Genomic DNA, 106,746 nt, shown 5'->3' on the forward strand with positions numbered 1-106,746 from the left:
GCGGCCAGTACCGGGGCACATGAGCGACGACACGCGCGAGAACGTCCTCCCGGGGTCCGACGAGGAACTGGACACCGAGGACGTCCGCGGCTACGACTTCCGCGGCGACTTCGACTTCTCCGAGTTGCTGGACAGCTACGCGACGACCGGCTTCCAGGCGACCCACCTCGCGGAGGCCGTCGACATCACCCGGCGGATGCGCGAGGAGGACGCGACCATCTACCTGACGCTGACGTCGAACATCGTCTCCTCTGGCCTCCGGGAGGTCGTCGCGCACCTCGTCCGGGAGAACCACGTCGACGTCGTCATCACCACCTCGGGGTCGCTCACCGAGGACGTCATCAAGACCGCGAAGCCGTTCAAGATGGGTGAGTGGGACGCCGACGAGGCCGAACTGCGCGAGCGCGGCATCAACCGGCTCGGCAACATCTTCGTGCCCTCGGACCGGTACGTCTGGCTCGAGGAGTACCTCTACGACTTCTTCGACGACTTCTTCGCCGACGAGCAGGTTCGCACGCCCACGGAGTTCGCGCGGGAGCTCGGGGAGACCCTCGACGACGAGGAATCCATCCTGAAGAACGCCGCGGACAACGACGTGCCAGTGTTCTGTCCGGCGCTGACGGACGCCGAGATCGGGAACTTCCTCTACTACTACCGGCAGGGCGCCGGCCCGGACGTCGGCATCGAGATCGTCGAGGACTACGACCGGCTCATCGAACACGGCCTGCTCTCGGACAGCACGGGCCTCATCTCGGTGGGCGCGGGCGTGCCGAAACACCACGCCATCATGACGAACCTCTTCCGCGGCGGCGCCGACTACGCCGTCTACATCTCCACGGGCATGGAGGGCGACGGCTCGCTGTCCGGCGCGCCGCCCGAGGAAGCGGTCTCCTGGGGGAAGATCAAGGCCGAGGAGGAGACCAACTACGCGCAGGTCGAGGCGGAGGCGACGCTCGTCTTCCCGCTGCTCGTCGCGGGCGCGTTCGAGCGGTAGGCGCGCTGTGGGGCGCTGCGGACCGGAGGACGGCTGCGCCGAAACGAATCCTTTTAACGCGCGGCGGCAGAACGGATCCGTATGGCCATCAAGCCCGACTACGTCAAGAAGACCGGGAACATCCTCATGGAGCGGTACCCGGACGCGTTCAGCCGCGAGGACTTCGAGCACAACAAGGAGGCCGTCACCGAGCTGACGAACGTGGAGTCGAAGGAAGTCCGCAACCGCATCGCCGGCTACATCACGCACAAACGCGAGTAGCCGTCCCGGGTCCCGTCGGCGGGAGTACGCGCCGATTTTTCCACCACCCGAAGGGGTTTCACTGCCGGGACCCGAGAGGTGGGTATGACAACCGTAGGCGTCCTCGGAGCCACTGGCGCGGTCGGCCAGCGGTTCGTACAGCTGCTCGACGGCCACCCCGAGTTCGAACTGTCGGTCCTGACGGCGAGCGCGCAGAGCGCGGGCGAGACGTACCGCGAGGCGGCGAAGTGGGGCCTCGACACCCCGGTCCCGGAAGCCGTCGCGGACATCACGATGCGGGAGACCGACCCGGACGCGATCCCCGACGACACCGACCTCCTGTTCTCCGCGCTGCCGTCCGACGTCGGCGAGCGCGTCGAACCCGACCTCTGTGAGGCCGGGTTCGTCGTGTCCTCGAACTCCAGCAACGAGCGCGTCGCCGACGACGTGCCGCTCGTGATCCCCGAGGTGAACGCCGACCACCTCGACCTCATCGAGGTGCAACGCGACGAGCGCGGCTGGGACGGCGCGCTCGTGAAGAACCCGAACTGCTCGACCATCACGATGGTGCCGACGCTCGCGGCCCTCGACGAGTTCGGCCTCGAGCGCGTGCACGTCTCGACGCTGCAGGCGGTCTCCGGCGCGGGCTACTCGGGCGTGACCTCGATGGAGATCCTGGACAACGTCGTCCCGCACATCGGCGGCGAGGAGGCGAAAATGGAGACGGAGTCCCGGAAGCTCCTCGGCGAGTTCACGGGCGCCGAGGTGGCGTGGCACGACGCCACGGTCTCCGCGTCCTGCAACCGCGTGCCGACCCTCGACGGCCACCTGGAGAACGTGTTCGTGGAGACCGCCGAGTCGGTGACGCCCGCCGACGTCGCGGAGGCCTTCGAGCGAGCGCCGACCCTCGACCTGCCGAGCGCGCCGGACCCCCTCGTCGAGGTGTTCGAGCGGCCCGAGCGCCCCCAGCCGCGCCTCGACCGGATGCTCGGCGACGGCATGGCGGTCGCCGCCGGCGGCATCCAGGAGACGGAGACGGGCGTCCAGTACAACTGCCTCGCGCACAACACCATCCGCGGCGCCGCCGGCGCCAGCCTCCTGAACGGCGAACTGCTCGCCGACCGGGGCTGGCTCTGAGACGCCCCGTCGGGAGGGCCCGCCGACTCGACTCGTCTCGAGCGCCGCCGGCACCCGACCCGTTTTAAGCACTGTGGGCGCGAACCACGCGCCGTGACTCTCGTCGAGTGGACGTACACCGTCGAGACAAGCCGCTTCCTCCACTCCCTCACGCTGACCGCCGTCGGGGCCGTCGGCGGCCTGTTCGTCCTCGTCGGCGCGCTCGGCGCGGTCGTGCTCGGCGGTTCGCTGCTCGCCGGCGAGCTCGCCGTGCTCGCGGTCGCCGCCGGCCTCGCAGTGCTGTTCGCGCGGCGGCTCGCGCTGAACGTCGCGCTCGCGGGCCGCGAACCGGGGCTCCGCGAGTACTTCTCCGCGCGCGAACTCCTCGGCGCGAGTGCCGCGTGGGCGGCCGCGTACGGCGCGGCGCTGTGGCTCGACGCGGGGACGACCGTCGTCCGCGTCTGCGTGTTCGGGGCCGCCCTCGTCTGCCTCCCGCTCGGCGCGGCGCTCCGCAGCGAGGGACGCGTCGACACCGACGAGGGCGTCTTCGAGGCGAACGGCACGGAAGTCCCGCTGGCCGCCGTCGACGCCGTCTCTCGCTACGACGTCGGCCCCGTCACAGTCCTCCGCGTGCGCTACCACGAGGGCGCAGGGGGGACGCGCGCTCCCCGCCTACTCGGCGTGCCGCGGGCGGACGCCGGCCGCGTCCGCGCCGCGCTCGAAGCCAGCGAGGCGGCGCCGCCCGACCGCGACCGCCACCCGCTCGTCGCGAAGACGCTGTACGCGTTCGGCGCCGCCGCGTTCGCGCTCGCCGCGGGACTCGCGTACTACGGCGTCCGGGCGGGCGGCGACGCCGCCGTCGTCGGCGTGTACGCCGCCGCGTTCGCCGCGCTGTTCGGCGCCATCTTCGCCTGGCTCGGGTACGTCGAGCGCTGAGTCCGTGGGGCGTCGGCCGCTACGCGACCCGGTTCTGGAGGGGCTCGTCGCCGTCCAGCCGCGGGACGTTCGCCGCGAGGATGTCCGCCAGCCGCGGCCAGTGCTCGGGCGTGTGGCCGGCGTTGTGCGGCGTGACGAGGACGTTCTCCAGGCCCCAGAGCGGGTGGTCCTCGGGCAGCGGCTCGGGGTCGGTGACGTCGAGGGCGGCGCCGCGCAGGGACTCGCTGCGGAGCGCGTCGACGAGCGCGTCCGTGTCGACGACGCCGCCCCTGGCGACGTTCACGAGCACGCTCTCCGGCGGCAGCGTCGCCAGCGCGTCGGCGTCCACGAGGTGGCGGGTCGCGTCGGTCAGCGGCGTCGCGAGCACGAGGTAGTCGGTGCGCGCGAACGCGTCGTGGACGGCGTCCGCGTCGAACCCCACGACCTCGTCCGTCGGACCGCCCTTCTCGGGCGTGTACCGGACGCCGATGGTGTCCGCGCCGAACCCCTCGAGGCGGTCGACGACCGCGTGCCCGATGGCGCCCAGGCCGACGACGGTCACGGTCGAGCCCCGGAGCTCGTAGGCCTGGTAGTGGCGCCACTCGCGGTTGCGCTTCCGTCGCCACCCCTCGTGGAGCCGCCGCGAGAACGCCAGCACGTAGCCGAGCACCTGCTCGGCGATGCTCGGCGCGTGGATGCCCGAGGCGTTCGTCACGGCGACGCCCCGCTCGCGGAGCGCGTCCAGCGGCAGGTGGTCGTAGCCGGCGTAAGCGCACGCGAACAGCTCTAAGCCCGACGCGTGCGCCAGCAGCTCCTCGTCGATGCCGACGCCCGTGACCACGCGCGCGTCGGCGACGAGCTCCCGTTCGTCGCGGGGCGTCCGCGCGAGCGCGACGTCGTACCCGGGGAGGCGGTCCCTGATGGCCGCCGCGTACTCGCTGGTCGGGAGGCCGTGCGCGCCGCGCCGGAGGACGGCGATGTCGGTCATCGCGCGGGACGTGGACGGCACGCGGCGTAAGCGTTGCGCGACGACAGCCCTACTCGCCGGTTTACGAAGGGTTTTTGACGCGTGTGGAGTACGCTGGGGTGATGAGCGAGTCCGAGGCGCTGTCGTGCGCGGCGAAGCTCGCGCGCGTCGTGCTCGACAACTGCGGTCCGCTCTCCCCGGCCGAGGTGGCCGAGGAGGCGCGCCTCTCCGAGGCCGACGCCGCGGCCGCCCTCGACGAACTCCAGGCGGCCGGCCTCGTCGAGTGCGTCTGCGGGCTCTGCGAGAGCAAAGAACAGGTGTACGCGCTCGTCGACGCCGCGGAGGCGTAACCCTCTTTCTGGCGGGGCGCCTACCACGCGCTGCGCGCCGTCGTCCCCGACCGAGTCTGTCCACGCGGACGCGATGACCGCTCGGAGAACCCCGGCGTGCGACATCCGGCCGGCAGACGCCGGCTCGACACTCGGGGCTTCCTCCGGAAGCCCCCGCCGTGACGGCTGACGCCGTCTCGGCGATCGGAGAGGTCTCTGACCTCTCCCGGCTCGGCGGTTCCACCGCCTCGCCATCTGGCGGCTCCTCCCGGAGCCGCCCGCCCGCCACGAGGGTTTCCCGGCCGACGGGGCACGCCGCCCACGGATGAGGTCGGTCGTTAGTGTCGCGGGCGCACACCCCGAAATCCCCCGAAGCGACGGCTCTCTAGCTTCTCAGGTGTCAAGAATTCGCTGGAATCGAACCCAGATGTACTCACGCATCGCTACGCACAGGGGAACAGTCTATCGACCGTTGTGTTGGCCTTCCCGATAGCCGATTGCTCCCGCTACTGCCGTCGTTTTGAGGATTCTATAGCACCCCACAAAAGTGCGAACCAAGAGTATTCCTCCACCGACAATAATCAAGAGCCTCGAAAGTCCGATTCCTCCGAGTAGGAGGGACTCAGGAGTGATTACGCTGAGGAGGAACAGGGCCAAACCAATCCAGAACGCTTCATTGCGCTGGGAGAGGGCTGTGAGCGATTCCGTCATATTATCCAGTTATATGTACTACGGTATGACCTTTTTGCTCGGACGGATTTATCCTTTTGTGAGGGCCCCGATACCTGAACGCTCAATTTTTTCAAGTGACTCTGAAAACCACTTCACTTCCAATATCTCTTCATCACAAACCGCGATTGTTCCTCCCTCGTACCTCGCATCGAGAACCACCGTTAGCATGTAATACCGTTCCCCGAGGTTGGATTCCAGCACGATGGTTTCCCAAGGAGCGAAATTCGCATCGACAACCGTACACTCGAAGTCAGTTTCCTCATGTACCTCCCTCGTCGCGGTTTCCTCTATCGTTTCCCTGGTATCCACGTACCAACGCCACCAATCCACCCCTCCTCTAGCCCATGAGTATATCGACCGCCTCAGAAACCGTTAATCATTCTGTGCGTCTCTTTCGGGGGAGTCTTCAGTTGACTCGCGGGATGGTACTACATTCCTCCAGTACCAAAATCGTTCTACGAACGAGGTCTGGAGGCGATGGAACCCAGCGTTCAGTTCGAATGCAAAATCCTGCGGTAACAGGGACAATGCTGTTACTTTTACTCTCGCACTTGTCTCAGTACTTGTTCTGCAATTTCTCGTTCAAAAACCTCGTCAGGGAGTTTGTCAAACCAATCTGCATCCTCGATCGGCTCGCCGGGTTCACCCAGCTCGTTTCCAACCTCAGTTGATTCTGCCCGTGCTGAAAATATTACAAACAGGAACGAGCGAGAATCACCATTATGCTGAACGATATTCTCTACAATGGCGTACGGTCGGTCGGGCGTCACCGATACGCCGGTTTCTTCACGAACCTCTCTGACGACGATACGCCGGTTTCTTCACGAACCTCTCTGACGACGGCTTCGTGGAGTGATTCCCCAGGTTGAACGCTCCCACCCGGGATGAGCCACGAACCGTCGCCGCTGTGGTAGGCGAGGAGGACTCGCTCAGTATCATCTAATGCGACCGCCGAAACGACCCACCCGGCACTGAATGCTTCGGTCTCCCCGAGTGCGATAAATGTCTCCCCGTCAACCTCCTCTGTTCTTTGTTTCTCAATGAGGTTATCATACCGTTCACGGGGGTCAGCAATGCCGCCCATAATGACAGTTCTCCAAAGCAATACTTAGGGTTTTCATATTCGCAGCGGTTGTGGCGCCGGTCTGTCCTCGGTGCGGTTGGTACCCTGGGGGTGACGACCCTCTGGGGGTGCCTTGGCTTCTTCGAGAGCGGTTCACCACCAACGACAACCGTCGGTTGGATAGCCGTGGGTAACCACGATACTGATAGCAGCCACGAGATCGCTCTTCGCCTGGAGCGAGACGGCGGAGTCGTCCATACTTCGTCGCATGCGATTCCGGAGAAACAAGGCCGGTTGATCCCGGGAGCTGTCCCCGATTGCACGTGGGAAGCCGAGCCTGGAGAGTACGTCGTCTCGGTGAGAGCTGACGGAGGGAGTAGGTGCAAGAAAACGCGACTACCACTACCGACGGGACATCGCGGGACTGTGTCACCGTCGAACTCGAGTACGGGAGTTCTGCTGGCGAACAGTCGTGGATTGACACCGACGATCCACTCAACATCATCGTCACAGACTTGTGTGACGATATCGGGGAGTTCGTGGGCGGCTGTCCCGAGTATCAGGACTGGGAGTACGAGTGATTGAGAGTCCCTCTGAATAGCACACCCCCTTATCTTTCATGCTGGTACAGGTTGTCTCCAGCTCTGACGAGTTCTGATTTGCTAAGCGTGAGTAGATCACTCAATTTGTGTTCTCCGAGGAGTTCTTGCCCGATCTGAAAGGATAGTGAGTATCCGAGTCCAAGAGAATATCCCTCGTCGTCAGAATTGATGAAGAGCGGGCCTGCGTCTTCACTGTCTTGGTCTAATTCGTTCTCCTTCACTTGTTCCCAATAGGCAGCTACGGTTTGCGTACCATGTTCCGTCCACCACTGGGATTGGTACTCGGGGGCGAACTGTTTGGCTGTATGCTGAGTGAAGGCTTCTTCGAGGATGTATTCCCACTTTTTGCTGCTTTCTCGGCCGCGCTGTTCGAATCCCCAAACGTGGGCGTACTCGTGGACGGTTGTCGATTTGAGCGACTGTCTCCAATTCTCTGCGGCCGTGTTAAATTTGAGTTCGATTTCGTTTGGGTAACTTGCAAACCCGTACACCCCATCAAACATTTCAACAATATCGTCGTGCCCACCCAATCCGATCTCAATAATTACGTCTCGTTCTAACGAGAACTCTGCTTCTGCCTTGGTCAACGAGTTTTCAATGATTTCCTGTGCTTCTCGAAACTCTTCCGCTGTGGGCGATATCTTCTGCGCCATCTGGTTTACACATATCTTTCGGCGGTAGTCGTGACACGGCACAGCGAGTATTGCTAGTAGCGAGTCGTATGTAGCCGTTTTGCGAACTCAATTTCACCAGGGGCACTGCCGAGCAAGACTGGGAACAGGTGACATGCCTATCCAGGAGGATGAGGCATTCCAAATACAGTAACTACTAGTAGATTCGTAGCGGACGAGATATGCTGTATTTCCGGCTGTTTGAGGCCCCATACGGGATATTCCGAGTAATACTTCCTCCTCTTAGCGGATGTATTCTCCACCGCGGTTCTCGTGCAACAGCCGCTCAGTAGGTGTTATCCGACTAAAATAGCCGTCGGGTAGACAGTCGAACCTATCGAGAGGGTGCGGATAACTGTTGGATAGTAAGTTCGTCGGGGCGGTCTTCGCTGACGCCATGCAACAATGGTTCGAACTCACCGGCCTCGGCCGGATTAACTAAAACATCCCCCATCATCGCGTCTTCGACCTCGTGGAGTGGATGCGTCGAGGCTTCACGCGCCTCAATGAGTTGCTCCATCGAGTCAGCCTCAAGATACCAAACGAAGTAATTTGCATCCGCAGCGTGCTCGATGAACAGCGAAATCGTGTGTAGTGATTCCTCCGCCCAAATCTCTTTGACGCCTTGTTCGTCGGCCTCTGCCTCACTATACAGGTCGTCAATCCATTCCCTAAGTTCGTCAGTTTTCCCGTCCTTGATCTCCTGTTTGCGAATGAATATCTCCGACATCAGCAACGAGGTACGACCGCTCTCCGTAAAACATTCATGTGAACTGAGTTTCCCAAAATCCCTAATTACGGGATAGCCGTACCCGACATCACTGATGGACCGGCTGCCGCAACTCACAGAGCCACCTGAGAAAATACGAATCGTGTGGTCGTTGCTTCGCCGTGCATTCCTGTGGGTCGTCAATCTCAATTTCTGGGTGATTGTCGGCGGGTTCATGCTCCTCGGTGTGGTGGCGATGGAAACGGAACCCCTCGATTCGGTTGCAGTCGTGTTCTTCCTTCTCGCTGGCGTCCTGCCGGTGATCTTTCAAACGATCGAGAGTGATGAACAGACGCACGGGTATGCGTACGAGACCAGTCTTGGGGAGCGCGTTCGTTATATCGTCTCCACACTCGGCTGGAGCGTTACCCCGTGGGGAATTTTCACACAACTCCTGCAGTTTGGAGGGCAACTAGTCGCTATGGTTCGATACCGGCGGCACTACCCGAACCGAGAGCGCCACGTTCCCAGCACGTCACTGTCAGTCCCGTACGACCGCGAATGGACGGTCATCAATGGCGGCGTGACCGAGGACACCTCACACTCCTGGATGCTCGTCGCGCAACGTTACGCCTACGACTTTCTCATCACCGACAAAAACGGTGCGACTCACACCGGCAATGGAACCAAATTGGAGAACTACTACGCGTTCGGCGAACCGGTACGCGCGCCGGCTGCGGGGGTTGTCGTGAAAACGAAAGACCGGCTTCGGGATCACCCCCACCCTGGGAGTGGCTGGCTGGAGTGGCGCACCTGGGACATTCGCGGCAATCACGTCGTAATCAAGCACACCAGTGGCGAGTACAGCCTCCTGGCGCATCTCCGGGAAAACAGCGTTGTCGTTGCCACTGGCGACCACGTCGAGCAAGGCGAGATCCTCGGCGAGTGCGGCAACTCAGGACATTCCGGTGAACCACACCTCCACTACCAGCTGCAGGACCGGCCGACCTTCTGGACAGCTGCCAGTCTCGTCCCGCCGTTTCAGGACGTCGCCGTTTCTCGTGAAGACGACCGGCGGGACCACCACGAATTCTACCGGGCAGTACGCACCGACACTGCTGTGGAGTATCTCTGGGCGGGTGACCGTGTGTCGAACAGAGAGTGATGCTGCCGGCGTTCAGCGAGTCTCGCTAGTTTGGCTCTCTGTGTCCGGATCTTCGTCTGTGAGGAGCCAGTAGGCAGCCAAGCCAAGCACGGCTTCCAGCGGTCCGATAAAGATGGTTCCGAGTAACACTAGGAAATATACAATCAGCCCGTAGTCGTCTCCAGCATCGTGACGCGGCATAGCGAGTATTGCTAGTAGTGGGCCGTATGTAGCCGTTTTGCGAACTCAATTTCACCAGGGGCACTGCCGAGCAAGACTGAGAACAGGTGACGTGACTATCCAGAACAACCTTGTTGGACTCGCCATGATTGTGCTGTATGACAGATAACCGTGCAGAGCCGCCCTTGATGCGCGAGGCATTCTCACTGCTCGGTCACGACATCCGGTTGGACATTCTCGTGGCGTTGCTCGACAATTGGGAAGCGGCGTACACTGACCCGATTCCGTATGCGGAGTTGATGGACGCGGTTGGCGTCACGGATAGCGGGAAATTCAATTATCATCTCGGGAAGCTTCGCGGTGCGTACGTTCGGAAAGTTGACGGTGGCTACGTCCCGACTGCGGCAGCGACCGCGCTCTATCGTGCGGTCATCGCACACCAACCTGACCACGAGATGGAGCAGACGCGGTTCGACGTCGATTCAGAATGCCCCTGTTGTCACGCTATACTGGTTGGGAGGTACGAGCGTGGGTTTCTCTCTGTTGACTGTGACTCCTGTGATGACTGGATCGGATTCTCGTACCCGTTTCCGAGGAACGGCTTTACCAATCGGAGCAACGAGGAGGCAGCCCGTGTTGCCCATCGCCGCTGTAAACGCCATCTCGCAGCCGCTACGGCCGGCCAATGCCCGTTTTGTGCAGATACGACGATGATCGACGTCCAAGAGGATGCTATCACGAGCGGTAGCGATCCAGCAGTCGAAATCACGTGCAACTCGTGTTCGTTTCACGTCGGGTCTCGAATCCTGTTCCCGCTCTTGCTCGATACGCAGGTGATTACGCTGCTCTCGGACGCAGGGATTGATGTTGAACAGTACGAATGGGAGCTCCCGGAACCAACAACACGTATCTCCTCACGGGAGCCACTCCGAATACGAGTTGAGGTATCTGGAGAAGAAGGCACCACAGCTATCATTCTTGACGATCGCCTCAACGTCTGCTCGGGTAATTCCTCCAGTTAGAATGCGGATCGATAGACGTACTCTGTACGTTCCTCTCTACTCTCTTGATGCCATCCCGAGGAAGGACATCGGGACTGGTGTGCTCGACGGTTAGTACTCGATCTCACTTTCGCTGAGCCTACTAGTAGATTGTCGCCCGGTAGTGTCGCGGGCGTACACCTCAGAATTCCCGAGTAGCAACGGCTCTCGGCCCCCGTCAGGTTCCACAGGTCGAATTAGAACCCTCAATCGAATCGTTCCGCCTTCCTTGATCTCGCGGCAGGTCGCTGTTCCTGTAAGTGACCCCAATTCTTACTATTATCTCACGGCCGTCTACCGGGTATCGGTGGGTGCGGATGTGAGGCCGCGAGATAATTTCTTCCATAATATAGGAACAATATGAGCGGAACCATTAGGAGGAGGACGAGCTGACCGAGCCCTCCGACGGTATTTGCCCATGTCGGTGCGCTATTGGCGATCTGAAGCGGCGAGGGTGCGTTAATCATAGCGTGGAATAACATGACGAACAGGAGACCACCTTTCGTACTGTTGTATATCCACGCCATGGCAACCGAAAAGACAGGGAGACCAATCAGGAAACCCACAAATGCGCCAGCGTCATACCCTGCTCCTGCGCCGCCGTAGACGAGTGGGAAATGCCAGAGTGCCCAGATAACGCCAATGAGGATTGCCGCAGTCAGAGCCGACCATCGTTCTTGGATCCGCGGTTGAGCAAATCCACGCCATCCGAACTCCTCCAATGAGCCAGCAATGACAAGCGTGATTGTGAATTTCGATAGAAATTCGAGGAAAGTGATGTCGGCCACCGTCACCGGTGCACCGGTGAGCCAAACGAGAATCCGGGATCCGTCGGTGAGAACTAACGGTGTTATTAGTGCGATGAAATACCATCGCGGAGCGATGTTTCGGGGATGTATTTGTGCTGCCCATTCACGCAGGGAGCCGCCAGACACAGCGGTCACGACGGCGGCTCCGATGAGTGGGCCCCACGCAAACATTATCTGTGCCTGTCGGGTCTCGACCCATCCGAGTGGGCGAATAATAAGGAAGAACACCCCCCAAGACCACATGAACGTAAGCACGAAGAATACCGGCAACTGATAGTGTCCGACGAAAGCAGCCGTTCTGCTATCGTTCTTCTTTGCATACGAGTTGTTTCGCAGACCACTCATTTGTCTACGACCTCCGGGCTTTCAGTATGAACGGTACCGATTGCTGGTCGTATCGACATTGTAAAAATCGTGTCACTGCGAATACGAAGAATAGAACGGAGATATCACAATGGGGTAACACACGTGAGCGTTTACCGAATGAACCACCTATTGACATGATGGGGGATATTGGCCGGGATTACAAATAAATAGCTCTGTTGAAATTCTGGTTCTTCAACACATCCTCTTCTGAAACAGCCGGTAGTTAGAACTGCAAACTGAGTAATCTCGGGAACAAGGATGTTCGAAGAGCCAGACTGAGTATGCAGTTGTCCGAAGATCCGGGACGGTCATCATCGGTGGTTCAGAACCATTATTATCAGACGACTCACTTTTGCTGCTGATGGCCGAGTCCATTCCGTCTCTCATCGCATTCGTGTGCGTGTACGGACTCATTGTGTTCTTCCACGAGTTCGGCCACTACAGTGTCGGTCGCTGGCTTGCTAGGATACCGGCCTCGAACATCAAGATCGTCCTTCTTGACTTTCCCCAGCACGTGGCATTACGTGACGGGAACGGGTGGGTGAAACCACAAGAACAGCCTCGCTACGGTGAAATATATTCCGAGTACAACACTGAGAGAACACAGTTTCAATACCTCGATCTGTACACTGCTGGGGGATTGATAGGGCAGACCGTTGGGGTTGTCGTGATAGGTGGACTCCTTCTCGTTGCTGGAGAACGACTGTGGGTCGAACGCTTCGTCGAACTATCGATGCTACTGTCGGGCTCGTACTTTGTCTTCGATATTGGATCGTATCTCAGTTCCTCTCGAAAAGACGGATATACTGGTGACTTTTCAGCACTCTGGATATACTCCCCTGCTGGCACTCTCATGCTCATTTCTTTCGTCTTGCTTATGCACGGGAGTCTCTATTTTCTGCTGTAGTGGATGTGAACGGTGGAACCCGATGTAGCCGGCCACAGTAGCGCGTTCGGTAAGTCCAACACCTATACTTAGCGGTTTTGTCCTACTAGAAGTCGAATCTGGGATACTCGGATTCGGCCGTCTTACGGCTGCAAGGACGATTCGTTCGTGTGTCGAACGAACGCCCTTCGCGCCCGCTCACTGTTATCAAATTCGACTGATAGCGCTAGGTTTCGCTTTTCACTCCACTGACTCGTTGTCTGGGGTTCGTCACGCGAGATGACGAATGTGGCTTGTCCGCACGCCATACCCGCCGGGGGTGTCAACGACGTTCATACTCGACGAGAGCGAGGGACTCATCGACGGTGAGCGCGAGGACTTCGTCACCGACGGTGACGACCAGCTCCATCCTGAATGGGTCTCCGGAGACAGAGACGTTCGGTTTGAGTAAGAAGTCCAGTTCCCAGAGATAGTGGTCGCGGATGTTTACACCGTTCTCGTGGAGGAACGCGCGGAGTTCGGGGAAGTGGAGTGCGACGACGCCGACGTTGAGATGAGTGATGTCGCCACACGTCTCGCAAGTGAAGGTGACATCGAGTTCAGGCGGGTTTGTGACGGCCTCTCCGTCGGTTGCGACAGTCGGCGTTGCGCTCACGGGGCCGTCACAGAGCTTACAGAACCCGCGGGTCAGGCGGGCTGACTGCGTCTGGAAGTGGTCGCTGACAACCTTGGGAAGCGCGTCGGAGTCGTGGGCGGCGATGACGATTGGCGGCGCGGGTAGGCTGGCGATGAGATCCCCACAGTCTCCGCAGTCCATCACGACGTCGCCGTCCTCGTAGACGGTTTCGACGCTGCCCCCGCAGGACGGGCACGCGCCAGCGTCCACGGGGCCAACGTCGAGTTCAGTCGCGTCGGTATAGCTGCCGGCCACGGCGGCTCCAACGACTTGCCGGCCCGCGTATGTGAGTGTATATCCGTCCTTGTCCCGGCGAAGGAGTTCGGGCGTCAGCGACCCGAGGTGATAGTTGAAGTTCCCCGGGTCGCGGACGTCCACGCGCTCGCGGAGCGTCGAGAATGACAGCGTCTGCTCGTCGGCACCCCACAGCTCTGTCAGAATCCGGATGCGGATCTCATGTGAGACCTGCCCAAACAGATCCTTGAGGTCCGCCGCTGGCACCCTATCGGTCGGCATACTTCGTTTTCCCCGGAGACGGCTATTAAACCCCACCGGCCGAACTTGGCAGATACTCAATAGTAATGTTCTGCTGGAAATGCTTACGCCAGCACCGCGAGATGCTTCTTCCACGATGTCCTTTCGAACCTCACTCATCCGGTTTTTCCGGGGGGCGAACGGACGCGTCAGGGCGACCTGGCGAGGGTTGTTACCGGTTACTGTCGGGTTCGGCGTCCAGTTGGTCGCGTTTGGGCTGATCGCTGCGGCGCTCAAGGCGACCATCGATACGGACGCACTCGGCTCAGGCGCGGCCGAAAGCCTGGACGTCCTCCTCCTAGGAGTTGCATCGGCGGTTGGTCTGGGTGTCGCTGTGGTGCTTGCACGCAGCCTGGACCGGCGGTCACTCGCCGACTATGGTATCGCGCTCTCCCGGAGAGACCTCTTGGACTTTGCTGCTGGAACCGTCATCGGTGGTCTCACTTATGCGGTCCCAACGGTGGTGTTTTTGCAGGTCGGCAGCGCAGCGCTCACCGACCGGTTCGTCTCGCCAGTCGCTGGCTCTGGCGTGACCGCGCTCCTGACCGGGGTGGCGGTGGTGGTGTTCTTGGCGCAGGTGGCCTTCGAGGAGTTCGCGTTCCGCGGTGCGATGCTCAGGAATTTCGCGGAGGGGATGGCCGCCCGGGGTGTGGGGGCGCGCCGGGCTGTTATGATTGCATTGGCGACCAGCTCGGTTTGCTTCGGGGTGATGCACGTCATTCGTAGTGGTGGCGGTGGCGTCGCGGGACGCAGCGTCGAACTCGTGGTGACGAGTGTGCTCAACGGCCTACTTTGGGGCGGCGCGTACGTCCTGACCGGTCGGCTGTCGATAGCGACTGCCCTCCACTTCGGCCACAACCTCTGGGCTGCAATCATTGTCCAGCCGTCGAGTATCGAGATGGCGCTTCCTGCGGTCGCCACAATCACGTACAAAACCTCCCTGCTGTCTCTGACGGTCGGGAAAGTCCTTGTCGGCGGTGTTTGTCTGTTCGCTTGGCTGTCACTGACCCGCGACACCGTTGTCCTCAACCCACACATCGCACGAGGGCCGGACGACAGCATCGACCACAAAGGCGAGAAAGCACAGCGGGCAACTACGACTGACGATTGACCTAACAGTACCCTTCGCGCCCGTAGCCGATTTCTGATTAGAATCGGCAGAAGGCGGGCGATTTCTCAAGGCGGTGAACGCAGTATACGAACATTCGCTCAACGAACCTGCGCTGAGACGTATGTGGCTCTCGGATTGTTTCTGACTTCCGGTTGTTGGACCGATCGCTAAATGCGTGTACGTGTCTCGCACGGGAGAAAGAGTTGGATCAGACGTGCTTCCAGGGATAGAGAGCGAATCCAACGACGAGGACGCCGTACCCGATGAGTGTAACAAGAGGTCCGGCGTTCTGGATACGAATCACTTGTCGCAACGGGAAGAGCGAAGTCACTCGGTGGGAGCCAACTGCCTCGAACACAACGATCTGGCCGAGTGTAACGAGAACAACTCCAGTGAGAAGTAGCCGCTTGATGCGTGGCTTGTCTTGACCATCGCAGGAATGACGCTGGTTTACCTTGACCGACTGGTCGAAGTATCGTGATCAGATGCCTTGGACAATATGCAAGAATAGTGCCCCCATAATAGAACCCGGCCTTAGGGTCGAAATCCTACTTAGCAGTCTGGGAGAGTCACTCGGTACACAGTTCTACAGACCGGCTGATTTATACGGGTCGATGTGAAACCACAACGGCCGACTGAACCTCTATACTTGCCTATCTACTCTTCCGATGATACTGGTGGGCGACGTGTTCTGTGACACCTCTCGGGAGCTAATCGGCCCGGGCGCGTTTCGATACTGAGTACGACATACCACTTTCACCGAGTCTAATAGTAGTTTGTCGCCCGGTAGTTTCGCGGGCACACACCCCGAAATCCCCCGAAGCGACGGCAATCTGCTCTCTCAGGCGTCACGAAATCGCTGAAATAGAAGCCAAATGCGCTCACTCGTCGCTAAGTACAGTGTACCCGTTGCTCGATACGTGATTTACCAATGAGCGACGAGAGTAACAGCAGGGACGATCCGGTTAGCTCACTGTCGCGTGCCGTCCTCGCTGCCAGAGATACACCAGTGCGGACGCTGGTGGACCAACGAGGATGCCGATGAGATACAGTGGCGAGATCTGAGAGATGCCAGCGCCGAACAGGGCCCAGGCGACGATAGAGATCGGAGCGAGCAGCGCGTAAGACCATGCAAGCGGCACGCCACGACCGTGCGCGGCGAGCGCTCGGCTATCGAGTTCGTACACAGCTCCCAGTGAGATGGTTATTAGTGCCCCAATTCCGATCAGTGCTTGTGTTTTTGATAACGCGGCGGATGGGCCGGCCAAATAACTCAGGCCAGGGGCAGCACCCCAGAGTGCGCTAAGCACGAGGATGTGTCGTCTGTATCCTATGTCGTGGAGGGAAGGGCGGCTATTTGTCGTTGACATCGGTAGGTATCTTGACTGGATAGGTTCATAAATACAATGTTTGTCTGTCACTTTGATGTCCGGTAGATCCGCAGGTTGACTTACCGGCCACTTCACCGTCACTGACGGCGGATTTTACTTCCACTGTTCCTACTAGTAGATTCTCGCCCGGTAGTGTCGCGGGTGTACATTTTAAGTACGACATTAGTAACTTATAGAAATAATATAAATTACTGTGGGGACAGTCTATTATTGAGACCTGTTGCTATCAGGAGTCGCGCCATTTGTGGCCGCACTCGACGCAGGTGAACAGCCGGACCTCGTAGGAGCCGCCGGGCTTCGGCAGCATCTCATAGTCGGCGCGGTCGCTGTCGCAGTCCTCGGCCGGACAGGGCTCCTTCATCGTTTCGGTGGCGACCTGGGTCGCGTCGGCCACGGCGGGTACCCCGTCGTCTTGCTGGCCATCCTGAGTTCTCATCGCCGCTTCTGCTTGCGAGTCCCGCGGCTCCTCGTGCTCGCAGGAGCGACACACCCACGTGTCGCCCGCCGTGCGCATCATCGAACCACACTCGTCACAGAACTGCATATATGAGAAGAGTAGACGGTTGTCGAATATAGGTGTTAATCTCCAATCGGTCGTGGATTTCGGGTAACTGCTCGGGCTGCCTGTACTGAGTTATTTGAACTAGGCAACGTCTATGTTTAGTGGTCGGAGACGGTCGTTCGAACGGCCACCAAGCCACTCGATTGAAGGTCCACGTCGGGGAGCAGACGCCCGACCGGGACCAACAGAAAGGCAAGTCCACGTATGGCGTCCGTGGACAGCTACGTTCGTCGGGTTACACATGGCGATGTCCTCAGCCAACGGTGGCGTCATCGGACGCCCCAACTACCCAATCGCGTAATTGGATAGTGTGTCTCGGTTCAAACTGCGGGTTCCTCACTGTTAGCTGTTGTGATTTTGCAACTCCTCCACTCGTTTATCAATACTCGTGCAGATTCAACGAAACCTATTTAGTGCCAGTACGACATTCTTGAACTAACTCGGGTTCGTCCCGTCCTTTCTCGCCCCCAATCGGTCCGCCGCGCCGTGGGAGCCATAATGGCCGTCTCCCACTGCGTCATCCTCGTTCCGGCTCGTCCGTGGGTGCCCCCGACGGGACGCAACCCGGCCGTATTCACTAATGAACGAAACCGACCTCCCCTGTTCGGACTGTGGTAGCACTCTCACCGAACGAACGATTCCCGCAACGGAACCTCCCAGTAGAGACCGAGCAATCAATTCAGGTCGCTATCTGCCCGTCCTGTGAGGCGCGCTACTATCCAGAGCAGGCGCTCACCACCCTCACAGGAACACCGACCGACCCAGCACGCCACGGGGACCGGTAATCCGAATGGACAGCAGCTACGCACACCCTGAAGACGGATTCGGCAGTCAGTTCCCCGCTATCTTCGAGACCGGAGCGACCGTTCTCACCGCCACAGCTGGGCCACCTACTAACTACGACATCGACCTCGACGCGCTCGCTACCTTCGGAACCGGTTCGGATACGGCTATCGTCGTCACGACGGCGACGCCCGCGACGGGGACTATCGAGGCATTCGCTGCGCGGATTGGCGTCAGCGAACGCTCCGCTCTCGAACTGGTCGATACAACAGGAACCCGTCCTGCGTACGGCGCACCGTACGACGAAATTCCGGTTCTCTCCACGACTGGTCCGGGCGATCTCGAACGCCTGCTCGTCGCGCTCGCCGAACTCACAGAATCCCCGGTTCGGTCGCCAGCTCGCCGGCACCTCGTCGTTCGATCGCTCTCGCCGCTACTTGAAGCCAACCCCGTCGAGCGCATCACGACCGTCCTCGAACGAATCCGCGCATATCGGTCCGCTTCCGGGCTCTGTCTATTCGGCTTCGACTTCACGAACCACGACGAAGCGACGCTCGCTGCGCTCTCCGAACACGTTGACGGCATCCTCTGGGTTCGAGAGCGAGCCGCCAACCAGCCCGCCTTCGACTACGAACCGACGACCCAACACCAGCTATGACCCACTCCGACATCGACGTTCCAGCAGAATGGCGCGTCCAGCAGCCCACCGACCAGTTACGCTCGCCCACGAAATGCTACTATCGGACATCCACTGGCACCACGTTTATCGTCACAATCGTCTCGGACGACGACAGCTATGCTCTTCGGCTCTCGACAGAAACACCGACCAACGTCCGCCACGACTATCTCGTAGACAAGTACAACTCGTGTCGGACAGTCACGTCGGCAGCCGAGTCGTTCATCCCACACCTTACGCGGCGGATTCGGCGAGACGAACTCTCCGCGTCCGACCCGAGTATCGACGAGGTTCAACAGACCATCAAGGCGTTCAGAGAAGAGTCCGTCCTCCAGTCACTCCGACGAACCATAGACAGGTTCCTGTAATACACCACGTGAAAACGCCCGAGCACGTGGATACTGTGTTCCGTCCTTTCGGCGGTGTTACTCGACGAGTTGGATGGTGTTGCCGTTCGAGGTCACGTGGAGGTCGTGGCCGACCTCGTAGCCCTGACTCTCCGCGAGATTCACGTAGCCCGAAAACCCTTCCATGTTCTGGTGAGCGGGGATGAGGTGCTCAGGCTGGAGAGTATCCAGCATCTCGTAGTGCCCCTCTTGACGGAGGTGGCCGGAGACGTGGACGTCGTCGTAGATGCGTGCGCCCTGCATCCGGAGCAGTTGTTCGCTCTGGTAACGCTGGCCTTCGTTGGTCGGTTCGGGAATCACGCCTGCCGAGAAGATGACCTTGTCACCCTCTTCGAGGTCGTACGCAGTTTCCCCACGACCCATGCGAGTGAGCATCGCGCGGGGCTCGCCTTGGTGGCCCGTGACGATGGGCAGGAAGTTCTCCTTGCCCTCGTTCATGATGCGCTCGAAGGCGCGGTCCACACTCTTGCGGTGACCGAACATTCCGAGGTTGTTCGTGAACGAGACGGCCCCTATGCGTTCGGCCGCGCCCGAGTACTGTTCCATCGAGCGGCCGAGCAGAATCGGTTCCCGGCCAATATCTTCGGCGAATTCGACGAGGCTCTTCACGCGGGCAATGTGGCTGGCGAACGTCGTGGCGACGATACCGCCTTCGTAGTCCTCCACACTCCCCATGACGTCTTTCAGTTGGCTGCGCGCAACGCTCTCGGAGGGGGTGCGGCCCTTTCGGTTGGCGTTTGTGCAGTCCTCGACGTAGCAGAGGACGCCGTCGCCTTCGCGGCCGATTTCGCGGAAGCGGTCCATATCGATGGGGTCGCCGATGACCGGATCGTGGTCCATACGCTTGTCGAGGCCGTAGACGACTGCGCCTTCCGGCGTGTGCAGCACCGGATTGATAGCGCCGATGACGGAGTGCGTGACGTTGACGAATTCGAGTTCACACTCCTCACCGATGTCCATCGTCTCGCCGGCCTCCATCTCAACGAGGTCGTTGTTCACGTTGAACTTCTGTTCACCCTCGATTTGGCCTTTCACGAGTTCGAGCGTGTACGGCGATGCGACAATGGGTGCGTCGTAGCGGTGCGCGAGTTTGCTGATTGCGCCGATGTGGTCGAGATGGCCGTGCGTCGGTACAATTGCTCGAACGTCCCCGTCGAGCTCGTTCATGATGCGGTCGTCGGGGATAGCACCCATGTCGATGAGGTCCAGCGAGTGCATGCCCTCGGTCTGGATGTTGTCGTGAATTAGCACCTTCGTGAGGTTGAGGCCCATGTCGAAGACGACGATGTCGTCCCCGGCACGGACCGCAGTCATCTGCCGCCCAACTTCTTCGTAGCCGCCGATTGTCGCAATTTCGATTTCCATAGTAGGTCCGATCAGAGCAGTCCCAGTACTCCATAAGGAGGACGCCCGGGAGAGGAGAGTAGGGAACAAACGCGAGCAAAGACAGCGAACAGCGGCGTATGACCGCCGATGACCGTATTCAGCTAGCGTGGACACCCGACTCGGGGACGACACGTGTTTCGGTTACCTCACTGTAGATGCCCGCCGCGTAAATACCCCGTGAACGAGTGTCCTGTACAGCTCTCACCTTAGCGGCCAGTTGTTTTCCCTTAGTTCCTGTCGTCGCGCCGTACGGAATGCCCGAAGAAACGATGTTCCGCGTCTCGTCGCGTCGCAGGCAGGAGGATATCGCTGATTCGCTCCGCACGCTCGCGGAGAAACTCGAAACGGGGGAAGACGTTACGTTGTCAGCTGACGGCGAGTCAACGACGGTGACCGTGCCGGACGAACCCCGCTTCGAAATCGAAGTTGAGCGGGAAACACCGACGTCTGGCGGTCAAACGGAGACCAGCATCGAGGTGGAAGTTGAGTGGAAGGAGGGAAACAAGTCGTTCACCATCGAATAACAACGGTTACTCGCGGAAAGGCTTGACCGAGTAGACGCCGTACTCGTCGTCGAGCCGACGCGTGGTCTCGTTTTCCTCCGCTGCGAGTAACGCAATGCCACCGACAGTGCCGCCTGCACGTTCGAGTAAGTCGATAGCGCTGCCGACTTGGACTGCGGTTTCCATCCAATCATCGACGAGGAGAATCGGGTCGTCTGTGAATACCTGTCGCGTATCGACTTCGAGCATCTACTCTGTTCCAGTGTAGTCCACGAGCGGGTCAGCAACGCGGTGTTCGTTCCGAATGGGGAGTTTTTGGTCTTTCCTGATCGCGGTGAACCCGACACCGAAGCGGCGTGCGAGTGCTGTCCCGCGGATGAATCCCATCGCGTCGATGCCCGCGACGTGGTCAAAGGCACTGGAGTCAAGTTCGGCGGCGAGTTCGTTGACGAACGCATCGAACGTATCGGGGTCGGCGAAGAGGGCAGGAACGTTCGTTCGATACTCCCCCGGGGCTCTCGATTCGCTTGCGGTAGTCGGCCCATTCCATAGGCGCTCGTTCTTGAGGAGGCGTCCAAACGGTTACGGCACCAATTCTTGGTGCTGTCCGGGTCTCCCAGTGAGGACCGACGCGGTAGCCCTCAGGTTTGGTCGTCTGTTCAGTACGCGGAGAAGTCAGCCAGCTACGATTTGGAACTATCGAAATTCCGGGAGCCGAAGCACAAATCGTACACTTTTTGCTCGTTCCGGCGAACGTGGTGGTATGGGTTTTGGTAGCTACGACGAGTCCGAACAACAGGACCAGAACGTCGAGACGGACGAGGACAAGGGAGTCAACGTCCACGAGAACGACCACGAGGGCGACGTTCACTTCGAGACGGACGCTTCGACGGACGACCTCGTCAACCAGCTCAAGGACATCAAAGACGACTAGCGGGCAGAAGTCCGGGAGACACGTACTGGAATCCCGTACTCGTTCCGGGAACACAATTTCTTTTCCGAAGGACCGCGTACTGTCCGAAGTGCCTCTAGATGACGTGCTTCGTGAGCGTGTCGTCTTTTTCGGTGGGAAAGCGACCGGCGTCGAGTGCCCAGACTGCGAGTTCCGGAGCCGCGATATCGATCTCTCCCCGCACAACGTTCGGGACGTGACGTGTCCGGACTGTGGGGCGACGATTCTCACCGAATCCCAGATGTCGGACCTCCGGAAGTCCGTGAAGCTCTGAGGATTCATCGGGAGGAGCTCCTCGCCGCATCTGATCGGTATCGAACCGAGTGTTCACGCGGATACGTTGCCGCTCGTGTTTTGGCGTACATGGTGAAGCCACCGGCTAGCATTCGCTATAGAACCGCCAAATGCTCAGAGAGGCGTTTGAGAGGCGGGCTTTGCCGAACAATCTCGTGTTTGATTCCACCCCTCTTCAGATCGGATTCTCTCCAGAACCCTCACGTATACCTAGGAAATATCGCAGTGTAGACGTCCTGTCGAGCCGAATATCACTTCCGCTAAGCCTACAAGCAGATTGTCGCCCGGTCGTGTCGCGGGCGTACATTTCCGATGTGCTATAAAAATTATTTACAAATAATACGCATAGCTTCAATTGGTGCCTTTTGATGTGGTCGATTACCCCTACTGAATCCCGCTTCCACGGTACTTTCGCGGGTCTTCGATTCTGACAAGCCTTGGCTGATGTCTGCCGGAAGTGCTGTCGTGCTGTCAGACTGGTCTGTCAGTGCTGAATATAGGGCGCGAATCTCGCATGGAGTTGCCTTCCAATCACGGGTAGTTGGATCGGTCAGTATAGACGAACGCTGTATAATGATAGCCGACGAACTACCTATTGGCTGCCAAGATCGGTGTTGAATATAGAGGTTGGATGCAGCGCACCAACGATGCTATTTCGTCCACCTAATCTCGTATTCAAGCTCGTACCGTTGTTCGCCGGTCTCTGAATCCGTGAGTCGTTCGAGTTCGACTTCGAATCGAGGCCCTTCGGGCACAGCTACGCTCTGTTCTTCTGCGTCGCTCATTAACGTGACATCCCCGGATTCGATCTCATCTGCAGCGTCGCGTAATGCTTCAGCAATCTCGGTTCTCGGAAGCTCTTCCTCGGTTTTGAATAGTACTTCTTCAGGCATCAGTTCTTACTACACGCTCCACGGACATAGAGCCAACTACGAATCCCATAACAGAAGAACACACTTCGATGCTGCATTCGCCGTATCATCTTGCACGGCGCTCCGAACATTATCTAAAACTGACCGTGTCGTTGCGGGAAATTCGCACACCTACTTACCGGCCACTTCACCGTCACTGACGGCGGATTTTACTTCCACTTTCCCTACTAGTAGATTCTCGGCCGGTCGTGTCGCGGGCGTACATTCCTAGTATTCTATTAGTAATATTTAAAATAATATATTTATTCAGTTGCAACATACTGTTGAAACAGGTCCTTCTATAGTAGCCTCTCTTTCTCGCCAGCTCTCGGAAACTGCCGATGACGCAGAGCCTGGAATGAGATCTGCCGGGAGTACTGGCATCTGTCAACTTCGGACGACCGTGCTGTATACAACGCGCACATCTTGGGGCTGGATCGCACGGTACGGTTGATTATTTGTCGATACCGATTGCAGAGTCGCCGCTCATCATAGACCGGTACAGTCCCTCGAGTAATTGCATCCTTTCAAAAAATGGCCCTCAATAACTAACCGTGGTCCTATCCCATGTGATGTGTACCATGCCACTGTATATGGACGTTCATAGGGAGGTTGATGCGACCGTTGAGGACGTTGTAGAAGCTCACAAGAAGGATATCGAAGCCCAGGAAAAACACGGCGTGAAATACCTGAATTACTGGGTGGACGATGACGAAGGGGCCGTCTTTTGTCTCTTTGAGGCACCCAGCAAAGAAGCAGGTGAGAAGGTCCACAAAGAAGCCCATGGTCTCACCGCAGACGAAATCTTCGAAGTCGAACAGGGCGAGTGAATTAGGCCACCGAGAGAACTATCTCTGGCAACTTGCAAGATACAAGCTCTGTATGCAGCACGTAGTTTCTGACAGTCGCTAACGATTACCCATGGCGTGAATCGAGCAGCCATGTTGGCTTGCTCGCCAACTACTCTGTCGCTATTTCTTGTATGAACTCTCCACCCCATCCACCCCACTTCCATCGAGTCGACTAGTAGATCCTCGGCCGGTAGTGTCGCGGGCGTACACATCGAAATTCCCCGAAGCGACGACTATCTGGCCGCTCAGGCGTTACAAACTCGTTTGAACAGAGGCCAGAAGTACATCTCACTCAATGCTAAGTACAGATCACGCAGTTATCAATCCGGAAATCCACCTTACTGGTAGCTATCAAAAGGCGTGCTGGATACAGAGAATGGGTGCAGCAGGATGGCACCCATTCCCTGTCAGACTACCGGTGACCAGGATGTACTTTCCGACTAACTTTGACCGAACACCGCGCATGACTCCATTGCTTTGAGCAATTCACGAAGAGGCAGGATTTCGGCTCAACTCGGTTTCTCCGAATCGTCGATAGCGGGCTTCAGTATGGTTCTTTCCGGGTTCATCGCTTTTATGGGTATCATCACAGCCGAGGTTCTCTATCCAGAATATTCGACTCGACAGGACCTCAGTGATCTCGGGTCAACGCTGCCACCTAATCCGATCATCCACGAGCCCTCGGCAACAATATTCAACAGTACGATGCTATTAACGGGGGCACTCGTGCTGTTTTCAGCCTACTTTGTCTATCGCGGTACGAGTAACTGGGGCTTCCCGCTCGCACTCGCTATCTTTGGATTCGGCGCATTCGGCGTCGGGCTATTCCCTAGCAACGTGACGCCCTGGCACGGGCTATTCGCCCTTCTGACATTCTTCTCTGGCGGTATCACCGTGATTCTCTCTTCACGGGTTGTCGCCAGGCCATTCTCCTTGCTTTGTGGCCTCTTCGGTGGCATCTCCCTCCTCATGCTCGTGAGCGTCTTTCTCTTTGGACTCCTTATCGGCGGCCCCCATCCTCTAGAGCTCCTTGGAAGCGGTGGGATCGAGCGGTGGGTAGCCTATCCACTCATTCTTTGGATACTCGCTTTCGGGGGCTATTTGCTGGGAACCTCTAGCAACAACCTGGGTCCCTACGACCAGTGACCGATATGCGCCCTGTATTCAGCACGTCTCTGCAAACGGTACCTGAAGTTGATAGATCTTCTTTGTTAGATTCGCAGATTGACCTATCGGCCACTTCGCCGTCACTGATTCCGGATTTTCTTTCATCGATCCTACTAGTAGATTCTCGGCCGGTAGTGTCGCGGGCGCACATCTTTTGTATGCTATTAGAATTATTTATAAATAATATCAATTTCTTCTACTGAAATTTACTGTTGGGACAGATCATCCCACTACGAGCTTTTTCTCGTTGTATTTTCCGAAAATAGCCGATGATGACGAGCGTGGAATGATGTCTGCCGGGAACACTGTATATTCGATCATATGCAAAAGTGTCACGGGCCGTGTTCAGACACCTCTGAGTGACCTGCAGATAAGGCAGGTAACGAGGGCTCTGGTATATGAATTCAGTAGTACTGCTGAGCCGATACGATATATAATTGTCAGCTCCGGTCACGACAAATGCGATCCGAACGATTGAGAAGATAATTCTCAAACAGTCGGTTCGATGTTCTGGTTCACCCGAAACAGGTTCTCCGGGTCCCACTCGCTTTTGAGCTGAACCAACTCGTCGTGGTTCTCGCGGTACGCGAGTTGCTCCTCGCCCTTTTCCTCTGTGATGAAGTTAACATAGGTACCACCTGTTGCGTACTGAGTCATCTCGTCGTAGAGATTGCGAGCCCACGCGATACACTCCTCGTCGAGTTCGGGATCCTCCCACCGTGTGTGGAGATTCATCAGGAACTCGGCGTCCCGATGCGGATAGGCCGTCCCGTCTGTCGGCACCTCGTTTATAGCTCCACCCAACTGGGCGATAGCGATTTCGCTGTGATTCGTCGGCATTCGATCCATGTACTCGACGAATTTCTCGATCATGCCGTCGGTGATCGTCTCGAAATTGTGGGACTTCCAGTAGTTTCGGGCACCGGGCTCAAGCAATCCATCGAAGGCCTGCTGCCAGCCGACGTACGTGTGTGGTGAGATGACGTCCACGATGGGCTCGCCAATCGCACGGAGCGGTTGCAGAGCTTCTTCGCCTTCGTCTATGTCTCCCGCGTAGAACGCCGCGAGGATGAGTACCTTCTTCCCATGCCACTCCTCGGGAAGGAACGGGAGCGGTGGTGCGTGCCGAAGTACCGCCCAGACCGTCACGTCGTCAGAGACGTCGGACACGAACTCCCGATACGCGTGGAGAGTTTCGCTCGCGTCTTCGAACGGATAGACCAGCAAGCCGGAGAGAACCTCTGGACCGACCTCGTGGAGTCGGAATTCGAACGAGGTTACGATCCCGAAGTTTCCACCACCGCCGCGGATGCCCCAGAAGAGGTCCTCGTTTTCGTTCTCACTAGCGTGAACGAGGTCGCCGTCGGCGGTAACGACGTCGACAGAGAGGAGATTGTCGGCTGTCAGACCGTACTTGCGTGAGAGCCACCCGAATCCACCACCCAGAGTGAGCCCCGCGATGCCGGTCGTCGAGTTGTATCCGACGGGCGTGGCCAGTCCGAACGTCTGCGCCTCGTGATCGAACTCGGCCAGGGTCGCGCCGGGTCCGACGAGCGCGGTCTTTGCGTCGGGATCGACGCGGACCGAGTTCATCGGCGAACAGTCGATCACGATACCGTCGTCACAGACTGCATTGCCCGCAACGTTGTGGCCACCCCCCTTTACCGAGACGAGCAGGTCGTGTTCCCGGGCGAATTTCACTGCCGAAATCACGTCAGCGGCTCCCTCACATCGAGCGATGACTGCCGGCTCCTGGTCGATCATCGCGTTCCATATCGTCCTGGCCTCCTCGTAACCCGACTCGCCCGGACGGAGGACCGTCCCGCGGAATCCTTCTCGAAGCGCTTCGACCGCCTCATTGTCTAGGGGGTCTAAGTCACCCATGAGTACAACCAGGGGACGGAGTGGCGTCATGATTCCTTGAGAAATTTTTTCACGCCGTGAAATCGAACCTGATGGCGGGTGAGTTTACAGATAGCTTGTCGTATCGAGAAACCTCTTCGGCGTCGAGGTGTTCCTCTGACCGTCCCGACCCGTTTCACAGTTTTTGGACCACGCCGAGTTGCTGAAAGATCCCCAGCATGTCGACGTTGAGCCACGCTTCCGTGATCATCCCGTCGTCGAGGCGATACATCTCCATGGCCGTCGTTTCCATCGTTTCGCCTGTCGGCTCGACGCCCATGAATCCACCCAGGTGTGTTCCGGTCCCCGTCAAACGAGCGACTACCGTGTCGCTGTCACCGACGAGGTGAATCTCGGGATGGTTCAGGTCTGGGAACCCCGCCCGGAACGCTCGGACGAGCTGTTCGAATCCCTCCGGACCGTGCAATTCTCCTGGGACGGGTGGAACGTGGCCGACGAAGTCTTCAGCGAACAATTCGTTCACTAGGTCGACGTTCCCGTCGTCGAAGATTTCGGTCGGAATTCGACGGACGATCTCCTCGTTCGTTTCGACTGTGCTGTTTCGTTCTGTCATTCCTGCCCTCGGATCTGGATACGGGAGCGACCGTCGTCATGATCTCGGACGAAAGTATTTCGGGCCGTGAAAACGGACCGGACGCGCGGAGCCGCCGGCCGGGAACTGGCTCAGGCGGTCACGTCTTCGGGGAGCAAGTCAGTCCGGTCGGAGAGGGAGAACGGACGAGCGTCCGCCCGGTGACGATCGAAGACCGAGATTGCCCATTCGCGGGCGTTTGGATCATCAGTATCGATCACGGCTTCGAGCAACCCCGTTTCTTCGTTGTGACAGCAGATCCCGATGCGGTCGTCGAAGATACCCAGGCCACACCGTTCCTTGTCTGGGATGGCATCGTGCAGGAGTATGGTGCAGTTGTCGCACGACGCGGCTTGAGAGACCCGTTCCAGGTCCCATTCGATGGTCGCACGCAAGACTTCCGGCGGGTAGATGTACTCGTAGTCCATCCCATCCATCACGCACCGGCAGATGGTCTCGTTGTTGACTGATTTGAAGACGGTGGTTCCGAATCCGCGGAGCTTCGTGGTTCCTTCGACCAGTTGGCTGACGCGCTCGACCGGCTCGTATGGGTATCCCGGGCCTGGATACGAGACGACCGCATCGGCAAACAGATCGACCGAGAACCCCTCCATTTCTCGCGGAATATACTCCCACACGTCGCGGAGTTCCTGTTCCGTTTTCATCGCACGCTGCAGGTCCTGGAAGCGTTCTACCACGTACTCACCGAGCGGTGTCAACTCGTACGTCGAGCCGTCCCTGACGATCCATCGTCTGTCGTCGAAATCACCAAGGATTCGACCGATGGTCGGTGACGATGCGCCGGTCGACGAGCACAGCTCGTGACGTTTCTTGGGCTCCTCGGCCAACGTAGCGAGGACTCCTATTCGGTGCCCCGACCGCGCGAGATACGCGATGTCACCGATTGGTGACTCTGTCTCCTTGTGTGGTATGTCATCTCGGCCCATGACTGAATTACGTAATCCAACGTGAAAGCGATTGGCTCTCTGATGCGACGCTCAGTGACAGACCAGTCGTATCGTCCGCAATCAGTGCCTGAGCAGCGAATTCTGGGATTTGCGATGTGAATTCAGCATTTCGCCAAGAAATTGTCTCAAGCTTACCCACATTCCGTCTCTCATTTGATTCCCGTATTCCCCCTGCTAGACGGCACGAGACGCGTGATTTCACTCCCATCGTGCCTACTAGTAGATTTTCTCCCGGTAGTGTCGCGGGCGTACATCGAGCTTCTCAGCACTTGGTGTGTTCGTTTCCGGTGGAGCCAAACACTCAAGAATCACCTGCGCCTACGTTCCGCTATGGCGACGATCGAGATCGACGACGACGTCTACGAGGCGTTACAGCTCCCGGAAGCGGAGCGGTCGTCGGCGATGAAGCGGGAGCTGGCGGTCTCGCTGTACGCCCGTGACGTCCTCTCTTTCGGGAAGGCGCGGGCCCTGGCGGAGTTGTCGAAGCGAGAGTTCCAGGACCTCCTGGGCGAGCGCGAGATTCCCCGCCACTACGGCGAACAGGAACTCGACGAAGACCTCGAATATGCCGAATAGCGGGCTCGTCGTCTCAGACACCTCCCCACTCCTGAACCTCGCGCTCATCGACCGAACCGACCTGCTCCGGTCCCAGTTCTCCGACGTTACGGTTCCACAGCAGGTCTGGGACGAACTGACTGAGGGCGAGGATGGCCTGGAGGCGCTCCGTGAGTTGCGCGACGACGGATTTCTGCACCTCGTCGAGGTGGAACGCTCGGACTTGTTCGTGGAACTCTTCCACGAACTCGACCTCGGTGAGACGGCGGCACTCTGCTACGCTGTCGAGGAGGACGCTGACCTCGTTTTGCTCGACGAGCGAGACGGTCGGCGCGTGGCCCGCAGACACGACCTGAACGTCACGGGCGTAATCGGGATCCTCCTTCGCGGAGCGAACACTGGGGCGGTAGACTTGGAACACGAACTGGACGCCCTCCGCGAAGCCGGATTCTGGATTTCCGACGACCTCTACTCGCAGATTCTCTCCGAAACCGGATAGTTCCCTTCCCGCGGATAGACTGCTGCAACTGCCAAATTTCACTTTCACCGAGTCTACTAGTAGATTGTCGCCCGGTCGTTAGTGTCGCGGGCGTACACCCAGAATTCCCGAGTACCAACGGCTCTCGGGACCCGTCAGGTTCCACGGATTCGTTGGAGCAGCAGCCAACTCACAGCTCACTCGATGCTAAGTACAGACAAGATACTTACAGGTTCGGAGGGTTGTGGCCGTATGGCTACGACAGACGCTAAATCACTCATTATCCTGGGACTCATTAGTAGTCTTCTTACTGTCGTTGGTCTTCGGCCCGAGTATGGGTCGTTAAATGCTGGGCTCCCGGAATTAGCGACTGTCCTGCTCCTTCTGATTACTCTCGGATTTGTAGCAACTGGTTGGTTCTGGTTCCGAGAGCCTGCACCCAGTCAGATTCGATACGAGCAGATTCCAGCGCTCGTTGTTAGTCTGGTCGGTATCACGGGTATCGTCGGGAGTCTAGTCGTGTTTCCGCCGTGGCAGTATACCGGGATGGCCGCCGGTCTATTCTCCATTTCCACCGGTCTGTTCGTTGTCCCCGGTATCGGGCTGAGTCTGAGTGGGTATATCTGGTTTCGGCAGCGTACTATGAGATACCCACTTGCCCTGTTGGCTGGTCTACTGGCGGTCGGTCTCTCGTACATCATCCGTCAGCGATTAGATGTTATTATCGGAATTCCGCTCGTTGTGGTCGTCGTCGCGATTATCTTCCTCCTGCCAGTAGTCGTCACACTCCACGTTATCACACCCGAGTCGTTAGCGAGGTAACTACGCAGATCGGCTTACCGGCGACTTCACAGCCACTGGTGCCGGATTTTAGTTCCACCGTCGCTGCTAGTAGATTCTCGCCCGGTAGTGTCGCGGGCGGAGACGTCGACAAGCGGGAGAGCCGTCTGTGGTCGGCCCCCGGTGCGGTCGCCGGACCCGGGCGGGGCCGAGTGAGGGGTACTACTATGTGGGTGACAGGTGCAGTGTGTCGTGTATGCCAGGTAGTCACAACCTCCGGGACTACGAGGCCGCCCGAGCCGAGTTCTCGTGGGACGACGTCTACGCGGAAGCCAGCGGGGACGCGCCCGAGGAACTGAACGTCGGCCGCGAGGTCGTCGACAGGCACGCCACCGCCCGGGAGAACGTCGCCCTCTACCAGGTCGGGACCGACGGCGACCTCACGAAGCTGACGTTCTGGGAGCTCGCGGACCGGTCCAGCCAGTTCGCGAACGTCCTCGAGGACCTCGGCGTGGAGGCCGGCGACCGCGTCGTCTCGTACATGCCGCGGATCCCCCAGCACTACGTCGCGCTCGTCGGCACGCTCAAACACGGCGCGGTCTGGGGCAGCGTCAACGAGCGGTACGGCCCGGACGGCATCGCCTACCGGCTCGAGGACTGCGACGCGTCGGTGGTCGTCACGACGACGGACAATCGCGAGACGGTCGCGGACGCCCTCGCGGACGCGCCGTCCGTCGAGCACGTCGTCACCGTCGACCGGGGGACGGGCGCGCCCGCCGACGACGTCGTCTTCGGGCCCGCGCTCGACGACGCGAGCACAGACTACGAGCCCGCGGACACGGGCGGCGAGGACGACGCGATGCTGTACTACACGTCCGGGACGACCGGACCGGCGAAGGGCGTCCTGCACAAGCACCGCTGGATCGCCGGCGTCGCGGCCACCCAGAAGTACGCCGTCGACCTCCAGGACGGCGACCTCTACTGGTCGACGGGCGACCTCGGCTGGCTGACCGGCGCCATCAACACCCTCGGCGCGTGGTTCTGGGGGGCGTCGCTGTTCACCTACGAGGGCGAGTTCGACCCGGGGACGTGGGCGACGCTCCTCGACGAGTACCCGATCACGGTGCTGTTCTCCGTGCCGACCGCCTACCGGATGCTCCGGGAGAACGAGGCGGTCCTCGACGGGGTCGACCTCGACCTGCGGCACGCGCTGTCCATCGGCGAACCGCTCTCCAGCGGCGTCGTCCAGTGGGGCGAGGACGCCCTCGGCGTGACCATCCTCGACACGTACGGCCAGACCGAGACCGGGAACATGATCATCAACAACTACCCGACGATGGAGCTCCGGCCGGGCTCGATGGGGCGGCCGCTCCCCGGCGTCGAGGCCGAGGTGGTCGACCCGGAGACCGGCGAGGTCCTCGGCCCGGGCGAGACCGGGGAGATCGCCCAGCGCGGCGACTACCCGTGTTTCTTCGCGGAGTACTGGGAGGCCCCGGAGAAGACCGCGGACTGCTTCGTCGACGGGCCCGACGGCGAGTGGTACCTCTCCGGCGACCTCGCGCACAGGGACGAGGACGGCTACTTCTGGTTCGAGGGCCGCGGCGACGACGTCATCCTCTCCTCGGGGTACCGCATCGGACCCTTCGAGGTGGAGAGCGCGCTCGGCGAGCACGACGGCGTCGCGGAGGCCGCCGTCGTCCCCAAGCCCCACCCCGAGCGCGGGAACATCGTGAAGGCCTACGTCGTCCCGAGCGACGACGCCTCGCCGTCGCCGGCACTCGAAGAGGCCGTCCAGGACCACGTCAAGTCGGAGCTGGCCGCCCACGAGTACCCACGCGAGGTGGAGTTTGTCGAGGACCTCCCGAAGACGGTGACGGGCAAGATCCGCCGGACCGAGCTGCGCGAACGGACTGACGGAACCGAGGACGCCTGAGGCCGCCAGCCGCCGGCTTCGGTCGCCGGTCCGGGAGTGGGGGACTGGTCGCCGGTCTGGGAGTCGGGGGCTGGTCGCCGGCCCGGAAGTCCGAGTTGCCGTGCGCTACCGCAGCAGACCGAGCGTCCACCGCAGGAGCTCGGAGGCGACGAGGACGCCGCCTTCCGGCCGGGAGAGTTCGCGGCGCGTCCAGAGGGCGGCGACCGCGGCCACCGTGACGGCGGCCAGCCACGCCAGCGTCTCCAGGGCGGTGGCGCTGGTCGCGAGCGGCCGGAGTGCCGCCGCGAGCCCGACGACGCCGAGGACGTTGAAGACGTTGCTGCCGACGACGTTCCCGACGGAGACGCCGACGCTGCCGCGGCGGAGCGCAACCAGCGACACCGCGAACTCCGGGGTCGAGGTCCCGGCGGCGACGACGGTGCCGCCGATGACCCACTCGGAGACGCCGGCGCCGCGCGCGAGCGTCGACGCCGCCCGGACCAGGGCGTCGCCGCTGACGAGCACGACCGCCAGCCCGCCGACCACGTAGAGGGCGTCGCGGCCGCGGAACGACGCGCGCTCCGGGAGGTCGCGCGTGACGTCCGGCGACGCGTCGGTGGGCGGTGTGTCGGTGGGCGGTGTGTCGGTCGGCGCACCGTCCAGACGCACGGACCGCAGCAGGACGGCGGTGTAGGCGGCGAACAGGCCGACGAGGACGGCCCCCTCGAGGCGCGTCACCGCGAGGTCGAGGAGCGCGGCGCCACCCACCGCCGTCGACGCGAGCAGCGCGGCGCCGTCGCGGCGGACGAGCGAGTCGGCGACGGGGACCGCGCGGACGACGGCGACGACGCCGAGGATGGCCGCGAGGTTGTAGACGTTCGACCCGAGGACGTTCGCGACCGCGATGTCGCCGAGGCCGCGGTGGGCGGCGTCCAGGGACACGGCCAGCTCCGGCGCGGACGTGCCCACGGCGACGGCGGTCAGGCCGATGGTCAGCTCGCCGAGACCGAACCGTCGCGCCAGCCGGACGACCGCGTCGACGAGGAGGCGCGCGCCGCCCCACAGTCCGAGCACGGACGCGGCGACGACGGCGAACTGGACGACCGGGCCGCTCGCGACCATCGCTGTCTCCCCGGTCGGGTGGCAGGCGGATGAACGTTTGGGGCCGGCTCGCGGCCGCCCGGCCGGCGGTCACGCGAGCACGTCGAACAGCCAGTTCGCGGCGTTGAGCGCGACGAGCACGGCGCCCTCGGCGCGCGAGAGCACGCGGTCCGTCCAGAACATCGCGGCGACGAGGACGGTGGTGGCGAGCAGCCAGGCAGTGGTCGGGAGCGCGGACGGCGCCACGGCGAGCGGCCGGACGACGCCCGCGACGCCGAGCACGCCGAGGACGTTGAACACGCAGCTGCCGACGAGGTTGCCCGCCGCGAGGCCGGGGCGGCCGCGGCGGGCGGCGGCCAGCGACGCGACGAACTCCGGGGTCGAGGTGCCGGCGGCGACGACCGTCACGCCGACCACCCACTCGGAGACGCCGGCGAACCGCGCGAGGTCGGCGGCCGAGACCACGAGGACGTGCGCGCTCGCGACGACCGCGACCAGGCCCAGGAGCGCGCGAGCCGCCTCGAACCGGGTGCTGCGGCCGCGGTCGGCCTGCTGTGGCTGGGCGCTCGCGCCGTCCGTGCGGACGACGACCGCGAGGTACGCGAGGAGGAGCGCGACCAGGACGGCGCCCTCGACGCGGGTGAGTCGGAGGTCCGCGAGGAACGCCAGCGCCAGCGCGGTCGTGCCGACGAGCGCGACGCCGTCGCGGCGCAGGAAGTCCTCGACCGTGGGCAGCGAGTGGACGAGGGCGACGCCGCCGAGGATGAACCCGAGGTTGACGACGTTCGACCCGACGACGTTCCCGACGGAGATGTCGGGCTTCGCGGTGAGCGCGGCGTCGACCGTCACCGCGAACTCGGGCGCGGAGGTGCCGAACGCGACGACGGTAAGCCCGACGACCAGCCCGGAGACGCCGAGGCGGCGCGCCACGCGGCCGGCGCCCGCGACGAGCGCGGAGGCGCCGACCCAGAGCCCGGCGACGGACGCGGCGACGAGCGCGACGTCGGGGACTGCGGCACTCGGCATCGTCGGGTTGACGGCCAGCACCACCAAGAAACGACCGGGTTCTGGGCCGACCGCGGCGCCGGGAAGGGTTCCGCGCAGTCGGACGCGAGGGAGCGTTCCGGATGGCCGGACGCGAGGGGGCGTTCCGCGCGGCCGGACGCGAGGGGGCGTTCCGGATGGCCGGACGCGAGGGGGCGTTCCGCGCGGCCGGACGCGGCGCCGCCGGCCAGGTCGGGGTGCTCGGGGCGGCCGCGTCCGTTCGCCGGCCCGGCCGAGACTCCGGGGGGTTTTGCTGGTCTCCCACACACTTATCGGCGAGATTCGCTTCTACCTACGGCATGAGCTTCGACGCCAAGGCGGTCCGCCGGGACTTCCCCATCCTGGACCGGGACGTCGGGGACGGCCGGCCGCTGGTCTACCTCGACAACGCCGCCACCACGCAGACGCCGGAGTGCGTCTCCGGCGCGGAGAAGCGCTACTACGACGAGTACAACGCGAACGTCCACCGCGGCATCCACACGCTCAGCCACGAGGCCTCCGTGGCGTACGAGGAGGCCCACGACCGGCTGGCGGACTTCGTGGGCGCGGACGGCCGCGAGGAACTCGTGTTCACGAAGAACGCCACCGAGGCGGTGAACCTCGTGGCGTACGGCTACGGGCTCGAACACCTCGGCCCCGGGGACGCGGTCGTCACGACGGAGATGGAACACCACGCGGCCCTGGTCACGTGGCAGCAGATCGCCGAGAAGACGGGCGCCGACGTCCGGTACGTCGAGGTCGACGAGGCCGACGGCACGCTCGACGTCGACCACGCGAAGGAGGTGATCGACGGCGACGTCGAGATCGTCTCCGTCGCGCACGTCTCGAACGTCCTCGGCACCGTGAACCCCGTCCGCGAACTCGCCGACCTCGCCCGCGACCACGGCGCGGTCGTGCTCGTGGACGGCGCGCAGTCCGTGCCGACCCGGCCCGTCGACGTCGCCGACCTGGGCGCGGACTTCCTCGCGTTCTCCGGGCACAAGATGGCGGGCCCGACCGGCATCGGCTGCCTGTACGGCCGCCGGGACCTCCTCGAGGCGATGCAGCCGTTCCTGTTCGGCGGCGAGATGATCCGCCACGTCACCTTCGACGAGGCGACGTGGAACGAGCTCCCGTGGAAGTTCGAGGCGGGCACGCCCCCCATCGCGGAGGGCGTCGCGCTCGCCGAGGCGGCGGACTACCTCGACGACCTCGGGATGGACGCCGTCCGCGACCACGAGAACGACCTCGCGCAGTACCTCCTCCGCGAACTCAAGGCCCGGGACGACGTGGAGACGTACGGCCCGCCAGAGGGCGTCGAGCGCAGCGGCCTCGTGTCGTTCAACGTCGACGGCGTCCACGGCCACGACCTCTCGGAGCTCCTCGACGACGAGGGCATCGCGGTGCGCGCGGGCGACCACTGCACGCAGCCGCTGCACGACGTCCTCGACGTCCCGGGGTCCGTGCGGGCGTCCTTCTACGTCTACACCACGAGAGACGAGGTCGACGCGCTCCTCGACGCCATCGAGGACGCCCGCGAGAAGCGCGACGCCCTCCTCGCGTCGGACCGCTACCACGACCGCGTCGGCGAGCACTTCCGGGATTCGACTGGCGCGGGCGGCCTGGACGCGCCGACGTTCCGCAAGCACTCCTCGGAGACCAGCTGCGGCGACGACGGGGAGTTCCACGTCGACGTCGCCGACGACGGCACCATCGCGGACATCGGCTTCGTCAGCGACTCCTGTGCGGTCTCCTCGGCCGTCGCGAGCATCCTCGCCGACCACCTCGAGGGCCGGCCGGTCGAGGCGCTCGCGGACCTCGACGGCGAGGTCGAGGCCCTCCTCGAGGGCCAGTTCCCGGCCGTGCGCCGCGAGTGCGTCGTCGGCCCCGAGGACGTCATCCGGGAGGGCGCGACCGAACACCTCCGCGACCTCCGGGCGGGCGCCGGCGATTGACCCGGTCGGGGACGTAGGGACCGCGCGTCGTTCGTGACGCCGGCGGCCGTCTCGGGAACGGAAACGCCTTTTCGCTGGCCGCCGCTACGGAGCGTATGGACTACGAAGCCGTCGCGGACCTCGGGCCGGACCGCCGGCGCGCGCTCTTCGAGCGGACGGCGGGCGTCGAGTCGGTGCGGTCGACGGTCCGCGAGGTCGTCGAGCGCGTCCGCGAGGAGGGCGACGTGGCGCTCCGCGAGTACGCCCGCGAGTTCGACGACGTGGAACTCGGGAACGTCGACGTCACGGACGAGGCCGAACGGGCGTACGACGAGGTCGGCGACGACGTCCGGGACGCCATCGAGGCCGCCGCGGCGAACGTCCGCGAGTTCCACGAGGCCCAGGTGCCCGAGGACTGGCGCCGCGAGTTCTCGGAGGGCCGCGAGCTCGGCCGCCGGTTCCGGCCGCTGGAGCGCGTCGGCGTGTACGCCCCGGGCGGCACCGCAGCGTACCCGTCGTCGGTGCTGATGGGCGTGCTCCCGGCTAAGGTCGCTGGCGTCGAGGAGGTGGCGGTGGCGACGCCGCCCGCCGAGGAGATGCACCCGGTGACGCTGGCGGCGGCGCACGTCGCGGGCGCGGACCGCGTGTACGCCTCGGGCGGCGCGCAGGCCGTCGCGGCGCTGGCCTACGGCACGGAGACCGTCGACCGCGTGCAGAAGGTCGTCGGCCCCGGGAACAAGTACGTCACCGCGGCGAAGGCCGAGGTCCGCGGCGACGTCGACATCGACTTCCTCGCCGGCCCCTCCGAGCTGCTCGTGCTCGCCGACGAGACCGCCGACCCCGAGTTCGTCGCGGCCGACGTGCTCGCGCAGGCCGAACACGACCCCGAGTCGAGCGTCGTCGTCGTGACGGACGACGAGGCGACGGCCGGCGCCGTCTGCGAGGCCGTCGACGACCGCGTCGGCGACCGCGAGCGCGCCGACGTCATCCGGGAGGCGCTCGACGGCGACGCCAGCGGCGTGTTCGTCGCGCGGTCGATGAGCGAGGCGGTGCTGTTCGCCGAGGAGTACGCCGCCGAACACCTCTCGATTCAGGCCGCCGACGACGAGGCGCTGCTGGACCGCGTGGACTCCGCGGGCTCGGTGTTCCTCGGGCCGTACGCGCCCGTGGCGGCCGGCGACTACGCGACCGGCACGAACCACGTGCTGCCGACGAACGGCCGCGCGAAGGTCGCCGGCGGCCTCTCCGTCGACACCTTCCTGCGGTCGACGACCGTCCAGCGCCTCGACGAGGGCGCGCTCGCCGCCCTCCGGGAGGCGGTGACGACGCTCGCGGACGCCGAGGGCCTGGAGGCACACGCGGACAGCGTGGACGCGCGCTTCGAGGACGACTGACGCGGGCGGGCTCGACCCGCCGCCGTCACAGGAACTTGTCGAGGGCGCCCGCGACGAGCACCGCGAACCCGGCGACGAACGTGCCGGGCACTGGGAGCACGAACAGGGCCGCGCCGACCGCCATGATGCCGTGTGCTCTGTTCACGTCGACGGAGACGGCTCCCCGCCGGATACGCCTGGTGGCAGCCGCGTGGTCGACACCCGGCCGCCACCTGGCCGTGTGAACTGTTAGCGGGGGCGCCACGCTTATGCCGTCGACCCACGAACGTCTTCGACATGAGCACCACCGCCGAGACCGGCGAGGGCGACGCCGTCGTCACCGCCACCGAGGCCGCCGCCGACCAGGCGCGGGACCTCATGGCCGGCGAGGACATGGACCCCGAGGAGGCGGGCCTGCGACTGTACGTCCAGCAGGGCGGCTGCGCGGGCCTCTCCTACGGGATGCGCTTCGAACACGAGCCAGAGTCCGAGGACGCGATCTTCGAGAGCAACGGCCTCCGGCTGTTCGTCGACCAGTCCAGTCTCGACTACGTCGGCGGCAGTCGGCTCGACTTCGAGGGCGGCCTGCAGGGCGCGGGCTTCCACGTCCAGAACCCGAACGTCGAGAGCGAGTGCGGGTGCGGGGAGTCCTTCCGCACCTGAGCGGTCGGTCCCGGTCCTCGAGTGCGGTCGGCGTCAGCCCCCGAGTGCGGTCGGCGTCAGTCCTCGAGTTCGAACGCGACCTCGACCTCGACCTGGTACTGCCGGTTCTCGACGCTCGCGATCTCGACGCCCTGGTCGACGACCTCCGCCCACTTGACGTTGTTCAGGGTGTCCTCCGCGCGGTCGATGGCGTTCTCCGCGGCGGCGTCGAAGCTCTCCTCGCTCGTGCCGATGAGTCGGATCTTCTTGTAGACCATCGGGATGAACTACCCCGTCCTGCCGGATAAAGGTACCCGCCGTGACGGGTCCTGGGGGACGCCCAGGGCCGGCTGAGCGGCTCAGGGGAGCCCGGCGGTGTACGCGACGGCGTACGCGGCGCCGGCGACGGTGACCGCCGCGAGCCCGGTGACGGCGGCGGTCGCGGGCGACGGCAGTGCCAGCGACCGCTCGCCGAGCCGCGGCGTCGGGACGGTGCCGACGAACCCGACGGCGACGACGCTGAACACGAACTGGTAGGACGCGTCCAGTGTCGGCGGCGGCACGACGAGCGCGGCGAGCGCGTACGCCGCGCCGCCGGTCGCCCGCCAGTTCACGTGCGCCGCGAGCCGGTCGCCAGCCAGCCAGACCGCGGCCGCGACGCCGAGCCAGACGGCGGCGAGTTCGACGCCGAACGCGCCCAGCAGGTGCAGCGTCGGGTCCGCGGAGAGCGCGACGCGACCGTCGAAGACGGCGGCGTCGAGGGGGTACAGCAGGCGCGGCGGCTCGCCCGTGAAGAGGTCGCCGAACGGGTGGCTGGCGAGGCCGAACAGCGCGACGGCGAACAGCGCCCGGCCGCGCACGTCGGTGGCGTGGGCGAACCGCGCGACGAGCCAGCCGCCGGCGACGAACAGCGCGACGATGACCGCGGCCAGCGGGCCCGAGGTGACGCCGGCGACGGCGACGAGCGCGGCGAGCGCGCCGGCCGCGACGCGGCGGTGCGTGGGCGCGAGCGCGAACGCGGCCGCGGCGGGCACCGCGACCACCACCGAGTGCGTGACGGCGCGGTGGACGACCGTCGACGCGCCCCAGAAGGAGCTCGCGACCGCCATCGGGCTGGTGGGGTCGGCGGCCGCGAGCCCGACGAGCGCGTACGCCATGTCGACGTCGGGGACGGCCGCGAACAGGCCGGCGGCGACGGCGAGCGCGAGCGCGCGCTCGCGGGACGCCCCGGCGTGGCGGGCGGCGAGGGCGACGGCGCCGAACGCGAACGCGGCGTGCCCGACGAACATGGCGGTGATTACGCCGCCACGCCGCATAAGTCCGCGGTCGACTCGCTAGCACGGCCCACTGCGGGCCGGCCGCGGCGGCCCGCGCACTCCGGTTTCCGCGTCCACTTCTGCTCGACGTCGGCGTTCGCGCGGACCACGGTGTCGCCGCCGACGTCGAACCGCGTCTTCCGCAGCTCGACGGTGCGGACGACGCCCTCGACGCCGCCCGCGACGACGCGGTCGCCGGGGTTGAAGTCGATGTCCCGGAGGAGGTAGACGCCGGCGACGGTCGCGCCGAGCTGGACGTACACCGGCTGGGCTGGGTAGACGCGGTCGAGGGCGGCGCGGACGGCCGCGACGAGCGCGCGCACGACGAGGGCGGCGAGCGCGAGGAACACGAGTCCAGCCAGCACGCGCGGGAGCGCGGCGGCGATGCCGCCGAGGAACTCCTCGACGGTGTGTTCCACCAGGTCGGCGGGCGACGACGGCGGCGCTGGCCTGCGGCGGCGTAGCCCCCGGGGCACGTAACTCTACCCGCCGTGTGGCGGCGACTGCCGCGCTCGCGGGGGTCCGCATCCCGAAGCTTCTTGCGGGCCGCGGGCAGGGGTTAGCCTATGAGCGACGCACCAGACGTCGGAGAGCTGACACCGCCGCAGCGAACCCTGATGGGGCCGGGGCCGAGTCCGGTCCACCCGCGCGTGCTGAAGGCGATGAGCACGCCGCTGGTCGGCCACCTCGACCCGTCGTTCATCGAGATGATGGACGAGACACAGGAGCTGCTGCGGTACGCGTTCCGGACGGACAACGAGTGGACCATCCCCGTCTCGGGGACGGGGTCGGCGGCGATGGAGGCCGCCATCGGCAACCTCGTCGAGCCCGGGGACACGTTCCTCGCGCCGACGAACGGCTACTTCGGCGACCGGATGGCGAAGATGGCGCGGCGCGCGGGCGGCGACGTGGTGCGCGTCGGCGCGCCGTGGGGCGAGCCGCTGGACCCGGACGACGTCGCGGACGCCTGCGAGGAGTTCGACCCCGACGTGTTCGGGTTCGTGCACGCCGAGACCTCGACGGGCGCGAAGCAGACGGACGTCCCGGCGCTCACCGAGGCCGCCCACGACCACGGCGCGCTCGTTATCGCCGACACGGTGACCAGCCTCGGCGGCGTGGAGCTGCGCGTCGACGACTGGGGCATCGACGTGGCGTACGCCGGCCCGCAGAAGTGCCTGTCGTGTCCGCCGGGCGCGAGCCCGCTCACCCTGAACGACCGCGCGATGGAGAAGGTCCTGAACCGCGAGGAGGACGTGCGGTCGTGGTACCTCGACCTCTCCCTGCTGGAGGGGTACTGGGGCGACGAGCGCTCGTACCACCACACGGCGCCGGTGTCGAACGTGTACGCGCTCCGCGAGGCGCTGCGGCTGGTCGCCGAGGAGGGCGTCGAGGAGCGCTGGGCGCGCCACCGCGGGATGGCGGGCGCGCTCAAGGCGGGCGTGGAGGCGATGGGGCTCGGCCTGAACCCCGAGGACGACTACTGGCTGCCGAGCCTGAACGCGGTGCGCGTGCCCGACGGCGTCGACGACGGCGCGGTCATCGACTACGTGCTGGAGCACTACGACCTCGAGATCGCGGCCGGGCTCGGGGACCTCGCGGGCGACGTGTTCCGCATCGGCTGCATGGGCCACGGCGCGCGCCCGGAGAACGTGACCCTCGTGGTGGCGGCGCTCGCGGACGCGTTCGACGCGCTCGGCGCGGACGTCGACGCGGACGCCGGCCTCGCGGCGACCCGGGAGGCGCTGCGGGACGCGTAGCCGCCGCTGGTCGGTTCCGCGAGACGGAGAACGGGCGGTGGCGCGTTACTCGACTGGCGGCGCGCGCGCCACCTCGTAGTCGCCGTCTTCCTGTACCCCCATGACCGCCCACTCGTAGGGCGGGTCGAGCCGACTGAGCTCTCGCTCGAGCGCTGCGGCGTTGTCGGCCCACGTGACGAAGCAGCGATAGGCGCCGTCGTCGTCGGCGTCGACGTCGTCAGTGACGGCTGTCACGCGTATCTCCTTCCAGTCGCGCGTCGCGGAGAACTCGGTGCCGTCACCTGCGAGGCTGTACCCGAGGTCGTCGAAGATCGACCGGGCCTGCTCGTCGGGAGGGGTGCTAACAGTCCCCATGCACTTCCTGCTTCGCCACGTCGGGTTATAAACTTTCCCGCCGTATGCCAGCTGTCCGATGTCAGGTATCTAGGCGGATAGGCGGGTCGTGAAACGCCTGGAACGTGGTCACTCGTCCGCTTCGTGGAGGCGCCACCGCCGGTAGTAGCAGTCCAGGTGGTCGCCGTGGGCCTCGAACGTCACGGGCACGCGCTCGCCGGCCGCGTCGACCGCGTAGAACGCGAGGTCGCCGCCGTCCAGCGACTCCGGGAACGCCGTCAGCGACTCCGAGCCGAGCGCCGTCTCGACGGACACCTCGAGGCCGCCGGCGGCGGCCTCGACGTCCGCGGTCAGCGCCGCCCGGTAGGACTCGTAGGTGCCGGCGACGCGCTCGCACTTCGCGCGCAGCGCGTAGAACGGCACCGCGTCCTCGGGGTCCTCGCCCCGGAGGACGGCGAGAATCGCCGGCCCGACGTAAGTGGGGTGGACCGCCGGCGACGTGTTCGCCAGCACCGCGACGCCGACGCCGGCGTCCGCGAGGAAGCCGAGGTACGCCGACGAGACGCCCAGCGACCCGGAGTGGCCGACGAGGTCGTCGCCGAGGAACGACCGGCGCATCCAGCCGTAGCCGTACCGCTTCGCCGTGCCGTCCAGCAGTTCGCCGCGCTCGACGTGGCCGCGCTGGGCTCGCTCGCGCAGGTCGTCGGCGAGGACGGCCTCGTCGCCGCGCATCGCGAACCGGAGGTACGCCGCGAGGTCGCTGGCGGTGCTGAGGAGGCCGCCCGCCGCGCCGACCCCCTTCACGGGGAAGTCCGCGCGCTCGACGCCGTCGTCGGTCCGGCGGTACGGCGTCATGCCGTCCTCGTGGTCACGGGGGTCCGCGCGCACCACCGAGCGGTCCATCCCGAGCGGCGCGAGCACCTCGTCGGCGACGTACTCGGGGAACGACCGGCCGTCGACCGCTTCCACGAGCGTCCCGAGGACCGTGTAGCCCGTGTTGTAGTAGAAGAACCGGTCGCCGGTCGCGCGCTCGCCCAGCGAGTCCCGGACGTGGCGGCGGAGGTCCGCGCCCGAACTCAGCGGCGCCGTCTCCGCCCCCTCGCCGACGAGCCGCGAGATGAGCGCGACGCTGGCGCCGTCGCTGGGCAGCCCCGAGGAGTGCGAGAGGAGTTCGTGGACCGTCGGCGGGTCGTCCAGCCCCTCGTAGAAGTCGACGTACTCGGTCACTGGGTCGTCGACGGCGACCCGGCCGTCGGCGGCGAGCTGGAGGACGCTCGCGGCGACGAACGACTTCGTCACCGAGGCCACGCCGAACAGGGTGTCCGGCGTCGCGGGCGCGTTCGACTCCAGGTCCCGGGCGCCGAACCCCTCGCAGTACACCACGTCGTCGCCGTCCACCACCGCGACGCTCGCGCCCGGCACGGACTCGTCGGTCAGCCACTCGCTCACGAACGACTCGACGCGCTCCAGGGTCGCCGCGTCGAGGGCACGGATGCGGCTCATGGGCGAGCCGTCGCCGACGCGCGGCATAAAACCACGCCAGCCGGCAGTCGGGGCGGCGCTCACGTCTATCGGCAGTTGCGGCGGTGCTCACGTCCACCGACAGTCGGGGCGGCACTATCGCTCGCCGACAGCCGCGACGCCGCTCGCGCCCGCCGCCCGAGAAGTGTAGGTGGTGTTATACTTCCTCGGGCCGTACGACTGCGTATGCACACCTACGCGAAGGCGCTCGTCAGCCTCGCCGTCGGCCTGCTCGGCCTCGTCGCCGTCGGCGTCGCGGTCACCGCGCTCCTTGACCCGTACGTCTGGCCGTCCCTGCTGCTCGGCGCGCCCGCCGGCGTCGTCGCGGGCGTCGCGCTCGTCCCGCTCACGTACTTCGGCCTGACGTACTGGAGCGAGCGACGCGCCACCGGCAGCGCGTCGGTGCGGACGACGCGTCGCCTCTGGACGACGGTCGCCGGCGTCCTCGGGTTCGTCGCGGGCGGCGCGCTCGCCACCGCCGTCCTCTGGACGCAGGCCGTCGGCCTCGCGTCCGCGATGCTGCTCGCCGGCCTCCCGGTCGGCGTCCTCGCGAGCGCGCTCGCGGCCGTCCTCGCCTTCCGCCGCGACTGGAGTCGGCGCTCGCCGCCCGGACCGCACGCGGAGTAGGCCTCCCTGCGAGCGGCCCGCGGCGGCCGCGCGTCCGCGTCACTCGTGGGCCGAGTCCCACTCGTCGGGCTTCTTGAAGTTCCCGCAGACGTTGCACTGGATGCGCCCCATCGAGTCCATCGCGTTGTCGACGGACTCGCAGTTCGTGCAGTACCAGCCGTACCGGCGCTCGCGCTCGGGCGTCCGGTAGACGACGAGGAACGGGCCGTCCTGGCCGCGCTCGCCCTCGTCCTCGGCGACGTAGAGGTCGCCGTCCTCGCTCGCGACCGTGAACATGTCCCCGGGTAGTCCGCTCCCGCATTTAGCCCTGTCCGTCCGGATTCCCGGCGCCCCCGGCCGGACTCGCCGTCCAGTCGACCGAAGCCGCTTTCCGGCACGGCGGCCTCCGTTCCGGTAATGGCGGTCCGGATCTTTCACTACTCCGACCTCGAGAACGTCTACGACTCGCCCGCGCAGGCCGGCCGGCTGGCGTCCGTGCTCCGGGACCGCGGGGACGCCCTCGCGGCCGGGTCCGGCGACAACACGGCGCCGGGCGTGCTGTCGCTGGTGACCGAGGGCCACCAGGCGCTGGACTTCTACGACGCCGTCGCCCCGGACGTCGAGACGTTCGGGAACCACGACTTCGACTACGGCGCCGACGTCACCGCGGACCTCGTCGCGGCGTCCCCGCAGACGTGGGTGAGCACGAACGTCACCCGGGACGGCGACCGCGTCGACGGCGCCGTCCCCTGGACGACCGTCGAGCGGGACGGCGCGACCGTCGGGTTCCTCGGCGTGCTCGACGACGCGACGCCCTCCCTCAACCCGATGGCGGGCGACCTCACCGTCACCGACCCCGTGGCGGCCGCGAGGGCGGCGACGGACGCGCTCCGGGACGCGGGCGCCGACTACGTCGTCGCGCTCTCGCACCTCGGACAGGGGGACGAGGAACTGGCGGTGGCGACCGACGTGGACGCCGTGCTCGGCGGCCACGTCCCCACGGAGCGCGTCGAGCGCGTCGACGGCACGCTCCTCACGCGACCGGGGTCGGGCGGGGGCGTCGTCCTCGAGGTCGACCTCGAGACCGGCGACGTGACGCGCCACGAGGTCGCCGACGCGCCCGTCTTCGAACCGCTCGCCGAGCGCCTCCGCGAGCGACTCGCCCGGACCGGCCTGAACGACACCGTCGGCCGCGTCGAGGACCCCCTCGAGCGCACGGAGTCCACGCTGTTCCGCGGCGAGTCCCGCATCGGGAACTTCGTCGCGGACGCCTACCGGTGGGCGGCCGGCAGCGACGTCGCGCTCCAGAACTCCGGCGGCGTCCGCGACGGCCCGGCCATCCAGGGCGACGTCACGGTCGCGGACCTCGTCAGCGTCGTGCCGTTCGACGAACCGGTGTCCGTCGCCGAGCTCTCGGGGGAGGAACTGCTGGACGTGTTCCGCGGCGCGCGGGACGGCTCGCTCGGGTTCGCCGAACCGGACTGGTGGCACGCGCACGTCTCCGGCGCGCACCTCGCGTGGGACCACGCCGCGGGCGAACTCGCCGACGCGCGCGTGGACGGCGACCCGGTCGACCCGGACGCGACGTACACGCTCGCGACCACCGACTACCTGTTCTACTCGGACGACGAGTTCCCCGCCCTCGACGAGGCCCACCGCGTCGACCGCCTCGACGTCCAGTACGAGGTGCTCGCCGACTACGCCCGCGAGCACGGCATCGACCCCGGACTCGAGGACCGCGTGGTCTTCCGCCGCGGCGACTGACGCGAGGCCGCCGCCCCGCCTGGTCGCGGTGGCGCCGACTGATGCGAGGCCGCCGCCGTGGCTGCCGTTCGCCGCTCGGGCAAGCGCTAAGGGACTGGTCGCCGTCGGTGTCGCGTATGGCAGGCGACACATCGTCCGGCCGCACGGACGCCGCCGACCGGACCGCGTTCGAGTTCACGCACGACTCGGAGCCGAGCACCACCCTCGTCTGCGGGTTCTCGGAGTTCGGCCTCGCCGGCCTCACCGCGGTGGACTACCTCGTCGACCACCTCGAGCTCGAGCAGACCGGCTACGTCGCCGCGCCGGACCTCCCCGCCATCACGCCCTTCGAGAACGGGACTCCCCGCCACCACACGCGGTTCTTCTCCCGGCCGGACCTCGGGTTCACCGTGCTGGTCGGCGAGCTGTTCGTGCCGGTGTCAGTGGCGTCGGCGTTCAGCGAGTCGCTCGTCGACTGGATCGCGGCCAACGGCGTCGACGACGTCGCCGTGCTCTCCGGCGTGCCGGTGGCCCACGGCCCGGACGACCACCGCGCGTTCTACATCGCGACCGAGGACTACCGGGACGCCCACCTCGCCGACGGGGCGGTCCAGCCGATGGGGAACGGCTTCCTCGACGGCGTGAACGCGGAACTGCTGGAGCGCGGCATCGACTCCGACCTCCGGGCGTGCGTGTACACGACGCCGGTGCACGCCCAGATCCCGGACGTCGAGGCAGCGATCCGGCTGGTCGAGGCTGTCGCCGCGGTCCACGACTTCGACGTCGACACCGGCCCCCTCGAGGACTTCGCGGCGGAGGTCGCCCAGTACTACGAGCGGCTGAGCGAGCGGGTCGAGCGCGTCACCGAGGAGGAGCGCGGCGACGACCGAATGTACATGTAGCGGTGGCGGACCGACAGACGGCGGCGACGCCTACGCGTCGCAGTGAGGACCCGAGACGACCGTGACGGGTTCGCGTCGCGGCGGCGGACTGATACGGCGACCGCACTCACCACGAGACACTTTACGCTCGCGTTCGAGCGTCGGGACATGAAGCGACGCGCCCTCCTCTCGACGGTCGCCGCCGCGGCAGTCGCGGGCTGTCTCGGCGACGGCGGCGGCTCCGGGACCACGACCGGGACGGAGACGACCGGGCGGACCGACGAGCCGACGACGCGCGCGACCACCCGGGAGACGACCGCGTCGGCGACGCCGCCGGCGCTCAGCGACCTCGGCGTCCCGGTCGGGCAGGTAGACAGCCCCTTCGAGGCCGACGACGGGGTCGAGCGCGTCGTCTGGCACCCCGGCGAGGCGGACGAGCCGCTGGCGCTGACGCCGGCGGCGGACGAACTCTCGCTCCCGACCGACGGGACGACGTTCGCGCTCGCGAACGACACCGACGTCGACTTCTCCCTGAACTTCTACGACTGGGGGCTCCACAGGCGCGTCGACGACGAGTGGTTCTACCTCACGCCCCAGGAGGTCCCGCAGCCGCTGCACGTCCTCTCCGCCGGCGAGACCCACGAGTGGGCGTTCACCGTCGACAACACGCTCGAGCCGTCCCACGGGCGCGCGGGCGAGACCGAGGCGACCGTCGCCGGCCTGGGCGGCGGCGAGTACGCCTTCGCGGTCTCGGGCTGGTTCGAGTCCGGCGACCACGAGCACCGGGTCGGCCTCGGCGCGGCGTTCGCGCTCGACGGCGACCCCCTCGAACTCGCGGTCCCCGGGGACTTCTCGACGGAACGGGACGGCGACAGGGTCACCGCCACCGTGGACGGACAGGCCGGGTCGACGGCCGAGGTGCTGGTCGTCGAGCGCGTCGGCGACGCCGGCGTGCCCGACGACCAGTCCGTCCAGCGCTACGTCGCCGAACAGCTCGTGCGGCCGTTCGTCGGCGCGCGGCGGCCGTGGCTCGGCGAGGCGCTCGCGCTCTTCGAGGACGGCGTCGCGACGGTCCGCGTCGAGACGGCGGCCGCGTTCGAGAACCTGCGGTTCGACCGCGAGGACGTCCACTACTTCGACTACCGCGGGGACGTCTACGAGGCCCGCGTCGAGACCGAGGACTGACCCACCGGCAGCGGTGCCAGGTCGCTGTGCTGGCGGCGGTGGCAGGTCGCTGTGCTGGGGGCTGGCCCGTCGCTGTACTGGGGGCTGGTAGGCCGCTGTGCTGGCGGCGATTGCAGGTCGCCACACCCACGGCAGCGGCCGACCGCAGGCTAAAAGACCGGGGTCGCCGTGGGTGGCGGTATGAGCGACGAGAACCTCCGCGAGACGGTCGAACGCGTCGGCGCGGGGTTCGACCTCGGCGAGTACGAGATCGAAGCGTACCTCACGGTGCTCCGGCACGGCGAACTCACCGCCAGCGACGTCGCCGACCGCACCGACATCCCACAGCCGCGCGTCTACGACACCGTCCGCAGCCTCAGCGACCGCGGCCTCGTGGAACTCCGGGAGTCGCGACCGATGAAGGTGGCCGCCATCGACCCCGAGGAGGCGTTCGCGGACCTCCGGTCGGAGTTCGCGGCGATGGTCGCCGCCCTCGAGGACGAGTACACGACGCCGACTCGGGAGACCGAGGCCGTCTCCCTGGTGAAGTCGCGGTCGACCATCCTCCGGTACTTCGGGGACGTCATCGACGACGCCGAGTTCGAACTCGTGGCCTCGCTGACCCCCGGCCTCCTCGAGCGGTTCGCCGACGACCTCGCGGCCGCCCGCGACCGCGGCGTCAGCGTCGACCTCGTCGTCACGCCGGCCTCCGATGCGCCGGACGGCGAGGACTTCGACTACGGCCGCGTCGCCCACACGGTGCGGGGCCGCCGCGGCATCACCACGCCCGTCATCGCGGTGGCGGACGGCCAGTACTCCGTGTACGCGACCCAGGGCGCGGTCCGGGACGACCCCGAGAAGTACGGCGTCATCTTCAACCGCTCCGCGCTCGGCTTCCTCGTCTCCGGGTTCTTCGGCACCGTCGTCTGGTCGACCGCCAGCGAGCTCCTCCACGAGACCGACGCCGCGGCGGTCGACCTGCCGCGGTCGTACGCCTCCATCCGCCGCTGCGTGAAGGACATCCAGGCCGTCGAGGACACCGTGTACGCGACCGTCCGCGGCCGGGACGTGCTCTCCGGCGAGCCCCGCACCGACCGCGGCGAGGTCGTCGAGACGCGGTTCGTCGAGACCGAGCAGGTCGCCACCATCGTCCTCGACACCGGCGGCGGCCGCGTCGAGGTTGGCGGCCGCGTCGCCGCCTACGAGGACGTCGAGGCCCACGAGATCACCATCGGACGCGACGGCCCGCCGGAAGCGTAGCGCCGCGAGGCCGGGGCCCGAGTCAGTACTCGCGGACGCCCGCGTCCGTGACGACGGCGTCCAGCAGGCGCGTCGGCGTCGCGTCGTACGCCGGGTTCTCCACCGCGAAGCCCTCCGGCGGCTCCCGGATGACCTCGCTGGGGTCCCGGAAGTCGTTCTCGAAGCGGAACCCCTCGTCGACGAGCTTCGCGCTCGACCCCGTGACGGTCACCGGCGTCCCGACGTCCGCGGCGGTCGCCACGAGCGGGTAGGTGCCGACGCGGTTGTAGTACGTGTCCCCGACGACGCAGTCCATGCCCAGGAGGACGCGGTCGCACTCGGGGAGGTAGTAGCCGGACGCGCCGTCCACGATGAGCGTCGCGTCGACGCGGTCGATTGCGGCGAGCGTGCGCGCGGTCTTCCGGCCGAGGTGCCGCGGCCGCGCCTCCGTCACGTACACGTCGAGGTGCTTGCCCGAGCGCGCGGCGGTCTCCAGGGCCTCCAGGACCGTCGTCGAGTAGTCGTGGGTCAGCAGCGTCTGGCCGTCCTCGATGCGCTCGGCGGTCGCGTCCGCCGCCTCGTGTTTCGCGGACTCGACGGCGCCCACGACGTCGTCGACGGCCGCCGCCGTCACCTCCTTGGCCTCCGCCACCGACGCCGGGTCCGCGTCCCGCACGCGCCCGACGACCTCCCGCTGGGTCGTCACCAGCGACGCGTGGGAGGGGTTCGCCCGCCGGAGCGCGTTGCTGTTCCGCTCCAGCGCGCGCACGTACTCCTCGACGGTCGGGTAGTCGGTGTCGAGGAGCTCTCGGAGGGCCTGCGCGGCCTTCACGGCGACGACCGAGGAGGAGTGCGTCCGCATCTCGCGGATCTCCTCGGCAGTCTCGTCGATCATGGTCTACGCATCCGCGGGTCGAAGCAAATGTCTTCCGGAGTGAACCCTCCGACCGCTCTCGCGGCGCGTCGCGTCGCGCGCTCGGTCGTCGCCCTCACAGTCGACCAGGCTACCGGCCGTGGCGATCGTCCGGATCGGTGGCGGAGTCCGCGTCGACGGAACCGTCCCGACACCGCTCGCTGCCGCCTACAACACTCGCAAGTCGGTGGGGTAGTCGGTGAGGTTCTCGTAGCCGTCCTCGGTGACGACGACGAGGTCCTCGACGCGCACGCCGCCGACGCCCTGCTCGTAGACGCCCGGTTCGACGGTGACGACGTGGCCGGGTTCGAGGACCTCGCCGTGCTCGGCGAGGTGCGGGGACTCGTGGACGTCCAGGCCGACGCCGTGACCCGTGCTGTGGAAGAACCCGTTCTCGGGGCCGTCGTGGCTGCGCGTCGTCGGGTAGCCGGCGTCCTCGACCACGTCGCAGGCGGCGAAGTGGACGTCCTCCCCGGTGGCGCCGGGCTCGACGGCGTCCAGCGCCGCCTCGTAGGCCTCGTGGGCGACGTCGTACCACTCGCGGGCCTGCTCGCTGGGCTCACCCTTCACGAACGTCCGAGTCACGTCGCCGTAGTACCGGGTCGGCTCGTGCTCCGGGAAGACGTCCACGACGATGGGCGTGTCGGCGCGGAGGGGGCCCGAGCCGGTGTCGTGGGCGCGCGCGGCGGCCGGCCCGCACGCCACGATGGTCTCCGACCCCACGCAGTCGTGGTCGTCCAGGACGCCCGCGATGCGGTCGCGGACGCGCTCGCTGGTCAGCGCGTCGCCGCCGTGGCGGAGGACGCCGTCCTCGTCGACGGACGCGTCGGCGAGCAGCGCCTCCACGGCGGCGAGCGCGGCCTCGTTTGCCGCCTGGGCCGTCCGGACGCACTCGAGTTCCTCGTCGGCTTTCACCGCGCGCACCCGCTCGACGGGGTCGTGGTACTGCGGGTCGACGCCGACTCCGGCGTCCCGGAGCGCGTCCGCGGTGCCGGTGGGGAACGACGCCGGCACCGACACCGAGTCGACGCCGTAGTCGGCGACGAAGTCCGCGACCACCAGTTTCATCGCCTCCGGCGGGCCGACCTCGGCGGCCTTCTCGCGGTAGCCGTAGTCGTCGAGCTTCCGCACCTCGGCGGCGTCGCTGTCGGCCACGGCGCGCGTGTACTCCAGGCCGGAGACCAGCAGGTAGACGTCGCCGTCGGCGTACAGCGTCGCGAAGTCGTCCGGCGCGTGGTAGCCCGAGAGGTAGTACTGCGTGCTGTCCTCGCCGTCGGCGTCGACGAGGAAGCCGTCCGCGCCCGCGTCCGCGAGGTGGGCGTCCAGTTTCGGGTAGGGCGGTCGCATGCACTCCGGTTCCCGGCGCGGGCTGAATAAGCTTGCCACGCCGTGGGACGCGGTGGCGCGCGGCGGCGGGACGCCTAAGCCCGACGGGCACGAATCCCGTGTATGGTCGCCGTCTCCTACTACTGTCCGCGCTGCGGCGCCGTCGCCGAACTGGACCGCGACCCCTACCTCGCGGACAAGTCCGTCACGCCGTTCCCGCTCGGGGGCTGGACGTACGCCGGTCCCGGCGACGACTTCGAGGCCGACGACTACGACGGCGTGAAGTTCGTCTGCGGCCGCGACGACGCCGACTGGTCGCACCCGCCCGACGCCGACGCAGCGGCCGACGAACCGGGCTGCGGCGAGCCGTTCTACCTGAACTTCGTGCGCTACGAGGACGGGGAGGCGGTCAGCGGCCGGCCCGAGTCCGAGTACGTCCGCCTCGCCGAAGGCGTGGGGCCGGGGGGTCCGCGCGGCCCGAGCGGTCCCGGGCGCTGAGCGCTCGCCAGCTTTTTCCGCGCTCGCCGCGCGGTCCGTCGTATGCCCTCCGCGACGAGACGCCAGGCGATTCGCGCAGGCGTGCTCGCCGTGACCGGACTGGCCGGCTGTTCGCAGTTGACCGCGACGCCGGCCGAGCCGCCGCGACTCGAGTCGGTTCGCGTCCTGAACCACGCCCGAGAGCGGCGCACAGCGTCGGTCCAGTTGCTCTTGGACGGTGACGTCGTCTACTGGGGGGACTTCGGTATCCAGGCTGCCGACCCCGCGTCCGGCGACGACCCGCGGAACGTCCACAGCGAACCGGTCGAACGGTCGGCGTACCCGGACGAGCGCGGCCGGTGGACGGTCCGGGTTCGCGACCAGGCGGCCGACGAGCGGTCCGCTGCGACGTTCACCGCCGAGGCCTTCCCCGGGGGCTGTCTCACCCTCCGCGTGGACGTTGGGCGGGATTCCGGGCCGGCGGTCATGCACCGGGCCGACACGTCGTGCGGCGACGACGCGGAGTGACCGCCCCGACTACCCCTTGACGTTGCAGACGGGGAACGTGCGCGCGACGAGGTCGCCGATGCCGAGCGCGTCCGAGACGCCGACGACCTCGTCGACGTCCTTGTAGACGCCGGGCGCCTCCTCCGCGATTGTCTCGCCCGAGGCGGCCTTCACGTAGATCTGGTTCTGGTCGCGGAGCTGGGTCTGCACCGCGGGGCCGCCGTACTGCTTCTTGGCCTGCGTGCGGCTCATCAGGCGGCCGGCGCCGTGCGCGGTCGAGCCGAACGACCGCCGCAGGGACTCGCTGCCGCCTTTCAGCACGTAGCTGCCGGCGCCCATGCTCCCCGGGATGAGGATGGGCTGGCCGACGTCGCGGTACGCGGTCGGGACGTCCGGGTGGCCGGCGGGGAACGCTCGCGTCGCGCCCTTCCGGTGGACGTAGAGGTCGCGCTCGACGCGCCCGCCGTCGCCGTCGAGGCTGTAGCCGTCGTCGGTGACGTAGACGTCGTGGGTCTCCCGCTTCGCGATGTTGTGCGCGACGTCGTACAGGAGCTCCATCCCGAGGGCCTCCCAGGACCGCCCGAAGACGTCCGCGAACGTCTCGCGGACGGCGTGCGTGACGAGCTGGCGGTTCACCCACGCGAAGTTGATGGCGGCGCACATCGCGCCGTAGTAGTCCGCGGCGGTCTGGGAGCCGGCGGGCGCCGCGGCGAGGTCCTTCTCGGGGAGGCTCGCGACGAACTCGGGGTGGTCGTCCTCGATGCGGCGGACGTAGTCCGAGCACACCTGGTGGCCGAGGCCACGGGACCCGCAGTGGACGAGGACGACGACCTGGTCCTCGTCGAGGCCGAACGCGTCGGCGGTCCCGCCGTCGTAGACGTCGGTGACGCGCTGGACCTCGAGGAAGTGGTTGCCCGAGCCGAGCGACCCCATCTGGTTCGCGCCGCGGTCTTTGGCCTTCTGGGAGACCGCCGAGGGGTCGGCCTCGGGCCGGCGCCCCTCGTCCTCGCAGTGCAGCATGTCCTCGCGGGTCGCGTACCCCTCTTCGACGCACCAGTCGACGCCCCGCTCGAGGGCAGCCTCCAGGTCGGCGTGGTCGCCGTCGTGGACGCCGCCGCCGCCCAGCCCGCAGGGCACGGCGTCGAAGAGGGCGTCCACGAGCTCCTCCTCGCGGCCCTGCACGTCCTCGTAGGCGAGGTCCGTCTTCACCATGCGGACGCCGCAGTTCGAGACGACGAACCCGTTCGCGACGAAGGTGTGGTCGTCGTGCGTCACACCGATGTCGTAAACCGTCTTCTCCCCGAGTTCCGTGACCGATACGACCTCACTCGGAACCGTGAAGTCCTCGCGGACCTCGGTTTTCTCTCGGAACTCCTCGAACCCAGGGAAGTCTTCGGGGGGACGAGGTCGGCCATCACGCTGGCCGTAGAGACTTCGCTCGACAAATCGGTCGTTGACTTCGTCGAACGCCGCTTTCACTTCACTCGCGACAGCACCACCGTCGGCCATCGCGCGCGCTTCGCTCGCGATCCGCGCTCGCTCCTCGACGACGCGTTCCTTGCGCTTGAGGTACTCCGCAGCGAGCGCGGCTGTCCGTCGCTTCTCGCGGTTGTAGCGGTAGCCGACGGTGGTGAAGAAGCGGACGAGGTTCTTCGAATCGTTCCTGACGCCGAAACGGAACCGGACTGTCTCCCCATCCGCGTTTTCGCCGCGCTCGACGACCTCCAGCGCGTTCGTCTCCACGCCGAGGTCGTTTAGGTGCCGCATCAGGTCCCGCAAGAACTGTTCCCCTGCGCTCTCGTGTTCTGCGAGTCGGTTGTGGGAGACCGACGGGGCGTAGAGGTTCGTTCGCGAGACGGCGGCGGGCGCGCTCATCTCCGCTCCAAAAAACGCGGAGAGGTACAGGGCCGTCTGCCAGTCGGCGAGCCGGTCGAGGTACGCGGGCGCGGTGAACGCCGAATCCGTCTTTCTGCCGTCCGGCGCGCCGAGCTTCAGGAGCAACTGCTTGAACGCGTTCGAAGTCGAGCGCGTGCTGTATTCGGTCCGCTCGAACTCGTTGCCGCCGACCGAGTGTTCGCGGTCTCTCTCGTAGACTTTCGAAGGAGTGAATCCGACTGCTTCGATGTCTTCTCGAATATCGTGGAGGTCCTCGGGGTCGCCGTAGAACCACGTCTGCGAGCCGCTGAACGACCCGTCTCCGGTGTGGAAGCCGACCAGTTTCAGGAGCCGGGCGAACGCCTCGTCAGTAGACTTCAGCGGCAGGAGGTCGCGGTCCTTCAGGACGCGAATCAGTTGCGGGTCCTCGTCCTCGAAGTCCGATTCGTCGAGCACGACGAACTCCGGTGGTTCCTCGTGGGGGAGGCCTCGGAACGGCGATACGAACACGTCATCGCCGACTTCGATGTCCTCCACATCGACCATTCCGTCGCCCGTTCGGAGCGGGTGGTCGGCCGTCGCCTCGACTGTGTCGCCGGATTCGGTTTCGACTTCGTAGACGGTCTTGCTCCGCGTCTCCGTCGCGAGGCGAATATCGGACGCGTACTCGTCGTCGCCGGCCGCGACGACGGCCTGCTGGCCGTCGAAGTCATCGAGGAATTCTCGAATCGGCCGATGCCGTCCGAACGGGAGTCGCACGTCGCTATCTCCCGAAAGGCAGTTGATGTCGAAGCCCACGGCGCCGGGCGAGATGCAGCCGTCCTCGGCGTCGAAGGCGGCGACGCCGCCGACCGGGAAGCCGTAGCCCTGGTGGCCGTCCGGCATGCAGAGCGCTGGCGCGACGACCCCCGGCATGCACGCGACGTTCCGGAGCTGGTCGAGCGTGCGGTCGTCCTCGATGTGCTCGAGCAGCGCCTCGTTGGCGAACACGCGCGCCGGGACGCGCATGTCCGCGTCGCGGTCGAGCTCCCAGACGTTGGGCTCGACCTCGCGGAGCGTGTGGCCGTCGGCGTCGTACGTGTTCATGTTCGGTAGTCCGCGTGGCGGCCGGGAATACGTTTCGTCTCGCCCGGTCGCCGACACGCCGACGAGGACGGCGGGCGCCAGCCAGCGCCTACACGTCGAAGACGACGTAGGCGTGCCAGCCCGACGCCGTCTCGGAGAGGTCCATCTCGGAGTACGTCACGGCCTTCAGGTCGCGGGCGCGCACGTCGCCCAGTGGGACGCCGCGCGCGGTCGCCTCGAGGACCCACTCGCCGCCGGCCTCGCGGACGGCCGCCTCGTTGGCCACGGGGAGGACGTTCCGCACGTCGCGCTCGTAGATGAGGCGGTCGAGGTAGTCGTAGAGGAGCTTCTCCCGGGTGTCCGCGCGCTCCTCGACGGCGAACCGCTCGCCCGTGCCGGGGTCGTCGTCGGTCATCGCCGCCGCCATCCCGTCGGCGCACGCCGCGAACGCGCCGCCGAGCGTGTCGGCGGTCGCCTCCACGGCGACGTCGGCGGTGTGCTCGCGCAGTTCGAAGGTCACGACTCCTCGCCCTCCGCCTCGTCCGCCGAGAGCTTCGAGTTCGCGACGTCCTCGCCGCTCAGCCGCTCGAGGCGCTCCCGGGAGAGGCCGTCCGTCCCGCCGCCGTCGCCGGCGATGGCGACCCCCATCGTGACGACCGTGCGCATGCCCTCCTCGACGGTCATGTCCACGTCCATCACGCGGTCGGTCGGGACGTGCGTGAGGTGGCCGCCCATCACGGGGTTCGGCGCGAGCGGCAGGAACAGCGTCTGCATGTCCGGCTCGTCGGCCGCCGTCTCGATGCTGGACGGCGTCTCCGTCGTCAGGAACCCGAGCGTGTACGCGCCCTCGTGGGGGAACTCCACGAGCTTCACCGACTGGAAGTTGTCCGCCTCGCTCTGGACCATCACGTCGCCCATCTGGCGGAAGCTCTTGTACACGGCGCCCACGCCGGGGACGCGCTCGAGCGCCGCGTCGAAGTACTCGAGGACGCGCTCGCCGGACCGGAACGACGCCGCGAACCCGACGAGGACGGTGAGCACGGCGACGGCGACGACGCCGACGGCGTCCACGACTGTCTCGGAGGCGTCCGGCGTCAGGCCGGCGGTGTTCAGCAACTGTACGAGCGGCGCGAGCAGGTCGTCGACGACGCCCACGGCGACGCTGAGCACGTACACCGTCACCAGCAGCGGCACCACGACCGCGACGCCGGTCAACCCCGCCTCGCGGACGCGGTCGTAGGCCGACTGGCCGGCCTGCTGGACCGTCTCCCTGTCGGGACGCGAGTCCGGAACCATCGTCTGCGGACACTACGTTGACCCGTGAAAGGGTTTCGGCGGACCACCAGACGGCCCGCCGTCGGCACGGGCGGTTCGCCGTACTGCCTGCCGCCGGCGGGACGCGTTCGCCGAAGGACCCACGTCGGCGCGAGCGGCCTCGGCGGGCAGTCCGCCGTCGACACGAGCGGCCTCGGCGGGCAGTCCGCCGTCGGCACGAGCGCGTTCGCCGGAGAGCCCGCCGTCGACGGTGGAATTATATTCACTGGCGCGCTAGCCACGGCCAGTGAGCGTCACCGTCGACGAAGAGGTGGTCCCCCCGGGCGACGACGAACACCTCGACGACGCCTGGGAGCTGAAAGAACGCATCCGCGAGGACGAAGCCCTCCTCAAGCAGCGACGCGGGTTCTTCGCGAACGCGTACCGGCGCTCGTCGGTGTACTGCTTCCTCGACGGCGACAACCTCGTGGGGTTCGCCGCGGCGCGCTCGGACGGCTACATCCTCTTTCTCGCGGTCGCGCCGGAGTACCGCGGCGACGGGTTCGGCGAGCGCCTCGTCGCCGCCGTCGCCGAGGACGCCGGGAAGGCGTCCTGTCACGCCCGCACGAGCAACGACAACGCCGTCTCGTTCTACCAGCACCTCGGGTTCACCATCGAGCGCGAGATCGCGAACTACTACGAGGACGGCGAGGGCGCCTACTACCTCCGGCTCGGCGACCGCGCGCGCATCCGGGACCGCATCAGCGAACTGCTCCGCGGCCGGTAGCCGGGACGCGACCGCCGGTGGCCGGGACGCGACCGCAGGGCAGCCTGCGAGGCTGGTAGCCGCGCCCGCCCGGCCGACGGGTGATACGATACGCATTTACGGTGGGTCGCCGTAGCCGTTGGTCGCTATGGAGGAACGGACCCGCGCGTACCTCCGCGGTCGGTTCGGCGACTTCTACCGGCGGAACGACGTGGTGTTGCCGCCGCGCGCCGACGACCGCGAGTGGGGGTACATCCCGTGGACGTCGGGGCCGGACACGACGATGGTCCGGCACAAGTCGACGCTCGACCTCGGGAACACCGCGGCGTTCCTCGAACGCGAGCGGCCGCGCCACGTCTACTTCTCGGCGGGGTTCTACGAGAACCCGGGCGCGTCCACGATGGAGGCGAAGGGCTGGCGTGGGTCGGACCTCGTCTTCGACCTGGACGCCGACCACCTGCCGAACGTCACCCTCGGCGAGGACTCCTACGCGGAGATGCTCGCGAAGTGCAAGGACGCCCTCTACCGCCTGCTGGACTTCCTCGAGACCGACTTCGGGTTCGAGGACCTCACGGTCGCGTTCTCCGGCGGCCGCGGCTACCACGTCCACGTCCGCGACGACGGGGTCCACGACCTCGAGCGCGAGCAGCGCCGCGAGATCGTCGACTACGTGCGCGGGAACGAACTCGAGTTGGAGACGCTCGTCCGCGAGGAGACCGTCGAGGGCATCGGCCTGAAGAACCCGACGACCAAGCGCGTGCTGCCGGCGGACGGCGGCTGGGGCCGCCGCGTCACCGACCGCCTCGGCGAGTTCGCCGACGACCTCCTCGACCGCGGCGAGGACGACGCCGTCGCGTACCTCTCGGACTTCGAGGGCGTCGGCGAGAAGTCCGCGCGCGCCATCTACAACGCCGTCGACAACAACACGGCGGCGGTCGAGCGCGGCAACGTCGACGTCCACCCGGCGTTCCTGAAGGTCGCGCGCCGCTCCGTCGCGGAGACCGTCGACGCCGAGCAGGCGGCCATCGACGAGCCGGTGACGACGGACACGAACCGCCTGATCCGGCTGCCCGGGACGCTGCACGGCGGCAGCGGCCTGCGCGTGCGCCGGCTCTCGCGCGAGCAACTCGACGACTTCGAACCGCTCGTGGACGCCGTCCCGGAGACGTTCGTCGGCCACGACATCGCCGTCGACGTCCAGGACGAGCGCACGCTCGAACTGCTCGGGGAAACGCTTAGGGTGCGGCCGGGAGTCGTATCAGTCCCAGAGTACGCGGGCGTGTTCCTGATGGCACGCGGCGCGGCGGAGAAGGCCAGAGAATGAACCTCGAAGACCTGCGAGCGGCCCAGACGCGGGAGCGCGCGACCGACGGCCTCCAGGAGCTGCGGGACTCCTTCTACGCGGACGTCGCGGAGTACATCGCGGAGCTCAAAGAGCAGCGGGAGGCCGCGGCGGCGGCCGCGGACGACCCGTTCGGCGACCCCGAGGTCCAGGAGCTCACGGACAAGGTCGAGACCGCCGAGCAGGTCGCGGAGGCAATCTACGAGCGCCGCATGGGCAAGCTCGTCAAGCAGGCGAGCCTCGCGGCGGCGGGGATGCCAGACGACGCGGACGGCCTCACCGACGAGGAGCGCGCGCTCTACGGCGACCTCGTCGACCGCATCGAGGCGAACAAGAACCACGTCCTCGACGTGATCTCGGGAGAGGCGGACCCGGACGACGGTACGGCCGCGGGGACCGACGACGCCGCCGACGCGGCGAGCGGGCGGTCCGAGCGGGCGACGACCGACCGGCCGTCGGACTCCTCGGCCGCCGCGGCGATGGGCGGCGGGATGGGCGCAGACGAGAGCGAGCCGGCGTCGCCGGAGACCGACCAGTCGGCGGCGTCAGGCAGCGACCGGTCGGCGTCCGCACGCGAGCAGACAGACGATGGAGTGCCGGACGCCGTCGCCGAGGACCTCGCGCGCGTCCAGGGCGAAGACGCGGCGCCGGACGAGGACGGCGGTGCCGAAGCCGCGGACGGGGGCGACGACGTGGCCCGGACGACGGTCCGCGTCACCGACGACGTCGGCGACATCTTCGGGCTGGACGAACGCGAGTACACGCTCGAGGCCGAGGACGTCGTCACGCTCCCCGAGGAGAACGCCCAGCCGCTCGTGGAGAAGGGCGCCGCCGAACGACTGGACTGATGGCTCTCGGGCTGGTGCTCCGATTGCGACTTTCGCGCTCGGTCTCGTCTCGTCGAGTGTCGTCTGGTTCTACTTCAGGCCGCTGTCCGAGGTCAAGAGCGCGATCAGCCAGACTGACGCTGACTTGCAGTACTACGCTCGCGTCATCACGTCTCCGGGCCCTGCGAACAACAGCCAAGCCGATCTCGACGAAGCATCGGAGGCGCTCCGAACCGACGCCACACAGCTACGCGCAGCGTCGAATCAAGTGCCGCTCTACCGGTGGGCGCGTCACATCGGTGGCTTGCCGGAGCGAGCTTCGATAGATACTGCGGCCCGGAAGCCCATGGGGCTCTCGAATACAGTCTACGACGATACACACGCTCAGAACACGGCGTGGAAATCTGAAATCGAGGACCGCCTCGACGTCTCGTAGCCGAACCACGGGGTGGTCCTGAGCTAGTCCACTCACCGCGAGCGAACGCAGTGAGCGAGCGGGCCGACGAGTGACCACCGCGCGCCGGCGGCGCGCGACGGGAGCGAGGAGCGCTTTTTAGCGTAGCTTTTTGCAAGCGAGGGCGGCTTCGCCGCCCGAGCGCTGCAAAAAGGTACTATTGGAACGCCCCGGGGGTGGTGCGTTCGTCCTCGGGGGCTTCGGCCTTCTCGAATTTCTGTTCGAGGTCCTCGTACTGCTGGCGGACGTCCTCGTCGACGCTCGGAGTCACTTCGTCGAGGGCGTCCTGGAAGTGCTGGGCGGTGATGCGGACGTTGCCGACGGATTCGGCGGCTTCCTCGGGGTCGACGGAGTTGACGAACTCGCGGGTGGCGTTCATCGTGGCTTCGCGGACGAGCGCCTCGATGTCGGCGCCGACGAAGCCGTCGGTGTCTGCGGCGAGGTCGTCGAGGTCGACGTCGTCGGCGAGGGGCTTGTTGCGCGTGTGCACCTCGAAGATGGCGCGGCGCGCGTCCTCGTCCGGCACCGGCACGTGGACGTGGCGGTCCAGGCGGCCGGGGCGCAGCAGGGCGTTGTCGATGAGGTCGGGGCGGTTCGTCGTCGCGACGACGACGACGTCTTCCAGTTCCTCGATGCCGTCGAGCTCCGTGAGGAGCTGGCTGACGACGCGCTCGCCGACGCCGGAGTCGCCCATGTTGCGGCCGCGTTCGCCCGCGATGGAGTCGATCTCGTCGAAGAACACCACCGTGGGGGCGTTCTCGCGGGCCTTGCTGAACACCTCGCGGACGCCCTTCTCGGACTCCCCGACGTACTTGTTGAGGAGTTCGGGGCCCTTCACGGAGATGAAATTCGAGTTCGCCTCGTTGGCGACGGCCTTCGCCATCAGCGTCTTCCCGGTGCCTGGCGGGCCGTAGAGGAGGACGCCCTTCGCGGACTGGAGGTCCATGGACTCGAAGACCTCGGGGTAGTCCAGCGGCCACTGGATGGTCTCGCGGAGGCGTTCTTTGGTGTCCTCGAGGCCGCCGACGTCCTGCCAGGTGACGTCCGGCACCTCGACGAAGACCTCGCGGAGCGCCGAGGGCTCGATGCCCTTCAGCGCGTCCTTGAAGTCGCTCTCCGTGACGCGGATGGACTCGAGGAGTTCGGCGTCGATCTCGTCGGACTCGAGGTCGATCTCGGGCCGGATGCGACGCAGCGCGTTCATCGCGGCCTCCTTCGCGAGGTTCTCGATGTCCGCGCCGACGAACCCGTGGGTGTTCTCCGCGAACTCGTCGAGGTCGACGTCGTCGGCCAACGGCATGCCGCGCGTGTGGACCTGGAGGATCTCGGTGCGGCCGCCCTTGTCAGGGACGCCGATCTCGATCTCGCGGTCGAAGCGGCCGCCGCGGCGGAGCGCGGGGTCGATGGCGTCGACGCGGTTCGTCGCCGCGATGACGGTGACGTCGCCGCGCTCCTCGAGGCCGTCCATGAGGCTGAGCAGCTGGGCGACGACCCGGCGCTCGACGTCGCCCTGGGTCTCGCCGCGCTTCGGCGCGATGGAGTCGATCTCGTCGATGAAGACGATGGCGGGCGCGTTCTCCTCGGCCTCGTCGAAGACCTCGCGGAGCTGCTCCTCGGACTCCCCGTAGTACTTCGACATGATCTCGGGGCCCGAGATGGTCTGGAAGTTCGCGTCGATCTCGTTGGCGACGGCCTTCGCGATGAGCGTCTTCCCGGTGCCGGGCGGCCCGTGCAGGAGCACGCCCTTCGGCGGTTCGATGCCGAGCTGCTGGAAGAGCTCGGGGTGGCGCATCGGGAGCTCGATCATCTCGCGGACCTGCTCGAGTTCGCGGTCGAGGCCGCCGATGTCCTCGTAGGTGACGCTGGGCGTGGCGTCGCCGCCCTCGGCGCCGCCGGCGCCCGCCGCGATCTCCTCGGCGGGCTGCTCGGAGACCTGGATGTCGGTGTCGTTGCTGACGACGACCGTCCCGTCGGGGTCAGTCCCGGCGATCTTGACGGGGATCTGCTGGCCGGAGACGGTGCTCATCCCGCCGAACCCGAAGGAGATGGGGATGGTCTGGCCGGTGGTGACGGGGCGGCCGCTCAGGCGGTCCCGGACCATCGGCGTGATGTCGCCCCGAACGCGGAGGCTCTGGGGGAGCGCGACCGTGACGCTGGTCGCGGGCTTGATGTCGGCGGGTTCGACCTCGACGGTGTCGTCGATGCCGACGTCGGCCTGCTGGCGGAGGCGGCCGTCGATGCGGACGACGCCCTCGCCCTCGTCCTCGGGGTAGCCGGGCCAGACGCGCGCGACGGCCCGCCCCTGGTCGGAGTTGACGACGACGTAGTCGCCGTTCTCGAGGTCGAGTTCCGCCATGGCGGCGCGGTCGATGGCGGCCAACCCGCGGCCGGCGTCCTTCTGCTTCAGCGGCTTGACCGTGAGTCTCATCGTTCCACCTCGACGGTGACGACGCCGTTGTTGATAAGCGCTTTCGAGACGGTGCCCGCCGGCACCTCGAACTCGTGCTGGGCGAGTTCGCCGCCGGCGTCGACGACGAGGATGACCGTGTCGCCGACGACGTCGACGTCGACTGCGTCGTCGCTGACGCCGAGGTCGGCCACGACGACGGTCGCGTCGTCGTACTCGACCCGGCGGGCGGGCGCGTCCAGCCGTTCGCTGAGGGATTCTGGACTCATCTGACTAACCTGAAGTAATCCGTTCTAACTTATATGTCTGTCGCGAATCGGTGGGGGGACGTGTCGGTCCGTACGGCGACGAGTGGAATTGCGGTTCACAGCGCCGTAGGTGTTTTGGCGGTGGTCGCCCTCGCCGGAACCATGGAGACGGTCACCCACGATGGTCGCACGACCGCGTACCGCGTCGAGGACCGCGGCGGCGACGCCGCGCCGCTGCTGTGCGTCCACGGCAGCGGCGGCACGCACGCCGTCTGGAAGTCCCAGCTCGCGCGGCTCTCCCGCGAGCGGCCGGTCGCCGCGGTGGACCTGAGCGGCCACGGCGACAGCGACGACGTCGACGCGGAGCCCGGCCCGGAGACGCTGCGCGCGTACGTCGACGACGTGCTCGCCGTCGCCGGCGAGGTAGAGGCGGGCGTCCTCGCCGGGAACAGCCTCGGCGGAGCGGTGGTCCTCACCGCGCTGCTCGACCGCGACGCCCTCGCCGAGTCGCGCGTCGACGTCGACGCCGCGGTGTTCGCCGGCTCGGGCGCGAAACTCGCGGTGCTGGACGAGCTCCGGGACTGGCTGGCGGGCGGGGGCGGCGGCTTCGACCGCGCCGTCGAGTTCCTGCACCGCGACGACATGCTGTTCCACGACCCCAGCGACCGCGAGCGCGAGTTCTCCGAGGCGGCGATGCGCGAGGCCGGCCGCGCGGTCGTCGAACGCGACTTCCTGTCGTGTCACACGTTCGACGTCCGCGGCGACCTCGACGCCGTCGACGTCCCCGTGTTCGCGCTCACCGGCGAGTACGACCGCCTCACGCCGCCGGACTACCACGAGTACCTCGCAGAACACGTGCAGGACGGGGCGTGGACCACGGTCCCCGACGCCGCCCACCTCTCGATGCTGGAGGCCCCCGAGGCGTTCAACGACGAACTCGGGGCGTTCCTCGCCGAGCGCGGCCTCTAGTCGCGGTGTCCTCGGTCCTCAGCGACGGAGGGCGTGGACCGCGACGACCGCGAGCGCGACGCCCGCCGTCCAGACGCCGAACCCGGGCACCGACCCGCCCGACTCCCCTCCGGCGGGCGTCTGGGTAGCGGTCTCGTCGGCCGGTTCGTCCCCGTCCGCGGTAGCGTTCGCCGTCGACTCGGTGCCCGTCGACGCGTCGTCCGTCGTCGTGGACTCGGCCGCCTCGACGTCGACCTCCGAGAGGACCGTTCCGTCCACGCGCACGTCGTACGTGCCCGGTTCGTCCACGACCGCCGACGTCCAGACCGTCTCCGTCTCACCGGCGTCGACGTCCCGGCTCCCGGTGACCGTCTCGTCCCCGATGGTCACTTCGACGGCCACCTCCCCGTTCAGGTCGCCGTCGTTCGTCACGTCGACGCCGACCGGGAACTCCTCGCCGGCGCTCACGGGTGACTCGACGTCGACGGACTCCACGTCCGGCACCGGGGCCTCGGTAACCGTCACGTCGGTCCGTAACTCCCCGTCCTCGACGGCCAGCACGCCGCTGTCGTCCAGTATCTCGACCCGGAGCTCGTGGTCGCCGGACTCCTCGACGACGGGCACCTCGACCGTCTGCGTGTCCCAGCCGGGCTCGAACGGGAGTGTCCGTGTCGCCACGCGAGTGTCGCCGTAGAAGACGCCGACGTCAACCGCCACGTCCAGGCCGTCGTACTGGGTGACGTCCTCGCTCACGATGCCGTTCCGCAACACGAGCTCCGTCGAGGCGCCGGCGTCCAGCTGGTCGCTGTTCGCGAGACCGATGCCCCGGTCCTCGTCGAACGAGAGTGTCGGCGATTCGGCGACCTCGAGGCGGAGTTCCCGTTCGCTCGTCTCCGTCCGGAGGTCGTAACTGTGCGTGCCGAGTTCCGTGTCGGCCGGCAGCTCGAAGGTCAGCTCCGCCGTCGCTCGCTCGCCGGCGCCGACGTCGACGCGCTCGGACGCGAGCAGTTCGCCGTCACCGACGAGTTCGACGCTCGTCTCGTCGCCGAACTCGCCGTCGTTCGCCACCGCCACGTCCACGGTGGCGGTCTGTCCCGGGACCACGACCGCGTCAACGGTGCCGCGGTTGGTGTTCTCCCAGGCGCCGTCGCCGGGGGTCACCGACTCGACGGCGTACTCGGGCGGGTCGTCGACGAGCAGCCGCCGTTCGACCTCGTACGTCTCGCCGTCGACTGTCGCGTACATGGTCACCGGCTCCGTCGGGTCGTCGACTGTGAACGACGCCGACTCGCCGGACGACTCGACTTCGCCGTCGCCGTCCACGTCCCACTCGACCGCCTCCAGGTCGCCGTTGTACCACGCGCGGTCGAGGGCTTCGATCGCTTCGGGCGTCGACGCGTCGACCGTGACCTCGTCGCCCGCCTCGACGACGAACGGCTCGTGGGTGAACCCCGGGAGGACCGCGCCGCCGTCCGCCATCCGCCCCTCCTGGGCGGAGAGCTGGTCGGCGAACCGCTCCCGGATCTCGCTGTACTCCTCGTCGGTGACGGCCTCCAGCGCTCGGGGGTGTGACGCCGAGAAGAGGACGTCGAAGCCCTCGCGGCCGTACTCCCGGAGGACGAACTCGGCGAACAGCGCGTAGTCGTCGTACTCGTCGCCCTCGAGGTCACCGGTCTCGGCGAAGTCGACCTCAGCGGCACTGAAGGACGCTCCGCGAGCGATCTCGGCGGCCGGCGAGTCGAGGTACGTCGCGGTCCCCTCGACCATCACCTGGGGCGTTTCGATGGCGCCCGGCGGATTGATGAAGCTCCCGTCGCCCACCGACTCGGCCTGCAGCCAGTGGACGAGCTCGTGGTAGAAGACGCTCCGGGCGTCGGTACCGAGATAGATGGTCCCGTCGACGCCGGAGACGTAACACCCCTGGGCGTCCGTCGTCTCGCACTCGAGGTCGCCTTTCTCGCCCACGACGACGGACACCCTGTCGTCGGACGGCGGCACGCCGAACTGCTGTAGCAACACCTCGTAGTAGTCGTCCGCGAACGACGCGACTGTCTCGGCCTCGCTCCGGTGGCCGTCGCTGTACTCGATGCGGAAGTGCTCCGTTTCGATCGTCCCCGTGGCGGCGTCCGCGGTCGCAGCCGTCTGCTCGCCGACGGAGAGGGACCGGGAGTCCGCCGCGGCCTCGGCGGCGGTCATCGGTCCGACTGCGGATGCGCTCAGCAGCACGGCGAGCGCGACGGCGAACAGTCGCTGTCCGTCCCGCGACCCAGCGTCTCTCGCTGACATATAGCCGCCCTGGCACAGCTACCGTATAACAGTTCTCGAACCGGACAACGCGTCGCGGAAAACCCGCGCTGGAAGCACAGGCGGTGCCCTTCAAGTGTACGAACACTGATACCCGGTGCAGGCGGTAGCCTATCAGCGGGCGGCCACCGACACTCAGTACAGGTCGTGGACGTCCTCCTCGACGTGGCTGTGCTCGTCGGCGGGGAAGTCCCCGGACTCGACGGCCTCGACGTAGTCGCCGACCGCGCGCTCCATCTCCGACCGGACGTCGCCGAACTGCTCGGCGAACGGCGGACTGCGCTCCGACAGGCCGATCACGTCGTCCACGACCAGCACCTGGCCGTCCGTCTCGGGTCCGGCGCCGATGCCGATGGTCGGGATCTCGAGCGCGTCGGTGACCGCCTCGGCGAGGTTCGCCGGGACGTGTTCGAGCACGAGACCGAACGCGCCCGCGTCCTCGTGGTCGCGGGCCAGTTCGAGGATGCGCTCGGCGGCGTCCCGGTCGGTGCCCTGCCGGTGGAAGCCGCCGAGCTGGTTCACGTGCTGGGGAGTCAGCCCGAGGTGGGCCATCACTGGGATCCCGAGGTCCGTCAGGCGGTCGGTGAGGTCGACGGTGTGCGGGCCGCTCTCCAGTTTCACGGCGTCCGCGCCCTCCTCCTTGAGCATGCGGCCGCAGGCCTCGACGCCGTCGCTCTCGTCGGCGCCGTAGCTCAGGAACGGCATGTCCGCGACGACCACGGCGTCGTCGGTCGCGCGCACCACCGCGCCGGTCGCGCTCGCCACCTCGTCGACGGTCACGGGCAGGGTCGTCTCGTAGCCGAGCTTCGCGTTCCCGAGGCTGTCCCCCACGAGGATCAGGTCGACGCCGGCGTCGTCGACGACGCGAGCGGTCGGCGCGTCGTACGCGGTCAGCATCGTGATTGGCTCCTCGCCGGCCCGCCGCCTGACGCTACGCACAGAGGGCATACTCCGGAGTCGCGTCGCTCGCGGCTTAAACGTACGCGACTCGGACCGCGACAGCGCGGGAGTTAAGCCGACAGGTGTCCACGCTCCGGTCGTGCCGGAGCTACAGGAGGAGACCGACCCCGAGGGCGTCGACTACGGGTGGGTGATGCAGGCGACGTTCGTGCTCACGGTCGTTGTCGGCGCGCCCGTCGTCACCGCCCTGTCGACGTTCTACGCGCTGCCGACGTGGGAGGCGCGCGCGTCGTTCGCCGTCCGCGTCGGCGCCGTCGTCTGGATTCTCACCGCGTTCGCGGCGTACGCCTACGAGCGCCGCCGGCAGTCGTAGCTGTCCCCCCGCCGTCGCCCGCTACCGACAGTCGCTGTCGCCGCTCGCTCTCGGTCGCCGTCGCCGCTCGCTCCCGGTCGTCGTTCTCGTCACGCCCAGCGGAACGCCACGCCCGCGCGCTCGGCGGTGACGGCGTCGCTGTCCGAGTCGCCGACGAACAGCGCGCGCTCCGGCGGCACGCCGAGCTCCCCGAGCACCCACGTCAGCGCTCGCGGGTCGGGTTTCCGCGCCGGCACGGTGTCCCGGCCGGCGACCACGACCACCGACCCCAGGAGGCCGTGGCGGTCCAGCGCCGTCCGGCACGCCGCCTCGCAGTTCAGCGAGCAGACGGCCGCCGGCACGTCCAGGCCGCCGACCTCGTCCGCGCACGGCAGGCGCTCCGCGCGCGCCGCGCCGTCGCGCTCGTGGGCCGCGATGAGCTCGTGGACGGCGTCGCCGATGCCCGCCGCCTCCGCGGCGTCCAGCATCTCCCACGTGTCGTGCTCGTCGGGGTCGACGCCGACCTCGCGGAGCCGGTCGGCCACCTCGCGCTCGACGGTCGCCCAGTCGACGACGAGGCGCACGAGCGTCCCGTCGAGGTCGTAGACGACCGCGTCGTAGTCGTCGGTCACGCCCGACGCTACTGCTCCCCCGGAGTTAGGGACTTCGGTGGTCGCGACAGTCCCCGCCCCGGTCAGGACGCTTTTCCCGTCGGCCCGCGCAGACCACCCTATGTTCGCTCGCGTCCGCGACGACGTCGCCGCGATGCGGTCCCGGGACCCCGCCGCGACGTCCGACCTCGAGGTCCTGCTCTGCTACCCGGGCCTGCACGCGGTCTGGCTGCACGTCTTCCTCGCCGCGCCGCTGTACCGCGCGTGGCCGCTCGCCGGCCGCGTCGCCTCGAACCTGGCGCGGTGGCTCACCGGCGTCGAGATCCACCCCGGCGCCGACCTCGGCCGCCGCGTCACCATCGACCACGGCGCCGGCGTCGTGATCGGCGAGACGGCGAGAGTCGGCGACGACGTCCACATGTACCACGGCGTCACGCTCGGCGGCGACGACCCGCGGCCCGTGAAGCGCCACCCGACCGTCCGCGAGGGCGCGACGCTCGGCGCGAACGCGACGCTGCTCGGCGACATCGAGATCGGCGAGGGCGCGACGGTCGGCGCCGCGTCGGTCGTCACGCGGGACGTGCCGGCGGGCGCGACGGTCGCGGGCAACCCCGCGCAGCGCATCGAGGACGCCGAGTGACGACGCCGTCGGCGGTCGGCGCGGTCAGTCCAGGAGGCCGCGCGCGACGACCTCCTTCTGGATCTCGCTGGTGCCCTCGTAGATGGTCGTGATCTTCGAGTCGCGGTAGAACCGCTCGACGTCGAACTCCGTCGTGTAGCCGTAGCCGCCGTGGACCTGGACGGCCTCGCTGGTGACGTCGACGGCCGCCTCGCTCGCGAAGTACTTCGCCTTCGCGGCGGCCGCCCGGTGGTCCTCGCCGGCGTCGGCCTTCCGCGCCGCCTCGCGCGTGAGCAGGCGCGCCGCCTGCGTCTGCGTCTCCATGTCCGCGAGCTTGTGGCGGACCGTCTGGATCTCCGAGATGGGGCGGTCGAACTGCTCGCGGTCCTGCGCGTACTCGAGTGCGGCGTCGAGGCCGGCCTGCGCGAGCCCGACGGCCTGCGACGCGATGCCGATGCGACCCCCGGTGAGGATCTGCAGCGCCGCCGAGAGCCCCCTGCCCTCCTCCGTGAGGCGGTACTCGGCGGGAATGCGGCAGTCGTCGAAGAGGAGCGCTGTCGTGTCGCTGGCCCGCAGCCCGAGTTTGTCCTCTTTCTTCCCGACCTCGATGCCCGCCGCGTCCTTCGGCACGAGGAACTGCGTGATCTTGTCGTCGTCGCCGTCGACCTTCGCGAACACGATGGCGACGCCCGAGCGCTGGCCGTTCGTGATCCACTGCTTTTTCCCGTTCAGCACATACTCGTCGCCGTCCCGCACGGCCTCCGTCGTCATCTGGGCGGGGTTCGAGCCCGCGTCCGGTTCCGACAGCGCGAACGCGCCTACCGGCCGCCCGTCGGCCATCTCGGGCAGCCACTCCGACTTGAGGTCGTCGCTGCCGAACTCCGCGATGCAGGACGTCGCCAGGCAGTGCACGGACAGCGCGGTCGCGACCGACAGCGCCCCGTACGCCACCTCCTCGTTGACGAGACTGTACGTCACCGAGTCGACGTCCAGCCCGCCATACGCCTCGGGCACCGTCATCGCCGTCAGCTCCATCTCGGCGAGGCCGTCCCAGACGCCCTCGGGGAACGACTGCTCGCGGTCGGACTCGGCGGCCGTCGGCCGGATCTCCTCGACGGCGAACTCGCGGACGGCGTCCCGGATCTGGCGCTGCTCGGCGGAGAGGTCCATACCGCCTCTTGCGTCTCCCCTGAAAAAAGATGAGTGATTCCGGTCCGCCGGCCGCGCCGCTCGGTGCGGGTGCCGTCGTGGCGCTACGACTCGCGGACAGCGTGCGGCGCTACGACTCGCGGAGGTAGGCCGCCACTTCGGCGGGGTCGGCGCTGATGCCGCCGCCCTGCGCGAACGACGGCCGGCCGCCGCCGCCACCGCCGAACTCGTCGGTGACGTCGCCGACCACGTCGCCGGCGTCCGCCGCGCCGTCCGCCGCCGCGACGACGACGTACGTGCCGCCGTCGCCGCCCGCGACGGCGACCACGCCGCCTGCGTCGCCGACGGCCTCCTTGGCGGCCTCGCCGACGTCGTTCGCGTCGAAGCCGTCCAGGGTGCCGACGCGCCACGTCGCGCCGTCCTTCTCGAGGGCGTCGAGGCCCGCGACCCGGGACTCGAGGACCTCGCTCTTCAGGTCGGCGAGTTCGGCCTCCAGGTCGTCCCTGTCGGCCTGCAGCCTCCGGACCGCGTCGCCGACTTCGTCCTCGGGGACGCCGAGGGCGGCCGCCGCGTCGAGGGTCGCGCGCCGCACGTCCGCCTGCCGCTCGACGGCGGACGGCCCGACCGCGAACTCCACGCGCGTCAGGCCCTCGCCGGGGTTCGACCGCTCGAGGACGGAGACCGGCCCGATCTCGCGCGTGTTCCGGACGTGCGTCCCGCCGCAGGCCGCCACGTCCCAGTCCTCGACGGTGACGACGCGCACCTCGTCGGCGTCGCTCATCACGCCCTCCTCGGTCTTCGTGTTGAACGCCACGTCCTCGCGGCCGCGCGCCTCCTCGGCCGGGACGTGCTCCCAGGCGACCTCGTGGGAGTCCCAGACCGCGCGGTTCGTCAACCGCTCCAGCTCCGCGAGCACGCCGTCGTCGACGTCCGTGCTCGTCTCGAAGTCCACGCGAACCTTCTCCGCCGAGATGTCGAAGCCGCCGTACCCCAGGTCGTCGAGCACGCGCCGGCCCGCGCCGTACAGGACGTGACTGGCGGTGTGCGCGCGCATGCAGTACGTCCGGAACTCGGGGTCGACCTCCGCCTGGACCTCGTCGCCCTCGCCGAAGTCCGGCTCCTCGGCGAGGTAGTGCACGACGCCGTCCTCGTCTTCGGCGACGTGCTCGACGCTGACGCCGCCGACCGTGCCGCGGTCAGCGGGCTGGCCGCCGCCCTCCGGGTAGAAGTACGTCTCGTCCAGTCGCAGGCCGTCGCCGTCGACGGCCGTCACGGTCGCCGCGAACGACAGCGTGTACGGGTCCGCTGGTGCCAGCGAGTCTGCCATACGCGTCGGGAGTCGCCGCGGGTAGAAAAACGAACCGCCGCCCGCAGCCCCCGGCGCTACTCGTCGCTGAGTTCGACGTCGAGGAACTCCTCCAGCGCCGCGACGACGGAGCCGCCGACGTTCGCCTGGGTCGCGCGGCCCTGCTCGACCGCCAGCAGGTCCGCCTCGTCGACGCCGAGCTCCTCGGCGAGCTCCCCGCGCTGCAGACCGGCGGCCTGGCGGGCGCGGACGACGCGCTCGCCGTAGCCGTCGACCAGGTACGGCAGGCGGTCGCGCTCGTAGTCCGTGCCGTTCTCCTCCCAGTGCGAGGAGTCGCCGCCCGCCCGGTCGAACGCCCGCGCCTTGTTCTGCGCGGCGCGCTTCCGGCGCTGCTGGTCGGTGTCCGGCTCCGACTCCGGGTTCTCGTCGTGGCTGCTCGCGCACGAGGGACAGACCGTCAGCTCCGCCCCCGCGACGTTCGCCGACCGCAGCGAGTCCGACGTCGACCCGCAGAGCTCGCAGGTCTGGCCGCCGCCGCTGCCGCCAGCGCCGCCGGTCGAGTACTTCGGCATACCCTGTCGTATAGAGGCGGTGGCATTTCAATACCCCGCTTGCCGGCCGGATACGACTAAGTGCCCGGGGCGTCAGCGCACCCGTATGCCACCAGCGTTCGCCGACCGCGTCTACCTCGCGTCCCTGGACAGCGAGGACCTCGCGGCCGCGTTCGGGGACGGCTACGACGCCGCCGTCGAGCCGCCCGCGGTCTCGGACCTCCTGCGGAGTCTCGCGGACACGCACGCGTGGGCGACCCGCGAGACCGAGGTGGTCGCGGAGCTGTCCCGCGGCGACTACGTCTGCTTCCACCGCGACTTCGGGCTGCGGTCCGTCGGCCAGGTGTGGGCGACCACCGCCGACAGCGACGAGGTCGCGCGGTACACCGGCCTCGACGACCCGGCCGGCGAGTGGGCGGTCGTCACGCTCACGAACGTCCAGCCCGCACTCGACCACGTCTCCCTGCTGTCCCTGGGGATGGACGACGCGCGCCGCTCGGCCTCCCTCTACGGCCTCGACGACGACACCGCGCGGGCGCTCCGCGAGTCGTACACGACGCCAGCGCGCCTCGTCGAGGACGCCGTCGCCGACCCCCTCGCGTTCGACGTGCCGCCGGGCGGCACGCCGCCGGACCGCCGACCCGACCCGGTCGACGCGAGCGGCTTCGACGAAACCGCCGGGGCGCCGGTCTCGGGGACCGAGACGGTGCTCGGCGCGCACCTGGACGCCCTCGACGGCGTCCGCGCGACCGCGTGGCGCGTGCTCGCGCTCGCGGCGTTCCTGCTCGCGGCGACACTCGCGGTCGTCGCGCGCTACCGGCCGCCGACCGGGCCGCGGCTCACCCTGACCGCGCCCGTCTCGGCGGGCGTCGCGGCCGTCGCACTCGGGGGCGCGGTCGCCACCGGCGTCGCCGTCCACGCGGCCGTCGCGCCGCGTCCGGGCCTGGGGGCGTTCACGCGCGAGCAGGCCGCCGCCGTCCGGCGCGCCGGCGCCACCGAGTCGCCGGGCGAGGCCGCGACGCACGTCGCCGGCCGGCTGGAGGCGTTCTGCCGGCACCTCGACGCGCGGACGCGCCGGCTCGGCCTCGCCGTCGCCGCCGCGACCGTCGCCGTCCTCGTGGGCTGCGTGTACGTCGCGTACGGCCTCGGCGTACAGGTGTCGCCGTCCGTCGAACCGCTGTCCGCGCCCGCGCTCGTCGGCTTCCCCCTGGTGGTCGTCGCCGCCTCGCTGGCCGTCGTCCGGCGCCACCTCGCCGGAGCGCTCCCGGGGAGGCCACGGTCTGCACGCGCGGACGCGCCCTCGAGGCGGAGCGCGTCGACCGCCGGGCTCGGCGCACGCCTCGACGCCCTACGCGCGCGACTCGGGGCGCTGGCGGCGCGACTCCGGTGACTCCGTCCCACTCGCAGCCGGCGCGTGAGGCCTTCCCAGCGCCTTGGAAACAGGGGGGTTCATTTACCCCGGGAGCGCATACGAGTAGGTGATGACCGCCAGTGAGGAGTTCACCTTCGTCTGCCCGGCCTGCGGGGAGTCGATGGAGGTCAACCCCGCGATGCGGGACGCGCTCGTGGAGAACGGGTGCGTCGTCTGCGGGTCCAGGGTCACGCAGGCCGCGTTCTCCCCGTCCAGCCAGTCGCCCAGCCAGTGACGCGCCGGGAGCCGCCTCACTGGCGGGGAACCCCGCCGCTGCGCCGTCTGTCCGTCGTCCGGGCCCAGATGGGCAAGTATAAAGATATCCCCGAACAAGGGCGGCATATCGATGGCCCTGGAGAAGCAGACCGAGATGTCGCAGTCCGACACGGACGCGCTCCTCGGCCGCCACGAGACCGGCGTGCTCTCGCTCGCGCGCGACGACGACCCGTACGCGATCCCGATCTCCTACGGCTACGACGCCGACGACCGCACGTTCTACCTCCGCCTGGTCTCCACGCCCGACAGCGAGAAGCGGGCGTTCCTCGCCTCGAACCCGGACGCCCGCCTCGTCGTCTACGAGGAGGCCGAACCGACGTACCGCAGCGTCGTCGTCCAGGGGTCGCTCGTCGAGATCCCCCGCGACGAGATGACCGTCGAGCACGTCGAACAGTACGGCGACGCCAAGCGCCCGCTGTTCGAGATCTGGGGGGAGTCCAAGCGCGACCTCGACATCAAGCTGTACGAGCTCCGCGCGGACTCCATCAGCGGCCGGTACATCGAACTCGACGAGCGGCGCCACGCCTGACCGGCGAGCACACCCTCCTCCGGGGCCGACAGACCCTGCCTCGGCGACCCGTTCGCGCCGACCCGCAGGCTCAAGTGCGACGGCGGTGAACTGCCGACGATGACCGGCGGGATTCGCGTGACGGTGGCGTTCCCCGAGCCACCGGGCTGTCCGATCGCCGACCTCTCGGCGCGCGCGAGTACCACCATCAGCGACGTCGCGACGAGCGTCGCCGTCGACGGCACGGCCGTCACCGAGTTCCTCGTCGACGCCGACGCCGTCCCCGACGACTACGGCGACCCCGTGTTCGCGTACGCCGACCGCCACCTCCACCGGGTCACCCACGACGCCGACACCGACTGCCCGTGCGTCTGCCTCGGCGAGTTCGACACGCCCATCGACCGCTACTTCGCCGACGCGGGCGCGCTCGAACTCGTCTTCCACGCCGGCGACTTCGAGCGCCTGCAGGCCGTCGTCGCGGCGCTCCGCGACCGCTTCCCGGACGTCGACATCCGGCGGATGGTGCGCGCGCCGACCGGCGGCGCGCCCCGCGACAGCGTCTTCGTCGACCGCGGCCGGCTGACCGACCGCCAGCTTGAGGCCGTCCGCACCGCCTACGACATGGGGTACTTCGAGCAGCCGCGCGGCGCGAACGCCGGCGACGTCGCCGCCGAGCTCGGCGTCGCCGCGTCGACGTTCACCGAACACCTCGCCGCCGCCCAGCGGAAACTCCTCGCGGACGTCCTCGAGGAGGACGGCTGACCGCTCCGGCGGCCCGGCTCGCCGCCGATACGCGACCCCACTTGAACCCCCCTCGATACCGGGGTCGCACGCATAGCCCCCCGGGGTTCGTCCCACGAGACATGAGCCAGAGTCACCCCCGGGGCGCGCTACGCGCCGGCCGCACGGACGACGGACCCGCCACCCTCACCGACAGCGACGACGTGCAGCGCGTCCTCGACGCCGTCGACGACGCCGACTGCCGCGCCATCCTCGAAGCGACCCGCGACGACGCCCTGACCGTCAACGAGGTCGCGGACGCCTGCGACCTCGCGCAGTCGACCGCCTACCGCAAGGTCGACATCCTCGACGACGCCGGCCTCCTCGAGGAGTCCCTGCGCATCCGCCAGTCCGGCAAGCACGTCGCCGAGTACGCCTGCGGCGTCGACGACGTCACCCTCACCGTGGACGGCGACGGCGTCCGCGTCACCGTCGAGCACGCCGAACCCGACGCGAGCGCGTCGTTCGGCGGCGCCTTCGGCGCCCCCGCCAGCGCGGACGACTGACGACTCGCTTCTCTGCCCGTAACTCGTCGCCGACCCCTCGCTGCTGAGGGCGGCAGCACGGCTGTGGGTTGTTCTCCACGGACGGACGGCAGCACCGCTGTGGCGTGTCGCGTCGGAAGGATTGTGCGTGGGTGATGTCCCTTGGAGGGGAATCACCGTGCATCGCATCGGCTTCGGCGGCGAGGCCGCCTCGGCGTTCGGCGGCGCAGAGCGCCGCCCGAGCGATGCGTGGGACCGGATTTGAACCGGCGAACCTCTACAGGACAGCGCCCTCAACGCTGCGCCTTTGGCCTAGCTTGGCTACCCACGCTCGCTACGTGCGTTTGCACTCCCTCGTACCCGCCCGCCAATTAAAACCCCTACGATTTGGCCGTCCGCCAGCGGGACGACGACACGGAAACCGCTATGGGGCGCGCGTTCGAACCGTCGACCATGGCTGACGGGTTCGCGCGCCGGAACGTCGCGCCGCTGACTGCCGTGCTCTCGATCGTCTCCGTCGGGCTCGTCGTCGCCGCCGTCCGCGGGTTCGTGCCCGCGTCCGCGCTGCCGCACGCGCCCGACGCCGTCCTGGCCGCGATTCCCACCGCGAACGCGGTCATCAGTCTCGCCGCCATCGGCACCATCCTCGCTGGCGTGCGCGCCATCCGGCGCGGCGACGTCCGCAAGCACAGGGCCGCGATGGGGGCGTCGACGCTGCTGTTCGCGTCGTTCCTCGCGCTGTACCTCTACCGGCTCGTCGTCGAGGGCACGACGCACTTCGCCGGCCCGGACGCCGTCTACACGTTCGTCTACCTCCCGGTGCTCGTCGTGCACATGGGCCTGGCCGTCGTCTGCATCCCGCTCGTGTACTACGCGCTCCTCCTGGCCGGCACGCGCGACGTCAGCGAGATTCCGCGCACGAACCACGCGACCGTCGGCCGCGTCGCGGCGTCGCTGTGGGTGGTGTCGTTCGCGCTCGGCGTCGTCGTCTACCTCCTCCTGTACGTCGTCTACTGACCGCGCGGCCGGCTACTGGGCCCACTCGGGCGGCTCGGGGTCGCTCGGCGGACTCGACCAGACCGCCTCGTACGTCCGCCGCCCGGCGTCCGTGTTCGCGTCCGGGTTCCGGCGGACCGAGAGCGACAGGACGCGGCCCTCGCCGGTCACCTCGACGGAGCCCGCGAACACCGACCGGCCGTCCGCGGCAAGCGAGCGGTCGTCCGCGACGAGCGTCGTCACCGTCCGCCCGTCCCGCCGCTCGACGTCGGCGACGCGGAACGTCCCCGCGCTGAGCACGCTCCCGAGGAACCGCGACCTCGCGACGTGCAGGCCCACGAGGTCGGCGTGCTCGCCGCGTCGCTCGACGGTCGTCGTCGCGTTGCCGTCGACGACGCGACGCTCGACGACGGCCGTCTCGTTGGCGTACCCGAACACGCGCTCGCGCCGGGTCGACTCCGAGAGCACGCCCACCAGGCGGTTCGAGCGGTGGTAGACGCGCGTCCCGTTCGGCGTCGACCACGCCGCCCCGGACAGCGCCACGGTGCGCGTCTGGTTTCCGGCGCGGACGGTCGCCGTCGAGTTCGTCACGACGCGCGCGCCGCGCTCGCGGACGGACGCCGCGTGCTCGCGCACGAGCAGCCCGGGGTCGGTGAGCTCGCCGTCGGTCACGCCGGGCGGCGGTGACGGCTCGCTGGTCGTGGGCGCGTCGTCGGGACTGGGGGCCGGCGTCGGGTCGGGTGCGACGCCGCTACACCCGGCGACGAGCAGGAGGGCGACCGCGGCGACTGCGGAGAGGGCGCGCATACTCGCTGCTGGGGCGGTCTCGAACTAAAGCGTGGCTGCGCAATTCGTCCGCGAGAGGCTCGTCCGGTCAGTCGTGGACGGGCGGCTCGTCCGGTCAGTCGTGGACGGGCGGCTCGTCCGGTCAGTCGTGGGCGGGCGCGTCCACGGCCGGGTGGTCGATGTCGCGGTCGCGGGCCTCCCCGGGGACGTCGTAGGGGTACTCGCCCGTGACACAGCCCGCACAGAGGTCGGCCTCGCTCTTGCCGACAGCGGCCGTGATGGCGGACAGCGAGAGGTACGAGAGGCTGTCCGCGCCGATCTCGTCGGCGATCTCCTCGGGCGTCCGGTCCGCGGCGATGAGCTCCTCGCGGGTCGCCATGTCGATGCCCATGTAGCAGGGCGCCTCGATGGGCGGCGCGCCGATTCGGACGTGGACCGCCTCCGCGCCCGCCTCGCGCACGAGGTCCACGAGCTGGCTGCTCGTCGTGCCGCGGACGATGGAGTCGTCGATGACGGTGACGGTCTTCCCCTCGACGGTCGACCTGATGGGGTTGAGCTTCAGGCGGACGGCCTGCTCGCGGGCCTCCTGTGTCGGCATGATGAACGTCCGGCCGACGTAGCGGTTCTTCATCAGGCCCTCCGCGAACTCGACGCTGGCGCCCTCGTCCTGGGCGGCCTCGGCGTACCCGGACGCGAACGCGCGCCCGGAGTCCGGCACGGGCATCACGACGTCGGAGTCGACGCCGGCTTCGGCCCAGAGCTGGCGGCCGAGCTCGCGGCGGACCTCGTAGACGAGCTCGTCGTCGATGACGGAGTCCGGGCGCGCGAAGTAGACGTACTCGAAAAAGCAGTGGGCGGTGTTGTCGGCCGCGACGAGCTGGTGGGAGTCGAACCCGGAGCCGTCCTCGTGGAGGACGACGAGCTCGCCGGGGCGGACGTCACGGACGAGCTCGCCGCCGAGCGTGTCGATGGCCGCGGACTCGCTGGCGAGCACGTAGCCGTCCTCGAGTTCGCCGACGACGAGCGGTCGGTTGCCGAGCGGGTCGCGCAGCCCGAGCACGGTGTCGTCGTGCATGATGGTCAGCGAGTACGACCCGTGGATGCGGCTCATCGTGGTCTCGACGGCGGAGACGATGTCGTCGTCGAGGAGGTTGCGCGCGAGGTCGTGGGCGATGACCTCGGTGTCGCCGTCGCTGGTGAACGCGTGGCCGCTCGCGGCGAGGTCGTCGCGGAGGTCGTCGGCGTTCACGAGGTTGCCGTTGTGGCTGAGGCCCAGCGCGCCGCCCTTGAAGGAGACGGAGAACGGCTGCGCGCAGGACTTGTCGACGCTGCCGGCGGTCGGGTAGCGGACGTGGCCGATGGCGGCGCTGCCGACGAGGTCCTCGATGTCCGCCTCCTCGAAGGCGTCGCCGACGAGCCCCATGCCGACGTGCTGGTGCTGCTGGAAGCCGTCGTGGGTGACGATGCCGGCGGACTCCTGGCCGCGGTGCTGGAGGGCGTACAGCGCGTAGTACGTCGGGAAGGCGGCGTCGCGGTCTTCGAGGGAGACGCCGACGACGCCGCACTTCTCGGTCGGGTGGTCGAACTCGGGGCCGCTGTCGCGCCCGCGTGTCATGGCCGGCCGTACCCGCCACGCCACGGTAAAACTTCCGCAAGCGTGTCGAACTCGGCGCCGACGAGCACATATGTATACACGAACGTGTAATACGTGCTGCGCGGTAGGGTACCCGGGGCGTCACTCAGAGCGGGTCGCGGGCCGCGTCGCAGTCACACCCGGCCGCGTCGCAGTCACACCCGGAATCGTCCGACGTGCGTCTCGGTGACTGACGGTCCCGACGCGAGCGGACGCGGAGCACGCACGTGGCCGCACGGCTCTGCGGCGAGAGAGAACGGAGAGGAGGGACCGGTCAGTTGTCGCCGGCCTTGTCCTGCCAGCTGTAGTCGCGGCGCTTCGCGGACTTGCCGAAGCCGCAGCTCGAGCAGACCTTCTTCTTCGTGTGGTAGGACTTCTCGCCGCAGCGGCGGCACTTCGTGTGCGTCGTGATGTTCTTCTTCCCCTGGCTCGGGGTCCCAGCTCCCGTCATGGTTTGATGGTGACGACGTTGTCGCCACGGATAATCGTTGTGTCTTCGCCCTCAAGCACGACGTTCATGTGCTGGTCGTAGCCCGTCAGGACGCCCGTGAACTCCTCGCCGCCCTTGAGTGTGACCGTGACGGTCTCCTCCAGGGACTCCTCGAGCACGTCGAGTGGTCGGCCGCTCATACGCCAACGACCGCCCGTCGCGTGTATAAGCGTACCGGACCGCGCCGGCAGACGCCGGCGTCGCCGCCGCGCGCCGCGGACCGCTCAGACGTCCACGGCGAACGACTCCCGTCGGGCCTCCCGCACCGCGAACGCCGCCAGCAGGTCCGCAGCGGCCTCCATGTCCGCGGTGTCGACGACCTCCGCGGGCGTGTGCATGTAGCGGTTCGGGATGCCGAGCGCGACCGTCGGGATGCCCGACCGCTCCGTGAACACGGTGTCCGCGTCCGTCCCGGTCGTCACGGACATCGCCTCCACCTGGACGTCGATGCCCTCCGCGTCCCCGGCCTCGCGGACCGCACGCGCCACCTCGGCGTGGCTCGACCCGCCGCGGGTGACCGTCGGCCCCTCGCCGAGCGCGACTTCGCTGGCGTGACTGCCAGGGTACGTGGGGTTGTCCGCGGCGTGGGTCACGTCCACGACGACGGCGACGTCGGGATCGAGGTCGAACGCGACCATGCTCGCGCCCCGCGTCCCGAGCTCCTCCTGGACGGTGTTCACCGCGTACACCGTGCCGTCGGCGCCGCGCTCGGCGGCCCGGCGGAGCGCCTCCGCGGCGACCCACGACCCCGCGCGGTTGTCGAGGCCGCGGCCCGCGATCCGCGTGCCCGCGAGGTCGTGGACGCCCGCCGCGAGCGTCGCCGGGTCGCCGACCTCGACGAGTTCCCGGGCGTGCTCGCCGTCCTCGGCGCCGACGTCGACGTGCTGCTCGGTGACGTCCGCGGACTCGTCGCCGTCGCCGCGGTCGCGGAGGTGGACCGCCGTCTGGCCGACGACGCCGTTCACGGGCCCGTCCGCGGACAGCACCGTGACCTGCGTGCCCTCCGTCACCGTCGCGTCGACGCCGCCGAGCGGTCGCACGCGCAGGAAGCCGTCGTCCGCGATCGCGGACACCACGAACCCGAGTTCGTCCGCGTGGCCCGTGAACGCCATCTCGGCGCCGTCGCCGCCCTCGTAGACCGCGACCGCGTTGCCGTACGCGTCGGTGCGCACGTCGTCCGCGAACTCCGAGACGTACTCGACCCACACGCGCTGGCCCGCCGTCTCGTAGCCCGACGGGCTCGGCGTCTCCAGCAACCGCCGCAGGAACGCGTCTCGCCGTTCGTCCATGGTCGCCATCTGCGGGCACGCGACAAGAACCCACCGGGACGGCCCGGGACGCCTCGAGCCGGCCTGCACCGGCCCCTCGGCCCGGCCGGCACCGCACCCTCGAGCCGGCCCGCACCGCCCACTCGGCCCGGCCCGCACCGACCGCCGCCCAAACGGCTATCTGTCCCGCCGTCGAACTGACGGACATGGGGATCATCGAGTTCCACTTCCACGACCCCGAGTTCGACTTCTCGCCCTCCATGACGACCGGCGGCGACGCGGCCGAGGAGACCGCCGAGGCGGACGCGGCGGGCGACGAGCTACCCGGCGACTGGGAGACCGACGACCGGGCCGGCGGCAGCGCGGGCCTCGGCGCGCTCGTCGCGCTCGCGGTCCTGGTCGCGCTCGCGGTCCTCGCCGGTCTGAAGCGGCGGTCGGGCGGCGGCGAGGAATCGGACGACGAGGAGGCCATCGAGGTCGACGCCTGACAGGCAGAAGGGCTTTGGCCGTCCGCCGCCGACGACCAGTATGACGCTTTTCGACAGCGCCCGGGCGGTCGCGGGCGCCAGCGGCGACGGCGCCATCGACTGGGACGCCGTCCTCGACGCCGCGAAGGCGGCGACGAAGCCGGGCGACGTCGCCCTCACCGACGAGGAGGCGGAGGCGTACGCGGCGGACGTCAGGGACGCGCGACGGCGCCTCCGCGAGGTCTCCGGGCTCGCGTTCGACGTCCCGGACACCATCGAGATCCAGAACCGCCACCACTGGCTGGACGCCAACGTCGCGACGTTCCGCCGCGCGTTCGAGCCGCTGAACGAGCGCGCGGACGTCCTCCCGGGCGTCGCGCGGTCGCTGAACACCGCGACCACGGCGGGCGCGCTCGCGTTCGTCTCCCGGCACGTCCTCGGCCAGTACGACCCCCTGCTGCTCGCGGAGTCCCCCGAGGACGACCACGGCCTCTACTTCGTCCACCCGAACATCGTCCGCGTCGCGGCCGACCTCGACGCGCCGTTCGAGCGGTTCAGGCGCTGGATCGCCTTCCACGAGGTCACCCACGCCGCCGAGTTCGGCGCGGCGCCGTGGCTATCGGGCTACCTCGAGGACCGCCTGGCCGAGAGCGTCGACGCGCTCGGCGCGGGCGAGCTCCGCCGGGACGCCTTCCGCGAGCTGAACGTCGCGATGACCGCCGTCGAGGGGTACGCGGAGCTGCTGATGGACGAGGCCTTCGACGACGAGTACGACGACCTCCGGCGGAAGCTCGACGCGCGCCGGAAGGGCGGCAGCCCCCTGACGAAGCTGCTGAAGCGCGCGCTGGGCTTCCAGCTGAAGCGCGAGCAGTACGAGCGCGGCCGGGAGTTCTTCGACGCCGTCGCCGCGGACCGCGGCATCGAGGGCGCCGCCCGCGTCTGGGACGCCCCCGAGTACCTCCCGACCGACGAGGAGCTCGACGCGCCGGCGGTGTGGCTGGCCCGCGTCGAGGCGGTCTGACGGGGCCGCGTCGAGGCGGTCTGACGGGCGCGCGAGACTCCGGGCTGCGAAGAGGCTTCACAGGCCCGCGAGGCCCCGGGCCGCGAACAGGCTTATACTGTCCCCGCGCGTACGTCCGAATGCGATGAGTCGACTCAAGCGAGCGCTCAGTCGGGCGAAGTGGGCGGCAATCGGCGCAGCCGTCGGCGGCGCGGTCGGCGGTCTCGTCAGCCGGAACGCCGCGAGCACGGCCGCCGGGGTCGGCGCGCTCGCCGGCGCCGTGCTCGGCGAGAAACGCGTCGACGTCGGCGACGTCGTCGGCGACGTCAAACAGAAGAAACCGAGCCGGTCGAAGAACTGACGGCGCCGGTCGAAGCACTGGCGGCGCCGGTCGAAGCACTGGCGGCTCGGCTGCACCCGGCGGTCCGACGGGAGCCGTCGTTTTCCGGGCCCTGACGGCCGACAGCGGCGGAACCGTCCCGCGACTATAAGTGTCGAGCGACCGAACTCGACGGTGGGGTGTGCCGATGCCAGAAACGTGTGGCGTCTGCGGTGACGCCGTCGCGGTGCGCGACGCTGTCCACGCCACGATCAACACCAAGTCCGACGCCGGCGTCGTGGACTACTACGTCTGCCGGTCCTGCTACGAGGAGCGCCTCGCGGTCCTGTTCGACGCGTAGCGTGCTGCTCGACGCGTACCGGACTGTCGACGCGTAGCGTGCTCCTCGACGCGAATGTGGGCCGTCGACTGCACACCAGTGGGTTCCGGAGCCGCGGCGTCAGTGGAACCCGCGGCCGACGTCGTCCTCGTCGATGAGGTCGTCGAGTTCCGCGTCGAGGAGCTCCTCGGCGTCCGCGAACTCGTCGGCGAGGTCGTCCATCGCCGCCGGCCGGCCGTGGGGGTCGTAGTCCATCGGCCCGAACGCCGGGCTCTCTAAGGCGTCCATCACGTCGTCGAAGAAGTCGCCGGGCGTCGTCGGCGCGTCCGCGTGCGCCTGCACCACCTGCTCCAGCCGGCTGGCCTTCTGTTCGGCCTCGTCCTCGTCCTCGACCGGCCGCTGGACCGCGAATCGGCCCGCGTCCCCGTCCGGGAGGTAGTCCGCCAGGCCGTCGTCGACCTTCCGCGCGACGCGCGCGCCGACGCCGCGCACCTCGAAGGGGTTCTTCGCGTACGTCTTCAGGTGGTAGACGCCCTGCGAGGGGTGGCCGAGGTAGAAGTCCTCCCCGACGCCGGCCGCGCGGTCGCCGGCCACCGCCCGCCAGTCGTCCGGGTCGGCGCTCGACTCCACCACGTCGGAGACGATGTCCTCCCAGTCCCGTACTCGCATCACCGCCCCCTAACACCCTCGCGGACGTAAACCCTCGCTTCGCGGTCGGGCCCCCGGGCGCGGCGCTCGCCGTGACGTGGGCTCGCTGCGCTCGCCCACGCTGCTCGCGGCTCCCGCCGGTCGGCGCTCGCCGTGACGTGGGCTCGCTGCGCTCGCCCACGCTCATAACGTGCGTTTTATAACCGCGACGGCAGTAGCAGGACCCACGACTATGCCGAGCTCCAACGGACCCCTCAACGGCACTCGCGAGAAGCTCTCGAACGACCCACGGGACCGAGGCACCTCGCCGCCCCAGCGCGCCATCGCGGAGTTCGACGAGGGCCAGAAGGTCCACCTGAAGACCGACCCGAGCACGCAGAAGGGGCGCTTCCACCCGCGCTTCGACGGGCTCACCGGCGAGGTCGTCGGCAAGCAGGGCTCCGCGTTCCAGGTCGAGATCAACGACAACGGCAAGCAGAAGACGGTCCTCGCGGCCGCAGCCCACCTCCGCGCACAGCAGGACTAACATGACCATCTTCAAGGAGGTCCTCGACGAGGAGTTCCTCACCACCGCCGAGGCGAAGGAACTGCTCTCCGAGGTCGAAGCGGAGCGCGCGGCCGACGAGGACCGCGAACTCCGCTTCGAGCTCGCGCGGGCCATCGAGCACGTCGACCGGTTCGCGGTGCTCGGCGCAGCGGACTCCCGGGAGCTCGTCGCGGAGCTGCGCGACCTCGAGGTCGTCGAGGACGAGGCGGTCGCGTACAAGATCGCCGACCTGCTCCCCCGGACGCGCACGGAGCTGCGCGCGGTGTTCGCCCAGGAGCGGTACGCGCTCTCCGGCGACGAACTCGACGAGATCCTGAACGTCGTCGCGAAGTACGCCTGACGACTCGCGACCGCTCGGTTCTGCTGCCAGTTGCCGACCGTTTAAGTGTCGCCTGGGCGTACGGCGTCGTATGAGTGATACGTCTCCGGCGGACGACGAAGAGTACGCCGTCGTCCTGGACTTCCTCGCGCACGGCCGCTCGGACGGCCGCGGCTACGGCGACGGTCCGCTGGCGTACGCCGTCTCTACCGACCGGTTCACGCTCTACGAGCTGAGCCTCGCGCCGGACGCGGACATCTCGATTCTCGACCGCGTGCGCATCCGGCCGGACTTCGAGGCGGGCATCGACCGCGGCCGCGAGGTCGGCTACGACGACCTCTCGGACGGCGCGCGCTCGGAGCTCGACTACGTCATCGAGGACGTCGTCGACGACGAGGAACAGCGGTTCGTCGACTTCTACAACGACGCGCAGCCGATCTCCCTGCGCCTCCACCAGCTGAACCTCCTGCCGGGCATCGGCGACAAGCTCCGGGACAACATCCTCGACGAGCGCAAGCGCGGCCCCTTCGAGAGCTTCGCGGACATCGAGGACCGCGTCGACGGCCTGCACAACCCGCGGGAGGTCGTCGTCGAGCGCATCCTCGAGGAGATCCGCGAGGACGACCTGAAGTACCAGAACTTCGTGCGGTCCTGACAGCAGTGCGGCGCCGAAGTTACGCCGCGGCGAGGCGAACTGGCGGCGCCTGCGGGACAGAAGGGAGCCTTTAGGGCGCGCCGGCGGTTACCCCCGCCAATGACTGACTTCCGGGACCCGGACGCGCTCATCCGGCGCGCGGGACGGCCCGACCCGGACCGCGACCAGCACTTCCTCGTGGACGACCGCGTGCTCGACCGGATTCCGACGTACGCGGAGGGGTTCGACCGCTCGCACGTCCTGGAGGTCGGCGCGGGGACGGGCGCGCTCACCGACCGGTTGCTCGACGTCGCCGACCGCGTGACGGCGGTCGAGCGGGACGGCGACTACGCGGCGTTCATCCGCGAGGAGTTCGCGGACGAGGTCGCGGCCGGCCGCCTGACCGTCGTCGAGGGGGACGCCCTCGACGTCGAGTTCCCGGCGTACACGTGCTGCGTGTCGAACCTGCCGTACGGCGTCTCCAGCGAGGTGACGTTCCGGCTGCTCCCCGAGCGGAAGCCGGCGGTGTTGATGTACCAACTCGAGTTCGCCGAGCGGATGGCCGCCGAACCGGGGACCAGCGAGTACGGCCGGCTGTCGGTCGCCGCCCAGCACTACGCGGACGTGGAGCTCGTCGAGACGGTGCCGCGCGAGGCCTTCGAGCCCCAGCCGCGCGTGGAGAGCGCGGTGGTGCGGCTGACGCCCCGGGAGCCCGACTACGTCGTCGAGGACGAGGCGTTCTTCCTGGACTTCGTGAAGGCGCTGTTCACGCAGCGCCGGAAGACCGTGCGGAACGCCATCCGGAACACGGCGCACATCTCGGGGCTCGCGGACGCGGACGCGGTCGTCGACGCGGTCGACGAGGACGTCCTCGGGCGGCGACCGGGCGACCTCGACCCGGCGACGTTCGCGGCGCTGGCGAACGTGGCGCTCGGCGTCCAGCGGGGGGTCGGGTCGTGACGGCGCCCGAGTTCGTGGACCTCGCGGTCGACCTCTCGTACGCGGAGCGTCTCGCGGCGTCCGCGGCCGCGGTGCTCGTGCTCGCGGGCGCGCTGCTGGCGTCGCGGCGGGAGAGCGCGAAGCGGGAGTCGCGGCTGTCCAGCATCCTGGCGTCGGTCGGGTCGCTGACCGCGTTGCTCGCGACGACGGCCGTCGTCATCGTGGTGTGGGACGCGGAGGCGCTGGCGTGGGAGACGCTCGCCGGCTACCAGGTGCAGGCGGCGATGTTCGTGCGCGCGTTCCTCACCGTCGTCTTCCTGGTGGCGGTGTACGTCGGCACGGGCGTCGTGCACCGCGCGGTCGACCGGTTCGTGAAGCGCACGGAGGGCGTCTCCGAGCACCAGGCCGAGATCACGTACCGCATCGTCCAGATCTCGGTGTACGTCCTCGCCGCCCTGGTCATCCTGGGGTTCTGGAGCGTCGACCTCTCCGGGCTGCTCATCGGCGCGGGGTTCGCCGGCATCGTCCTCGGCATGGCCGCCCGGCAGACGCTCGGGGCGGTGTTCGCGGGCCTGGTGTTGATGTTCTCGCGGCCGTTCGAGATCGGCGACTGGGTGGAGGTCGGCGACAAGGACGGCATCGTCACCGACATCACCATCGTGAACACGCGCCTGCAGACGTTCGACGGCGAGTACGTGATGCTGCCGAACGACTACGTCGGGTCGAACGAGGTGGTGAACCGGTCGCGGAAGGGCCGGCTGCGCATCCACGTCGAGGTGGGCGTCGACTACACGGCCGACGTCGAGCGCGCGATGGAGGTCGCGAAGGACGCGATGGGGGACGTCGACGACATCCTGACGGTGCCGCGGCCGCAGGTCGTGGTGACCTCTTTCGACGACTCCGCGGTCACCCTGGACCTGCGGTTCTGGATCGACAAGCCGAGCGCGCGGCGCCGCTGGCGGGCCCAGACCGCGGTCATCACGGCGGTCAAGCGGGCCTTCGAGGAGGCGGGGATCAAGATCCCGTTCCCGCAGCGCGAGCTCTCGGGGCGCGCGGAGACGGACGGCTTCCGCGTGCGCGAACAGCCCCCCGAGGGAGGCGTCTCCGCGGAGGACGGCGACGAGCCGGAGTCGGCGGTGCGCCGGGTCGACGACGATGGGTGACCTCGCCGAGCGCCGCGGCGCGGAGACGACCGTCTACCAGCCGGCGGAGGACTCGCTGCTGCTGGCGGAGGCCGCGGTGGCGGAACTGGACGGCGGCGAGCGCGTGCTGGAGGTCGGCACCGGGTCGGGGTACGTGGCGGCGACCGTCGCCGACGAGACCGGCGCCGACGTGGTGGGCTCGGACGTGAACCCGTACGCGTGCCTGCAGGCGCGCGACCGCGGCGTGCCCGTGGTCAGGGCGGACCTCGTGTCGCCGTTCCGGGACGGCGCCTTCGACGTGGTGGTGTTCAACCCGCCGTACCTGCCGCGGGACGAGGACGCGGCCCGGGACGACTGGATGGAGGTCGCGCTGTCGGGCGGCGAGTCCGGCCGCGCGGTGGTGGAGCCGTTCCTCGACGCGGTGGGGCGCGTGCTCGCGCCGGACGGCTACGTCCTCCTGCTGGTGAGCACGCTGACGGGCGTCGACGAGGTGGTCGAGTACGCGGCCGAGCGCGGGTTCTCCGCGGCGGCGGTCCGGGAGGCGTCGTACTCCTTCGAGACGCTGACCGTCCTCAAACTGCTGAATAACCGGTAAGCATATTCATCAACGGAAAATATTAAACGGGGGAATGTCGTAGCGGGCGGGTATGGAGCGAATCGCCACGACACCCGGCCTCTACCCGCTTCCCGACGACGCCAAGGACGCGCTGTCGGACCTCAAGGGCCACCAGAAGCACGACCTCGTCAGCGGCGACGAGGGCCCCGAGATCGAGGGCGTCTACGACGACGTCCGCGAGCGCCTCGTCGCCGTCCAGCGGGACGCCGGCCTCGACCGCGTCGTCGAGGGCCAGGCTCGCTGGGACGACATGCTCGCCCACCCCCTGACCGTCCACGAGAACGTCGAGACGGGCGGCATCGTCCGCTACTACGACAACAACAACTTCTACCGCGACCCCGTCGTGGAGGGCGACCTCACGTTCTCCGGGGACCTCGCCGCCGACCTCGAGGCGGCCGCCGACCTCACCGACGACCTCCAGGCGGTGGTGCCGGGGCCGTACTCGCTGGCCGACCTCGCGACCGACGACCACTACGGCGACGACGCCGAGTTCCTCGCCGCCGTCGCGGAGTTCCTCGCCGACGAGGTCGCGGCGTTCCCGGACGTCGAGACCGTCTTCCTGCTCGAACCCTCCCTCGTCACGAACCCGCCCGGTGACGGCGAGGACGAACGCGCAAGCGAGGCCGTCGACGCCGTCGCGGCCGCGGTCGACGACGCCGACGTCGTCGCGCACACCTACTGGGGCGCGCTCGACGAGAAGGTCCACGCCCACCTCCTCGACGCCGACGTCGACGCGGTCGGCTACGACCTCGTCACCGACCACGAGGCCAACGTCCACAACGTCGCCGAGTACGGCACCAAGGACTCCGTCGCGCTCGGCGTCGTGGACGGCCAGAACACGCTCGTCGAGTCCCCGGACACCGTCCGCGAGCGCGTCGACTGGTTCCGGGACGCGGTGCCGGACGCCGTCGACTTCGAGACGGCGTACCTCACCGCGAACACGGGCCTGTTCTACCTGCCCGTGAACCGCTTCGAGGAGAAACTGGCGGCGCTGGGCGCCGCGACTGCCGCCGACGAGGCCGAGGAGGTGACGGCATGAGCAACCGCGACCAGTTCCGGCCGGCCGGCCACGACAACGACCACTTCCTGCTGACAACCGTGGTCGGCTCCTACCCGAAGCCGAAGTGGCTCGACCGCGCCAGGGACCTCCGCGAGGACGACGACGCGGACTTCGGCGACGACGAGTGGCAGGAGGCCACGGACGACGCGGCGCGACTCGTCACGGACGAACACGAGCGCGCCGGCCTCGACGTCGTCGTCGACGGCGAGATGCGGCGCAACGAGATGGTGGAGTTCTTCGCGCACCGCATCGGCGGCTACGAGTTCAACGGCCCCGTGAAGGTCTGGGGGCACAACTACTTCGACAAGCCCAGCGTCGTCAGCGACGTCGAGTACGCCGACTCCTGGCTCGTCGACGAGTACGAGTTCACCGCCAGCGTCGCCGACCGCCCCGTCAAGGTCCCCATCACGGGCCCGTACACGCTCGCGAACTGGAGCTTCAACGAGGCCTACGAGGACGACGAGGCGCTCGCGTACGACCTCGCGGACCTCGTCAACGAGGAGGTCGAGAAGCTCGTCGACGCCGGCGCGCGCTACGTCCAGATCGACGAGCCCGCGCTCGCGACGACCCCGGACGACCACGCAATCGTCGGCGAGTGCCTCGAGCGCATCGCCGCCGGCATCCCCGACGACGTCCGCCTCGGGCTGCACGTCTGCTACGGCGACTACTCCCGCATCTACCCGGAGATCCTGGAGTTCCCCGTCGACGAGTTCGACCTCGAGCTCGCGAACGGCGACTACGACCAGCTCGACGTGTTCAAAGACCCGGCGTTCACCGCTGACCTCGCGCTCGGCGTCGTGGACGCCCACGTCGCGGAAGTCGAGTCCGTCGAGCAGATCGAGCGGAACGTCCGGAAGGGCCTGGAGGTCGTCCCGCCCGAACAGCTCACTGTCAGCCCGGACTGCGGGCTGAAACTGCTGCCCCGGGAGGTCGCCTACGAGAAGATGGCGAACCTCGTCGAGGCCGCGCGGAACGTCGAAGCCGCCCTCGACGCGGGCGAGATCGACGTCGCCGCGCCGACGCCGAACGCCGACTGAGACGAAAGCAGCGGCCCGTAGACGGCGACCACCGGACTTTCCTCCCGTCAGGCGTCCTCGCCGCGCAGCCGCGAGACGTGGTCCGCGCAGACGACGCCCTCGCTCACCACCTCGTACTCGTCCGGGCTCGCCGACCCGGCGAGCGCGCCCGTGTCCTCCGCGAGGTCGAGGTCGCCGGCGCGACTGCAGTACACGCAGGTCCCGGAGTCGACGGCGCCGGCGAGGTACGCGGCGACGCACTGCTCGCAGACCGCGAGCGGCTCCGCGCCGACCAGCCGGTAGGCCGCCCCGGTCTGCGAGCAGACTGTACAATCCATACCGCCCTCTCGGGGCGTGGCGCCAAGAAACCCCGTGCTGGCCCGCGAGCGGTCTGGAACCCCGTGGCCGTCGGCTGCCTCCGGTGCCGCTCTGTCACCCCTCGTCCGTCCGGTCGCTGCTCGGCCGCGTGCCGTCCGGTCGCTGCTCGGCCGCGTGCCGTCCGGTCGCTGCTCGGTCGCCCGCCCTCCGCTACGCCCAGACCTCCTCGGCGACGCGCCGCACCGTCTCGTACTCGGCGTCGCCGTACGCGACGAAGCGCACGTCCGAGAGGTGCTCGCCCTCGAAGCCACGTACCGCCTCGCAGATGATGCGCGCGCCCTCGGCGAAGTCGAAGCCGGCGACGCCGCAGCCGAGCGCCGGAACCACCAGCGACTCGCAGCCGCGCTCGTCGGCCGCCGCGAGCGCGTTCCGCGTCGCCGCCCGGATGCTCTCCGCCGTGGCTTCGCCGTCGCCGTAGTGGGGCATCGCCGCGGCGTGGATCACGTACTCCGCGTCGAGGTCGTAGGCGCCCGTCACCGCGACCCCGCCGAGGTCCACAGGCCCCTTCGAGACCGCGTCCTCGTTTATCGGGCCGTTCGCCCCGCGCCGGAGCGCGCCCGCGACGCCGGACCCCATCTGGAGGCTCGTCCCCGCGGCGTTCACGAGCGCGTCCGCTGACTGTGCGGCGATGTCGCCCTGCACGACGCTGCACTCCATGCTAGGCGCGTCGCGCGGCACCGTCAAAAAACTCCGACTGCAGTGGGTCGCCGACTCAGTGGTCGCCGGCGTCCTCGTACACCCACGTCGCGGTGTCGAGCTCCCAGTCGACGAGCTCGTCCTCGTCGAAGAACAGCGCGATCTCGCGAACGTTTGCGCCCTCGTCCTCGTGGTCGCTGCCGTGGATGATGTTCTGGCCGAGGTCGTTCCCGTAGTCGCCGCGAATCGTGCCGGGCGCGGCCTCCTGGGGGTCGGTCGCGCCCATCATGCGGCGGACCTGGCGGGTGGCGTCGGCGCCCTCCCAGACCATCGCGAACACCGGGCCCGAGGTGATGAACTCCACGAGGCCGTCGAAGAACGGCTTGTCCTCGTGCTCGGCGTAGTGCTCGTGGGCGAGCTCCTCGCTGATCTGCATGAACTTCCCGCCGACCATCTTCAGGCCCTTGTCCTCGAGGCGGGAGACGACGTCCCCGATCAGGCCGCGCTGGACGCCGTCCGGCTTCACCATCACGAACGTGCGCTCGTCGTGGTGGCTCATCGGTTATTCCTCCGTCGCCCCCTCTTCCTCGGTCCACTCGACGTCGCGGGGCTCGCGACCGAGGTCGGCGTTCTTCTCGCACTTCGCCGAACAGAAGTGCACGGTGCTGCCGTCGTTGTGGACGAACATCGTCCCCGTCCCGGGTTCGATGTCGTCGCCGCAGTAGTCACAGGTGCGTGTCTGGACCATCACTGACCACCGATGGAGTCGGCCTCGCGGGCCGTCTCTTTGAGCTGGAGGACGTCGCCCACGCGGACCGGTCCGAGGACGTTGCGCGTGATGATGCGTCCCTGGTTGGAGCCCTCCTGGATGCGGCACTTCACCTGCATCGCCTCGCCGTGCATCCCGGTCTTCCCGACGACCTCGATGACCTCGGCGGGCGTGGAGCCCTCCTCTTCGGTTTCCTCAGCGCTCATTGTTGGTTACTGGAGGTCCTCGACCTTCGTCGCGATGTCCTCGACGTCGTCGTCGGCGTCGCCGGCGTCCACGATGGCGGCGGCGGCGCTGCCGACCTCGAGGCCCGCGGCGTTGCCGAGTTCGTCCTGGGTCTCGACGAACACGACCTGGATGCCCTTCTCGTCGGCGAGCTCGGGGAGGTGCATCACGATCTCCTCGGGGGAGACGTCCTCCGCGACGAACACGAGGTCGGCGTTGCCGCGCTCGACGGCCTTCGTCGTCTCGTTGGTGCCTTTCTTTACTGTCCCCGTGTCGCGAGCCACTTCGAGCGCTTCGAGGGCTCGCTCCTGGAGGTCTGCTGGAACGTCGTAGTCTACGTACACTGGCATGTGTTGTTCACCTATTTCCTGCTGGCGGGCTTGCGCTCCCCTGCCGGTGCGGAATCCCTGACGGCTAGGAGCATCATCGACCCCCTGCAGGCTGTATCCAAGTAGTGGGAGTCCCTCGGTTAAAAGCGCTTTCAAAGTGGTCCGGCGTGCGACGCCGACGCAGGGCGCCCGCTGTCGATTCCGACGGGACGAAACGCCCTTCCCGTGGGTGGCCGAAGGACGACGCGATGGTCGTCGACGCCGCGCGCGAACTGCTGGCGGAAGCCGAACGGGCGGACGAGCGCCGCCTGCTCGCGCTGACGGGCGACCGGGACGCGTGCGTCGCCGCCGCCGCCGACGTCCTCGAGGCGCTCCCGCTGCCGCTGACCGGGACGACGCTCGTCTCGACGCGCGACGCGCTGGCCTGCGAGCACGTCGACGTCCGGAACGCCGACGCCCTCCTCGGCACCACGCGGTACGCCGTCGTGTTCGACGCCCACGACGACTGCCGGCCGAACGCGCTCGGCCGCGTCGTCGGCGCCGTAGACGGCGGCGGCCTCCTCGTCCTGCTCGCGCCGCCCCTGGACGACTGGCCGGCGCGCCGCGACCGCTTCGACGACGGCCTCGCGGTGCCGCCGTTCGACGTCGACGACGTCACCGGGCGCTTCCGCCGCCGCCTCGTCGACGCGCTCCGCGCCCACCCGGGCATCGCCGTCTACGACGTCGACGCCGCCGAACTCCTGCGCGACGGCCTGACGGACCCCGCGCCGCGAATCGACGAACCGCTCCCGGACCCGCCCGCCGACGCCGCGTTCCCCGACGCCGCCTACGAGGCGTGCCTGACCGGCGACCAGGTCGACGCGCTCGCGGCGTTCGAGGCGCTGGGCGACCCGCCCGCGGCGGTCGTCGCCGAGGCGGACCGCGGCCGCGGGAAGTCCAGCGCCGCCGGGCTCGCCGCCGCCTGTCTCGCGCGCGACGGCCTGGACGTGCTCGTGACGGCGCCGAGCCGGCGGAGCGCCGGCGAACTGTTCGCGCGAGCCGGCGAACTGCTCGACGCGCTCGGCGAGCGCCGCGACGGCGGCGACGGCGTCGTCGAAGCCGCGCGCGGCGGCCGCGTCCGGTTCGCGAAGCCGCCCGAGGCCGCCGCCCTCCCCGGCGACCCTGACGCCGTGTTCGCCGACGAGGCCGCCGCGATCCCCGTCCGACTGCTCGAGGGGCTGCTGGACTGCGAGCGCCTCGCGTTCACCACGACCGTCCACGGCTACGAGGGCGCCGGACGGGGGTTCGACGTGCGGTTCCGCGACCGCCTCGCCGGCAGCGACCACGGCGTCGTCGACGTGACGCTGGCTGCCCCCATCCGGTACGCCGCCGGCGACCCCGTGGAGGCGTGGGCGTTCCGCGCGCTCATGCTTGACGCGCGGCCCGCCGTCGACCCCCTCGTCGCGGGCGCGACCTCCGAGGACGCCAGATACGAGGCCGTCGACGCCGAGACGCTCGCGGCCGACGAACACCTGCTGCGGGAGGTGTTCGGCCTGCTCGTGTACGCCCACTACCGCACCGAACCGGACGACCTCGCGCGCCTGCTGGACGCACCGAACCTCGCCGTGCGCGCGCTCACGCACGACGGCCACGTGGCGTCCGTCTGCCTGCTCGCGCGCGAGGGCGGCCTCGACGCCGACCTGCGCGCCGCGATGTACGAGGGCGAGCGCGTGAAGGGCAACATGATCCCGGACGTGCTCACCAGCCAGCTCCGGGACGAGGCTGCGGCGGTCCCGGTCGGCTACCGCGTGCTACGCATCGCCACCCACCACGCCGTCCGCTCGCGGGGCCTCGGGTCGCGGCTGCTCGCCGAGGTCCGCGAGGAGTTCGACGGCGACGCCGACTGGCTCGGCGTCGGCTACGGCGCCACGCCGGAGCTGCTGTCGTTCTGGCGCGAGAACGGCTACTCGACGGTCCACCTCTCGACGACCCGCAACGACGCCAGCGGCGAGTACTCCGCGGTGATGCTCGACCCGCTCACGCACCTCGGCGACCGCCTCCACGACCGGCACGCCGACTGGTTCGCCGACCGCGTCACCGGCGTGTTCTCGGACGCCCTCGACGACCTCGACCCGGACGTCGCGCGCGCCGCGCTCCGCGCCTGCGACGCGACGCCGGCGCTGCCCCTCTCGGCCGACGACTGGCGCGTCGTCGCGGGCGCCGCCCACGGCCCCGGCATGTACAGCGTCGACCCGGAGCCGTTCCGCCGGCTGGCGACCGCCCACCTCGTCGGCGGCGACCGCGACCTGCTGTCCGACCGCGAGGAGCGCCTGCTCGTCGCGAAACTCCTGCAGGCGCGCCCGTGGGACGCCGTCGCCGACGACCTCGGGTTCCACTCGACGAGCCAGGCGATGCGCGCGCTCGGCGACGCGCTCCGGCCGCTGGTCGAGGAGTACGGCACCGACGCGGCGCGCGACGAACTCCGGCGGTTCACCGAGTAGGCGGGTTCACCGAGTAGGCGTCGCCGCCCGCGCGCGTCGTCTCTCGCTACCCGTCCGCGTGGTCTCTCGCCAACTACTCGCGTCGTCGCCTGCTAGCCACTCGCGTCGTCGCCTGCTAGCCACTCTCGTCGTCGTTCGCTACACTCATTGCGCTCACGCGGCAACTCCGCGTGTCCGAATGAACCGCCCGCACCCAGTGGTCGCGGCCGTCGTCGTCAGCACGTTCTTCGTCGGGTTCGGCGGCGGCGTCGTGTTCCCCATCCTCCCGAACCTGGAGGCGGTGCTGGGCGTCTCGCCGTTCGTCGTCGGCGTCATCCTCAGCGCGAACCGGTTCACGCGCCTCCTCGCGAACGCGCCCGCCGGGTCGCTCGTCGACCGCGTCGGGACGCGGAAACCGCTGCTCGTGGGACTGTTCGTGGAGGCGCTGGCGACCGCGGGCTACGCGGTCGCGCTACACGCGCCGCTGCCCGAGGCGTGGTTCCTCGCGGCGCGCGTGCTCTGGGGCGTCGGGAGCGCGCTCGTGTTCGCGACCGCGTACACCATCGCCTCGGACGTCAGCACCGAGGGGTCGCTGGGCGCGAGCATGGGCGTCGTCCGCGGCGGCATCACGCTCGGGTTCCCCGCCGGCCTCGTCCTCGGCGGCGTCGTCAGCGACGCGTACAGCGTCACCGTCGCGTTCGTCGTCGCGGCCGCGTTCGCGCTGCTCGCGAGCGTCGTCGCGTACGCCACGGTCCCCGAGACCCACGTCTCCGAGCGCCGCACCGCGGTGAAGCCCTGGGAACTGCACACCGCGGTGCCGACGCTCACCGTCGGGTTCGTGAACTTCGGGCTGTACTTCGCGTACCTCGGCGCGCTGTTCTCGACGCTCGTGCTGTTCGTCGACGCCAACGACATCGCCGTCTGGGGGTACGGCCCGCAGGGGATGTCCGGCCTCCTGATGGCGGTGACGGTGGTGGCCGCGTCCGCGTTCATGTTCGCCGGCGGGAAGGCCAGCGACGCCTCGGGGTCGCGCGTGCCGACGCTGTTCGTCTTCCTCCTGGTCTCGTTCGCCGGGTTCCTCGCGCTCGCCGTCGCGGACTCGCTGGCCGCGCTCGTCGTCGCCTGCGTCTGCATCGGCGCCGGCCAGGGCGGCACGAGCGGGCCGCTGCTCGCGCTGCTCGGCGACCTGACGCCCGGCGACCAGATGGGGCGCGCGATGGGGACGAACAACGTCCTCGGCGACCTCGGCGGCGCGCTCGGCCCCGTCGTCACGCTCCCCCTGCTCGACCCCGTCGGCTTCACCGCGATCTACGCCGCGTGCGCGCTCGTGCCGCTGCTCGCCGGCGTCGTGCTCGTCGCCGGCCTGTACGCCCAGACCGGCGAACTGCGGCCGCGGACCGCGAGGCTCCCCGAGGACTGACCCGGCCGTCCGGCGCACGCCGGCCGACGGACCCAAGCGGCGCGCCGGCGTACGCGCGCCCATGGACCTCCTCGTGGCGGCCGCGTTCGCCCTCCTGGCCGGCGGCGTCGCCGGGAGCGTGCTCCCGCTGCTGCCCAGCGGCCTGCTGTCGCTGGGCGGCGTGTTGCTGTACTGGACGCAGACCGGCGACCCCGGCGTCTTCTGGGTGTTCGTGCTCGCGAGCCTCGCGACCACCGCGCTCGTCGTCGACTGGCTCGCCGGGTTCGTCGGCGCGAAGGCCGGCGGCACCGACACTCGCACCGCCGCGCTCGCCGGCGCCGTCGGCCTCCTCCTGTTGCTCCCGGGCGGCCCCGTCGGCCTGCTCGCGGGCGTCGCCGCGACGGTGTTCGTCAGCGAGTTCCGCGAGCGCCGCGACCTCGCAGAGAGCGCGCGCCGCGCCGCCTACGCCACCGTCGGCGTCCTCGCGTCGGCCGCGATGCAGGCGGTGCTCACGGTGGCCGTGCTCGCCGCCGTCGTCTTCGTCCACGCTGCGTAGCGGTGACCGTCGGCCCCCTCGCCTGGCGGTCCGGCAGCGTGGGTGGTCGTCGGCCGCTTCGCGTCGCCGTCTCGCCTCAGGGGTGCGCGTAGTACGCCACGGACTCCGCGTCGTCGTGGCGGTCGCAGCGCGCGAACCCCACGCGCACGAACTGCACGACGGTGTCAGGGTCGACGTCGGCGAACCCGGGCTCGGCGTACCCCGAGACGTCGCCGTCCACCGTCCGCAGCCGCACCGGGACGTTGTCGTCGGCGGGCACCCAGTGGACGACGTCGACGCCCTCCTCGCGCACCACGTCGATGGACGCGTCCAGGTACTCGAGGCGCTCGCCGTCGTACCGCACCGGCCCGTACCCCTTCAGCCAGGCGCGCTCGCCGACCGCCGGCAGGTCCGCCTCCTCCAGCAGGACGGCGTCGCCGACCGGCACGTCGCGCTCGCCGCGGTCCTCGTGGTCGGGGTGGACGGGCGGGTGCGCGCTGGCCGGGCCGCCGTCGACGGGCACCTCGACGGCGCCGTACGACGCCTCGTGGCCGCTGCCGCGGTCGTCGAAGCCGTCCCGCACGAGGAACTGGCGGGGCGCCCCGTCGTCGACGAGCTCGCGGTTGTTCGCGTACACCGAACTCATCGCGAGGTCGACGTTGCTCGTCGACGTCCCGAGCTCGACCATCGCGTCGACGAGCGCCTCCCCGCGGATGCCGCGGCGCTGCACGCTCGGGAGGGTGGGCGCGCGCGGGTCGTCCCAGCCGTCCAGCTCGCCCGCGTCGACGAGCTCGCGGATCGTGGACGTCGACATCTTCACGTCGTACTCGTCGACCTGCACGTGCCCCCAGTGGATGACCTCGGGGTACTCCCAGCCGAAGTAGTCGTAGACGAACTGCTGGCGCTTCGCGGAGTCCTGGAGGTCGATGCCGCGGATGATGTGCGTCACGCCCGTGAGGTGGTCGTCGACGCCGGACTGGAAGTCAAGCATCGGCCAGCACCGGTAGTCGGCGGCTTCCTCGCGCGGGTGGGGGGTGTCGATGACGCGGAACGCCACCCAGTCCCGGACCGCGGGGTTCTTGTGCTCGATGTCGGTCTTCACGCGCAGCACCATCTCGCCGCTGTCGTACTCGCCGTCGACCATCGCCTCGAACTCCGCGAGCGTCGCCTCCGGGTCCTTCTCGCGGTGCGGGCACGCCTCGGCGCTGTTCTTCAGCTCGGAGAACTCGTCGCCGGGACACGAGCACGTGTACGCGCCGCCCATCTCGATCAGGTCGCGGGCGTGCTCGTAGTACGTCTCCAGGCGGTCGCTGGCCCGGTAGACGGCCGCCGGCTCGAAGCCCAGGTAGTCGATCTCCTCGAGGATCTCGTCGTACGCCCACAGCAGCGGGCGCTTCGTCTCCGGGTCGGTGTCGTCGAACCGCACGACGAACTCGCCGTCGTACTCCTCGGCGTACGTCCCGATGACCGCCGGCATCCGCGCGTGCCCGATGTGCCACGGGCCGTTGGGGTTCGGCGCACACCGCATCCGGATCTCCTCGTACGCGTCGGCGTTCGGGAGGTCCGGCAGGGGCTGGTCGTCCTCGTCGTCCTCGGCCTCGAGTTCCGCCACGCGCTCCGGCGCGAGTTCGCCGAGGCGCTCGCGCTGCTCGCCCGCGTCCATCGCGTTCACGTCCTCGACGACCGGCGCGACCACGCCCGGGATCTCGTCGCCGTACTCGCGGAACTCGGGGTTCTCCCCCATCAGCGGCCCCATGATGGCGCCGACCTGCGCGTCGCTGCCGTGCTTGAGCGCGTTGAACAGCGCCGCCACTTCGGCTTCGCGGCGCACGCGCTCGGCGAGTTCGTCGTCCATGTCCCGTGATTCGCCCGAGGCCGGCAAATCCGTTGGGATTTGCAGCGATGGGCAATCCGTTCGTGGCGAGCATACGCGCGGCTTCGCCGCGCGTTTCGCCGCTCGCCTCCGGCGAGCGGTCTTTTTTAGCGCAAAAAAGGTGCGTTAGTGGCCGCGCTCGACGAGGTAGTCGGCGACCTGCTCGAGGCGCCTGCGGGCGTCGTTCTCGGGCAGGACGTCGAGGTGGCCTTTCGCCTCCGCGACGAGGTCGTCCGCGAGGTCGCGGGCGTACTCGATGCTGCCGACCGCCTCGAGTTCGCCGACGGCGCGCTCGATCTCGCGCTCGGTGACCTCCTCGGGGTCGTCCGTCTCGAGGAGATTCGCGACGTCGACGCCCTGGTCGCTGGCGTGCAGGGTCACGACCGTCTTCTTGTTCTCGACGAGGTCGCTGCCGCGCTGCTTCCCCAGCTGGTCGCTGGGCACGGTCAGGTCGAGGACGTCGTCGTGGATCTGGAACGCCTGGCCGGCCTTCAGGCCGTACTGCCGGAGCGCCTCGACGGTGTCGTCGTCGGCGCCCAGGAGGATGGCGGGCAGCGACGCCGCGGCCGCGTACAGTACCGCCGTCTTCAATTCCACCATCTCCATGTACTCCTCGGGCACCACGTCGGTCCGCGTCTCGAACTCCACGTCGAGGGCCTGCCCCTCGCAGATGTGCGTGCACGTCTCCGCGAGCGTCCGCATCGCGCCCATGCCGCGGCCGGCCGGCGCCTCCGTCTCCAGCATGATCTCGAACGCCTTCGAGTACAGCGTGTCGCCCGCGAGAATCGCGGTCTCCGTGTCGTACTCGCGGTGGACCGCGGGCACGCCCCGCCGGAGGTCGTCGTCGTCCATGATGTCGTCGTGGATGAGCGTGAACGACTGGATGACCTCGATGGAGACGGCGGCCGCCATCACGTCCACCGTCGACCCCGTCAGGTCGGGGAACGAACGGTAGTCGGCCTCGTCGGCGTCGACGTCGGACAGCGCCTCCGCGACCAGCAACAGCATCGCGGGCCGCAGGCGCTTCCCGCCGGCCTCGAGGAGGTACCGCGACGCCTCGTAGAGCCGCTCCGGGCGCTTCGGCGGGAGTTCCTCGTCGATGGCGTCGTTGACCTGTTCGCGGCGCTCGCGGACCGCGGCGAGCACCGCCTGTTCGCGGGCGTTCTTCGACATTTACTCGACGAGCGTGATGGTGTTGCCGTTCTGGGTGACGTGCAGGTCTCGGCCCACCGTGTACCCCTGGTTGCGCGCGAGCTTCGTGTACGGCGCGAAGCCCTCCATGTTCTGGTGGGCGGGGATGACGTGCTGGGGCTGGAGGGCGTCCAGCATCTGGTAGTGGCCCTCCTCGCGGAGGTGGCCGGAGACGTGGATGTCGTCGTAGATGCGCGCGCCCTGCATCCGCAGGAGCTGCTCGCTCTGGTAGCGCTGGCCCTCGTTGGTCGGCTCCGGGATGACCCGCGCCGAGAAGATGACCTTGTCGCCGTCCTCGATGTCGTAGGGGGTCTCGCCGCGACCCATGCGGGTGAGCATCGCGCGCGGCTCGCCCTGGTGGCCGGTGACGATGGGGAGGAAGTTCTCCTTGCCCTCGTTCATCACGCGCTTGAACGCGCGGTCGACGGACTTCCGGTGGCCGAACATCCCGAGGTCGTCCGGGAAGTTCACGCGGCCCATGCGCTCGGCCGTCCCGGAGTACTGCTCCATCGACCGGCCGAGGAGGATGGGCTCGCGGCCGATGTCCTTCGCGAACTCCACGAGCGAGGAGACCCGGGAGACGTGACTGGAGAACGTCGTCGCGACGATGCCGCCGTCGTAGTCCTCGACGCTCCGCACGACGTCCTTGAGGTGGCGTCGCGCCACGCTCTCGGAGGGCGTGCGGCCCTTCCGGCCGGCGTTCGTGCAGTCCTCGATGTAACAGAGGACGCCCTCGTCCTCGCGGCCGAGCTCGCGGAACCGCTTCATGTCGATGGGGTCCTCGAGGACGGGGTCGTTGTCGATGCGCTTGTCGAGGCCGTAGACGATGGCGCCCTCGGGCGTGTGCAGGACGGGGTTGATGGCGTCGATGATGGAGTGGGTGACGTGGACGAACTCGAGCTCGCAGCGGTCGCCGATCTGCATCGTCTCGCCGGCCTCCATCTCGACGAGGTCGTTGTCAACGCCGAACTTCTGCTCGCCCTCGATCTGGCCTTTCACGAGCTCGAGAGTGAACGGGCTCGCGACGATGGGCGCGTTGTACCGGTGGGCGAGCTTCGACAGCGCGCCGATGTGGTCGAGGTGGCCGTGCGTCGGCACGATGGCCTTCACGTCGCCCTCGAGGTCGGACATGACGCGGTCGTCCGGGATCGCGCCCATGTCGATGAGGTCGAGGCTGTGCATCTTCTCGGTCTCGACGTTGTCGTGGATCAGGACCTGCGAGAGGTTGAGGCCCATGTCGAAGATCACGATGTCGTCGCCCGCGCGGACGGCAGTCATCTGCCGTCCGACTTCCTCGTAGCCGCCGATTGTGGCAATTTCGATTTCCATGGTTGTGAGCACTGAAACCCGCTGTGGGGAGTCGTGTCTGAAACAGCCGCGGGCTGGCGGCGGCGGACAGCGGCGTCTTGCAGCCGTCAGCCGCCGCCGCGTCCTCGCCCGCGACGCTGCTCTTGGACGGGCTACGTCCCGCGGTGTTAAAAACAACGGGGATTGGCTCGCGGCGGCGTCCCGCCGCCATCACCCCCTAACTTCTTGTCCTCGGCCGTCGGAGACTGTCACATGTCGAACGCGACCTTCGATCTGTACGTCGACAACGCCGAGGACTACCGCTGGCGGCTCGTCCACGACAACGGCAACATCATCGCGGACTCCGGCGAGGGGTACGCGTCCAAGCAGAAGGCCAGGCAGGGCATCGAGAGCGTGAAGGACAACGCGCCGGGCGCCGACGTCGTCGAGGCGGAGTAGGCCGCGTCGCGCCGTCGCTCCTCACTGGGGCGCGTGTCGCGACTTCAGCCCTCGATGCGGGTGCCGGCGTGGTCGCCGGCGAGGAACGGCTCGAGGTCCGCGGGGCCGAACACGTACGCCGGCGCGCCGAGGTCGAGCAGCGACCGGACCTTCGCCGCCATGCCGCCCGTGACGTCCGTGGCGTCGCTGTCGCCGAGCGCCGCCGCGACGTCGCCGTAGTCTGTGATCTCGCCGACCACGCTCCCGGACTCGTCGAGGACGCCCGGCACCGTCGAGCAGAGGCCGACGCGGTCGGCGTCCAGTTCGGCGGCGACGTGCGTGACGACCTCGTCGCCGCTGAGGATGCTCGCGCCCTCGCCGACGTGCGTGATCGGGTCGCCGTGCAGCACGGGCACGAACCCCTCGCCGAGCATCGCGTCGACGTGCCCGGTCGGGAAGCGGAGGTCGCCCTCGGCGGTCCGGTGGCTCGCCGAGTACGGGTGGACTGGGACCGCCGGGACGCCGGCGTCCGCGAGCGCGCCGACGACCGCGCGGTTCAGTCGCTCCATCGTGTCCGCGACGGCGCGGACCGCCCCGGCGTCCCGCGACCCCGTCGTACTCGACATGCCGTGGTCGGCGGCGTGCGGGTGGCCGAAACTCCCCGCGCCGTGCACGACCACGAGGTCCTCGACCGCCGCGTCACCGAGGGCCGCGGCGAGGGCGGCGAGCGCGTCCTCGTCGACGGTCTCGAAGCTGTCCTTCTCGGTGACGACGCTCCCGCCGAGCTTGACGACGACGGTCACTCCGCGCGCACCCCCTCCGTCGCCAGCGCCGCGCGGAACGACTCCTCGCAGTCCGGCGACAGCGACAGCGCCGTCTCGACGCCGGCGTCCTCGGCCAGCGCGACGATGCAGCCGCCGCCGCCCGCGCCCGTGAGCTTCGCGCCGAGCGCGCCGCCGTCGCGGGCCGCCCACACGAGGCTGTCCAGGGACCGCGAGGACACGCCGAGCGCCGACAGCAGGCCGTGGTTGAAGTCCATCAGCCGCCCCAGGGTGTCGAGGTCGCCCGCCGCGAGCGCGTCCTCGCCCCGCCGCACGAGGTCGCCGATGGCCTCGACGGTGTCCGCGGCGAAGTCGAACTCCTCGCGGAGCGCGCGCACGCCCGCGACCAGTTCGCCGGTGTCGTGGCTCGCGCCGTCGTACCCCACGACGAACGGCAGGTCCGGCGCGTCGACGGTCGCGCAGTCGTCGCCCTCCACGCGGACCGCGCCGCCCATCGCCGAGCAGAACGTGTCCGCGCGCGACGCCTGGCCGTCCTGGACCTCGTACTCGACGCGGTACGCGCGGTCGGCGACGTCGACGGGGTCGAGGGCGGCGCCGAGCTCGCGCGTCGCCGCGTCGATGCCCGCGACCGCGACCGCCGCGCTCGACCCGAGGCCGGCGCCCAGCGGGATCGCGCTCTCGATCTCGACGTCGAAGCCGGCGTCCGGCCGGCCGGCGGCGTCCCGCGCTTGCGCGAGCGCCTCCTCGACGTACCCCATCGCCGCCTCGATGAGCGGCGTCGGCACGTCGACGTCCGGCTGGCCGTCCCCGTTCGCGGCGTACTCGACGGTGAACCCGTCCAGCGAGAGGTCCGACGCCGACACCCGGACGCGGTCGTCGCCGCGCTCCGTGACGGTGACACTGGCGCGCCGCTCGATGGCGCACGGCACCGCGGGCTCGCCGTAGACGACGGCGTGCTCGCCGAAGAGGTACACCTTCCCCGGCGCACTCGATGTGGTGGTCATACCAGCGCGTGTGCGCCACGCCGTTACAGAAGTTCCGACTTCCCGCAGCGCGGACGGCCGCTCTCGGCCGGACCCGGGGTTTATTCGCGCACCCGTGCAACTGGCCCGTGATGGAGCGGGTCCTCTGGTACCTGCTGGCGGGCGCCCGCGGCGGCCCGAACCGGTGTCGCATCCTGCGCGCGCTCCGCGAGCGGCCGCGGAACGCCAACCGGCTCGCCGAGGACCTCGACCTTGACTACACGACCGTCCGTCACCACCTCGACCTCCTCGTCGAACACGACCTCGTCGAGGACGCCGGCGACGGCTACGGCACCGTCTACCTGCTCGCCGACCGCGTCGACGAGGACTGGGCGACCGTCGAGGACGTCATCGAACGGGTGAACTGAATGCTCGGGCACAAGGTTAACGACCGGCGACTCCAAGGGGCCACCAGCCGATGACGCTCTGGTTCGACGTCCTGCGCGCCGGGACCGCGCTGAACCTCGCGCTCGCGGCGTCGCTGAGCGTCGTCTGGCTCCGGAACTACCGGCGCTACCGGAGCGCGTACCTCCTGGGGTTCCTCGCGTTCGGCGGGTTCCTCCTCGCGCAGAACGCGTACGCGCTGTACCTCTTCGCGCTCGACCCGGCGACGAGCGGCTGGTTCGCGGAGATCCCGCCGCGGTACACGTTCGCGCTCGCGGTCCTGGCGGTCTGCGAGCTCGCCGCGCTGCTCGCGCTCACCTGGGTCACGCGACAGTAGCCGCCGCCAGCCTCCCGCCGCTGGAGCGCTTCCGGAGAGAGTTCGGAGAGAGTCGGGTCGGAGTTCGGAAAACCCCTTTCCTCGAGTGGTACGAATTCACACACGGGATGCACCGGAGACGCTACCTCGCCGCGCTGTCCGCCGGCGCGGCCGCGGCCCTCGCCGGCTGCACGTCCGGAGACGGCGGCGGTGCGGCCACGACCGAGGAACCGACGACTGCCCCGCCGACCGCGACGCCAGCGGCGACCACCACGGCAGCCGAGACCACCGCGGAGGGCGGCGACGCGACCGTCCTGGCGCGCTCGGTCGGCGAGTTCGGCGACGTGCTCGTCGACGCCGACGGGTTCGCCCTCTACCTGTTCGACCCCGACGAGCGGGGCGAGTCGACGTGCTACGACGACTGCGCGTCGAACTGGCCGCCCCTCACCGTCGACGCCGACCCCACTGCCGGGTCCGGCGTCACCGCCGACCTCGGCACCGCGGAGCGCGACGACGGCAGCCTGCAGGTGACCGCCAGCGACTGGCCGCTGTACTACTTCGCCGGCGACGAAGCGCCCGGCGACGCGAACGGCCAGGGGCTCAACGACGTCTGGTGGCTGGTCGGTCCCGACGGCTCCCGCGTCACCGGAGCAGCCTCCGAGGCCACGACCACCGCCGAACCCACCACCACGAGCGACGACAGCACGTACTGACGGCCGCTCGCGCCCCTCGACCCGACGTCCGCGGAGAACTTATCAGGCGCCGTAGCCAAGCGCGGGGCATGCGACCCGTCATCGACCACGTGCCGTTCGCGGCGTCCAGCCTGGACGCCATCGTCGAACGCTTCGAGTCCGCCGGCTTCGACCCGACGTACGGCGGCGAACACCCCGACGCAGGCACCGAGATGGCGGCGCTGGTCCTGCCGGACGGCTCCTACCTCGAACTCGTCGCGCCCACCCGCGACGACCCCGCGTGGTGGGGCGAGTTCTTCGCGTTCGCCGACCCCCTCGGCGGGCCCAGCGACTGGTGTGTCGAGACCGGGAGCGCGCACGCCGAGTGCCAGCGCGTCATCGACCACGACGTCGAAGTCCACGGCCCGTCCTACGGCAGCCGCGAACGCCCCGACGGCACGCTCGTCGAGTGGGACAACGCCTTCCTCGGCCCGCCGGACGAACACCTCCTGCCGTTCGTCGTCAGCGACCGCACCCCGAGGGAGTTCCGCGTGCCCGACAGCGACCTCTACGGCTCGCCCGTCTCGGGCATCGCGTGGGTGGTGCTCGCCACCGACGACCTCGACGCCACCGTCGACCGGTTCCGCAGCCTCTACCGGTTCCCGACCCCGGAGTACGACTACGACGAGGCGTTCGGCGACCTCGCGCGGTTCCCCGGCCAGGACGTCGTCGTCTGCGAGCCCGCCCAGGGGTGGGTCGCCGACCGCGTCGACGAGTTCGGTCCCTGTCCCGCGACCGTCGTCCTCTCCGGGGACCTCGACGACGCCCGCCACCAGCACCCGCTGTCGGACGGCCGGGAGTGGTTCGGGCGGCGCGTCCGGTTCGTCGACGGCCTCGACGGCTACCTCGGCCTCGTCGACCGCTGACCCGGGACGCCGACCGCGAGTTTCTGCCCCGTCCGCCCGGCGCCGCCGCTGGTCGTCGGCGGCGTCGAAAGGAACCAGCGTCGAATCGCGAAGCGCGCCTACAGGCCGTCCTCGAAGTCCTCGAGGGCGTACGTCGGCTCGGCGCCGCGGCGGTCCAGGGTCTCGTTGGCCAGCAGCCAGTACACCACGGACAGCGCGCGCCGCCCCTTGTTGTTCGTCGGGACGACGAGGTCGACGTTGCTCGTCTGGTTGTTCGAGTCGCACATCGCGATCACGGGGATGCCGACCGTGATCGCCTCCTTGACGGCCTGCGCGTCGCCGATCGGGTCCGTGACCACGACGACGTCCGGCTCGATGTAGCCGTCGTACTGGGGGTTCGTCAGCGTCCCCGGGATGAACCGGCCCGTCCGGGCGCGCGCGCCGACCGCGTCCGCGAACTTCTCCGCGGGGAAGCGGCCGTACTGGCGGCTTGAGGTCACCAGGATCTGCTCGGGGTCGTAGTTCGCGAGGAAGTCCGCGGCCGTGCGGATGCGCTCGTCCGTCTTCGAGACGTCGAGGACGTACAGGCCGTCGGTGCGGACGCGGTGGATGAACCGGTCCATGTCCTTGGTCTTCTGCTGGGTGCCGATGTGGACGCCGGCGCCCAGGTAGTCCTCGACCGGAATCAGGAGGTCGGCCTCGTCGGCGGACATCACGTCCGCCGTCGAGGTCGCCTCCGATTCCGGCTCGGGGTCCTCTGCGGGCTGTTCGTCGGTCGGGACCTCGCTCTCGGCGGCCTCCGCGGCGGCAGCGTCGGGCTGCTCGCCCTCGGGGGCGTCCTCGAGTTCGGCCTCTGTGTCGGATTCGTTGTCGCTCATGCTTCGTCCGCGATGCGGATGAGTTCGTTCAGTTTTGCGGTTCGCTCGCCGCCGACCGTCCCCGTCTTCACGAAGGGGGCGTCGGTCGCCACGGCGAGGTGTGCGATGGTCGCGTCCTCGGTCTCGCCGCTGCGGTGGGAGACCACCGCGTCGTAGCCGTGCCGGGTCGCCAGCTCGATGGCGTCGAACGCGTCCGAGAGCGTCCCGATCTGGTTGGGCTTCACGAGGATGCTGTTCGCCGCGCCCGCCGCGATGCCGTCGCGGAGCCGCTCGACGTTCGTCACGAAGAGGTCGTCACCGCAGACCAGCGTCGCGTCGCCGACGCGGTCGGTGAGGGCGGCGAACCCCTCGTAGTCGTCCTCGTCGAGGGGGTCCTCGACGTACGCGAGGTCGTACTCGTCGACCAGGCCGGCGACGTACTCGATCTGCTCGTCGGTCGAGCGCGTCTCCCCGCCGTACACGTACTCGCCGTCCTCGAAGCACTCCGCGGCCGCCATGTCGAGTCCGAACTCGACGTCGAACCCGAACTCGTCGGCGACGTCGCCGACGGCCTCGTCGACGACCTCGAACGCCTCGGCGTCGGTGATCGCGGGCGCCCACGCGCCCTCGTCGCCCTTCGCGGCGGCCTCGCCGCGCTCCGCGAGGAGTTCGCCGACGCGCTCGTGGACGGCCGCGTTCGCGAACACGGCCTGCCGGACGCTCGGCGCGCCCACGGGCGCCGCCAGGAACTCCTGGATGGCGGTGGCGTCCGCGGCGTGCGCGCCGCCGCCGACGACGTTCCCCAGCGGCACCGGGAAGTTCCGGCCGCGGAACGACCCGCCGAGGTGCTGGTAGAGCGGCACACCGAGCACGTCCGCGGCGGCCTTCGCGGCCGCCATGCTCGTCGCGACGGCGCTGTTCGCGCCGACCTCCGAGAAGTTCTCCGTGCCGTCGGCGGCGCGGAGCGCGCGGTCGACGCCGCGCTGGTCGCCCGCGAACGCGCCCTCGAGGCGCGGCGCGACGTGCTCGCGGGCCGCCGCGATCGCCTCCTCGACGGGGAGCTCGACGGCCTCGTACTCGCCCGTGCTCGCGCCCGACGGCGCGGCGGCGCGGCCGAACCCGCCGTCCTCGGTCACGACCTCGGCCTCCACGGTCTTCTCGCCGCGCGAGTCGAGGATCGGTCGGTAGCGGACGGACTCGATGCGCGTCATCCCTCAGTCGCCCCTCCGGACGGTGAACGGGAGCGCGTCCGCGTCGTACTCCTCGGCCGCGATGAGGATGGGCTCCGTCTGGTCGGTGTCGACCAGGACGGGCGCGCCGTAGGACACCTGCAGCGCTCGCGCCCCGATGATGCGGGCCTTCTCGTACCGGTTGAAGTGCTGTGACTCGCTCATTGGTAGGGGGAGACGACGTCCACCAGGTCCTGGTGGGAGACGAGCATCCGCCGACAGCAGTGCCGGTCGACGCCGAGGTCGTCCAGCACGTCCGCGGGGTCCTCGTCGCCGTCGTGGGTCTCCGCGCGCGCCTTGAACTCCTCCCAGTACTCGCCGACGACGTTACCGCACGTGAAACACCGGACTGGTACCATCATGGCTTGGACACCTCAGCGGTAGGACTTCTGG

The 106,746-nt window shown here is 68.2% G+C and carries 123 protein-coding genes and 1 tRNA gene (1 of these 124 cut by a window edge); 64 read left to right on the forward strand and 60 right to left on the reverse strand.

Features of this window, described 5'->3' with window-relative positions:
* Nucleotides 1-19: 19 nt before the first annotated feature.
* From U5911_RS14490 to U5911_RS14505, 4 genes are all read left to right on the forward strand, one after another.
* Nucleotides 20-994, forward strand: a complete 975-nt coding sequence (locus U5911_RS14490) for a deoxyhypusine synthase (protein WP_336037770.1) — start codon at nucleotides 20-22, stop codon at nucleotides 992-994.
* 81 nt (nucleotides 995-1,075) lie between these two features.
* Nucleotides 1,076-1,255: a 30S ribosomal protein S17e gene (locus U5911_RS14495; protein WP_336037771.1), complete on the forward strand. Its 180-nt coding sequence runs from the start codon at nucleotides 1,076-1,078 to the stop codon at nucleotides 1,253-1,255.
* An 84-nt stretch (nucleotides 1,256-1,339) separates the two neighbouring features.
* On the forward strand, nucleotides 1,340-2,371 hold the full coding sequence (gene asd, locus U5911_RS14500) for an aspartate-semialdehyde dehydrogenase (RefSeq protein ID WP_336037772.1): 1,032 nt from the start codon (nucleotides 1,340-1,342) through the stop codon (nucleotides 2,369-2,371).
* A 93-nt stretch (nucleotides 2,372-2,464) separates the two neighbouring features.
* Nucleotides 2,465-3,286, forward strand: coding sequence for a hypothetical protein (locus tag U5911_RS14505; protein ID WP_336037773.1), 822 nt, complete (start codon nucleotides 2,465-2,467; stop codon nucleotides 3,284-3,286).
* Nucleotides 3,287-3,305: 19 nt separating this feature from the next.
* On the opposite strand, the gene U5911_RS14510 is transcribed toward U5911_RS14505, so the two are convergent.
* Nucleotides 3,306-4,253 carry a D-2-hydroxyacid dehydrogenase gene (locus tag U5911_RS14510; RefSeq protein WP_336037774.1) on the reverse strand — a complete coding sequence of 316 codons (948 nt, stop codon included), beginning with the start codon at nucleotides 4,251-4,253 and terminating at the stop codon, nucleotides 3,306-3,308.
* A gap of 101 nt (nucleotides 4,254-4,354) precedes the next feature.
* Here U5911_RS14510 and U5911_RS14515 point away from each other — a divergent pair, with 101 nt between their 5' ends.
* Nucleotides 4,355-4,582, forward strand: coding sequence for a hypothetical protein (locus tag U5911_RS14515; RefSeq protein WP_336037775.1), 228 nt, complete (start codon nucleotides 4,355-4,357; stop codon nucleotides 4,580-4,582).
* Nucleotides 4,583-5,023: 441 nt separating this feature from the next.
* On the opposite strand, the gene U5911_RS14520 is transcribed toward U5911_RS14515, so the two are convergent.
* From U5911_RS14520 to U5911_RS14530, 3 genes are all read right to left on the reverse strand, one after another.
* The gene (locus tag U5911_RS14520) at nucleotides 5,024-5,272 is read right to left on the reverse strand and encodes a hypothetical protein (protein ID WP_336037776.1); all 249 of its coding nucleotides are present in this window, start codon (nucleotides 5,270-5,272) and stop codon (nucleotides 5,024-5,026) included.
* 48 nt (nucleotides 5,273-5,320) lie between these two features.
* Nucleotides 5,321-5,602, reverse strand: a complete 282-nt coding sequence (locus U5911_RS14525) for an NUDIX domain-containing protein (protein ID WP_336037777.1) — start codon at nucleotides 5,600-5,602, stop codon at nucleotides 5,321-5,323.
* A 457-nt stretch (nucleotides 5,603-6,059) separates the two neighbouring features.
* Nucleotides 6,060-6,377 (reverse strand): NUDIX domain-containing protein, encoded by a 318-nt coding sequence (locus U5911_RS14530; protein ID WP_336037778.1) that lies wholly within the window; start codon nucleotides 6,375-6,377, stop codon nucleotides 6,060-6,062.
* Nucleotides 6,378-6,736: 359 nt separating this feature from the next.
* Here U5911_RS14530 and U5911_RS14535 point away from each other — a divergent pair, with 359 nt between their 5' ends.
* Nucleotides 6,737-6,937 (forward strand): hypothetical protein, encoded by a 201-nt coding sequence (locus U5911_RS14535; protein ID WP_336037779.1) that lies wholly within the window; start codon nucleotides 6,737-6,739, stop codon nucleotides 6,935-6,937.
* A gap of 29 nt (nucleotides 6,938-6,966) precedes the next feature.
* Here the strand turns inward: U5911_RS14535 and U5911_RS14540 are convergent, their stop codons facing one another.
* The gene (locus U5911_RS14540; protein ID WP_336037780.1) at nucleotides 6,967-7,611 is read right to left on the reverse strand and encodes a DUF2268 domain-containing putative Zn-dependent protease; all 645 of its coding nucleotides are present in this window, start codon (nucleotides 7,609-7,611) and stop codon (nucleotides 6,967-6,969) included.
* 352 nt (nucleotides 7,612-7,963) lie between these two features.
* Nucleotides 7,964-8,359, reverse strand: a complete 396-nt coding sequence (locus tag U5911_RS14545; RefSeq protein WP_336037781.1) for a DUF6176 family protein — start codon at nucleotides 8,357-8,359, stop codon at nucleotides 7,964-7,966.
* A gap of 94 nt (nucleotides 8,360-8,453) precedes the next feature.
* On the opposite strand from U5911_RS14545, the gene U5911_RS14550 reads away from it, so the two are divergent.
* Together U5911_RS14550 and U5911_RS14555 are read left to right on the forward strand one after the other, a co-directional pair.
* On the forward strand, nucleotides 8,454-9,503 hold the full coding sequence (locus U5911_RS14550; protein ID WP_336037782.1) for a M23 family metallopeptidase: 1,050 nt from the start codon (nucleotides 8,454-8,456) through the stop codon (nucleotides 9,501-9,503).
* 317 nt (nucleotides 9,504-9,820) lie between these two features.
* A complete protein-coding gene (locus U5911_RS14555) occupies nucleotides 9,821-10,684 on the forward strand; it encodes a winged helix-turn-helix domain-containing protein (protein WP_336037783.1) in 864 nt (287 codons plus the stop codon).
* 302 nt (nucleotides 10,685-10,986) lie between these two features.
* Here U5911_RS14555 and U5911_RS14560 read toward each other — a convergent pair whose 3' ends face one another.
* Nucleotides 10,987-11,856, reverse strand: coding sequence for a type II CAAX endopeptidase family protein (locus U5911_RS14560; protein WP_336037784.1), 870 nt, complete (start codon nucleotides 11,854-11,856; stop codon nucleotides 10,987-10,989).
* Between the two features lie 382 nt (nucleotides 11,857-12,238).
* Here U5911_RS14560 and U5911_RS14565 point away from each other — a divergent pair, with 382 nt between their 5' ends.
* On the forward strand, nucleotides 12,239-12,784 hold the full coding sequence (locus tag U5911_RS14565) for a hypothetical protein (protein WP_336037785.1): 546 nt from the start codon (nucleotides 12,239-12,241) through the stop codon (nucleotides 12,782-12,784).
* Between the two features lie 301 nt (nucleotides 12,785-13,085).
* Here U5911_RS14565 and U5911_RS14570 read toward each other — a convergent pair whose 3' ends face one another.
* Nucleotides 13,086-13,955 (reverse strand): DUF7351 domain-containing protein, encoded by an 870-nt coding sequence (locus tag U5911_RS14570; protein ID WP_336037786.1) that lies wholly within the window; start codon nucleotides 13,953-13,955, stop codon nucleotides 13,086-13,088.
* Between the two features lie 115 nt (nucleotides 13,956-14,070).
* On the opposite strand from U5911_RS14570, the gene U5911_RS14575 reads away from it, so the two are divergent.
* Nucleotides 14,071-15,084, forward strand: a complete 1,014-nt coding sequence (locus U5911_RS14575; protein WP_336037787.1) for a CPBP family intramembrane glutamic endopeptidase — start codon at nucleotides 14,071-14,073, stop codon at nucleotides 15,082-15,084.
* 1,617 nt (nucleotides 15,085-16,701) lie between these two features.
* Here U5911_RS14575 and U5911_RS14580 read toward each other — a convergent pair.
* Nucleotides 16,702-17,019 carry an RPA12/RPB9/RPC11 RNA polymerase family protein gene (locus tag U5911_RS14580; protein ID WP_336037788.1) on the reverse strand — a complete coding sequence of 106 codons (318 nt, stop codon included), beginning with the start codon at nucleotides 17,017-17,019 and terminating at the stop codon, nucleotides 16,702-16,704.
* 808 nt (nucleotides 17,020-17,827) lie between these two features.
* On the opposite strand from U5911_RS14580, the gene U5911_RS14585 reads away from it, so the two are divergent.
* Together U5911_RS14585 and U5911_RS14590 are read left to right on the forward strand one after the other, a co-directional pair.
* Nucleotides 17,828-18,478 carry a DUF7504 family protein gene (locus U5911_RS14585; RefSeq protein WP_336037789.1) on the forward strand — a complete coding sequence of 217 codons (651 nt, stop codon included), beginning with the start codon at nucleotides 17,828-17,830 and terminating at the stop codon, nucleotides 18,476-18,478.
* On the forward strand, nucleotides 18,475-18,864 hold the full coding sequence (locus U5911_RS14590) for a hypothetical protein (protein ID WP_336037790.1): 390 nt from the start codon (nucleotides 18,475-18,477) through the stop codon (nucleotides 18,862-18,864). The genes U5911_RS14585 and U5911_RS14590 overlap by 4 nt, the downstream gene beginning before the upstream one ends.
* A gap of 57 nt (nucleotides 18,865-18,921) precedes the next feature.
* Here U5911_RS14590 and U5911_RS14595 read toward each other — a convergent pair whose 3' ends face one another.
* Nucleotides 18,922-20,268 (reverse strand): RNase J family beta-CASP ribonuclease, encoded by a 1,347-nt coding sequence (locus U5911_RS14595; RefSeq protein ID WP_336037791.1) that lies wholly within the window; start codon nucleotides 20,266-20,268, stop codon nucleotides 18,922-18,924.
* A 275-nt stretch (nucleotides 20,269-20,543) separates the two neighbouring features.
* On the opposite strand from U5911_RS14595, the gene U5911_RS14600 reads away from it, so the two are divergent.
* On the forward strand, nucleotides 20,544-20,813 hold the full coding sequence (locus tag U5911_RS14600; RefSeq protein ID WP_336037792.1) for an amphi-Trp domain-containing protein: 270 nt from the start codon (nucleotides 20,544-20,546) through the stop codon (nucleotides 20,811-20,813).
* Between the two features lie 6 nt (nucleotides 20,814-20,819).
* On the opposite strand, the gene U5911_RS14605 is transcribed toward U5911_RS14600, so the two are convergent.
* On the reverse strand, nucleotides 20,820-21,041 hold the full coding sequence (locus U5911_RS14605) for a phosphoribosyltransferase (RefSeq protein ID WP_336037793.1): 222 nt from the start codon (nucleotides 21,039-21,041) through the stop codon (nucleotides 20,820-20,822).
* Complete coding sequence (locus U5911_RS14610; RefSeq protein WP_336037794.1) at nucleotides 21,042-21,179, reverse strand: hypothetical protein; 138 nt, start codon at nucleotides 21,177-21,179, stop codon at nucleotides 21,042-21,044.
* 376 nt (nucleotides 21,180-21,555) lie between these two features.
* On the opposite strand from U5911_RS14610, the gene U5911_RS14615 reads away from it, so the two are divergent.
* Together U5911_RS14615 and U5911_RS14620 are read left to right on the forward strand one after the other, a co-directional pair.
* The gene (locus U5911_RS14615) at nucleotides 21,556-21,726 is read left to right on the forward strand and encodes a DUF5786 family protein (protein WP_336037795.1); all 171 of its coding nucleotides are present in this window, start codon (nucleotides 21,556-21,558) and stop codon (nucleotides 21,724-21,726) included.
* Nucleotides 21,727-21,814: 88 nt separating this feature from the next.
* Nucleotides 21,815-22,018, forward strand: a complete 204-nt coding sequence (locus U5911_RS14620) for a hypothetical protein (RefSeq protein ID WP_336037796.1) — start codon at nucleotides 21,815-21,817, stop codon at nucleotides 22,016-22,018.
* Nucleotides 22,019-22,688: 670 nt separating this feature from the next.
* Here U5911_RS14620 and U5911_RS14625 read toward each other — a convergent pair.
* On the reverse strand, nucleotides 22,689-22,931 hold the full coding sequence (locus U5911_RS14625; protein WP_336037797.1) for an amphi-Trp domain-containing protein: 243 nt from the start codon (nucleotides 22,929-22,931) through the stop codon (nucleotides 22,689-22,691).
* A 599-nt stretch (nucleotides 22,932-23,530) separates the two neighbouring features.
* Here U5911_RS14625 and U5911_RS14630 point away from each other — a divergent pair.
* Nucleotides 23,531-23,779 carry a DUF4242 domain-containing protein gene (locus tag U5911_RS14630; RefSeq protein ID WP_336037798.1) on the forward strand — a complete coding sequence of 83 codons (249 nt, stop codon included), beginning with the start codon at nucleotides 23,531-23,533 and terminating at the stop codon, nucleotides 23,777-23,779.
* Nucleotides 23,780-24,349: 570 nt separating this feature from the next.
* Nucleotides 24,350-24,946 carry a DUF998 domain-containing protein gene (locus U5911_RS14635; protein WP_336037799.1) on the forward strand — a complete coding sequence of 199 codons (597 nt, stop codon included), beginning with the start codon at nucleotides 24,350-24,352 and terminating at the stop codon, nucleotides 24,944-24,946.
* 510 nt (nucleotides 24,947-25,456) lie between these two features.
* Here U5911_RS14635 and U5911_RS14640 read toward each other — a convergent pair.
* The 3 genes from U5911_RS14640 to U5911_RS14650 form a co-directional block, all read right to left on the reverse strand.
* Nucleotides 25,457-26,851, reverse strand: a complete 1,395-nt coding sequence (locus U5911_RS14640) for an FAD-binding oxidoreductase (protein ID WP_336037800.1) — start codon at nucleotides 26,849-26,851, stop codon at nucleotides 25,457-25,459.
* Nucleotides 26,852-27,005: 154 nt separating this feature from the next.
* A complete protein-coding gene (locus tag U5911_RS14645; RefSeq protein ID WP_336037801.1) occupies nucleotides 27,006-27,443 on the reverse strand; it encodes an ester cyclase in 438 nt (145 codons plus the stop codon).
* A 110-nt stretch (nucleotides 27,444-27,553) separates the two neighbouring features.
* Nucleotides 27,554-28,408, reverse strand: coding sequence for a helix-turn-helix transcriptional regulator (locus U5911_RS14650; protein ID WP_336037802.1), 855 nt, complete (start codon nucleotides 28,406-28,408; stop codon nucleotides 27,554-27,556).
* A 351-nt stretch (nucleotides 28,409-28,759) separates the two neighbouring features.
* Here U5911_RS14650 and U5911_RS14655 point away from each other — a divergent pair, with 351 nt between their 5' ends.
* The 4 genes from U5911_RS14655 to U5911_RS14670 all read left to right on the forward strand — a co-directional run bounded on the left by U5911_RS14655 (nucleotide 28,760) and on the right by U5911_RS14670 (nucleotide 32,175).
* Nucleotides 28,760-29,005, forward strand: coding sequence for a UPF0175 family protein (locus tag U5911_RS14655; protein WP_336037803.1), 246 nt, complete (start codon nucleotides 28,760-28,762; stop codon nucleotides 29,003-29,005).
* Nucleotides 28,995-29,483: a PIN domain-containing protein gene (locus U5911_RS14660; protein ID WP_336037804.1), complete on the forward strand. Its 489-nt coding sequence runs from the start codon at nucleotides 28,995-28,997 to the stop codon at nucleotides 29,481-29,483. Before U5911_RS14655 ends, U5911_RS14660 begins: the two co-directional genes overlap by 11 nt.
* Nucleotides 29,484-29,714: 231 nt before the next feature.
* Complete coding sequence (locus U5911_RS14665; RefSeq protein ID WP_336037805.1) at nucleotides 29,715-30,284, forward strand: hypothetical protein; 570 nt, start codon at nucleotides 29,715-29,717, stop codon at nucleotides 30,282-30,284.
* 214 nt (nucleotides 30,285-30,498) lie between these two features.
* Nucleotides 30,499-32,175 carry an acyl-CoA synthetase gene (locus U5911_RS14670; RefSeq protein WP_336037806.1) on the forward strand — a complete coding sequence of 559 codons (1,677 nt, stop codon included), beginning with the start codon at nucleotides 30,499-30,501 and terminating at the stop codon, nucleotides 32,173-32,175.
* A 105-nt stretch (nucleotides 32,176-32,280) separates the two neighbouring features.
* Here the strand turns inward: U5911_RS14670 and U5911_RS14675 are convergent, their stop codons facing one another.
* Both U5911_RS14675 and U5911_RS14680 read right to left on the reverse strand, forming a co-directional pair.
* The gene (locus tag U5911_RS14675) at nucleotides 32,281-33,276 is read right to left on the reverse strand and encodes a calcium/sodium antiporter (protein WP_336037807.1); all 996 of its coding nucleotides are present in this window, start codon (nucleotides 33,274-33,276) and stop codon (nucleotides 32,281-32,283) included.
* Between the two features lie 69 nt (nucleotides 33,277-33,345).
* Nucleotides 33,346-34,281 (reverse strand): calcium/sodium antiporter, encoded by a 936-nt coding sequence (locus U5911_RS14680; protein WP_336037808.1) that lies wholly within the window; start codon nucleotides 34,279-34,281, stop codon nucleotides 33,346-33,348.
* 317 nt (nucleotides 34,282-34,598) lie between these two features.
* On the opposite strand from U5911_RS14680, the gene U5911_RS14685 reads away from it, so the two are divergent.
* From U5911_RS14685 to U5911_RS14700, 3 genes are all read left to right on the forward strand, one after another.
* Nucleotides 34,599-36,233 carry a SufS family cysteine desulfurase gene (locus tag U5911_RS14685; protein ID WP_418771545.1) on the forward strand — a complete coding sequence of 545 codons (1,635 nt, stop codon included), beginning with the start codon at nucleotides 34,599-34,601 and terminating at the stop codon, nucleotides 36,231-36,233.
* Nucleotides 36,234-36,328: 95 nt separating this feature from the next.
* Entirely contained in the window at nucleotides 36,329-37,606 is a 1,278-nt protein-coding gene (gene hisD, locus U5911_RS14695; RefSeq protein WP_336037809.1) for a histidinol dehydrogenase, read from the forward strand.
* 276 nt (nucleotides 37,607-37,882) lie between these two features.
* Nucleotides 37,883-38,248, forward strand: a complete 366-nt coding sequence (locus U5911_RS14700) for a HesB/IscA family protein (RefSeq protein WP_336037810.1) — start codon at nucleotides 37,883-37,885, stop codon at nucleotides 38,246-38,248.
* Between the two features lie 56 nt (nucleotides 38,249-38,304).
* On the opposite strand, the gene U5911_RS14705 is transcribed toward U5911_RS14700, so the two are convergent.
* The 3 genes from U5911_RS14705 to U5911_RS14715 all read right to left on the reverse strand — a co-directional run bounded on the left by U5911_RS14705 (nucleotide 38,305) and on the right by U5911_RS14715 (nucleotide 39,962).
* A complete protein-coding gene (locus U5911_RS14705) occupies nucleotides 38,305-38,505 on the reverse strand; it encodes a dodecin (RefSeq protein WP_336037811.1) in 201 nt (66 codons plus the stop codon).
* Between the two features lie 81 nt (nucleotides 38,506-38,586).
* On the reverse strand, nucleotides 38,587-39,516 hold the full coding sequence (locus tag U5911_RS14710; protein ID WP_336037812.1) for a metal-dependent hydrolase: 930 nt from the start codon (nucleotides 39,514-39,516) through the stop codon (nucleotides 38,587-38,589).
* Nucleotides 39,517-39,524: 8 nt separating this feature from the next.
* Nucleotides 39,525-39,962: a mechanosensitive ion channel domain-containing protein gene (locus U5911_RS14715; RefSeq protein WP_336037813.1), complete on the reverse strand. Its 438-nt coding sequence runs from the start codon at nucleotides 39,960-39,962 to the stop codon at nucleotides 39,525-39,527.
* Nucleotides 39,963-40,109: 147 nt separating this feature from the next.
* Here U5911_RS14715 and U5911_RS14720 point away from each other — a divergent pair, with 147 nt between their 5' ends.
* The gene (locus tag U5911_RS14720; RefSeq protein ID WP_336037814.1) at nucleotides 40,110-41,300 is read left to right on the forward strand and encodes a pyridoxal-phosphate-dependent aminotransferase family protein; all 1,191 of its coding nucleotides are present in this window, start codon (nucleotides 40,110-40,112) and stop codon (nucleotides 41,298-41,300) included.
* Between the two features lie 45 nt (nucleotides 41,301-41,345).
* Here U5911_RS14720 and U5911_RS14725 read toward each other — a convergent pair whose 3' ends face one another.
* Both U5911_RS14725 and U5911_RS14730 read right to left on the reverse strand, forming a co-directional pair.
* Nucleotides 41,346-41,654, reverse strand: a complete 309-nt coding sequence (locus U5911_RS14725; protein WP_336037815.1) for a DUF7116 family protein — start codon at nucleotides 41,652-41,654, stop codon at nucleotides 41,346-41,348.
* A gap of 108 nt (nucleotides 41,655-41,762) precedes the next feature.
* Entirely contained in the window at nucleotides 41,763-43,136 is a 1,374-nt protein-coding gene (locus U5911_RS14730; protein ID WP_336037816.1) for a serine hydrolase, read from the reverse strand.
* A 204-nt stretch (nucleotides 43,137-43,340) separates the two neighbouring features.
* Here U5911_RS14730 and U5911_RS14735 point away from each other — a divergent pair, with 204 nt between their 5' ends.
* A complete protein-coding gene (locus U5911_RS14735; protein ID WP_336037817.1) occupies nucleotides 43,341-43,781 on the forward strand; it encodes a DUF8147 domain-containing protein in 441 nt (146 codons plus the stop codon).
* Nucleotides 43,782-43,820: 39 nt separating this feature from the next.
* Here U5911_RS14735 and U5911_RS14740 read toward each other — a convergent pair whose 3' ends face one another.
* The gene (locus U5911_RS14740) at nucleotides 43,821-44,057 is read right to left on the reverse strand and encodes a DUF5816 domain-containing protein (protein ID WP_336037818.1); all 237 of its coding nucleotides are present in this window, start codon (nucleotides 44,055-44,057) and stop codon (nucleotides 43,821-43,823) included.
* A 120-nt stretch (nucleotides 44,058-44,177) separates the two neighbouring features.
* On the opposite strand from U5911_RS14740, the gene U5911_RS14745 reads away from it, so the two are divergent.
* The 4 genes from U5911_RS14745 to trmB all read left to right on the forward strand — a co-directional run bounded on the left by U5911_RS14745 (nucleotide 44,178) and on the right by trmB (nucleotide 48,808).
* Nucleotides 44,178-45,524 carry a bifunctional metallophosphatase/5'-nucleotidase gene (locus tag U5911_RS14745; protein ID WP_336037819.1) on the forward strand — a complete coding sequence of 449 codons (1,347 nt, stop codon included), beginning with the start codon at nucleotides 44,178-44,180 and terminating at the stop codon, nucleotides 45,522-45,524.
* 116 nt (nucleotides 45,525-45,640) lie between these two features.
* Entirely contained in the window at nucleotides 45,641-46,405 is a 765-nt protein-coding gene (locus U5911_RS14750) for a proteasome assembly chaperone family protein (protein WP_336037820.1), read from the forward strand.
* A gap of 147 nt (nucleotides 46,406-46,552) precedes the next feature.
* Nucleotides 46,553-47,569, forward strand: a complete 1,017-nt coding sequence (locus U5911_RS14755) for a hypothetical protein (RefSeq protein ID WP_336037821.1) — start codon at nucleotides 46,553-46,555, stop codon at nucleotides 47,567-47,569.
* 180 nt (nucleotides 47,570-47,749) lie between these two features.
* Complete coding sequence (gene trmB / locus U5911_RS14760; RefSeq protein ID WP_336037822.1) at nucleotides 47,750-48,808, forward strand: HTH-type sugar sensing transcriptional regulator TrmB; 1,059 nt, start codon at nucleotides 47,750-47,752, stop codon at nucleotides 48,806-48,808.
* Nucleotides 48,809-48,830: 22 nt separating this feature from the next.
* Here trmB and U5911_RS14765 read toward each other — a convergent pair whose 3' ends face one another.
* The gene (locus U5911_RS14765) at nucleotides 48,831-49,682 is read right to left on the reverse strand and encodes an eIF2B alpha/beta/delta subunit family protein (RefSeq protein WP_336037823.1); all 852 of its coding nucleotides are present in this window, start codon (nucleotides 49,680-49,682) and stop codon (nucleotides 48,831-48,833) included.
* A 186-nt stretch (nucleotides 49,683-49,868) separates the two neighbouring features.
* Nucleotides 49,869-51,047 (reverse strand): M24 family metallopeptidase, encoded by a 1,179-nt coding sequence (locus tag U5911_RS14770; RefSeq protein ID WP_336037824.1) that lies wholly within the window; start codon nucleotides 51,045-51,047, stop codon nucleotides 49,869-49,871.
* A gap of 102 nt (nucleotides 51,048-51,149) precedes the next feature.
* On the opposite strand from U5911_RS14770, the gene U5911_RS14775 reads away from it, so the two are divergent.
* Nucleotides 51,150-51,524 (forward strand): DUF7969 family protein, encoded by a 375-nt coding sequence (locus tag U5911_RS14775; RefSeq protein ID WP_336037825.1) that lies wholly within the window; start codon nucleotides 51,150-51,152, stop codon nucleotides 51,522-51,524.
* A 42-nt stretch (nucleotides 51,525-51,566) separates the two neighbouring features.
* Nucleotides 51,567-52,031, forward strand: coding sequence for a hypothetical protein (locus U5911_RS14780; protein WP_336037826.1), 465 nt, complete (start codon nucleotides 51,567-51,569; stop codon nucleotides 52,029-52,031).
* 9 nt (nucleotides 52,032-52,040) lie between these two features.
* Here the strand turns inward: U5911_RS14780 and U5911_RS14785 are convergent, their stop codons facing one another.
* The 3 genes from U5911_RS14785 to U5911_RS14800 all read right to left on the reverse strand — a co-directional run bounded on the left by U5911_RS14785 (nucleotide 52,041) and on the right by U5911_RS14800 (nucleotide 56,246).
* A complete protein-coding gene (locus U5911_RS14785) occupies nucleotides 52,041-54,971 on the reverse strand; it encodes an RtcB family protein (protein WP_418771546.1) in 2,931 nt (976 codons plus the stop codon).
* A gap of 88 nt (nucleotides 54,972-55,059) precedes the next feature.
* Entirely contained in the window at nucleotides 55,060-55,470 is a 411-nt protein-coding gene (locus tag U5911_RS14795; protein WP_336037827.1) for an archease, read from the reverse strand.
* Nucleotides 55,467-56,246 (reverse strand): DUF502 domain-containing protein, encoded by a 780-nt coding sequence (locus U5911_RS14800; RefSeq protein ID WP_336037828.1) that lies wholly within the window; start codon nucleotides 56,244-56,246, stop codon nucleotides 55,467-55,469. The genes U5911_RS14795 and U5911_RS14800 overlap by 4 nt, the downstream gene beginning before the upstream one ends.
* Before the next feature lie 265 nt (nucleotides 56,247-56,511).
* Between U5911_RS14800 and U5911_RS14805 the strand changes: the two genes are divergently transcribed.
* From U5911_RS14805 to U5911_RS14815, 3 genes are all read left to right on the forward strand, one after another.
* A complete protein-coding gene (locus U5911_RS14805; protein ID WP_336037829.1) occupies nucleotides 56,512-56,991 on the forward strand; it encodes a GNAT family N-acetyltransferase in 480 nt (159 codons plus the stop codon).
* A 127-nt stretch (nucleotides 56,992-57,118) separates the two neighbouring features.
* Complete coding sequence (priS, locus tag U5911_RS14810; protein ID WP_336037830.1) at nucleotides 57,119-58,294, forward strand: DNA primase small subunit PriS; 1,176 nt, start codon at nucleotides 57,119-57,121, stop codon at nucleotides 58,292-58,294.
* Complete coding sequence (locus U5911_RS14815; RefSeq protein WP_336037831.1) at nucleotides 58,291-59,160, forward strand: DNA replication complex subunit Gins51; 870 nt, start codon at nucleotides 58,291-58,293, stop codon at nucleotides 59,158-59,160. The genes priS and U5911_RS14815 overlap by 4 nt, the downstream gene beginning before the upstream one ends.
* Nucleotides 59,161-59,750: 590 nt before the next feature.
* On the opposite strand, the gene U5911_RS14820 is transcribed toward U5911_RS14815, so the two are convergent.
* Both U5911_RS14820 and U5911_RS14825 read right to left on the reverse strand, forming a co-directional pair.
* Nucleotides 59,751-62,021, reverse strand: a complete 2,271-nt coding sequence (locus U5911_RS14820) for a CDC48 family AAA ATPase (RefSeq protein ID WP_336037832.1) — start codon at nucleotides 62,019-62,021, stop codon at nucleotides 59,751-59,753.
* Nucleotides 62,018-62,269: a DUF7127 family protein gene (locus U5911_RS14825; protein WP_336037833.1), complete on the reverse strand. Its 252-nt coding sequence runs from the start codon at nucleotides 62,267-62,269 to the stop codon at nucleotides 62,018-62,020. The genes U5911_RS14820 and U5911_RS14825 overlap by 4 nt, the downstream gene beginning before the upstream one ends.
* 141 nt (nucleotides 62,270-62,410) lie before the next feature.
* Between U5911_RS14825 and U5911_RS14830 the strand changes: the two genes are divergently transcribed.
* Nucleotides 62,411-63,217 carry an alpha/beta fold hydrolase gene (locus U5911_RS14830; protein WP_336037834.1) on the forward strand — a complete coding sequence of 269 codons (807 nt, stop codon included), beginning with the start codon at nucleotides 62,411-62,413 and terminating at the stop codon, nucleotides 63,215-63,217.
* 18 nt (nucleotides 63,218-63,235) lie between these two features.
* Here the strand turns inward: U5911_RS14830 and U5911_RS14835 are convergent, their stop codons facing one another.
* The gene (locus tag U5911_RS14835; RefSeq protein WP_336037835.1) at nucleotides 63,236-65,482 is read right to left on the reverse strand and encodes a COG1361 family protein; all 2,247 of its coding nucleotides are present in this window, start codon (nucleotides 65,480-65,482) and stop codon (nucleotides 63,236-63,238) included.
* A gap of 153 nt (nucleotides 65,483-65,635) precedes the next feature.
* A complete protein-coding gene (gene panB / locus U5911_RS14840; protein ID WP_336037836.1) occupies nucleotides 65,636-66,448 on the reverse strand; it encodes a 3-methyl-2-oxobutanoate hydroxymethyltransferase in 813 nt (270 codons plus the stop codon).
* Nucleotides 66,449-66,539: 91 nt separating this feature from the next.
* On the opposite strand from panB, the gene U5911_RS14845 reads away from it, so the two are divergent.
* Complete coding sequence (locus tag U5911_RS14845) at nucleotides 66,540-66,773, forward strand: DUF5822 domain-containing protein (RefSeq protein WP_336037837.1); 234 nt, start codon at nucleotides 66,540-66,542, stop codon at nucleotides 66,771-66,773.
* 89 nt (nucleotides 66,774-66,862) lie between these two features.
* Here U5911_RS14845 and U5911_RS14850 read toward each other — a convergent pair whose 3' ends face one another.
* Entirely contained in the window at nucleotides 66,863-67,384 is a 522-nt protein-coding gene (locus U5911_RS14850) for an HAD family hydrolase (RefSeq protein WP_336037838.1), read from the reverse strand.
* A gap of 100 nt (nucleotides 67,385-67,484) precedes the next feature.
* Here U5911_RS14850 and cysE point away from each other — a divergent pair, with 100 nt between their 5' ends.
* Nucleotides 67,485-68,003: a serine O-acetyltransferase gene (cysE, locus tag U5911_RS14855; protein WP_418771547.1), complete on the forward strand. Its 519-nt coding sequence runs from the start codon at nucleotides 67,485-67,487 to the stop codon at nucleotides 68,001-68,003.
* Nucleotides 68,004-68,027: 24 nt separating this feature from the next.
* Here cysE and U5911_RS14860 read toward each other — a convergent pair whose 3' ends face one another.
* From U5911_RS14860 to U5911_RS14870, 3 genes are all read right to left on the reverse strand, one after another.
* Nucleotides 68,028-69,152, reverse strand: coding sequence for an acyl-CoA dehydrogenase family protein (locus U5911_RS14860; RefSeq protein ID WP_336037840.1), 1,125 nt, complete (start codon nucleotides 69,150-69,152; stop codon nucleotides 68,028-68,030).
* A gap of 109 nt (nucleotides 69,153-69,261) precedes the next feature.
* Nucleotides 69,262-70,458 (reverse strand): alanyl-tRNA editing protein, encoded by a 1,197-nt coding sequence (locus U5911_RS14865; protein WP_336037841.1) that lies wholly within the window; start codon nucleotides 70,456-70,458, stop codon nucleotides 69,262-69,264.
* Between the two features lie 56 nt (nucleotides 70,459-70,514).
* The gene (locus U5911_RS14870) at nucleotides 70,515-71,009 is read right to left on the reverse strand and encodes a multiprotein-bridging factor 1 family protein (RefSeq protein ID WP_336037842.1); all 495 of its coding nucleotides are present in this window, start codon (nucleotides 71,007-71,009) and stop codon (nucleotides 70,515-70,517) included.
* Between the two features lie 85 nt (nucleotides 71,010-71,094).
* Between U5911_RS14870 and U5911_RS14875 the strand changes: the two genes are divergently transcribed.
* The 5 genes from U5911_RS14875 to U5911_RS14895 all read left to right on the forward strand — a co-directional run bounded on the left by U5911_RS14875 (nucleotide 71,095) and on the right by U5911_RS14895 (nucleotide 74,469).
* Nucleotides 71,095-72,378 carry a hypothetical protein gene (locus U5911_RS14875; protein ID WP_336037843.1) on the forward strand — a complete coding sequence of 428 codons (1,284 nt, stop codon included), beginning with the start codon at nucleotides 71,095-71,097 and terminating at the stop codon, nucleotides 72,376-72,378.
* A gap of 91 nt (nucleotides 72,379-72,469) precedes the next feature.
* Entirely contained in the window at nucleotides 72,470-72,634 is a 165-nt protein-coding gene (locus U5911_RS14880; protein ID WP_336037844.1) for a DUF7560 family zinc ribbon protein, read from the forward strand.
* A gap of 111 nt (nucleotides 72,635-72,745) precedes the next feature.
* On the forward strand, nucleotides 72,746-73,204 hold the full coding sequence (locus tag U5911_RS14885; protein ID WP_336037845.1) for a pyridoxamine 5'-phosphate oxidase family protein: 459 nt from the start codon (nucleotides 72,746-72,748) through the stop codon (nucleotides 73,202-73,204).
* A gap of 99 nt (nucleotides 73,205-73,303) precedes the next feature.
* A complete protein-coding gene (locus U5911_RS14890; protein ID WP_336037846.1) occupies nucleotides 73,304-73,945 on the forward strand; it encodes a helix-turn-helix domain-containing protein in 642 nt (213 codons plus the stop codon).
* Nucleotides 73,946-74,046: 101 nt separating this feature from the next.
* A complete protein-coding gene (locus U5911_RS14895) occupies nucleotides 74,047-74,469 on the forward strand; it encodes a helix-turn-helix domain-containing protein (protein WP_336037847.1) in 423 nt (140 codons plus the stop codon).
* A gap of 225 nt (nucleotides 74,470-74,694) precedes the next feature.
* Here the strand turns inward: U5911_RS14895 and U5911_RS14900 are convergent.
* Nucleotides 74,695-74,779 (reverse strand) — tRNA-Leu (locus U5911_RS14900).
* A 122-nt stretch (nucleotides 74,780-74,901) separates the two neighbouring features.
* Between U5911_RS14900 and U5911_RS14905 the strand changes: the two genes are divergently transcribed.
* Nucleotides 74,902-75,465 carry a DUF420 domain-containing protein gene (locus tag U5911_RS14905; protein ID WP_336037848.1) on the forward strand — a complete coding sequence of 188 codons (564 nt, stop codon included), beginning with the start codon at nucleotides 74,902-74,904 and terminating at the stop codon, nucleotides 75,463-75,465.
* A 12-nt stretch (nucleotides 75,466-75,477) separates the two neighbouring features.
* On the opposite strand, the gene U5911_RS14910 is transcribed toward U5911_RS14905, so the two are convergent.
* The 5 genes from U5911_RS14910 to U5911_RS14930 form a co-directional block, all read right to left on the reverse strand.
* On the reverse strand, nucleotides 75,478-76,251 hold the full coding sequence (locus U5911_RS14910) for a hypothetical protein (RefSeq protein ID WP_336037849.1): 774 nt from the start codon (nucleotides 76,249-76,251) through the stop codon (nucleotides 75,478-75,480).
* A gap of 121 nt (nucleotides 76,252-76,372) precedes the next feature.
* Nucleotides 76,373-77,845 (reverse strand): amidophosphoribosyltransferase, encoded by a 1,473-nt coding sequence (purF, locus tag U5911_RS14915; RefSeq protein ID WP_336037850.1) that lies wholly within the window; start codon nucleotides 77,843-77,845, stop codon nucleotides 76,373-76,375.
* Between the two features lie 292 nt (nucleotides 77,846-78,137).
* Nucleotides 78,138-78,314, reverse strand: coding sequence for a 50S ribosomal protein L37e (locus tag U5911_RS14920; RefSeq protein ID WP_336037851.1), 177 nt, complete (start codon nucleotides 78,312-78,314; stop codon nucleotides 78,138-78,140).
* Complete coding sequence (locus tag U5911_RS14925) at nucleotides 78,311-78,493, reverse strand: LSM domain-containing protein (RefSeq protein WP_336037852.1); 183 nt, start codon at nucleotides 78,491-78,493, stop codon at nucleotides 78,311-78,313. The genes U5911_RS14920 and U5911_RS14925 overlap by 4 nt, the downstream gene beginning before the upstream one ends.
* An 84-nt stretch (nucleotides 78,494-78,577) precedes the next feature.
* Nucleotides 78,578-79,642: a M20/M25/M40 family metallo-hydrolase gene (locus tag U5911_RS14930; protein WP_336037853.1), complete on the reverse strand. Its 1,065-nt coding sequence runs from the start codon at nucleotides 79,640-79,642 to the stop codon at nucleotides 78,578-78,580.
* Nucleotides 79,643-79,827: 185 nt separating this feature from the next.
* On the opposite strand from U5911_RS14930, the gene U5911_RS14935 reads away from it, so the two are divergent.
* The 4 genes from U5911_RS14935 to U5911_RS14950 all read left to right on the forward strand — a co-directional run bounded on the left by U5911_RS14935 (nucleotide 79,828) and on the right by U5911_RS14950 (nucleotide 81,768).
* Nucleotides 79,828-80,109, forward strand: a complete 282-nt coding sequence (locus tag U5911_RS14935) for a hypothetical protein (RefSeq protein ID WP_336037854.1) — start codon at nucleotides 79,828-79,830, stop codon at nucleotides 80,107-80,109.
* Between the two features lie 40 nt (nucleotides 80,110-80,149).
* On the forward strand, nucleotides 80,150-81,109 hold the full coding sequence (locus tag U5911_RS14940; RefSeq protein WP_336037855.1) for a zinc-dependent metalloprotease: 960 nt from the start codon (nucleotides 80,150-80,152) through the stop codon (nucleotides 81,107-81,109).
* Nucleotides 81,110-81,233: 124 nt separating this feature from the next.
* On the forward strand, nucleotides 81,234-81,449 hold the full coding sequence (locus U5911_RS14945) for a glycine zipper 2TM domain-containing protein (protein WP_336037856.1): 216 nt from the start codon (nucleotides 81,234-81,236) through the stop codon (nucleotides 81,447-81,449).
* 166 nt (nucleotides 81,450-81,615) lie between these two features.
* Nucleotides 81,616-81,768 carry a hypothetical protein gene (locus U5911_RS14950; protein WP_336037857.1) on the forward strand — a complete coding sequence of 51 codons (153 nt, stop codon included), beginning with the start codon at nucleotides 81,616-81,618 and terminating at the stop codon, nucleotides 81,766-81,768.
* A 99-nt stretch (nucleotides 81,769-81,867) separates the two neighbouring features.
* Here U5911_RS14950 and U5911_RS14955 read toward each other — a convergent pair whose 3' ends face one another.
* Nucleotides 81,868-82,416: a hypothetical protein gene (locus tag U5911_RS14955; RefSeq protein WP_336037858.1), complete on the reverse strand. Its 549-nt coding sequence runs from the start codon at nucleotides 82,414-82,416 to the stop codon at nucleotides 81,868-81,870.
* Between the two features lie 211 nt (nucleotides 82,417-82,627).
* On the opposite strand from U5911_RS14955, the gene U5911_RS14960 reads away from it, so the two are divergent.
* The 8 genes from U5911_RS14960 to U5911_RS14995 all read left to right on the forward strand — a co-directional run bounded on the left by U5911_RS14960 (nucleotide 82,628) and on the right by U5911_RS14995 (nucleotide 88,689).
* Nucleotides 82,628-82,921, forward strand: a complete 294-nt coding sequence (locus U5911_RS14960; RefSeq protein ID WP_336037859.1) for a 50S ribosomal protein L21e — start codon at nucleotides 82,628-82,630, stop codon at nucleotides 82,919-82,921.
* A gap of 1 nt (nucleotide 82,922) precedes the next feature.
* Nucleotides 82,923-83,282 (forward strand): RNA polymerase Rpb4 family protein, encoded by a 360-nt coding sequence (locus U5911_RS14965; protein WP_336037860.1) that lies wholly within the window; start codon nucleotides 82,923-82,925, stop codon nucleotides 83,280-83,282.
* A gap of 70 nt (nucleotides 83,283-83,352) precedes the next feature.
* A complete protein-coding gene (locus U5911_RS14970; protein WP_336037861.1) occupies nucleotides 83,353-83,916 on the forward strand; it encodes a DUF655 domain-containing protein in 564 nt (187 codons plus the stop codon).
* Between the two features lie 99 nt (nucleotides 83,917-84,015).
* A complete protein-coding gene (locus U5911_RS14975) occupies nucleotides 84,016-84,855 on the forward strand; it encodes a 16S ribosomal RNA methyltransferase A (RefSeq protein WP_336037862.1) in 840 nt (279 codons plus the stop codon).
* On the forward strand, nucleotides 84,852-85,997 hold the full coding sequence (locus tag U5911_RS14980; RefSeq protein WP_336037863.1) for a mechanosensitive ion channel family protein: 1,146 nt from the start codon (nucleotides 84,852-84,854) through the stop codon (nucleotides 85,995-85,997). The genes U5911_RS14975 and U5911_RS14980 overlap by 4 nt, the downstream gene beginning before the upstream one ends.
* Nucleotides 85,990-86,571, forward strand: coding sequence for a HemK2/MTQ2 family protein methyltransferase (locus tag U5911_RS14985; protein ID WP_336037864.1), 582 nt, complete (start codon nucleotides 85,990-85,992; stop codon nucleotides 86,569-86,571). Before U5911_RS14980 ends, U5911_RS14985 begins: the two co-directional genes overlap by 8 nt.
* Before the next feature lie 52 nt (nucleotides 86,572-86,623).
* Entirely contained in the window at nucleotides 86,624-87,631 is a 1,008-nt protein-coding gene (locus U5911_RS14990) for a 5-methyltetrahydropteroyltriglutamate--homocysteine methyltransferase (RefSeq protein ID WP_336037865.1), read from the forward strand.
* Complete coding sequence (locus U5911_RS14995) at nucleotides 87,628-88,689, forward strand: methionine synthase (protein WP_336037866.1); 1,062 nt, start codon at nucleotides 87,628-87,630, stop codon at nucleotides 88,687-88,689. Before U5911_RS14990 ends, U5911_RS14995 begins: the two co-directional genes overlap by 4 nt.
* A 47-nt stretch (nucleotides 88,690-88,736) precedes the next feature.
* Here the strand turns inward: U5911_RS14995 and U5911_RS15000 are convergent, their stop codons facing one another.
* The 6 genes from U5911_RS15000 to rpl7ae form a co-directional block, all read right to left on the reverse strand.
* Nucleotides 88,737-89,006 (reverse strand): hypothetical protein, encoded by a 270-nt coding sequence (locus U5911_RS15000; protein WP_336037867.1) that lies wholly within the window; start codon nucleotides 89,004-89,006, stop codon nucleotides 88,737-88,739.
* Nucleotides 89,007-89,196: 190 nt separating this feature from the next.
* Nucleotides 89,197-89,703: a macro domain-containing protein gene (locus U5911_RS15005; protein ID WP_336037868.1), complete on the reverse strand. Its 507-nt coding sequence runs from the start codon at nucleotides 89,701-89,703 to the stop codon at nucleotides 89,197-89,199.
* A gap of 55 nt (nucleotides 89,704-89,758) precedes the next feature.
* Entirely contained in the window at nucleotides 89,759-90,241 is a 483-nt protein-coding gene (gene ndk / locus U5911_RS15010; protein WP_336037869.1) for a nucleoside-diphosphate kinase, read from the reverse strand.
* Nucleotides 90,242-90,244: 3 nt separating this feature from the next.
* Complete coding sequence (locus U5911_RS15015) at nucleotides 90,245-90,430, reverse strand: 50S ribosomal protein L24e (RefSeq protein WP_336037870.1); 186 nt, start codon at nucleotides 90,428-90,430, stop codon at nucleotides 90,245-90,247.
* Nucleotides 90,430-90,657, reverse strand: coding sequence for a 30S ribosomal protein S28e (locus U5911_RS15020; protein WP_058983677.1), 228 nt, complete (start codon nucleotides 90,655-90,657; stop codon nucleotides 90,430-90,432). The genes U5911_RS15015 and U5911_RS15020 overlap by 1 nt, the downstream gene beginning before the upstream one ends.
* A gap of 6 nt (nucleotides 90,658-90,663) precedes the next feature.
* Nucleotides 90,664-91,026, reverse strand: coding sequence for a 50S ribosomal protein L7Ae (rpl7ae, locus tag U5911_RS15025; protein ID WP_336037871.1), 363 nt, complete (start codon nucleotides 91,024-91,026; stop codon nucleotides 90,664-90,666).
* Between the two features lie 227 nt (nucleotides 91,027-91,253).
* Between rpl7ae and tmcA the strand changes: the two genes are divergently transcribed.
* The 3 genes from tmcA (at nucleotide 91,254) to U5911_RS15040 (ending at nucleotide 95,419) form a co-directional block, all read left to right on the forward strand.
* On the forward strand, nucleotides 91,254-93,485 hold the full coding sequence (tmcA, locus tag U5911_RS15030; protein WP_336037872.1) for a tRNA(Met) cytidine acetyltransferase TmcA: 2,232 nt from the start codon (nucleotides 91,254-91,256) through the stop codon (nucleotides 93,483-93,485).
* Between the two features lie 178 nt (nucleotides 93,486-93,663).
* Entirely contained in the window at nucleotides 93,664-94,884 is a 1,221-nt protein-coding gene (locus U5911_RS15035; protein ID WP_336037873.1) for an MFS transporter, read from the forward strand.
* Nucleotides 94,885-94,945: 61 nt separating this feature from the next.
* Entirely contained in the window at nucleotides 94,946-95,419 is a 474-nt protein-coding gene (locus U5911_RS15040) for a DUF456 family protein (RefSeq protein ID WP_336037874.1), read from the forward strand.
* 76 nt (nucleotides 95,420-95,495) lie between these two features.
* Here the strand turns inward: U5911_RS15040 and U5911_RS15045 are convergent, their stop codons facing one another.
* The 3 genes from U5911_RS15045 to U5911_RS15055 form a co-directional block, all read right to left on the reverse strand.
* Nucleotides 95,496-97,253 carry a glutamate--tRNA ligase gene (locus U5911_RS15045; RefSeq protein ID WP_336037875.1) on the reverse strand — a complete coding sequence of 586 codons (1,758 nt, stop codon included), beginning with the start codon at nucleotides 97,251-97,253 and terminating at the stop codon, nucleotides 95,496-95,498.
* A 144-nt stretch (nucleotides 97,254-97,397) separates the two neighbouring features.
* On the reverse strand, nucleotides 97,398-98,444 hold the full coding sequence (gene idsA3 / locus U5911_RS15050) for a geranylfarnesyl diphosphate synthase (RefSeq protein ID WP_336037876.1): 1,047 nt from the start codon (nucleotides 98,442-98,444) through the stop codon (nucleotides 97,398-97,400).
* Entirely contained in the window at nucleotides 98,445-99,791 is a 1,347-nt protein-coding gene (locus tag U5911_RS15055) for a ribonuclease J (protein WP_336037877.1), read from the reverse strand.
* A 231-nt stretch (nucleotides 99,792-100,022) separates the two neighbouring features.
* Between U5911_RS15055 and U5911_RS15060 the strand changes: the two genes are divergently transcribed.
* The gene (locus U5911_RS15060) at nucleotides 100,023-100,208 is read left to right on the forward strand and encodes an HVO_2922 family protein (protein WP_418771548.1); all 186 of its coding nucleotides are present in this window, start codon (nucleotides 100,023-100,025) and stop codon (nucleotides 100,206-100,208) included.
* A 44-nt stretch (nucleotides 100,209-100,252) separates the two neighbouring features.
* On the opposite strand, the gene U5911_RS15065 is transcribed toward U5911_RS15060, so the two are convergent.
* Entirely contained in the window at nucleotides 100,253-100,990 is a 738-nt protein-coding gene (locus U5911_RS15065; RefSeq protein WP_336037878.1) for an isopentenyl phosphate kinase, read from the reverse strand.
* Nucleotides 100,987-101,973 carry a mevalonate kinase gene (mvk, locus tag U5911_RS15070; protein WP_336037879.1) on the reverse strand — a complete coding sequence of 329 codons (987 nt, stop codon included), beginning with the start codon at nucleotides 101,971-101,973 and terminating at the stop codon, nucleotides 100,987-100,989. Before mvk ends, U5911_RS15065 begins: the two co-directional genes overlap by 4 nt.
* Nucleotides 101,974-102,083: 110 nt before the next feature.
* Here mvk and U5911_RS15075 point away from each other — a divergent pair, with 110 nt between their 5' ends.
* The 4 genes from U5911_RS15075 to U5911_RS15090 all read left to right on the forward strand — a co-directional run bounded on the left by U5911_RS15075 (nucleotide 102,084) and on the right by U5911_RS15090 (nucleotide 104,288).
* Complete coding sequence (locus U5911_RS15075) at nucleotides 102,084-102,359, forward strand: winged helix-turn-helix domain-containing protein (protein WP_336037880.1); 276 nt, start codon at nucleotides 102,084-102,086, stop codon at nucleotides 102,357-102,359.
* 50 nt (nucleotides 102,360-102,409) lie between these two features.
* Nucleotides 102,410-102,712, forward strand: coding sequence for a DUF8036 family membrane protein (locus U5911_RS15080; protein WP_336037881.1), 303 nt, complete (start codon nucleotides 102,410-102,412; stop codon nucleotides 102,710-102,712).
* A 107-nt stretch (nucleotides 102,713-102,819) separates the two neighbouring features.
* A complete protein-coding gene (locus U5911_RS15085; RefSeq protein ID WP_336037882.1) occupies nucleotides 102,820-103,404 on the forward strand; it encodes a COG4315 family predicted lipoprotein in 585 nt (194 codons plus the stop codon).
* Between the two features lie 68 nt (nucleotides 103,405-103,472).
* Nucleotides 103,473-104,288, forward strand: coding sequence for a VOC family protein (locus tag U5911_RS15090; protein ID WP_336037883.1), 816 nt, complete (start codon nucleotides 103,473-103,475; stop codon nucleotides 104,286-104,288).
* A gap of 98 nt (nucleotides 104,289-104,386) precedes the next feature.
* Here U5911_RS15090 and rpsB read toward each other — a convergent pair whose 3' ends face one another.
* The 5 genes in view from rpsB to U5911_RS15115 are tightly spaced (at most 12 nt apart) and all read right to left on the reverse strand, a layout consistent with a single transcriptional unit that may run on beyond the window.
* The gene (gene rpsB / locus U5911_RS15095; protein WP_336037884.1) at nucleotides 104,387-105,145 is read right to left on the reverse strand and encodes a 30S ribosomal protein S2; all 759 of its coding nucleotides are present in this window, start codon (nucleotides 105,143-105,145) and stop codon (nucleotides 104,387-104,389) included.
* On the reverse strand, nucleotides 105,142-106,335 hold the full coding sequence (eno, locus tag U5911_RS15100) for a phosphopyruvate hydratase (RefSeq protein ID WP_336037885.1): 1,194 nt from the start codon (nucleotides 106,333-106,335) through the stop codon (nucleotides 105,142-105,144). Before eno ends, rpsB begins: the two co-directional genes overlap by 4 nt.
* 3 nt (nucleotides 106,336-106,338) lie before the next feature.
* Nucleotides 106,339-106,518, reverse strand: a complete 180-nt coding sequence (locus U5911_RS15105; protein ID WP_336037886.1) for a DNA-directed RNA polymerase subunit K — start codon at nucleotides 106,516-106,518, stop codon at nucleotides 106,339-106,341.
* The gene (locus tag U5911_RS15110; protein WP_336037887.1) at nucleotides 106,515-106,715 is read right to left on the reverse strand and encodes a DNA-directed RNA polymerase subunit N; all 201 of its coding nucleotides are present in this window, start codon (nucleotides 106,713-106,715) and stop codon (nucleotides 106,515-106,517) included. The genes U5911_RS15105 and U5911_RS15110 overlap by 4 nt, the downstream gene beginning before the upstream one ends.
* A 12-nt stretch (nucleotides 106,716-106,727) precedes the next feature.
* Nucleotides 106,728-106,746 carry the end of a 30S ribosomal protein S9 gene (locus U5911_RS15115; RefSeq protein WP_336037888.1) on the reverse strand. The gene runs 380 nt beyond the window's last position, so the window shows 19 of its 399 coding nt (coding positions 381-399); its start codon lies beyond the right edge, outside the window; the stop codon is at nucleotides 106,728-106,730.

The organism is Halobacterium yunchengense (genome assembly GCF_037031165.1).
GTDB lineage: Archaea > Halobacteriota > Halobacteria > Halobacteriales > Halobacteriaceae > Halobacterium > Halobacterium yunchengense.

Coding starts and splice junctions, on each gene's coding strand:
- U5911_RS14775 (WP_336037825.1), top strand. CDS start 51,150: ATGGTCGCCGTCTCCTACTACTGTCCGCGCTGCGGCGCCGTCGCCGAA.
- U5911_RS14685 (WP_418771545.1), top strand. CDS start 34,599: ATGAGCTTCGACGCCAAGGCGGTCCGCCGGGACTTCCCCATCCTGGAC.
- U5911_RS15000 (WP_336037867.1), bottom strand. CDS start 89,006: ATGGATTGTACAGTCTGCTCGCAGACCGGGGCGGCCTACCGGCTGGTC.
- rpsB (WP_336037884.1), bottom strand. CDS start 105,145: ATGAGCGACAACGAATCCGACACAGAGGCCGAACTCGAGGACGCCCCC.
- U5911_RS14670 (WP_336037806.1), top strand. CDS start 30,499: ATGCCAGGTAGTCACAACCTCCGGGACTACGAGGCCGCCCGAGCCGAG.
- U5911_RS14935 (WP_336037854.1), top strand. CDS start 79,828: ATGGGGATCATCGAGTTCCACTTCCACGACCCCGAGTTCGACTTCTCG.
- U5911_RS14865 (WP_336037841.1), bottom strand. CDS start 70,458: ATGGCAGACTCGCTGGCACCAGCGGACCCGTACACGCTGTCGTTCGCG.
- U5911_RS14650 (WP_336037802.1), bottom strand. CDS start 28,408: ATGGGCCGAGATGACATACCACACAAGGAGACAGAGTCACCAATCGGT.
- U5911_RS14570 (WP_336037786.1), bottom strand. CDS start 13,955: ATGCCGACCGATAGGGTGCCAGCGGCGGACCTCAAGGATCTGTTTGGG.
- hisD (WP_336037809.1), top strand. CDS start 36,329: ATGGACTACGAAGCCGTCGCGGACCTCGGGCCGGACCGCCGGCGCGCG.
- U5911_RS14700 (WP_336037810.1), top strand. CDS start 37,883: ATGAGCACCACCGCCGAGACCGGCGAGGGCGACGCCGTCGTCACCGCC.
- U5911_RS14605 (WP_336037793.1), bottom strand. CDS start 21,041: ATGCTCGAAGTCGATACGCGACAGGTATTCACAGACGACCCGATTCTC.
- U5911_RS14565 (WP_336037785.1), top strand. CDS start 12,239: ATGGCCGAGTCCATTCCGTCTCTCATCGCATTCGTGTGCGTGTACGGA.
- U5911_RS15060 (WP_418771548.1), top strand. CDS start 100,023: ATGTCGAACGCGACCTTCGATCTGTACGTCGACAACGCCGAGGACTAC.
- U5911_RS14835 (WP_336037835.1), bottom strand. CDS start 65,482: ATGTCAGCGAGAGACGCTGGGTCGCGGGACGGACAGCGACTGTTCGCC.
- U5911_RS14745 (WP_336037819.1), top strand. CDS start 44,178: ATGGCGGTCCGGATCTTTCACTACTCCGACCTCGAGAACGTCTACGAC.
- U5911_RS15045 (WP_336037875.1), bottom strand. CDS start 97,253: ATGGACGACGAACTCGCCGAGCGCGTGCGCCGCGAAGCCGAAGTGGCG.
- U5911_RS14495 (WP_336037771.1), top strand. CDS start 1,076: ATGGCCATCAAGCCCGACTACGTCAAGAAGACCGGGAACATCCTCATG.
- eno (WP_336037885.1), bottom strand. CDS start 106,335: ATGACGCGCATCGAGTCCGTCCGCTACCGACCGATCCTCGACTCGCGC.
- U5911_RS14710 (WP_336037812.1), bottom strand. CDS start 39,516: ATGTTCGTCGGGCACGCCGCGTTCGCGTTCGGCGCCGTCGCCCTCGCC.
- mvk (WP_336037879.1), bottom strand. CDS start 101,973: ATGACCACCACATCGAGTGCGCCGGGGAAGGTGTACCTCTTCGGCGAG.
- U5911_RS14575 (WP_336037787.1), top strand. CDS start 14,071: ATGTCCTTTCGAACCTCACTCATCCGGTTTTTCCGGGGGGCGAACGGA.
- U5911_RS14590 (WP_336037790.1), top strand. CDS start 18,475: ATGACCCACTCCGACATCGACGTTCCAGCAGAATGGCGCGTCCAGCAG.
- idsA3 (WP_336037876.1), bottom strand. CDS start 98,444: ATGTCGAAGAACGCCCGCGAACAGGCGGTGCTCGCCGCGGTCCGCGAG.
- U5911_RS15110 (WP_336037887.1), bottom strand. CDS start 106,715: ATGATGGTACCAGTCCGGTGTTTCACGTGCGGTAACGTCGTCGGCGAG.
- U5911_RS14995 (WP_336037866.1), top strand. CDS start 87,628: ATGAGCAACCGCGACCAGTTCCGGCCGGCCGGCCACGACAACGACCAC.
- trmB (WP_336037822.1), top strand. CDS start 47,750: ATGAGCGACGAGAACCTCCGCGAGACGGTCGAACGCGTCGGCGCGGGG.
- U5911_RS14665 (WP_336037805.1), top strand. CDS start 29,715: ATGGCTACGACAGACGCTAAATCACTCATTATCCTGGGACTCATTAGT.
- U5911_RS14635 (WP_336037799.1), top strand. CDS start 24,350: ATGGTTCTTTCCGGGTTCATCGCTTTTATGGGTATCATCACAGCCGAG.
- cysE (WP_418771547.1), top strand. CDS start 67,485: ATGTTCGCTCGCGTCCGCGACGACGTCGCCGCGATGCGGTCCCGGGAC.
- tmcA (WP_336037872.1), top strand. CDS start 91,254: ATGGTCGTCGACGCCGCGCGCGAACTGCTGGCGGAAGCCGAACGGGCG.
- U5911_RS14585 (WP_336037789.1), top strand. CDS start 17,828: ATGGACAGCAGCTACGCACACCCTGAAGACGGATTCGGCAGTCAGTTC.
- U5911_RS15040 (WP_336037874.1), top strand. CDS start 94,946: ATGGACCTCCTCGTGGCGGCCGCGTTCGCCCTCCTGGCCGGCGGCGTC.
- U5911_RS14560 (WP_336037784.1), bottom strand. CDS start 11,856: ATGAGTGGTCTGCGAAACAACTCGTATGCAAAGAAGAACGATAGCAGA.
- U5911_RS14520 (WP_336037776.1), bottom strand. CDS start 5,272: ATGACGGAATCGCTCACAGCCCTCTCCCAGCGCAATGAAGCGTTCTGG.
- U5911_RS14530 (WP_336037778.1), bottom strand. CDS start 6,377: ATGGGCGGCATTGCTGACCCCCGTGAACGGTATGATAACCTCATTGAG.
- U5911_RS15020 (WP_058983677.1), bottom strand. CDS start 90,657: ATGAGCGCTGAGGAAACCGAAGAGGAGGGCTCCACGCCCGCCGAGGTC.
- U5911_RS14680 (WP_336037808.1), bottom strand. CDS start 34,281: ATGCCGAGTGCCGCAGTCCCCGACGTCGCGCTCGTCGCCGCGTCCGTC.
- U5911_RS14940 (WP_336037855.1), top strand. CDS start 80,150: ATGACGCTTTTCGACAGCGCCCGGGCGGTCGCGGGCGCCAGCGGCGAC.
- U5911_RS14660 (WP_336037804.1), top strand. CDS start 28,995: ATGCCGAATAGCGGGCTCGTCGTCTCAGACACCTCCCCACTCCTGAAC.
- U5911_RS14800 (WP_336037828.1), bottom strand. CDS start 56,246: ATGGTTCCGGACTCGCGTCCCGACAGGGAGACGGTCCAGCAGGCCGGC.
- U5911_RS14725 (WP_336037815.1), bottom strand. CDS start 41,654: ATGGGGACTGTTAGCACCCCTCCCGACGAGCAGGCCCGGTCGATCTTC.
- U5911_RS14930 (WP_336037853.1), bottom strand. CDS start 79,642: ATGGACGAACGGCGAGACGCGTTCCTGCGGCGGTTGCTGGAGACGCCG.
- U5911_RS15105 (WP_336037886.1), bottom strand. CDS start 106,518: ATGAGCGAGTCACAGCACTTCAACCGGTACGAGAAGGCCCGCATCATC.
- U5911_RS15085 (WP_336037882.1), top strand. CDS start 102,820: ATGCACCGGAGACGCTACCTCGCCGCGCTGTCCGCCGGCGCGGCCGCG.
- U5911_RS14600 (WP_336037792.1), top strand. CDS start 20,544: ATGCCCGAAGAAACGATGTTCCGCGTCTCGTCGCGTCGCAGGCAGGAG.
- U5911_RS14825 (WP_336037833.1), bottom strand. CDS start 62,269: ATGAGTCCAGAATCCCTCAGCGAACGGCTGGACGCGCCCGCCCGCCGG.
- U5911_RS14830 (WP_336037834.1), top strand. CDS start 62,411: ATGGAGACGGTCACCCACGATGGTCGCACGACCGCGTACCGCGTCGAG.
- U5911_RS15005 (WP_336037868.1), bottom strand. CDS start 89,703: ATGGAGTGCAGCGTCGTGCAGGGCGACATCGCCGCACAGTCAGCGGAC.
- U5911_RS14785 (WP_418771546.1), bottom strand. CDS start 54,971: ATGAACACGTACGACGCCGACGGCCACACGCTCCGCGAGGTCGAGCCC.
- U5911_RS15080 (WP_336037881.1), top strand. CDS start 102,410: ATGACGCTCTGGTTCGACGTCCTGCGCGCCGGGACCGCGCTGAACCTC.
- U5911_RS14890 (WP_336037846.1), top strand. CDS start 73,304: ATGACCGGCGGGATTCGCGTGACGGTGGCGTTCCCCGAGCCACCGGGC.
- U5911_RS14705 (WP_336037811.1), bottom strand. CDS start 38,505: ATGGTCTACAAGAAGATCCGACTCATCGGCACGAGCGAGGAGAGCTTC.
- U5911_RS14675 (WP_336037807.1), bottom strand. CDS start 33,276: ATGGTCGCGAGCGGCCCGGTCGTCCAGTTCGCCGTCGTCGCCGCGTCC.
- U5911_RS14920 (WP_336037851.1), bottom strand. CDS start 78,314: ATGACGGGAGCTGGGACCCCGAGCCAGGGGAAGAAGAACATCACGACG.
- U5911_RS14945 (WP_336037856.1), top strand. CDS start 81,234: ATGAGTCGACTCAAGCGAGCGCTCAGTCGGGCGAAGTGGGCGGCAATC.
- U5911_RS14895 (WP_336037847.1), top strand. CDS start 74,047: ATGAGCCAGAGTCACCCCCGGGGCGCGCTACGCGCCGGCCGCACGGAC.
- panB (WP_336037836.1), bottom strand. CDS start 66,448: ATGCCCTCTGTGCGTAGCGTCAGGCGGCGGGCCGGCGAGGAGCCAATC.
- U5911_RS14875 (WP_336037843.1), top strand. CDS start 71,095: ATGCCACCAGCGTTCGCCGACCGCGTCTACCTCGCGTCCCTGGACAGC.
- U5911_RS14870 (WP_336037842.1), bottom strand. CDS start 71,009: ATGCCGAAGTACTCGACCGGCGGCGCTGGCGGCAGCGGCGGCGGCCAG.
- U5911_RS14860 (WP_336037840.1), bottom strand. CDS start 69,152: ATGGACCTCTCCGCCGAGCAGCGCCAGATCCGGGACGCCGTCCGCGAG.
- U5911_RS14970 (WP_336037861.1), top strand. CDS start 83,353: ATGAGTGATACGTCTCCGGCGGACGACGAAGAGTACGCCGTCGTCCTG.
- U5911_RS14580 (WP_336037788.1), bottom strand. CDS start 17,019: ATGCAGTTCTGTGACGAGTGTGGTTCGATGATGCGCACGGCGGGCGAC.
- U5911_RS14770 (WP_336037824.1), bottom strand. CDS start 51,047: ATGCGACCGCCCTACCCGAAACTGGACGCCCACCTCGCGGACGCGGGC.
- U5911_RS14880 (WP_336037844.1), top strand. CDS start 72,470: ATGACCGCCAGTGAGGAGTTCACCTTCGTCTGCCCGGCCTGCGGGGAG.
- U5911_RS14925 (WP_336037852.1), bottom strand. CDS start 78,493: ATGAGCGGCCGACCACTCGACGTGCTCGAGGAGTCCCTGGAGGAGACC.
- U5911_RS14515 (WP_336037775.1), top strand. CDS start 4,355: ATGAGCGAGTCCGAGGCGCTGTCGTGCGCGGCGAAGCTCGCGCGCGTC.
- U5911_RS14595 (WP_336037791.1), bottom strand. CDS start 20,268: ATGGAAATCGAAATTGCGACAATCGGCGGCTACGAAGAAGTTGGGCGG.
- rpl7ae (WP_336037871.1), bottom strand. CDS start 91,026: ATGCCAGTGTACGTAGACTACGACGTTCCAGCAGACCTCCAGGAGCGA.
- U5911_RS14990 (WP_336037865.1), top strand. CDS start 86,624: ATGGAGCGAATCGCCACGACACCCGGCCTCTACCCGCTTCCCGACGAC.
- U5911_RS14630 (WP_336037798.1), top strand. CDS start 23,531: ATGCCACTGTATATGGACGTTCATAGGGAGGTTGATGCGACCGTTGAG.
- ndk (WP_336037869.1), bottom strand. CDS start 90,241: ATGAGCCACCACGACGAGCGCACGTTCGTGATGGTGAAGCCGGACGGC.
- asd (WP_336037772.1), top strand. CDS start 1,340: ATGACAACCGTAGGCGTCCTCGGAGCCACTGGCGCGGTCGGCCAGCGG.
- U5911_RS14820 (WP_336037832.1), bottom strand. CDS start 62,021: ATGAGACTCACGGTCAAGCCGCTGAAGCAGAAGGACGCCGGCCGCGGG.
- U5911_RS14960 (WP_336037859.1), top strand. CDS start 82,628: ATGCCGAGCTCCAACGGACCCCTCAACGGCACTCGCGAGAAGCTCTCG.
- U5911_RS15075 (WP_336037880.1), top strand. CDS start 102,084: ATGGAGCGGGTCCTCTGGTACCTGCTGGCGGGCGCCCGCGGCGGCCCG.
- U5911_RS14765 (WP_336037823.1), bottom strand. CDS start 49,682: ATGATCGACGAGACTGCCGAGGAGATCCGCGAGATGCGGACGCACTCC.
- priS (WP_336037830.1), top strand. CDS start 57,119: ATGGAGGAACGGACCCGCGCGTACCTCCGCGGTCGGTTCGGCGACTTC.
- U5911_RS15035 (WP_336037873.1), top strand. CDS start 93,664: ATGAACCGCCCGCACCCAGTGGTCGCGGCCGTCGTCGTCAGCACGTTC.
- U5911_RS14965 (WP_336037860.1), top strand. CDS start 82,923: ATGACCATCTTCAAGGAGGTCCTCGACGAGGAGTTCCTCACCACCGCC.
- purF (WP_336037850.1), bottom strand. CDS start 77,845: ATGACACGCGGGCGCGACAGCGGCCCCGAGTTCGACCACCCGACCGAG.
- U5911_RS14740 (WP_336037818.1), bottom strand. CDS start 44,057: ATGTTCACGGTCGCGAGCGAGGACGGCGACCTCTACGTCGCCGAGGAC.
- U5911_RS14540 (WP_336037780.1), bottom strand. CDS start 7,611: ATGGCGCAGAAGATATCGCCCACAGCGGAAGAGTTTCGAGAAGCACAG.
- U5911_RS14640 (WP_336037800.1), bottom strand. CDS start 26,851: ATGGGTGACTTAGACCCCCTAGACAATGAGGCGGTCGAAGCGCTTCGA.
- U5911_RS14815 (WP_336037831.1), top strand. CDS start 58,291: ATGAACCTCGAAGACCTGCGAGCGGCCCAGACGCGGGAGCGCGCGACC.
- U5911_RS14885 (WP_336037845.1), top strand. CDS start 72,746: ATGGCCCTGGAGAAGCAGACCGAGATGTCGCAGTCCGACACGGACGCG.
- U5911_RS14510 (WP_336037774.1), bottom strand. CDS start 4,253: ATGACCGACATCGCCGTCCTCCGGCGCGGCGCGCACGGCCTCCCGACC.
- U5911_RS14755 (WP_336037821.1), top strand. CDS start 46,553: ATGAAGCGACGCGCCCTCCTCTCGACGGTCGCCGCCGCGGCAGTCGCG.
- U5911_RS14735 (WP_336037817.1), top strand. CDS start 43,341: ATGCACACCTACGCGAAGGCGCTCGTCAGCCTCGCCGTCGGCCTGCTC.
- U5911_RS14645 (WP_336037801.1), bottom strand. CDS start 27,443: ATGACAGAACGAAACAGCACAGTCGAAACGAACGAGGAGATCGTCCGT.
- U5911_RS14625 (WP_336037797.1), bottom strand. CDS start 22,931: ATGCCTGAAGAAGTACTATTCAAAACCGAGGAAGAGCTTCCGAGAACC.
- U5911_RS14615 (WP_336037795.1), top strand. CDS start 21,556: ATGGGTTTTGGTAGCTACGACGAGTCCGAACAACAGGACCAGAACGTC.
- U5911_RS14655 (WP_336037803.1), top strand. CDS start 28,760: ATGGCGACGATCGAGATCGACGACGACGTCTACGAGGCGTTACAGCTC.
- U5911_RS15055 (WP_336037877.1), bottom strand. CDS start 99,791: ATGGAAATCGAAATTGCCACAATCGGCGGCTACGAGGAAGTCGGACGG.
- U5911_RS14490 (WP_336037770.1), top strand. CDS start 20: ATGAGCGACGACACGCGCGAGAACGTCCTCCCGGGGTCCGACGAGGAA.
- U5911_RS14545 (WP_336037781.1), bottom strand. CDS start 8,359: ATGTCGGAGATATTCATTCGCAAACAGGAGATCAAGGACGGGAAAACT.
- U5911_RS14610 (WP_336037794.1), bottom strand. CDS start 21,179: ATGGGATTCATCCGCGGGACAGCACTCGCACGCCGCTTCGGTGTCGGG.
- U5911_RS14950 (WP_336037857.1), top strand. CDS start 81,616: ATGCCAGAAACGTGTGGCGTCTGCGGTGACGCCGTCGCGGTGCGCGAC.
- U5911_RS14905 (WP_336037848.1), top strand. CDS start 74,902: ATGGCTGACGGGTTCGCGCGCCGGAACGTCGCGCCGCTGACTGCCGTG.
- U5911_RS14780 (WP_336037826.1), top strand. CDS start 51,567: ATGCCCTCCGCGACGAGACGCCAGGCGATTCGCGCAGGCGTGCTCGCC.
- U5911_RS14750 (WP_336037820.1), top strand. CDS start 45,641: ATGGCAGGCGACACATCGTCCGGCCGCACGGACGCCGCCGACCGGACC.
- U5911_RS14985 (WP_336037864.1), top strand. CDS start 85,990: ATGGGTGACCTCGCCGAGCGCCGCGGCGCGGAGACGACCGTCTACCAG.
- U5911_RS14555 (WP_336037783.1), top strand. CDS start 9,821: ATGACAGATAACCGTGCAGAGCCGCCCTTGATGCGCGAGGCATTCTCA.
- U5911_RS14720 (WP_336037814.1), top strand. CDS start 40,110: ATGAGCGACGCACCAGACGTCGGAGAGCTGACACCGCCGCAGCGAACC.
- U5911_RS14730 (WP_336037816.1), bottom strand. CDS start 43,136: ATGAGCCGCATCCGTGCCCTCGACGCGGCGACCCTGGAGCGCGTCGAG.
- U5911_RS14975 (WP_336037862.1), top strand. CDS start 84,016: ATGACTGACTTCCGGGACCCGGACGCGCTCATCCGGCGCGCGGGACGG.
- U5911_RS15015 (WP_336037870.1), bottom strand. CDS start 90,430: ATGGTCCAGACACGCACCTGTGACTACTGCGGCGACGACATCGAACCC.
- U5911_RS14550 (WP_336037782.1), top strand. CDS start 8,454: ATGGACCGGCTGCCGCAACTCACAGAGCCACCTGAGAAAATACGAATC.
- U5911_RS15090 (WP_336037883.1), top strand. CDS start 103,473: ATGCGACCCGTCATCGACCACGTGCCGTTCGCGGCGTCCAGCCTGGAC.
- U5911_RS14955 (WP_336037858.1), bottom strand. CDS start 82,416: ATGCGAGTACGGGACTGGGAGGACATCGTCTCCGACGTGGTGGAGTCG.
- U5911_RS14910 (WP_336037849.1), bottom strand. CDS start 76,251: ATGCGCGCCCTCTCCGCAGTCGCCGCGGTCGCCCTCCTGCTCGTCGCC.